The following is a 115,343-nucleotide window of genomic DNA, read 5'->3' as shown; positions in this document are numbered from 1 at the left end:
ACGTGTGTGGTGCGTGACGGCCGGGCGTTCGACTCCTGATGTGAGACAGCGGACAGCGATGTACGCGCACCGGCGTGGGTGTGCGCAGAATTACCTGCTGGTCGCTGAGTCGGTAGCGGGTGTGCTGCAGCGCACAGGTCTGGTATTGCCGGTGGTCAGTTGGGTATTCGGGGGGCTTGGTCGGTGTCAGGGTGTGGGACGGGGCGGGTTGGCTTGGCAACGAGATGGTTGCCACTTCGGCAGTCGGGTGCCGGATGGGCGTGCTGCGGCTACCGTCGTTACATGACTGGACCGACCGCATTGACCCTTGCCTCGATCCGACAGGCGCCAAAAGCGCTGCTGCACGACCACCTCGACGGTGGTCTACGGCCCGCGACGGTGCTGGAGTTGGCCGCTGAGTGCGGCTACGAGGACCTACCCGCCACCGACGAGGCGGCGCTGGCCGCCTGGTTCCGGGACGCGGCCGACAGTGGATCGCTGGAACTGTATCTGGAAACCTTCGCGCACACCGTCGCCGTCATGCAGACGCCGGAGGGCCTGCGCCGGGTGGCCCGCGAATGCGCGGAGGACCTGTCCGCCGACGGCGTGGTGTACGCCGAGGTGCGATTCGCCCCCGAACAGCACCTGGAACGCGGACTGACGCTCGACGAGGTCGTCGAGCACACCCTTGCGGGATTCCGCGAGGGAGAGGCCGCGGCCGCCGAGGCCGGACGTCCGATCGTGGTCACCTGCCTGCTCACCGCGATGCGGCACGCGGCCCGCTCGCGGGAGATCGCCGAGCTGACCGTCCGCTTCCGTGATCGTGGCGTCGGCGGCTTCGACATCGCGGGCGCCGAGGCCGGGTACCCGCCGAGTAGGCACCTGGACGCGTTCGAATACATGCGAGCCAACAGCGCGCACTTCACGATCCACGCGGGCGAGGCGTTCGGCCTGCCGTCGATCCACGAGGCACTCGCCTTCTGCGGCTGCGATCGGCTCGGCCACGGCGTGCGGATCACCGACGACATCAGCGTGCCTGGCGCGATCGAGGACGCGCGCCTCGGGCTCGTCGCGAATTACGTTCGCGACATGCGTATTCCGCTCGAACTCTGTCCGTCGTCGAATGTGCAGACCGGCGCGGTGCCCTCGCTGGACAAGCACCCGTTCGATCTGCTGGCCCGGCTGCGCTTCCGCGTCACGGTCAACACCGACAACCGGCTGATGAGTGACACCAGCATGAGCCAGGAAATGCTCAAGCTCGCCGACACGTTCGGCTACGGCTGGAGCGATCTGGAGCGCTTCACCATCAACGCGATGAAGTCGGCGTTCATCCCGTTCCCGGAGCGGCTGCGCATCATCGACAACATCATCAAGCCCGGCTACGCGGTGCTGCTCGGATAACTCACCCGGCGAGTTGTCGATGGGAACTGGTGGTGCCCATGTCGCCACCAGTTCCCCGTCGGCTGGGCGGGGCGAGAGCGCCCGGATACTGATTCGCTAGCGTGGCTGAGTATGGCGACATTGCGGATTTCCAGTCGGTTCAACGGGCCGCCCAATTCCGGTAACGGCGGCTATGTTGGCGGACTGCTCGCCGAGCAGCACGAGGACGCGGCGGTGACGGTGATTCTGCGCAGTCCGACGCCGCTGGACACACCGCTCGAGGTGCGGGCGGGCCGCCTGTACGACGGCGACACCTTGGTCGCGGAATCTCGTGTCGGCGAATTCGACCGGGACGCACCGCGATCCGTGCCGTTCGCGACCGCGGCCGCCGCGGCGAGCTCCTACCAGAGCAACGAGATGTTCGCGTCCTGCTTCGTCTGCGGCAGCGGCCGCACCGACGGGCTGCGCATCGAGGCGGGCACCGTCGGCGACGGACGTGTTGCCGCACCGTGGATCCCGGACGAGTCGGTCCCGCTCGGCCACGCCGTCCTGTGGGCCGCGATGGACTGCCCAGGCGGCTGGTCGCTGCCCAACATGTTCGACCGGCCCGCCCTCCTAGGCTCCATGACGGCCGCCGTGCACGCCCTCCCCGAGGTCGGCGAGCAGTGCGTGGTCGTCGGCGAGAACCACGGCGAACAAGGCCGGAAATCCTTCTCGTCCACCGCCGTCTACGGATCCGACGACCGCCTGCTAGGTCGTGCCGAGCAGATCTGGATCCGCTTGAAGTGAAGCTGCGCGGACCCAGTTCGTCAGCTGATCCCTACTGCTGGTTGAGGCGAGCCTCGAAGTTGCGTTCCAGGTCTCGCCAGGACTGGGCTTCCGCGGTGAACGGCGGGTTGGGGGCCATCCGGTTCGGGTCCGGGTTGAGCAGGTAGGAGACGTACCAGCCGAGCGGGTTGGATTGGGCCAGTGCCTGTTCCACGGTGTCGTCGCCCGCGTAGTCGGAGGCGTCGGTGAACAGTTCGACCGCCAGGTCGAGTTGTTCGATGTCGACGGCTTCCGGTCCTTCGGAGAGGTCGTCGGCGAGGCCGGGCAGCACGTAGACGTTCTCGTCGGTGACCTCGACCTCGAGCGAACCGTCCACCGCGGCCGTTTGCACGTCGGCGAAGGTGCTCACCCGGGAGAGGTCGTGTTCGTGATCGTCGGCCAGGTACCTGGCCAGGGCGCGCTCGGAGGTGAACACCGTGATGGTGTTGTCGGAGCCGAGGAAGATCGGCTCGTCGTCGAGGTAGCAGCGCAGCGTGAAGTAGGTGCCGTCGGAGGCGATGATCTTGACCGGGTCGATGCCGACCTCGTGCCAGAACGAGTCGTCCTCTTCGTCTTCCTCTTCGTCCTCGTCGTCCGCGTCGAGGTCGACGGGTTCGAATTCGTCTTCCTCGTTGTCCGCGGCGTCGTCGGCGTCGACCACGTTTTCCTCGGCGGCCAGCAGCTCGGCCTCGGCGACGGCGACGGCTTCCGCGTCGACGTCGGGCGTGCTCACGACGGAGTCGATGGCGTCGAGGACGCTGTCCCAGCCCTTGGCGATGGCGGCGCCGATCTGGTCCCAGAGTTCTTCGCCGTCGCGACCGATGAAGGCGTTCACGCCGCCGGGCAGCGCGCCGAGCACCGGATGCGACCCGAAGAACTTGGTCACCGTCTCCAGCTCGCACACCTCGCCGATGTTGCGCACCATGCTGAGGGTGTCCTCGAGCTCGGCGATGGTGTCCACCTCGGGTTCACCGGCGGCCAGCTCGGGCACGGCGACCAGATCGAAGGAGAAGTTCTCCTCCGGCTCCAGTTCGACCGCCGACAGCCCGGCGACGACCTTCCATGCCGGATGCTCGACGAGGTCGTTGTCGGAGTTGGTCCGGATGAACGCGGCCAGCTCCGCAACGGTCTCGAAACCGTAGAGGGAGTCCTCGTGTCCGAGGAACGCCTCCCACTCGTCGTCACCGTCTCGCCAGCGCGGTGCCCACAGGGTGACGAGATCGCCGTCGGTCAGGCCGAGCTCGATCGGGACGATGTCTCCAGAAGCCATGAGCGGAAGCCTATCGACCTTCCGCGTCAGGCACTATCCGGCCCGCCCCCAACGGTTCCTTTGGCGTCGTTCGCCGCAGGAACGAATGACTCGTTCAGTGTCGCAACGACCTTCGAGCGCTGGTTGCCCGCGTCCTCGGCGGCCTGCCTGCACGCCCACACGATCAGCTGTCCGACCTCGGCGGGTGGCAGCGAGGTGACCGTTTCCGCGAGGCTCAAACCGACGAGCGCGCCGTCGCTGTCGACCTCGACGGTGACCGTGCCGTCCTCGGTGGTGTGGCGCCCACGGACCTGCTTGAGGCCGTAGAGCGCGGCCTCGAGTGCTTCCAGCTTCTGCGTCGCGTTCGCGACGAGAGCGTCCATCTCCGCGCTCATACCGGCCTCATCCAGGTCGTCGGTCCCGTGTCCGCGTCGTCGATCCGGTCGAGCTCGTCCACCGCCGCCTGGCGGGTCGGCAGGCCGAGTCGGTCCAGGATGTCGGCGGGCATGCCCGCCTCGGCGAGCAGCTCGCGGCGGCGCGCCTTCGCGGCGACGGTGGAGCGCTTGGTGAGCCGCAGGATCTCGTTCGCGAGACTCTGTGCGCCGTAACGGTATTCGCTGCGCTCGAACTTGATTTCCACCGGCATGCCCTGATCGGTGGCGCGCACCGAGATGGTGCCCGATCGGTTCGTGCTGCCCGCGACCGTGACGTTGGGAACCGTCGGTTGCTGCGGGCCGGTCATGCGGTCGGCCTATAGAAGCCGTGGAAGCCCATCCCTGAGTTCTCCGTTCGAATTGAGCTGATCTGGACCGGGTCACCGGCCTCGACGAATTCTCCGTTGCCGATCACCATCGCGACATGGCCGTCCCACACTGCCAGGTCGCCGGGCATGAGGTCGCCGGGGGAGACCGAGGTGCCGATGGCCTGATCGGCGGCCAGTCGTGGCAGATCCATGCCCGCCTCGCCGTAGGCGTATTTGGTCAGGCCGCTGCAGTCCAGCCCGGCGCCGGGCGTGTTGCCGCCCCACACGTACGGGGTGCCGACCGCGCCGATCGCCGAGCGGACCGCGGTCGCCGCCTTCTCGTTCGGTGCCTCGACGACGCTGCCGTCGGGCAGTGTGATCTTCACGCCTTTGCCGTCGCTCGGCATGCCCGATGAGCCGGTGTTCGGCTTGGGGCTGCCCGGCGAGCTCGGGGTGCCCGAGGTGGATTTCGGCATCGACGTCGTCGCGGATGGGATCGCGGACATCGCGGTGCTCATCAGGCTGCTCGCCATCGAACCGGCACCGCTGAACGCACTGGTCGCGGTCGACGCCAACTGCTGCACACCGGCGGTGGTGACGGCGGGCGTCCCGGCCAGCGACGGAGTCGACGGCGGCGGGGTGAGGTCGGTCATCGAGGCGGTGTGCGTGGTGAGCTCGTTCTGCACCCGGCCGACCACGTTGAGCGCCTGGCCGAGGTGGTCGATCGCGGAGCCGACGATCATCGTCAGTCCCGCGGGCGTCGCCAGTGCCGGGCCCGCGCTCGCCGCGGTGTTCACGAACGACTGGGCGATGCCGGTGAGGTCCTTCTGACCCGATTCGACCTCGGCGGCGGCCTGGTTCACCACGGTTGCCATGTCGTTGCCACGGTCGGAGATGGTGGCGGCGGAGGTCTGCACCTTCAACGCCTTGGCGGTGGCGGCGTCGGCGGCCTGGCCGTCCCACGCGCTGTTCATGCCGTTGATGCTGTCGCGACCCATCTGGTGGATCTGGTCGACGACGCTCGACGTGTTGCGCAGCGCGTCGGATGGGCCGCCGGTCGGCAGCACGCCGGAGCCGAAGCTGGCGAGCAGGTCGAATATCGGTTTGGCCAGTGCGTTGATATCGATCACAGGCTCACCCGTCCAGTTCGGTGGCCACGCTCCGCAGCGATCCCGCGTGGTTCAGGTCGGTCTCGGTGAGCACCGTCGCCGCGCCGGTTGCCGCGCCACCCATGCTGGTGAGCACCGCCGACAGCTGGCCGATCGAGGCGACGTGTCCCGCGTGCGCGGCGGCATACGCGGCCATGAAATCCCCGCCGATCAACCCCATGATCGGACCGAGCAGCGCTGGCTCGGCCGCGACCGCGCTCGCCCCGGCCGTAGCCATTTCCCCGGCCATCACATGGGCGGTCGCGCCGTAGGCTGCGATGCCCTCGGTGTCCGCCGACATCTTCCGCATCAGAGCTTCCCCCATCTGTTGTTCCCAGGCAGAGTACGTCATTCACTTGCTTCGACGCGCCCTCTTCCCGTTCGGTTCCCACCGATGCGAAAAAACTTTCGGGTGGAGCTTCGGCGGTGGGTCCGCTGGTCACTTTATCGTTCCCTCATGCGTACTCACACCGTGGACCATCCGCTCGCCGCCGCCCTGTTGACCACGATGCGAGACGAGCGAACCGACAATTCCGCTTTCCGCGCGGCGCTGCGCGATCTCACCAGGATCCTCATCTACGAGGCGCTGCGTGCGGCACCGGTGCGGCGCTTCGAGATCACCACGCCGGTGGCCGTCACCGAGGGTGCGCGACTCGCGCAACCGCCGCTGCTCGTGCCGGTGCTGCGGGCTGGCCTCGGCATGGTCGACGTGGCCGCCGAGCTGATCCCCGACGCCAGGATCGGCTTCGTCGGCATCGCCCGCGACGAGGAAACTCACCAGCCGGTGCCGTACATGGAATCGCTGCCCGCCGACCTGGCCGGTCTCCCGGTCTACGTGCTGGATCCGATGCTGGCCACCGGCGGCTCGATGCGGCACACCCTCGAACTCCTCGTCGCCCGCGGCGCCACCGACATCACCGCGGTATGCGTCGTCGCTGCCCCGGAAGGCGTTGCGGCACTGGCTGATTCAGGTCATCCGGTGCGCCTGGTGACGGCCGCCGTCGACGCGGGCCTGAACGAGCACGCCTACATCGTTCCCGGCCTCGGCGACGCGGGCGACCGCCAGTTCGGCCCACGCTGACCCCGACTCGGGTGACCTGCTCAGAGCCCCTGGCAGTACTCGCGTAATGCGGAAAGGTGTTGTCTCGCGGTTGTCTTGGCGGCCGGTAGGTCGGCGTCGGCCGCGACCGGCGTCAGTACCTCGAGGTAGCACTTGAGTTTCGGCTCGGTGCCCGACGGGCGGACCACGACGCGCGACGTGGCGCCCTCGAAAACGAGGGCGTCGGTACGCATCCGGCCGCGCACCTGGAGCAGGTCGCTGTATTTCACCGGCTCGCCCGCGATCTCGTCCGGCGGGTTCGCGCGCAACCGGGCGACCACGGCCGCGGCGGCCGCCGCCGAATCCAGCCGCAGCGACACCTGATCGGTGCTGTGCAGGCCGAATTCGACCGCGTACCCGTCGAGTTGATCGGTCAGCGTGCGGCCCGCCGACTTCAGGCGGGCGACCAGATCACAGGCAAGTACCGCGGCCGAGATGCCGTCCTTGTCGCGGACCGTCGCCGGGTCGACGCAGTGGCCGATCGCCTCCTCGTAGGCGTAGGCCAGGCCCTCGCCGGCGCGGGCCAGCCATTTGAAACCGGTGAGGGTTTCGGCGTAGCGGGCCCCGCGCGCGGGCGCGAGTTTGGCAAGCAGCCGCGACGACACGATGGTGGTGGCCACCAGCGCGTCCCGCGGTGCGGTGCGCAGCACGCAGTCGCCGAGTAGCACGCCGGTCTCGTCGCCGCGCAGCATCCGCCAGGTGTTGTCCGGCAACGGAATTCCCACGGCACAGCGATCGGCGTCGGGGTCGAGGGCGATCGCAACGTCCGCGCCGACGCGCCCGGCAAGGGCGAGCAGTAGATCGGTCGCGCCGGGCTCCTCCGGGTTGGGGAACGCGACGGTGGGGAAATCGGGGTCGGGCTCGAACTGCTCCTCGACCACGTGCACATCGGTGAATCCCGCTGCGGCAAGCGCTTTTACGACCAGGTCGCCGCCGACGCCGTGCAGCGGCGTCAGCGCGATCCGGATCGCGGCACGGGCACCGGTGCCGCCGATCACCGAGGGCAGCGATGACACCCGGTTCAGATAGCGCTGCACCAGCTCGTCGCCGACCGGGGTGACCGGCGTGCGCGCGACGGGTTCGCTGACCGCGTCGATGCAGCGCTCGATCTCGGTGTCCGCGGGGGCGAGCAACTGCGAGCCGCCGTCGAGGTAGACCTTGTAGCCGTTGTCGGCGGCCGGATTGTGCGAGGCGGTGATCTGCACACCAGCGACCGCGCCGAGCTCACGGACCGCGAACGCGACCACCGGCGTCGGCAGCGGCCGTGGCAGCAGCGTCACCGGAAAGCCCGCCGCGGCAAAGATTTCCGCCGTCGCGGTGGCGAATTCGGCGGACCCGTGCCGCGCGTCGCGGCCGACGATCACCGCGCCGCCGCCGAGGCACCGCCCGCGCAGCCATTCGACGATGCCCGCGGTGGCCCTGGTCACGGTCGTCACGTTCATGCCGTCCGGACCGTCCCGCAGCGGTCCACGCAGACCGGCGGTGCCGAAGCGCAGCATCTACACCCGTTCCAGCACGCCGCGCAGCAGCTTGCCCAATCGCGGTGCGGCGGCGTGACCTTCGGCGAGCACCTCGGCGTGCGACAGATGCCCGCCGGTGACGCCCGCGGCCAGGTTGGTGACCAGCGAGATGCCGAGCACCCTTGCGCCGAGCGAGCGACAGGCGATGGCCTCGAGCACCGTCGACATGCCGACCAGGTCGGCGCCCATGGTGCGCAGCATCCGGATCTCGGCGGGGGTCTCGTACTGCGGTCCGGTCAGGCCCGCGTACACGCCTTCGGTCAGGCTCGGGTCGATTTCCTTTGCCAGGGCACGCAATTCGGGATCCCAGGCATCGACGAGGTCGACGAAGGTGGCACCGGTGAGCGGGGTGCGGCCGGTGAGATTGAGGTGATCGTTGATCAGCACCGGCTCGCCGACCCGAAGCCCCTCGCGGATACCGCCCGCGGCGTTGGTGAGCAGCACGATCTCCGCGCCCGCAGCGATGGCCGCGGCGACCGGATGCACCACATCGGCGGGCTGGTAGCCCTCGTACAGGTGCTGGCGGCCCATCAGCAGCAGCGCCGGGGTGGCACCGACGGTGACCGAGTGGACCATGCCGCCATGTCCCTGCGCGCTCGGCGTGCCGAACCCCGGCAATTCCGGCATCGGCACCGACGCGACCGGCGTACCGATCTCCGCGGCGGCCTCCTGCCAGCCCGAGCCGAGCACCACCGCAACCCGGTGACGCGGCACTCCAGTACGTTCGGCGATCGCCTCGGCGGCCTGTTCGGCAAGCATGGAGATCACTGTATTGGATTGCCGCGCCGACGGGCCGTGTGTTCGTGCTCTCGCGGGAGCGCTACCCACGAGTAGGGGTAGCGCCGCGGGCCGGATATTCTGCACACATGCCGTATCTGGAACGTGATGGGGATGTGTTCGTCGTCTACCTCGGGAGCGAGGGACAGACCGACAGCGAGAACCGCTTCCACCCGGATTGGATCGACGAGTTCCACGGTGTGCTCGACAAGGTCGAGAGCTCCGAGGGCCCGGCCGCGCTGGTCACCGTGGCGACCGGCAAGTTCTACAGCAACGGCCTCGACACCGACTGGCTGTTCGGCAACCTGGACAAGACGCACGCCTACCTCGACCGGGTGCACTCGCTCTACACCCGGTTGCTGCAGTTCCCGATGCCGACGGTCGCCGCGATCAACGGCCACGCCTTCGGCGCTGGCGCGATGCTGGCCACCTCGCACGACTTCCGGGTGATGCGCGCCGACCGCGGCTTCTACTGCCTGCCCGAGGTGCACCTCGGCATGCCGTTCACCATCGGCATGAACGCCCTGCTCACCGAGCGCCTGTCCAACCAGGTCTGCGTGCAGGCGATGACCACCGGTCACCGTTATCCGGCCGACGAGGCGATCGCCGCCGGCATCATCGACGGCAAGGCCGACGCGGAGTCGTTGCTGGCGACCGCGGTGGCCAGGGCGGCGGCATTGGCGAGCAACCGTAAGCCGAACCTGCCGGTGATCAAGCGCGCGCTGCACGCCAAGGCGCTGGCGGGTCTGGCCGTGCAGACCACACCGGAGAACCTCGCCTTCACCGCGGGTTGATTCCGCGGTCGTCCGATCGAGGCGACCGCCTTCTGCCGAATGCGGCGCGCTGAACTGCGGAAATGCCGTTGTGCCTGCACGCGCTGTGCTCGGCGGGACAGATATGGGATGCGCTCGGTTTGCGGCCAAGTGCAACACTGTGTTCCATGCCACCACCGCGCAGCGGGCACCAGGAATCGCGCAGCGACTACGACGTCGCGCGCACCGATGCCATGCAGCAGTCGGACGCGGCGATCAAGGCCGCGGTCGATGAGCTGATCGATCTTTCCCACTCGATCCACGCCGAGCCGGAGCTCGCATTCGAAGAGACGCGCAGTGTCGCCAAGACCATCGCGCCGCTTGCCGAGCGCGGCTTCGAGGTCACCACCGGAGTCGCCGAGCTGCCGACCGCGTTTCGCGCGAGCTTCGGCAGCGGCCCGCTCACCGTCGGCATCTGCGCGGAGTACGACGCGCTGCCAGGGATGGGACATGCCTGCGGGCACAACATCATTGCCGCCTCGGCCGTCGGCGCCGCGCTCGGCCTCGCCGAGGTAGCCGACGCGCTCGGGCTGACCGTGCTCGTGCTCGGCACGCCCGCCGAGGAGAGCGGCGGCGGCAAGGTGCTGATGCTCGAGCACGGCGTCTTCGATGACGTGGCTATGGCGATGATGGTGCATCCAGGCCCGTTCGACATCGTCGGCGCGCGCTCGCTGGCGATGGCCGATCTGGCCATCGTGTTCCACGGCCGCGAGGCACACGCCAGCGCCGCCCCGGAACTGGGCCGCAACGCGGGCGACGCGGTCACTATCACCCAGGTAGCTCTTGGATTGCTGAGGCAGCATCTCCAGCCTGGCCAGCAACTTCACGGTATAGTCGGCAATGGTGGCGTAGCTCCCAACATCGTGCCCGGACGTGCGGAACTGCTGTATTACCTACGCGCAGTCGACTCCGCATCTCTCGACAATCTGATGCGACGAGCGTCGGCGTGTTTCGAGGCGGGTGCCCTTGCGACCGGCTGCACCCATGAAATCCGGACTGTCGCGCCGACATATACCGAGCTGACACCCGATCCGGCGTTACTGTTTGCCTACCGCGAGCAGATAACCGGTTTGGGACGAGTGCCGATCGCACCCGAGCTCGAGGCACAGCGGCCGCTCGGAAGCACGGACATGGGCAACGTTACCAACGTCATTCCGGGCATCCACCCGGTCATCGGCATTGATGCCGGTGGCGCGGTGACGCACCAGCCCGGCTTCGCCGCGGCGAGCGTCAACGCTTCGGCGGATCGTGCGGTTGTCGATGGTGCGCTCGCACTCGCGCGTACCGCGATCACCGCTGCCGACGATGAAGAACAAAGGGACAGGTTGTTGCAACGGCTCGTTCAACGACAGGAGGAGATTCAGTGAGGGAGCGCAGCGAGCGAACCGGGGGCACAGTGCGCCCGGTGCGCACGGCGGAGCCGAGCGGCAGCGAGGCGCAGGCGTGAGCACTACCGGCCGTTCGGCCGAGCGGGCGACGGGCACGGACGCGGGCGCATGCGCCCTCGCGGAGAGCCCGGCGAACATCGTATTGCCGAACACCGTGGGAACCGGTTTGGGATCAGTAGAGGGCTGGCTGGCCGAGCACGCGTTAGACCTCGTGCAGTGGCGTCGGCACATCCACGCCAACCCGGAACTCTCCCGCACCGAGTTCGCCACCACCGAATTCGTCTCGTCCTGGCTGATCAAGGCGGGTCTGACGCCGCGGCCGCTGCCCGGTGGCACCGGCATGATCTGCGACATCGGGCCGGACGGCCCGCGTATCGGCCTGCGCGCCGATATGGACGCGCTGCCGCTGCAGGAGTTCACCGGCCTGAGTTTCGCCTCCACCGTGCCCGGCGTCTCGCACGCCTGCGGGCACGACGCGCACACCACGATCCTGCTCGGTACCGCGCTCGCCCTTGCCGAGGTGCCTGAGCTGCCGGTCGGCGTCCGACTGGTCTTCCAGCCCGCCGAAGAGGTGATGCCGGGCGGCGCGATCGACGTGGTCGCCACCGGCGCGATGGAGGGTGTGCAGCGGATCTTCGCGCTGCACTGCGACCCGCGACTCGAGGTCGGCCGGGTCGGCATCCGCGTCGGCGCGATCACCTCGGCCGCCGACACCGTCGAACTCGTGCTCGATTCGCCGGGCGGGCACACCTCGCGTCCGCATCTCACCAGCGATCTGGTCTACGCCATCGGCACCGTGATAACCGGGCTGCCCGGTCTGCTCAGCCGCCGCATCGATCCGCGTACCAGCACGGTCATGGTGTGGGGCGCGGTCAGTGCTGGCAAGGCGCCCAACGCGATTCCGCAGACCGGCATGCTCACCGGCACCGTCCGCACCGGCGATCACGCGACCTGGTCGCTGCTGGAACCGATGGTGCGCGAGATCGTCGACGGTCTGCTCGCCCCGACCGGCGTGCGCTACCAGCTGAACTACCGTCGCGGCGTGCCGCCGGTGGTCAACGACGAACAGTCGACGCGGATGTTCGAGGACGCGATCCGCAAGATCGGCCCGGACGCGCTGGCCGACACCATGCAATCCGGTGGCGGCGAAGACTTCTCGTGGTATCTGGAAGAGGTGCCAGGCGCGATGGCGCGCCTCGGCGTCTGGTCCGGACACGGCGAGCAGCTGGATCTGCATCAGCCGACCTTCGATCTGGATGAGCGCGCGCTCGCGGTCGGCGTTCGGGTGATGAGCAATATCGTCCTGAACGCTTAGCGCGCTTGCGAATGTGCAAGGCCGTACACTGATTTCGAGTTGAACAGCGACGTGGTCGACCCCCTCGGGTCGGCCACGTCGTTCGTTTGTCAGCCGAAATTCCCAGGGCCTACGTTGCGGCTGTTACGAGTTCGCAGCGAGTGCACGTAATCCTCAGGCGCTCCGGCCTTTTCGGCCGCATCGGCGATGACGCCGATGTATCGCGCGGAGGGCAGGCCGCCTTCGTAGGCGTCGAGCACATACAACCAGGACAATGTCGGATCGGCGCCGCTCTCGCTGCGGGTGACGCGCAGCCGGATCTTCTTGTGAATACCGAAGTCCGAGCCCTCCCAGCGATCGAGCCGCTGTTCGTCTTCCGGCGACACGTCGTAGAGCACGACGAAAACCCGCGAGCCCGGCTCCTCGACCACTGTCGCCAGCGGCCCTTCCCAGCCGATGTCGTCACCAGCGAAGGTGAGCCGCCAGCCCTCCAACCAGCCCGTTCCGGACATGGGCGAGTGCGGACAGCGCTCGAGCATCTGGGTTGAGTCCATGTTGGACCCATAGGCGGCGTAAATCGGCACCAGAGAAGGGTAGCCAATAACATCCGAGGATCGACTCTATCCCGGCCAGATGCGGCATTCCGGTGGCGCGTTCCGGGCGCGGCGACCGTGCAGACGCCGCATCGCGTAGCGATTCCGTGGGGGGGTGGTGGCCGGGCGGCAGGTGGGCCTGCCTCGCCCGATAACGTTGACAGGTACCGGAGATCCCGGTGCGCAACCAGAAGCGGAGGTATCAATGACCCGCATAGCGATCATCGGTGGCGGACCGGCCGGCTACGAGGCGGCGCTGGTGGCAGCCCAGCATGGTGCGTCGGTGACGCTGATCGATAGCGACGGCATCGGCGGGGCCTGTGTTCTCTGGGACTGTGTCCCTTCCAAGACGTTCATCGCCTCTACCGGCGTGCGCACGGACCTGCGCCGGGCCCGTGATCTCGGGATCACCCTCGATCCGAACCAGGCGACCGTGCAACTGTCCGAGGTGAATGGCCGCGTCAAGGCGTTGGCGCTGGCCCAGTCCTCCGACATCAGGTCGAAGCTGCAGACCGTCGGCGTGACGGTGCTCGCCGGTCGCGCGGAGCTGATCGACGCGTCCTTCGGGCTGGCCGCGCACCAGGTGCTCGCCAAGCTGGCCGACGGCACCGAGGCGACCATCGAGGCCGAGGTTGTGTTGATCGCCACTGGTGCGAGCCCGCGCGTGTTGCCGGGTGCCGAGCCCGACGGTGAGCGGATCCTCAACTGGCGCCAGCTCTATGACTTGGAAGAACTGCCGGAAACCCTGGTGGTGGTCGGTTCCGGCGTCACCGGTGCCGAATTCGTCTCCGCCTACACCGAAATGGGTGTGCGGGTGCGGTTGGTCTCCAGTCGGGACCGCGTGCTGCCGGGTGAGGACGCCGACGCGGCCCTGGTGCTGGAGGACGCGCTCGCCGAGCGCGGTGTCGAGCTGGTGAAGCACGCGCGCGCCGACGCGGTGGAGCGCACCGCCGAGGGTGTCGTCGTCAAGCTGTCCGACGGCAGGACCGTCGCCGGGTCGCACGCACTGATGACCGTCGGTTCCACCCCCAACACCGAAGGCCTCGGACTGGAACGGGTCGGCATCGAGCTCGACCGCGGCGGTTACCTGCGGGTGGACCGGGTTTCGCGTACCTCGGTGCCGGGCATCTACGCGGCGGGCGACTGCACCGGCCTGCTGCCGCTCGCCTCGGTGGCCGCGATGCAGGGCCGTATCGCGATGTACCACGCGCTCGGCGAGGGCGTCAGCCCGATCCGGCTGAAGACGGTCGCGTCCGCGGTGTTCACCCGACCGGAGATCGCCACCGTCGGCGTGAGCCAGACCTCGATCGACAACGGCGAGACGCCGGCCCGCACGGTGATGCTGCCGCTGAACACCAACCCGAGGGCCAAGATGCTCGGCCTGCGCAGGGGTTTCGTGAAGATCTTCTGTCGCCCCGCCACCGGCGTTGTCATCGGCGGCGTCGTGGTCGCTCCGATCGCGTCGGAACTCATTTTGCCGATCGCCCTCGCGGTGCAGAACAACCTGACCGTCAACGACCTGGCACAGACCTTCTCGGTGTATCCGTCGCTGACCGGATCGGTGACCGAAGCGGCACGCCAGTTGATGCGGCACGACGACCTCGATTGAATGGTCTTGCGGTTCAGCGGCGTTCGTGCCATGTGAAGTTTTCATACACATTGCTCATCAGGCCTACATATGGTTCACTTCCCGCAGAGATGCGATCGGCGGGCGGTCGCGTGGTTCGGTGTTCGGGGGGATGGATCTTTCCCAGTCGAAACGTCGAATGACCTTCGCGTCGTTCGACGACCGGGCGTCTCGTCAGAGACAACTGAGTGTGGCCGAACCAAGGTCACACCCGGGAAAGGGAAACGAAAAGTGAAACATCGTAAGCCGAGTCGGGCGCAGCGAGCGATGGCGAGCACCTCGTTGCCACTGGCCGCCGCGGCCGCCGTGGCCTCTCTTTTGGCAGCGCCGGCGGGGGCAGCGCCTAACGATCCGAGCATTCCTCCCACCACCGCGCCGCCGAGCCCATCGCCGGCACAGCCGGGGGTCAACGAGGCACCGCCGAGTCCGGATACCACCAAGCCGGATCCGAACACCAATCCGGCCAACCCGCCGACCACCAGTCCGACCAACCCGCCTACGCCGTCCCAGCCGGGCGTCACCACGCCTGACCCCAATCAGGTGATGCCGAACCCGAATCCGAACAAGGATCCGAAGCTGGCTCAGCCGACCCAGCCGGGTGTCACCACCCCGCGCGTCGCGCCGCTGCCGGTGCCGGGTCAGTCGGATCAGCCGCAGCCCGCGGTCGTGCCGGATACGCCGCCGGGAGATCAGAAGCCTGCCCAGCCGGGCGGCGCCGCCACCCCGCAACAGCCGAGTCAGCAGCAGCCGGGCCAGCCTGGCCAGCAGACGACGCCGAGCACGCCGGGCGGCGACAACAATCAGGCACAGCAGCCCGAGACGCTGGTCCAGCCGCAGCAACAGCCGCGCTGGCAGTCACCGCAGCTGCAGGCCGCCCCGCCCGCCCCGGTCGTCGAGATGACCGGCCCGCACCAGGAGATCGGTGCGAACGTCGACGGTGGCGCGCTGCTGCCTGGCTACGTGGCGAACACCCACCACTTCAACAACCAGTCGGGTTACGTCGGCACCATCGGGTACCGCACCCCGGCCGGTGCCGGTGAGGCCGGTGTCTCGGTCGAGTACGTCGACGCCAACACCGTCAAGGTCACCTCCTACACCGGTGGCGTCGGCCTGGCCGACAACAAGACGATCTCCGTCTTCGACACCACCCAGGCCAACCTGGCCAAGGCGGCCGTCGAGGACTGGATCAAGGAACAGCCGGGCGGAGCCGCGGCACTCGAAGCGGCCGCGCAGGTTAAACTTCCGTTGCAGCCGGGCGATCTCGCTCCGCAAACGGCCGACGTAGGTGGGGTCACCACCCAGTGGGGTGGCTCACTTCAGTACTGAGACTTACTGGGGCTGATTCAACGGGTGGGGCGGTCGTTCGCGACCGCCCCACACGCGTGTCTTGGGGAAAGGATTGGGTGTGACCTCCGAGGGTGATCCGAGGGAGAAGGAATCCGACGACCAGTCCGCGTCGGATTTCGGCCCCCCGGTGGGTGAATTCGGCCCGCCTGTCTCAGAATTCGGACCTCCCGTCTCGGAGTTCGGTCCGCCGGTCGCGGAGTTCGGCCCGCCGACGGGCGATACCGGTCCGCACTGGCAGGCGCCGGAGCAGACGGGTGAGCATCCCGAGCTGGTGTGGCGGCCCGCCGCCGACGCGGGAACCACACCGCCGCCGCCCCCGCAGTACCGCGCACCGGATTCGACGTCCTTTCCCGAGCCGAGGCCGACATCGCCGCCCGTGCCGCCCCGGGTGCCGCCCATCGATCGCATACAGGCCATGCGGTCGGCCGCCGACGCCGACAAGGACTCGTGGTGGACCCGCCCGACCGACACCGGCAGCGTGCCGAAGCCGCCGCCGCTGACCTCGCCGGGACTGTCCTGGGCGGATGATCCGATCGCGCAGCGGTTGGCCCCGGCCACGCCGACCGCCCCGCCGCCGCCACCTCGGCGTTCCGGCTCGCACACCGGCCGCAATGTGCTCGCGGGCGTGCTCGCGGTCGTCATTCTGATCGGGCTCACGGTGACCGTCATCCTGGCGTCCAGGAACAACGGGGAGGACCACGCGGCACCGCCCGCCGCGACCACCGGTGCCGGCCTGAGCTGCCAGTCCGTCAAGGACGGCAAGCTGACTGTCGGCAACGGCGCCGGCGACACCACCAGCGGGCCCGGCGCGATCCTCGGCTTCCAGCACGCCTTCTACGTCGAACGCAGCGGTGCACAGGCCAGGCGCTTCGTCGCGCCCGACGCGGAGAACGTGTCGACCGCCGACATCATCCAGAAGGGGATCGACGAGCAGGTGCCGGTCGGTACCACGCACTGCCTGCGGATCAACGAGGTCGCCACCGATACGTTCGACGTCGACCTGACCGAACTCCATCCCGACGGCAAGAAGACCATTTACCCGCAGACCATCACCACGGTGAACCGGGACGGCAAGATCTTGGTGTACGCCATCAAGGAGCGCGGCACACGGTAGTTCTCACTATATGAGAAACTGATTTCATATCTTGGTCGGCGATATGGGACAGTCGGCTTTCGCGTACCTTGGCGTTCGTTCGGAGGTTTCCATGTCGCCGACCATTCCACCGCTCGCGGCCAAACTCGGCGGTCTGCAGAGTTCGGCGATTCGTGACCTGCTCAAGCTCACCACGCGTGCGGAGATCATCGGTTTGGCCGGTGGGTTGCCCGACGCCGAGCTGATGCCGCGTGAGCGAATCGCCGCCGCGGCGGAGGCGGCGCTGAGCGGCCCCGCCTGCCTGCAGTACACCGAGTCGCCCGGCTGGGCGCCGTTGCGCGCGGTGCTCGCCGAGCGGGAGTCGGCTCGACTCGGCCGGACGGTGGCTCTCGATGAGGTCTTCGTGACACACGGTTCGCAGCAGGCGCTTTCGCTGCTTGCCGAGGTGTTGCTCGACCATGGGGGATGGCAGCCGGCGGAGCCGGCGGGGCGGGTGAACACAAGCGCGCTGGTCGTCGTCGAGGATCCGGCGTATGTCGGTGCGCTGCAGGTCTTTCGGGCCGCCGGTGCGCGGATCGTCGCGGTGCCGCTCGATGCCGATGGTATGCGCACCGACGTGCTCGCCGACCTGCTCGCCCGCGGCGAACGCCCGGCCGTGGTGCACACGGTGAGCAACTTCCACAATCCCGGCGGTGTGACGATGAGCCCGCAGCGCCGCGCTGAACTCGCCGAACTTGCTGACGCGCACGGATTCTGGGTGATCGAGGACGACCCGTACGGCGAGCTGTGGTTCGACAACCCCGCCCCCGCGCCGGTGGCGACGTACTCCCGCAACGTGATTCGACTGTCCAGCGCCTCGAAGATCCTGGCGCCCGCGCTGCGCGTCGGCTGGATGGTCGCGCCCGACTCGGTGTGCCGCGCGGTGGAACTGCTGAAACAGGGTGCGGACCTGTGTGGTTCGGCGTTGACCCACCAGATCGCCGCCGACCTGCTCGCCGACGAGGCATGGTTGACCGCGCACGTCGACCACGTGCGCACGGTCTACGGCGAGCGCGCCAAATCCCTCGTGCACGCGGTGCGCACGCGTTTCGGCGACCGCGTGCAGTGCACCGACGCGACGGGCGGCATGTTCGTCTGGGCCGACTTCACCGACGGGACCGACACGAAGGCGCTGCTCCCGCGTGCCCTCGACGCGGGCGTCGCCTATGTGCCAGGCTCCGCCTTCGCCGTCGACGGCGGCTACCGCAACTCGATGCGCATGTGCTTCACGACTTCCGACGCCGCGACCCTGACCGAGGCCGTTGATCGGCTGGCCAGCGCGGCCGGATAGTCAGTCCGCCCAGTCGTAGGTGCGTTCGACGGCCTTGTTCCAGGACTTCAGGTGCTCGTCCCGGTCCTCGGCCGACATCGTCGGCTCCCAGGTCTTGTCGGCGGCCCAGTTCTCCCGGATGTCGTCGGTGCCCGACCAGTAGTCGACCGCGAGCCCGGCCGCGTACGCGGCGCCGAGCGCGGTGGTCTCGTTGACGACCGGACGCACCACGGGCACGTCGAGGATGTCGGACTGGAATTGCATGAGCAGGTCGTTGCTGACCATGCCGCCGTCCACCTTCAGCGTGGTCAGCTCCAGGTCGAGATGCTCGGATTCGGCGTCGGCGCGCATCGCGTCGACCACCTCGCCGGTCTGAAAAGCGGTGGACTCCAGCACCGCTCGCGCCAGATGCGCCTTGTTCACGTACCGGGTGAGCCCGGCGATCACGCCGCGCGCGTCCGGGCGCCAGCGCGGCGCGAACAGGCCGGAGAACGCGGGCACGATGTAGGCGCCGCCGTTGTCCTCGACGCTGCGGGCCAGCGGCTCGATCTCGTCCGCCGACGAGATGATGCCAAGGTTGTCCCGAAACCATTGCACCAGTGAGCCGGTGACCGCGATCGAGCCCTCCAGCGCGTACACGGCGGGCTCGTCACCGAGCTGATAGCAGACGGTGGTGAGTAGTCCGTGCTTGCTGACCACCGGCGTGGTTCCGGTATTGAGCAGCATGAAATTGCCGGTGCCGTAGGTGTTCTTGGCCTCGCCGGGGGACAGGCAGGCCTGGCCGAAGGTGGCGGCCTGCTGGTCGCCGAGGATGCCGGCGACCGGAATCCCCTGCAGCGGCCCCGAGGTGATCTCCGCGTACACCTCCGAGGAGCTGCGGATCTCCGGCAGCATCGACTCGGGCACCTGGAATTCCGCGCAGATCTCCGAATCCCATTGCCGGGTATTCAGATCCATCAGCATGGTGCGCGAGGCGTTGGTCACGTCGGTGATGTGCTCGCCGGTCAGGTTCCACAGCACCCAGCTGTCCATGGTGCCGAAACACAGCTCACCCGCCTCGGCCCGCTCGCGCACCCCGTCGACGTTGTCCAGGATCCAGCGCAGCTTCGGCCCGGCGAAGTAGGTGGACAGCGGGAGCCCGGTGCGTTCCTGATAGCGGGTCGGCCCGATGTCGCCGCCGAGCTCGGTGGTCAGCCGATCGGTGCGGGTGTCCTGCCAGACGATGGCGTGGTGAATCGGCTTGCCGCTGGCGCGATCCCACACCACGGTGGTCTCGCGCTGGTTGGTGACACCGACCGCCGCGATGTCGTCGCTGCTGAGCTTGTTCTGCTTCAGCACCTCGCCGAGCACGAATTCGGTGTTTTTCCAGATGGTTTCGGCGTCGTGCTCGACCCAGCCCCGTCGTGGAAAGATCTGTTCGTGTTCCCGCTGGGCGACGCCGACGACGCGCCCCTGCCGATCGAAGATGATGCAGCGACTCGAAGTCGTGCCCTGGTCGATGGCGGCCACATAGCGACGCATTGCTGCAGGTTACTAAACACAGGGCCCGCTGTGTCCGATTGTGGCTTTCGCGGGTCCTGTCGCGGATCACCTCGCCGACCCCGCGCCGCTCGATTAGGGTCGAAGACAGTTACCGACGAGTAGTGCCGAGCGACACGAGCGATGCCGTGGTCGAAGAGATCCGAAGCCACTGGCATAGCCTGTACCAAGAGCAGCTCGAACGAATGCCCGAAAAAGACCACTACGTCGTCGACAACGCGGCTGGAGGAGTCGAGCATGACCAAGAAACCGGAATCCCAGTTCCTCGGTCCGGAGCAGCGCAGGACGGCCTGGGAGCGGTTCGGCAAAGACCACTTCGATGTGGTCGTTATCGGCGGTGGCGTTGTCGGCGCCGGTATCGCGCTCGACGCGGCCACCCGAGGGCTGAAGGTCGCGCTGGTCGAGGCGCGTGACCTCGCCTCCGGCACGTCGAGCCGCTCGTCGAAGATGTTCCACGGCGGCCTGCGCTACCTGGAGCAGCTGGAGTTCGGCCTGGTGCGCGAGGCGCTCAAGGAGCGCGAACTCTCGATGTCCGCGTTGGCGCCGCATCTGGTGAAGCCGCTGCGCTTCCTCTATCCGCTCACCCACCGCGCGTGGGAGCGTCCGTATGTCGCGGCCGGGTTGATGCTCTACGACACCATGGGTGGCGCCAAATCCGTTCCCGGCCAACGGCATCTGTCCCGGATGGGCGCACTGCGGCTGGCCCCCGGCCTGAAGCGCAGCTCGCTGGTCGGCGGCATCAGCTACTACGACACGGTCGTCGACGATGCCCGTCACACGATGACCGTCGCCCGCACCGCCGCGCACTACGGCGCGGTGATCCGCACCTCGACCCAGGTGGTCGGCTTCCTGCGCGAGTCGGACCGGGTGGTCGGCGTGCAGGTGCGCGACAGCGACGACGCCCGCACCGCCGACCTGCGCGCACACGTGGTGATCAACGCGACCGGCGTATGGACCGACGAGGTGCAGGCGCTGGCCCACCAGCGCGGCCGCTTCCACGTCCGGGCCTCCAAGGGCGTGCACATCGTGGTGCCGCGCGACCGCATCGTCAGCGACGCCGCGATCATCCTGCGCACGCCGACCTCGGTGCTGTTCGTCATCCCGTGGGGCACGCACTGGATCGTCGGCACCACCGACACCGACTGGAACCTCGACCTCGCGCACCCCGCCGCCACCAAGGCCGACATCGACTATCTGCTCGACCGAGTCAACGACGTGCTGGTCACCCCGCTCACCCACGACGACATCGACGGTGTCTACGCGGGCCTGCGGCCGCTGCTCGCGGGCGAGAGCGACGAGACCTCCAAGCTGTCCCGCGAACACGCCGTCGCGCGGGTCGCGCCCGGTCTGGTCAGCATCGCGGGCGGCAAGTACACCACCTATCGGGTGATGGCCTACGACGCCGTCGACGAAGCGGCGCAAGACATTCCGGCCCGCGTCTCGCCGTCGATCACCGAGAAGGTGCCGCTGCTCGGCGCCGACGGCTACTTCGCGCTTGTCAATCAGACCGTGCAGCTGGCCGAGGCGTACGGCGTGCACCCGTACCGGATCAAGCACCTGCTCGATCGATACGGCTCGCTGATCGACGAGGTGATGGCGATGGCGGACGGCAAACCCGAACTGCTGCAACCCATTACCGCTGCACCGTCGTATCTGCAGGTGGAGGCGGTGTATGCGGCCGCGGCAGAGGGCGCACTGCACCTGGACGACATCCTGGCCCGCCGTACCCGCATCTCCATCGAGTACCCGGATCGCGGTGCCGACAGCGCGCAGCAGGTCGCCGATCTCGTCGCGCCGATCCTCGGCTGGGACAACGCCGAAATCGAGCGCGAGGTAACGACTTACCGCGCGCGCGTCGAGGCGGAGATCCGTTCGCAGACCCAGCCCGACGACGACTCCGCCGACGCGTTGCGCATCGCGGCACCCGAACCGCGCCCCGAGATCCTGGAGCCGGTTCCCGCGGACGGTGCGGTGAACAAGGAAGTGCGCCAGGCGAACCGGTAGCCCCGGACTCAGGAAAGCCCGTGCGTCGGCGGCGGTAGCGCGATGGTCGCGATGGTGCCGCCGCCCGGCGCGGGCTCCATAGTCGCAGTGCCGCCGTGCAATTCGGCGATCCAGGCCACCAGCGCCAGCCCGATGCCGCTGCCGCGTCCACCGGTGATGCCGCGCTCGAACGGATTGCTCGACAACTGTGGATTCAATCCCGCGCCGTGATCGCGCACGCTGACCCGCCCCTGCGCGACGTGCACCTCCACCGGCGCGTCCGGGTTGATCGCGCCGTGCGTGATCGCGTTCTCGATCAGGTTGCGCACCGCGAGGCTCAGCAGGTTCGGGTCGCCGACGACGACCGTAGGGCTGCTCACCACAACAACATTGGCCTTGAATTCCTCGACAACCGACTCGGTGAGCTGATCGAGCAGCAGTTGCACCCGCTCCATCGTCGTCACCCCCGCCTGCATGCGCGCCCGCGCGAGCAGGCCAGCGACGATGCGTTCCATCCTGGTCCCCAGCTCGCCCGCGTCGGCAAGTGCGCGCTCGACCTCGTGCGGGTCGCGCCGCCGCGGCGCGGTGACCAGCCCCAAAGTGGTGAGCGGCGTGCGCAATTCGTGCGCGGCATCGCCGAGGAAGCGTTCCTGCTCTTCGACGAGCAGCAGCGCTTGGCGCATGCTTCGTCCCGAAAGCGCGTGTGCCGCAAGGGCGGACAGGGCGACCAGGGTGAGCCCGCCGACGACCAGCGCCCACAGCAGCAGCGCCCGATCGCGATCGACCAGCCCGGGATTCGTGCCTGCGAGTACGACCGCCTGGGTTTTCGTGTCCTCCCAGAAGACCGGCGTCGCCGCGAGCCGCACCGGACGGCCCGCGCTGTCGTATCCATCCTGGAAAACGGTTTCCCCCGCGCGCACGGCGTCGTCGGCCAACGCCTCTGCGCCATTGCCCGGCGGCAGCCAGGAGCGCAGGTGTCCGTAGATCTCGCGCCAGCGCCCGTTGTCATCGTTGGTGACGATCATGACCGCGGTCTCGCCGTTGGCCAGGTCGTCGCTCTCGACCAGATCGAGGTCGATGGCCTGGTCGTCGAGGTTGAAGTCGATGCTGCGCCACAGCCCGCTCACCACCCGGTCCAGGCTGTTGTCGACGGCGTTGTGGCGCGAGCGCGCGTCGATGGTCGCCGCGAGCAGGCCGAGGATGATCAGGCAGGTCGCGGTGATCACGGTGATGAGCGCGGTCAGCAGCCAGCGGGTGCGGCGCAGCCTGGCCACTGCGGGTTGCGCCGTCGCGGAACTCAGCGTGCGGATGGGGCACTTCCGATCATGAAGCCGGTGCCGCGAACGGTCTCGATCACCTGCGGCGGCCCGAGTTTGCGGCGCAGCTGGGCGATCACGGCGTCGACCACATTCGAGGCGGGCTCGGCCATCTCGTCCCAGCAGCACTCGATGAGCTCGCTGCGCGAGACCACGCTGCCCGCGCGGGTAGCGAGCAGTTCGAGCACGGCGAATTCCTTCGGGGTCAGCGAGCGCAGGATGCCAGCGCGCTGGACGCGGCGGCGCGGCAGGTCGATGTCGATATCGCCGAGCACGAGGCGGGCGGGCGCCGGATGTTCGCGGCGGCGGCTCAGCGCGCGCACCCTGGCCGCGAGTTCGGGCAGCGCGAACGGCTTGACGAGGTAGTCGTCTGCGCCGTGTTCGAAACCGGCGATGCGGTCGGCCAATCCGTCGCGGGCGGTGAGCATCAGCACCGGCACCCGCTGGCCTGCGGCGCGTTGCGCGGCGACCAGGTGCAGGCCATCGCCGTCGGGCAGGCCGCGGTCGACGACGAGGACGTCGTAGGTGTTGACGGCGATTTTCAGGTCGGCGTCGGCGAGGTGGTGTGCGAGGTCGACGGCAAATCCCGCCGAGCGCAGCCCGGCGGCCACTTCGATACCAAGACCTTCATCGTCCTCGACCACCAGCACACGCACGAGGTCAGAGAATAGGGCATTTCAGACTTGTGCCTTGCGGGAGTCTTGGTGGTCCGACCCCTTGCCGGACCACCAAGGCCGCGGAATCAGTTACTGGAGTAGTACAGGTCCCACTCGCCCGTGGGGGTCTGCTGGCACTCCCACCACTTCCAGTCCGGGTGCGCGGGGGCGTTCGAGCCGTCCGCCCGGCAGGCCGCCTCGGTGCCGTAGGTGCCGACGTAGATCGTCTCCGCGTTGGCCACCGCCGACCCTCCGGCGACGAGGCCAGCCGAGAGCGCGACGGCCGCGAGCAGGGTGCTGATCTTCATAATGTTTCCTCTCTCCCCGGCGCGGGAGCCGCGCCTGGAGAACAGAAAACCGAACTGTCCGTGAGATTTTCGTGATGGCGGACGATGCCGCAGGTCAACGGGGCGCTTCCAGTCGTATCGCCCAGCCGACGAGTGAGCGCAGGTAGCGCAGCACCATCTCGTCCGGGTATCGCTCCGGATCGGTGAGATGCAGCCTGGCCAGTTCCTCCATCGCGGCGAGCAGGATTCGTTCGGTCGGGCCATTCGGGTCGACAGTGACGCCCGCGTAGCGGGACAGGTGTCGCGCGCCGATCGCCCGCGCGTAGGCCCGGCCCATGTCGAGCCGGTCGCGCAGGTCGGGCGGGCCGCCGTCGGGCGGGCTGAGGATGATCCGCCAACTGGTCGGCGCCGCGTGCAGATAGGCGAGGATGCCGCGACCGACCTGGTCCACCTCGACGGTGTCGGACCAGTCGACGCTGCTGACCCCGGCCAGCGCGATCGCCGACTCGCGGTCGAGCAGCGCGGTCATCAGGCCGGACAGATCGGTGAACTGCTGATACACCAGGGCGCGGGCCACCTGGGACTCGCGCGCCACCCGGTCGATGCTGACCGCGCCGAAGCCGTCGGCGGCCACGATGTCGCGCGCGACGTCGAGCAGCTGGGCCCGCCGGTCCGCCGCCGACATCCGGCGCTTCGGCGTCGGCTGGTCGGCCGAGGACTCGGGGGTCAGCGGCTTGTCCGGCAAGGGTTGGGCAACGTACTCGGACGCGGCGCGCTCCGTGCTCACCGCACCGACGGTAGCGCAAGCAGCAGATCGACCGCCCTGGCCGCGCTCTGTACTGCGCTTTCCATGGTCGCCGACCAGTCGGTGGCGGTCCAGTCGCCCGCGAGCACCAGCGTCGGCACCGAGGTTCGCTGCTCGGGCCGCAGCGCGTGCGTGCCGACCACCTGCGAGAACGTCGCCTTCGGCATCCGGACAACGTGTCCCTGAATCACTTTCGCCGCCTTGGCGGCCGGGTAGTAGCGGCGAAGCAGGTCGAGCTGCTCGGCCACGATCTCCTCGTTGGTCTTGTGGATCTGTGCGTAGGCGCCGCTGGTGGTCAGGCAGTACAGCCAGGCCTGGTCGGTGCCGCGGCCGGTCATCCGCTGCCGATCGAAGACCTCGTCGATCACGCCGGTGCCGCCGATCAGCGCCTCGAATTCGGCCGTCGTGCCAAGCGGGCGGTCCAGGTAGAGGTTGGTGCTGACAATCGGGGTGTAACCCAATTTGTCTGCGGCGGCGTAGATTTCGGTATGCTCGGGCAGGTCGTCGAGCAGGCCGTTGATATTGGAGTTGGGCACGGCGCACACCACCGCGTCCGCGGGGACGGTGGTGCCGTCGGCCAGCGCCACCCCGGTGACCCGGCCGTTGCGGATGTTGATCCGGCGGGCCACCGCGCGATGGCGCACCGTGACCCCGTGTCGTGCAAAGACTTTCAGCGCTCCGGCGACGTAGAGCGTGTCCAGGTCGGTGGTGGGGTAGCCGATGGTCGCGGGCCGCCGGTGTTTGATGCCGAGGCGGATGCCGGTGGCCATGACGTCGGCGAGTACCTTCGCCGACTCCTGCTGCACCGGTTCGGCGGCGACGCCGAGGGCGAGCCAATCCCACAGTGCCTCACGGGCTTTCGCGGGCATGCCGACGCGGTTGAACCACTGCTCGGTGGTCAGATCGGGCAGGTCGGCCGGCTGGTGCAGGCATTGCCAGCCGAGCCGGAGGGTGGCGACGGTGGCGCGGATCCGTTCGAGCACGCTGGCGTCGGGGTGGGCGCCGGACAGGGTGCGCAGCGCGCCGAAACCCTTCGTGCTCATGGTGACGCTGCGACCGTCGGGCCAGCGCAGCGTCGCGTGGTTCGGGAACGCGACGTACTGCCGGGTGCCGACGCTGGTGAGATACCGGAACAGGTGGTCGTAGCCGCTGGCGATCACGTGCTGGCCGTTGTCGGGCAGGTCATCGACCACGTCGACCTTCATGGCGTGCGTGCGCCCGCCGAGTCGGCCGCGACGTTCGAGCAGGGTGACCGTCTTACCCGCTTGGGCCAGCCAGACCGCGGCCGCGAGGCCGGCCAGTCCGCCGCCGATGACCACGTACTGCCGCGGATCACTCATACTGCGCCTCCCACTTAACTTACATGTCGTAAGTTAAGTGGGAGGGATCACTTCGTCAAGGGCGCGGCGATACCGAGGAGATCGCCGGGTGCGGTGCCCGCGTCGTGTCGGCGTTCGAATTCGGATGGAGCAGAAGGTAACTGAAGAGCACGGTGGCCATGGTGGCCAGCGCGGCGAAGAAGAGGCGGCTGGCGATCGCGAGGAGCGGTCGTCTGCCCGAACTCGATACCGTCGTCATGGCCTGCTCCTGTGCTGTGTCGTGACTGCCACGGATGTAGTCGTGCCGCGCGCGCCGATCATTAGCAACTGAGTGGCAAATTACAGTGGTCGATGAGTAATAGCCGGTGGGCACGCCGAGCGGTTGGGCCGATTGCACAGTTGATTCGGTGCGGCGAACCAATGGGCTTGGTCCGGTGCCGGACTTTCTCGAGTGGACTTGTGCGGTCTGGAACCGGACTAGGCGGGGAGCGGCTGGCAGCGCGGGCAGAAATAGATACCGCGTTCGCGGTAGGCGATGCGGTCCGACGCGGGTGCGGGATCGCCGAGGAGCTGGGACGCGATGGGTGTGCCGCAGCGCTGGCAGGGGCGGCGGGTGCGGCCATAAATGAGTTCGCGTCGCGGTGGTTTCCGCACCGACTCCGTCAGGATGCGCTGTGCCTCGTTCACCAGCGCGAACAGGTCGGGTACCTCGGCGACCGGGGTGGCCGGGTGGACGCGGCGCAGGAAGCAGACCTCGCTCCGATAGATATTGCCGATACCGGCCAGGTTCCGCTGATCGAGCAGCGCCATCCCGATCGGCTGCTCCGGATATCGCTCCAGTCGCCGAACCGCCTCGGCCACATCCCACTCCGGCCCGAGCAGGTCCGGTCCGAGGTGATCGATGACCGTGTGTTCGTCGGCGAGCCGCAGCACTTCCACCTTGCCGAGGGAAAACCCCACGGCCTCGACCTCATCCGTGCGCAGCACCAGCCGGGCCGTTACCCGCGGCTTGGTCCAGCGCTGCCCGCAGTGGAAGATCCGCCACGTGCCCTCCATCTTGAGATGGGTGTGGATGCTGACCGTCGGTGTCCGAATGAACAGATGCTTGCCGTAGCTGCCGACGCTCTCCACCACCTGGTCCCGCAGATCGACCGTCGCATACCGCGGCACCCGGAAGTCACTGCCGGTCAACGTCTTCCCCACCAGCGCCGCACGCAACCGCGCCGCCGTCAGGAACACGGTGTCACCCTCGGGCATACCGCATCCCGAGGTTCGCCGAACGGGACATGATGGCGCGACCACTCGACGTTTGTCGCCGTGATGTCCCGTTCGCGGTGGTCATGGGCGGGTCCGGAGGCGCAGGCCGCGGGGGGTGGTGGCGAAGCCCGCCTCGGTGAGGAAGCCCGCGAAGGTGTTGCCGTGCACGGTTTCGCCGTCGACGCGGTCGATGACGAGGGAGTCGACGCGGCGGTTGTGCACCAGATCGGCCAGGGCCTGAGCGGCGGACTGGCGGGCGTTGGGGTCCTCGGTGAAGGTGAGCAGGGTCTTGCCGCCGCGTTCTAGGTAGAGCACCAGGTCGCCATCGACGAGAACGACGAGTGCACCGGCCTTGCGCCCGGGGCGATGTCCGCTGTCACCATCGCCTTTCGGCCAGCTGAGCGCGGCGCCGTAGGGATTGGCCGGATCGCAGGCCGCCAAGGCGAGTGCTTTCCCGCTTTGCGGTCTGGTGTCGCCGGGACGGCTGCGCTCGGTGTCGAACGACCGCAGTCGATCGACCACATCGGTGGTGGAGAACTGGGCGCCACCGAGCGAGTCGATGAAATACCCACGGCGACAACGCCCCCGGTCCTCGAACTCGGTGAGCACGCGATACATCAGCGCGAAACCGCCCGGCACGCCCTCGCTCTGCACCGACCCACGCGTCAGCACGCCATACCGTTCCAGCAGCAGGTCCGCCGTCGCGTGCGCCCGAACGGTGTTGTCCGACACCCGTTCCGGCAGCAGCGACCAGCGTCCGGCCACCGCTGGCGGGCCGGACCGGGTCGGCATGCTCGGGCGCGGCAGATAAGCCCGCCCGCGCGGTGCCCGGCGCGGCGTCCGATGGGCGGTCGTGGTCCGTGTGGTACCCGAAAGCATGGCCCGCACCGGCGCGAACGTATCGCCGGAAACCATTCCGGCCCACACCAATTCCCACAGCGCCGCCGCCACCTGCGGGTCATCGAGCAACCCGGTCGCATCGGAGAGCTGCCGGAAGAAGTACGCGCCTCCGCCGTGCGGCACCGGCGCGAGCCTCGGGTTCGGAGCAGACTTACGCCCGCCCGCTTTCGCGCTGCTATCGCCGGTGCCTTCTGGCGCGGGGGACCCTGATATCGGCGGGTCGAGCGATATCGGTTCCGGTGCCACGGCCGCAGGCGTCCACGGCGCGAGGGATGCGCCAAGAGCGGTGAGCAGACGCAGCTGCACCTCGGACAGTTCGATGTCGTCGGGCGGGGCCAGGGTGAAGGGGGCCTGGTCGGTGAGGTGTAGCGCGACCCAGCCGTCCTTTGCGGTAATCGATCCGTGGCCGGACCAGATGACCTCGCCGGTGGCCATCAGTTCGTCGAGCATGGCGGGGGAGTAGTCGCGGACCCGGGCGGGCAGGATGAGCGACTCCAGGGCCGAGGCCGGGATCGGCACGCCGGCAAGCTGTTCCACGACGGCCGCGACGCCGTCGACGCCGCGGAGTTCGCCGGTCCCGATGTGTTGCCAGGCGGGCAGGAAGCGGCCGAGGGTGGCCGTCGACACCGGCTCGACCTCGTGCCTTGCGGCGGCAAGCGAGCGGCGGCGCAGCCGGCGAAGCACCTGCGCGTCGCACCATTCCGAGCCAGCCGTTCCCGGCGTGAATTCGCCTTCCACGACCCGCTTTTCGGTGATGAGCCGGTGCAGTGCGGTGGCAACGACGGCCGTGCCGAGGCCGAAGCGCGCGGCCACCGCCTCGGTGCTGAACGGACCGTGCGTGCGGGCGAACCGGCCGACCAGATCGCCGAGTGGATCGGCGACCGGCTCGATGAATGCCGCGGGCGTGCCGATCGGCAGCGGCACGCCGAGCGCGTCGCGCAGCCGGGACGCGTCCTCCACCGGCACCCACCAGCTGCGACCCGCGAACGAAACCTCCAGGGCCCGGCGCGATTTCACCAGCTCGGCAAACCACTCGGTCGGATCGTCGACGCAGCGTTCGGCGGCCTCGGCGGCGGTGAGCGGCCCGAGCAGGCGCAGCAGATCGGCGAGCCCTTCGGTGTCGCGGGCGTGGCGTTCCGGGGTGAGCCGCTGCAGTTCCCGCTCGGTCTGCTCGAGCACCGAGGCGTCGAGCAGCTCGCGCAGTTCTACCCGCCCCAGTAGCTCGGCGAGCAGGCCCGAGTCGAGCGACAGTGCGGCCGCGCGGCGTTCGGCAAGCGGGCTGTCGCCGTCGTACATGAACTGCCCGATGTAGTCGAACAGCAGGGCGTTCGCGAACGGCGATGGTGTCGCGGTCTCCACCTCGACCAGGCGCAGCTGGCGGCGCGCCACCCGGCCGAGCAGCTCGCGCAGCGACGGCAGATCGTAGACGTCACGCAAACATTCGCGCACCGTCTCCAGCAGGATCGGGAAGTCGGGGAACTTGCGCGCCACATCGAGCAGCTGCGCCGACCGTTGCCGCTGCTGCCACAGCGGGGCGCGCTTGCCAGGATCACGCCGCGGCAGCAGCAGTGCCCGCGCGGCGCACTCGCGGAAGCGGGACGCGAAAAGCGAGGAACCGCCGACCTGTTCGGTGACGATGTCATCGATCTCGTCGGGTTCGAAGACGAACAGCTCCGCGCCTGGCGGATCGTCGGTGGTGTCGGGTAGCCGCACCACGATGCCGTCGTCGGAGGCATTCGGCGCGGCGTCCACGCCGAATCGTTCGCGCAGTCGCGCCCCGATCGCCAGCGCCCATGGCGCGTGCACCGGCAGCCCGTACGGCGAGTGCAGCACCAGCCGCCAGTCGCCGAGTTCATCCCGGAACCGCTCCACCACCAGCGTCTTATCGGTGGGCAGATGCCCGGTCGCGGTCCGCTGCTCGTCCAGCAGGGTGCCGAGGTTCGCGGTCGCGAAGGCGTCCAAACCGGCTGCCGCGGTGAGCTTTTCCAGGTTCTCCGGGTGCTGGCCGACCTTCCGCACGAATTCGCCAAGCGCCCCGCCGAGTTCGGCTGGACGCCCCAATCCGTCGCCGTGCCAGAAGGGTAACCGTCCCGGTTGCCCGAACGCGGGCGTCACCAGTACCCGATCGAAGGTGATCTCCTCGATCCGCCAGCTCGTCGCGCCGAGCGCGAACACGTCACCGACCCGCGATTCGTAGACCATCTCCTCATCGAGTTCGCCTACCCGCGAAGCCTTTTCGCCGACCATGTAGACCGCGAACAAGCCCCGATCCGGGATGGCGCCGCCCGAGGTCACCGCGAGCCGCTGCGCGCCGGGGCGGCCGGTGAGCGTGCCCGCGTCCCGATCCCACACCAGTCGCGGCCGCAACTCGGCGAACTCGTCCGACGGATACCGCCCGGCCAACAGGTCGAGCACCGACTCGTAGGCCGAGCGCGGCAGCGCCGCGTAACTTCCGGTGCCGCGCACGATGTCGAACCAGGCGTCGACGTCGATCGATTCGAGCGCGCACGCGGCAACGGTCTGCTGGGCCAGGATGTCGAGCGGATGCGCCGGAATCTGGATCGCCTCGATCTGTCCGGCGGTCATCCGCTGCGAGGCCACCGCGCAGTGGATGACATCGGTGCGGTGCTTCGGGAACAGCACCCCGCGCGAGATCTCGCCGACCTGATGCCCGGCCCGCCCGATCCGCTGCAGCCCGCTCGCCACCGAGGGCGGCGCCTCCACCTGCACCACCAGATCGACCGCGCCCATATCGATGCCGAGCTCGAGACTGCTGGTCGCGACGACACAGCGCAGCCGCCCGCTCTTCAGGTCGTCCTCGATGAGCGCGCGCTGCTCCTTGCTCACCGAGCCGTGGTGCGCCCTGGCGAGCAGCGGGCCCGCACCGTGGATCACTTCCGTCGACGCGCCTAACTGCGCGGGGGGTTTGTGCTCGGTCGCCACCGGTTCGCCGAGCCGTGCCGCATAGGTTTCGTTGAGCCGCGCGGTAAGCCGCTCGGCCAGCCGCCGCGAATTCGCGAACACGATCGAGGACCGGTGTTCAAGCACCAGGTCCACGATGGCCTCGTCCACGTGCGGCCAGATCGAGCCGGGCTGATCGGACTCACCGGGTTCGGTCATGTCCGCCACCGGCACCCGGACGGACAGGTCGAAGGTCTTCGGCGCGGGCGGCGAGACGATGGTGATCGGCGCGTTGCCGACCAGGAACCGCCCGACCTCGTCCGGCGGCCGCACCGTCGCCGACAATCCGATCCGCTGCGCGGGCCGCTCTGTGAGTAGATCGAGGCGGGCCAAAGACAGCGCCAGATGCGCACCACGCTTCGAACCGGCGATCGCGTGAACTTCGTCCACGATCACCGTGCGCACGTTCCGCAGCGTCTCTTTCGCGGCGGAGGTGAGCATGAGGAACAGCGACTCGGGTGTGGTGATCAGAATGTCCGGCGGCGTGCGCTGCATGGATCGGCGATCGGCCGCGCTGGTATCGCCGGAACGGACCCCGACCGTGATCGCGGGCGGATCCAGCCCGAGCCGCTTGGCGGTCTGTGTCACACCGACCAGCGGCGCCCGCAGATTGCGCTCCACGTCCACCGCGAGCGCCTTCAGCGGCGACACATACAGCACCGACGTCCCGGCCTTCTCCAGGGCTTTCTCGCGGGTGGCCAGCTGATCGATCGCCCACAGGAACGCCGACAAGGTCTTACCCGACCCGGTCGGCGCGATCACCAGCGTGTGCTCGCCCGCCGCGATCGCCTCCCATGCCCCCAGCTGAGCGGCGGTCGGCGCCGGGAACGCACCGTCGAACCACTCCTGAGTAGCGGGGGAGAACTGAGCCATGGGATCAGTGTGCACCGAGGCACCGACAACCGAGTCGGCGTCGCCGACAAGCTCGATCTGGCCCGAATTCCTGGAGTGGCGGACCAGCCATATGCGCATAGTCGTACGCTTCGGTCGTGCAAAAGGTGCTCAGACTCGACCTGGTCAGCCATGGCATGACTGAGGCGATGCGCAAAGCACGTTTTCCAGTCGACGAATCGCTGACCGAGGCAGGCCGCCGGGCCATCTCCGGCTGCACGCCGCTCGCCGCGCCGAGGGTGCTCACCGGACCCGAGCGACGGACGGTCGAGACGGCGGCGCTGTTGGGGCTGCCCGGCGATGAGGACACTCGACTACGTGATCTCGACGCGGGCGCGTGGCGTGGCGGTGCGCTGATGTCGGTGCCACAGGACGAGCTCTACGCGTGGCTCACCGACCCGATGTTCCGCGGCCACGGCGGCGAATCCGTGGTGGATGTGATCGAGCGGACCAGGTACTGGATGGCCGAGATCGCGTCGGAGGGCAAGTCGACCATCGCCGTCACCCACCCCGCCGTCATCCGCGCGGCCCTGCTGGTGACCCTGGACGCGCCGCCGAAATCGTTCTGGCGGATCGACATTCCACCGGGCAGCGTCACCCGACTGCACTACCGCGGCGAATGGACCCTGCACTTCACGGCGTGACGGTGCTTTTCGCGGCGAGTGGTCCCGTGCCGAGGGTGACAAGCAACCGGACGGCGTCGGTGATCAGCCGGGCCGGGATCGACGGGTCGATGGCGCGCTGCATGCCCAAGCCGATGCCCATGCTCAGGATTCCCGTCGCCGCGTCCTCGGCGGGCACCGGCAGCTCGATCCCCATCGTGTCGGCCAGCGTCTGCACCTGCGCGGCCACCGCGCCGCGCACCACACTCAAGCTGGACACCAGCGCCGCCCGCAATGCGGGATCGTCGCGGGAGACGGTGGCGAACTCGAATTCGAGCATGGTCCAGCCGACATCGCCGACGGTCCGCTCGGCCCACGCCTGAAACCGCTCTAGCTGCTCCTCGAAGCTGTCACCCGCCGCGAGCAGATCGGTGACCTCGTCGAACTTGGTCGCGTGGATGAGCTCGATCACCTCGAGGCCGAGCTCTTTCTTGGTGCGGAAATTCGAGTAGACGGCGCCCTTGGAGTAGCCGGCCTCCTCGGCGACCCGCTCCAAACTGGTGCTCGCGTAGCCGTCGGACAGGAAGAGGTCGCGTGCCGTGGCGATCAGGTCAGCGCGGGTGCGTGCCTGGCTCTCGGACCGGGTCAGACGTGCCATGCCGTGATTCTACGTACCGTAAGATTTCGGATACCACTGGTATTTGAATTCTGCTAGTGTTTGGAACCATGGGTAACAACAACGGGTCGCAGCGACGCGGCCTGGCCATCGGTTGTGGTGGCACGCTCGGTGCCGCGTGGATCGTCGCGGCGCTGGCCGCCGTTCGGGACGTGCTGGACTGGGATCCGCGCGAGGCCGATGTGCTGATCGGGACGTCGGCGGGCGCGGAGTACGTGACCATGCTCGGCAGCGGCCTCTCGGTGGACGACCTATCCGCCATGCAGGACGGCACGTCCACGAATCCGATTCTGTTGGCGCACATGCGCTCAGGTCCCGGGCGTCTTCCGCCCCTTCCGCGCCCCCGGTTGGGTTCGGTTCGACTTCCCCTGCGCCGCACCGATTCCGGGCAGGCGCTACTCACCGCGGGCAGTGGGCTGTTGCCGGTCGGCGGCGGCGACGCGAGCTGGTTGCAACAGCTGGCCGAGCGGCTCAATCCCGGCCGCCCCTGGGTGCCGCACCCGGCCACCTGGCTGGTCAGCATGGATTACGCGACGGGAGAACGGGTTCCGTTCGGCTCGCCCGACGCCCCGACCGCGCCGCTCGGTGCGGCCTTGCGCGCGTCGTGGGCGGTACCCGGCTGGCTGCCGCCGGTACCCATCGCGGGGCGCCGCTTCATCGACGGCGGCGCCGGTTCGACGGCCTCGGTGGATCTGCTGATTCCGGCGAAGCTCGACGAACTCGTCGTGCTCGCCCCGATGGCCTCGACCGGGAAGATCCCCGCGACCGGCGTCGGTCACTTTCTCGAACGGCAGCTGCGAAACCGCATGAGCGCCAAGCTCGATGCCGAGATCGCCAAGCTGCGCGCGACCGGAACCAAGGTCCTTCGCCTCGACGCCACCGCCGATGACCTCGCGGTGATGGGACCCAACTTCATGGACGGCCGCCGCCGCCTCGACACCTTCCAGCACAGCCTGCGCAGCACGCGCCGTGCGCTCGAACAAGGAGCCTTCGCATGAGAATCCTCGGTCACGGATACCCCGACTTCGACCTGGAGGGCGCGCGCGTCCTGATCACCGGTGCCGGCCGTGGTATCGGTCAGTCCACCGCGGAACTGTTCGCGGCCAAGGGATCCGAGGTGGTGATCGCCGATGTCGACACCGTCGCCGCCGAAACCGCCGCTGCCGCACTAGGTGCCAAGTCCTACGAGCTCGACGTGCGCTCACGCGGCCAGTGGGACAAGGTGATCGCCGACCTCGGCCGTGTCGACATCCTCGTCAACAATGCCGGTGTCATGCCGGCGGGCCCGTTCCTCGACGAGCCGGATGTGGTCGGCCAGGCCACGATGGACATCAACGTCTGGGGCCTCATCCACGGCATGCGCGCCGTCGCGCCGGGCATGATCGAGCGCGGCCACGGCCACATCATCAACGTGGCCTCGCTGGCAGGCAAGATTCCCATCGCCGGCCTCGCCGTCTACAACGCGAGCAAGTTCGCCGCCGTAGGCCTTTCCGCCGCAACGCGTTTGGAATTCGCGCCGCGGGGCGTCAGCGTCAGCTGTGTGCTGCCGTCGGCCGTGCGCACCCGCCTGTCCGCCGGCCTCACCCTCGGCCACGGCATGCCGACCGTCGACCCCGAAGACGTCGCCGCCGCCATCCTGCGCACCGTCGCCACCCGCAGGGGTGAGGTAGCCGTGCCCAACTACCTCGGCCCCATCGACGTAGCCCTGGCCGCCGCCCCCGAACGCGCGGTCCGCCTGTTCCGCCGCCTGATCGACGGCGACCGCGCCCTGCACCCCGCCGACGAAAAGACCCGCGCCGAATACGAAGACCAGGTCCGCTCCATCAGCTGACTCACCATCGGCTCGGCGAAGACGAAAAGTGGCCCCGGAGCAGAACTCCGGGGCCACTCGTCATTGGTGTGGGTCAGCAGGTGGTTGGCGCCGGGTCACCGCGGAAGCGGGCCTCCACGTAGTTCCACGCGTCGATGAAACCCGCCGCGGCCGTGGTCAGGTGTTCCGCTATTTCGTAGGGGTGGAATTCGACTCGGGCGCCCGCCTTGCAGTAGCGGTCGACCACCTCGGCTACCGGCGGGAAGAAGGTCATCTCGTCGAAGCGGCCCTGCCAGATGTAGGTGGGGACGGTGGGCACGCCGTCGAAGTAGCGCAAGCTGTTCTCGCGCAGCACCTGATGGGCGACCGGGCTGTCCATCAGGCTCTTCGAGGCGGCCATCTGCTCGGCGTTGCGGAACGCGCCGTGGAACAGCAGGAACCGGCGGCAGGCGTCATGGGTGAATTCGCGGAACCACAGGCCGTTTTCGTTGAGCTGGTCCGACACCGGAAGCCGCTCGGGGTATTCGCGTTCGAGTCCCATCGCGGCGGCGAACGCCAGCCCGAAACCGGGGTGCGGTGCGAAGCCGAGTGCCATCGCCATCTGTTCGAGATCGGCGGGGATGCCGCCCGCGACCGACGCGGTGATCTTCAGATCGGGCGCGTAGGTTGGCTGGAGTGCGGCGGCCCACGCGGTGGCCATGCCGCCACCGGAGTAACCGGCCAGCGCGACCGGTACGTCACTGAGACCGAGTTCGGAAACCTTGCGCACGGCCTTGACGCTGTCCAGCGTCATCATGCCGCTGAGCCTGGCCGCGCCGTAGGCGGAGGTCGGACCGAGGTAGTCGGGCAGCGAGACCGCCCAGCCGCGCCCGATCGGCAGCATGGCGCCGACGGCGTCCTGTAGTTCGCCGTTGAACAGCGAACGCGACGGGTTGCACTGGGTGCCAAGGGAATTGATCAGCGCCTGGTAGGAGACGAGCGGCGGGTTCTTGACGCCGTTCGGCATCAGGACGGTGGTGATCCCCATGACCGGGTTGTTCATCGAGTTGGTCGACCGGAACGCGATCTGCCAGCCGGTGGTGCCGATGTACGGACCGGTGTCGATCCTGCGGGTGCGCACCACGTCGCCAGGCTGAAACTCGGCCAGGTCGGCGGGTGCCGCGTAGAACACATCCGGATCCGGTGTGGGATAGAGCGGTTGGGCGTTCGCGGGCAGGCCGAGCAGGCCTGCCGAGACGACGCTCAACACCAGGATCGCGATCCTGAACGGAACTCTGTGCACGGTTTTCCTTCGAATCTCGGCCGTTACCGAATTACCGACCCGACAATGCCTCGGCAACTTGAACGGACCACCACTGCAGGGGAAATCGCAGCGAACGTCATCGATCGCTACGCGGACGGGCAGACAAGAACTCGCAGTCGAACCGAAGGTCGGACCGGCACACCACCTTTCGGCTCAACGACTGCGATCGGCCGCGACAGCGGCACCCTCCGTTGCGAAGGTAGCGTCGCGCCTGCGGCGTCGCGCCACCGGGTCCGGCATATTGGACAATTCACAACGCGTTTCCTATGCGTTTGACCAAGATCACTGCTCCGTCAATCTCGCCAGCGGCGTGTCATAGCCAACCGCTCTTGATGTCCGATTCGTTCGGTCCGCTTGGGGGTCCACTGAATGGGGCGGGTCTTCACTCGACGTTTGCCTCGGCCGGGTCCCGTTTGCTGGGTGGGTTCGGCGCAAGCCCGATTCGCGGGTCGGTGGTGGAGGTCACAGTAAACCTCACATCGTGCATGGTGTGTGCCCATTCACATGGAGTGAAATTGGGCAACATGCTCAATATGTAGAACAAAGGTTGTTCATTTCGCCCTTCGAGGGCAGGGTAAAGGGCATCAAGTGCTCAACTAAGGCGGCGCCCGATCGGCGCTGACCGGACGGGTGGATGTATGACCGAGCTCGCCGATCACGACCTGATTCCGGCGCCGTATGACCTTGCCGACCGCTACCGCGTCGGTGCTGGCACCGTTGTCCTTACCGGGGTCCAAGCGATAGCGCGTCAATTGGTGGAACAGCACGTGCGTGACCTGCGCGCCGGGCGGCGCGTCGGCACATTCGTGTCGGGCTATCAGGGCAGCCCGCTCGGCGGCGTCGACAAGATGCTGGGCGGGATGCCCAACGTGCTTGCCGAGCACGATATTTCGTTCGTCCCCGGGTTGAACGAGGAGTTGGCCGCGACCTCGGTGTGGGGCAGCCAGGCCGATCTGCCCAAGGGCACCGCCACACACGATGGTGTCGTGGGCATTTGGTACGGCAAGGGCCCCGGCCTCGACCGCGCGACCGACACGCTGCGGCACGCGAACATGTACGGCGCGAACGCCAACGGCGGTGTGCTGCTGCTGGTCGGCGACGATCCGGCCTCGAAGTCCTCGACGGTGCCAGCGGTGAGCGAACGCTCGCTGGCCGCGATGAACATCCCGGTTCTGTTCCCGCGCAACGCTCGCGAGATCATCACCATGGGCCTGCACGGTGTCGCGCTCTCGCGCGCCTCGGGTTGCCTTGTCGCGCTGAAGATCGTGGCCGATGTCGCCGACGGCGCGTGGTCGGTCGACGGCGACGCGGGTGATATCGACATCATCGTCCCTGAAATCCAGTGGGAGGGACGGCCCTTCAACTACCTGCAGCGGCCGATGGCGGCTCCGGCGGACAGCGTGATCGCCGAGGCGGACCTGTACGGCCCGCGCTGGGATGTGGTCAAGGCGTACAGCACGCTCAACGAGCTCGACGTCATCGAGGTCGACCCGCCGCACGCCACCATCGGAATCGCCGCCACCGGAACCACTTTCGACGCCGTCCGGCAGGCGCTGATCGACCTCGGTGTCGACGACGACGCACTCATGCGCGCCGGCGTCCGGCTGCTGCGCATCGGCATGCCGTTTCCCATTGCGCCCGAACGTATTCAGCAATTCGCGAAGGGCCTGAACCGCCTCGTCGTTGTCGAGGACAAGACCGCGTTCATCGAGACCCAGATCCGCGAGATCCTGTACGGCACGGCTGACGCGCCGGAGATCATCGGCAAGCGCGACAGCGCAGGTCGCCCGCTGTTCAGCCAGGACAGTGAACTGACCACCGGTCGCATCACCAAGCCGCTGAGCCGCGCCATGCACGGCTACATCGAGATGAAACGGCCGCTGCCGCAACCACTGTCGCTGGCCGTGCTGCCCGCCAAGCGCGCCGCCTACTTCTGCAGCGGGTGCCCGCACAACCGCTCCACCGCGGTGCCGGAGGGCTCGCTGGCCGGTGGCGGCATCGGCTGCCACACCATGGTGACCATGTCTGGTCGCGAGGACAGTCAGGTCACCGGCCTGACGCAGATGGGCGGCGAAGGCGCGCAGTGGATCGGCCAGGCGCCGTTCACCGATGTGCCGCACCTGTTCCAGAACATCGGCGACGGAACGTATTTCCACTCCGGCCAGCTCGCCGTGCAGGCGTGCATCGCCGCGGGGGTGAACATCACCTACAAGTTGCTCTACAACGACGTCGTCGCGATGACCGGAGCGCAGGACGCCGAGGGCGCGCTCGCGGTGCCGATGCTGACGCACAAGCTCAGCACCGAGGGCGTCGCGCAGATCATCATCTGCGCCGACGAGCCGAAGAAGTACCGCAAGCGCGATCTCGCCCCCGGCACCCGGCTGTGGCACCGCGATCGGCTCGACGAGGCGCAGCGCGCCCTGCGCGAGGTGCCCGGCGTCACCGTCCTCATCTACGACCAGCACTGCGCCGCCGACGCGCGCCGTCAGCGCAAGCGCGGCACCCTGCCGGTCCGCCGGACCAGGGTCGTCATCAACGAGGCGGTCTGCGAGGGCTGCGGTGACTGCGGCGTCAAGAGCAACTGCCTTTCGGTGCAGCCGGTGGACACCGAGTTCGGCCGCAAGACCAGGATCGACCAGACCTCCTGCAACACCGACTACACCTGCTTGGACGGCGACTGCCCGTCCTTCGTCACGGTGGAGCTGCCGGATCCGGCAAAAGCCAAGAAGCGCAAGGTAATGCAGCGTCCGGCGCCGCCGGTGCTGCCCGATCTCCCGCAGCCCGTGCTGACGGCGACGCAGAACGTCTTCCTCGCAGGCATCGGCGGCACCGGCATCGTCACCGTGAACCAGGTGCTGGCCACCGCCGCGCTGCGCGCGGGTTATGAGGTGGCGAGCCTGGACCAGATCGGCCTGAGCCAGAAGGCGGGACCGGTCGTCTCGCACCTGCGGTTCGCCAGCGGTGAACTGGAGCCGGCGAACCGGCTGACCCCGGGTTCGGCGGACTGCATCGTCGCCTTCGATCTGCTCACCGCCACCGACAACAAGAACCTGGCCTACGGCTCGCAGGCGAGCACCCTGTCGGTCGCGTCCACCAGCAAGACCGCGACCGGGGACATGGTGTACGACAAGGGCGTCGAGTACCCGGAGACGCCCGCGCTGCTTGCCAGGCTCGGGCAGGCGTCGCGCGAGGTGCGTTCCTTCGACGCACTCGCCGCCGCCGAGGTGCTGTTCGGCAATACCGCGGCCGCCAACTTCCTGATGGTCGGCGCCGCGTACCAGCTCGGTGGCCTTCGCCTGCCCGCGGCGTCGATCGAGGAGGCCATCGAGATCAACGGTGTCGCCGTGCACGCCAATATCGCGGCGTTCCGCTGGGGCCGGGTCGCGGTCGCCCGACCGGACGACTTCGCCGCCGCTGTCGGCCGTCCGCAGGCCGAGCGCACCGAAACCAAGGTTCCCGCAGATCTTTTCGACGGCCTGACCGCGACGGGTGAGACCAGGCGGCTGGTCGAACTGCGCGCCGCGGAGCTGATCGGCTTCCAGGGTGTCCGCATCGCTCGCGGCTATGTGCGGACGGTGCAACACATTTGGGAGGCGCAGCTGCGCACCACCGAGCGCACCGAGTTCAGTGAGCAGGTGGCCTGGGGCCTGTACAAGTTCACCGCCTACAAGGACGAGTACGAGGTGGCCCGCCGGCTGACCGACCCGGCCTTCCTCGGCGAGGTCGCGGGTCAGCTGCCCGAAGGGGTGAACCTCACCTACCGGCTGCACCCGCCGATCATGCGCGCCTTGGGTCGCAAGAAGAAGATCGGCATCGGACCGCGCGGGCACATCTCCCTGAAGATTCTGGCCAAGGGAAAGCGGTTGCGCGGCACCAAGTTCGATCTCTTCGGCTACGCCCATGTCCGCCGGGTCGAGCGCGCCCTGCTCGCCCACTACACCGAGATGGTGACGGCACTCGCGGACACGCTCGACGAGGCGGGCTACGACCGCGCGGTCGCGGCCGCCGCCCTCGCCGACACCGTGCGCGGCTACGAGGACATCAAGCTCGCCAACGTGGAGCTGTACCGAAACAGCCTGCGCGACCTCGGCATCGAGCCGCCGGTGGTTGATACCCATGAGTGAGCGCAGCGAATGAATCAAAGGCACAGCCGCCACGCGGTTATGCCGGAGCCGAGCGCCAGCGAGGTGCAGGCATGAGTGAGCGCAGCGAATGAATCAAAGGCACAGCCGCCACGCGGTTATGCCGGAGCCGAGCGCCAGCGAGGTGCAGGCATGAGTGAGCGCAGCGAATGAATCAAAGGCACAGCCGCCACGCGGTTATGCCGGAGCCGAGCGCCAGCGAGGTGCAGGCATGAGCGCGGCTGGGCAGTAGACCGCGCGCCTGGTCGAGCGTATAGGCCACGCTCCCGGGCACATGGGAAGCGGCCCGCAACTATGGTTGCGGGCCGCTTTCTTATTGGCGGGGAACAGGTTTCGACGGCTACGAACGCCGAGGCAGCACCGTGTAGCTGAACGAGACCACGAAATCGATCGCGAGGACCAGCGCCCAGGGAGCCATTACGCCCCACAGCGGCGCGGTGCGATCGGCGTCGCCGACCAGCAGCGTGAAGAAGCTGAGCACCACGGCGGCCGTCGTGTAGGCGAGTAGATGTTTGAACCATTGCCCGCGTTCCCTTGCGGCGCGTTCGGGCCCCGCCTTCGGCGGTCGTACCGGCGCCGGTCCACCGGCGAACCGGTGCGCGAACCGCTGATCGGCCCAGCCGATCAGCTGCGAGCCGAAGGCGAGCGACACGCCGATGTAGATGGCCGCGAGTCCATGGCTGAGCGACGCCTCGCCGCCGCGCCGCAGGTCGATCACCGACGCGGCGAGCAGCACCACATCCACCAGGGGAACGCAGGCGAGCAGCACGGTGCTCACCCGCCGCGCCGAGGTCAGGTAGCGGACCGTGAGGCCGAGCAGCAGTATCACCCAGAACCCGACCTCGCAGCCGATGATCAGCGCAATCACGAGCATCCCCTTTTCCGCACGATCGAGTTGGATAAAAGATAACACGACTGTGCGAAAATAGGCTCATGCCGAAGATCGTTGACCACCAGCTGCGCCGAGTAGAGCTCGCCGAGGCCGTCTGGCGCGTCATCGCGCGCGACGGCGTCGACGAGATCTCCATTCGCTCGGTGGCCACGGAGGCGGGCTGGTCCTCCGGCGCGCTACGCCACTACTTCGCCACCCGCGCCGAACTCCTGGCTTTCGCGTGCGAGGAGGTGATCGCCAGGGTCGCCGCCCGCATCACCGCATTGCCGCACACCGAATCCGTTCGCGACACGGTTCGGGCCATCCTGCACGAGACGATGCCCCTCGACGAACGTCGAATCACCGAGTGTTCCATCGCCTTCGCGTTCGTGGCCCTCGGCCTGAGCAATCCGCACCTTGCCGAGGTGCAACGCGACCACTTCGGTCAGATGTACGGCCTGTGCCGCGGACTCATCGACGACCTGGCTGCCGGAGACGCACTGGCGCAACAGGTTTCAGACCGCGAAGCCCTGTCCGCACAACTCCACGCCCTGGTCGACGGACTCAGCCTGCACGGTCTGGCAGGTCACCTCGCGCCACCGCAGATGATCGCCCAGCTGGATGGCTTCCTCGACGAGATAATCATCGGATAGCCGCCGACAACGAAAACGGCCCGAAACCAAAGGGTTTCGGGCCGTATCGTTTGTAGCGGGGACAGGATTTGAACCTGCGACCTCTGGGTTATGAGCCCAGCGAGCTACCGAGCTGCTCCACCCCGCGTCGGGTGTTCCCCAACCTTACACACAGAGTGCCTGGATACGAAAACGCCTGGTGGGGCGAGTCGTCGAGGGGGTTGGCGACTCGGTAACGGACCAGTCGCGATCAGGCGGCGGGTGTGGCCTGGATCACCTTGATACGGCTCTCGAGAGAGACATCACTCGACGTTTCCCGAATCGTGACCGAGGTTTATCGTTGCTGTTTCGTGTTGCTAGTTCGTGGGCGCAAGGTCGCCGCGGTCCGGGGATGGAAATGGCCGCAGTTCAACAACTGATGCGTGATTTTCTGATTTCAGGAGTTGCTGATGGCGCTGACTCAACGCGGACATCGGACCGAGCAGGTAGACGCACCCGCAGTGCAAGCGGGTAGTCCGGCGGGCTTCACTCATCGGCAGGTGCTTGTCATCCTGAGCGGCCTGGTCCTAGGCATGTTCATGGCGGCGCTCGATCAGACGATCACCGCGACCGCCGTCCGGACCATCGCCGACGATCTGTCCGGCTACTCCCTGCAGGCGTGGGTCACCACGGCGTATTTGATCACCGCGACATTGACGACGCCGCTGTACGGCAAATTGTCGGATATGTACGGCCGCAGGCCATTTCTGCTCGCCGCCATCGTGATATTCGTCGGCGGATCGCTGCTGTGCACGGTGGCGCAATCGATGTATCAGCTCGCGGTATTCCGTGCCATCCAGGGCGTCGGGGCGGGCGGGTTGATGTCGCTTGCCTCGGCCATCCTCGGTGACATCGTGAGCCCGCGCGAAAGGGCGAAGTATCAGGGGCATTTCCTGGCCACCTGGGCTACGGCCAGTGTGATCGGCCCGGTGCTCGGCGGTCTTTTCGCCAGTCAGCACAGCATTGCGGGGATCACCGGTTGGCGCTGGGTGTTCTTGATCAACGTTCCGGTCGGCCTGATCGCGCTGGCGGTGGTGTATCGCGTTGTCCGGATGCCGCAGCGCAATCCGGCCAGGGTCCCGGTCGACTGGCTCGGCACCGTGGCCTTCGCCATCGGCATCACGCCGTTGCTGATCGTCGCCGAGCAGGGCCGCGGTTGGGGGTGGACCAGCGTGAGCGCGATGGCCTGCTATCTGACCGGCGTTGTCGGGTTGGTCGCGTTCGTCGGTATCGAAGCCAGGATGGGCGACGCGGCCCTGATTCCGTTGCGGCTGTTCCGAAATCGGACGTTCGCGCTCGGCGTCGCGATCGCGATGGTGGTCGGTGCGTCGCTGTTCGGCGGCATCATTCTGGTTCCGCAATATCTGCAGGTGGTTCGCGGGGCCAGTCCGATAGCCGCGGGTCTGCAGCTGCTGCCGATGGTCGGTGGGCTGATGGTTGGCTCGATCGTGTCCAATCGGCTCATCGCGCGCAGCGGGCACTACCGGGCGTTCCCGATTATCGGTACGGCGACGGTCGCCGTCGGCCTGTTCCTGTTCCACTACCTGACGCCGGAAACGCCACTGTGGCGAACCATGATCTTCATGGCGATCACCGGGTTCGGGTTGGGAAATCTGTTGCAGCCCATCACTTTGGCCATTCAGAATGCCGCGGCGCCGAAGGATATGGGCGTATCGAGTGCGGCCGCCACCTTCTTCCGTCAGGTCGGGGGCACGCTCGGTGTCGCGGCATTGTTGTCGACGCTGTTCGGCCTGTTGCCGTCCAAGGTGACCGCCGCGATCGAGGCGGCCTCGACCCATCCGGCGTATCAGCAGGCCGTCGTCGCCGGTTTGCACAGCGGCAATCCGGCCGATGTCGCGTTCGCGCAGGGTTTGATACACCACGATTCCGCCGCGGTGCAGAAGGTGCTCGACGACAGCTCGGTGATCCAGCAGCTGAACCCCACGCTGGCCGGCCCGTTGCAGACGGGCTTCGCCGAATCCATGTCGACGGTGTACCTCGCGGCCGCCGCGCTCGCCCTGGTCGCCTTGGCCATGGTGCTGTTCTGGAAAGAGATACCGCTGCGTGAATCAGGCGGTATCGAGGCGTCCGGCGCGGAATAGGAAATCGGACAGTTTGAAATCTGTGTTGCACACTGTTAACTGTCGATTAATTGATGAAAATAATCGCGGGTTTATAAGGTGCCGATAAGAGGATGGTAAATCGCGCTGCGGTGACCGATTTGCGTAATTCGACGATCGTGAGAGTCGGCAGGGGGCTGTTGGGCGGGGTTGGCCGTAGGAATCTGATCAGCAACATCAGCCCAGTTCATGGGTCATTTCTGCGGGTATGGGCGATTCGCCTAATTGTCGAACGAAGGATTTCCGTAAAGACATCATAAGTATCCTGTGAAATGAACTACAGCAACTTGAAATGAGTTAACTAGCGGTTCACTCTGTGTGATACGAGGTGTCACACGATGACTCAAAGCCCTGGGCAACGGGGTGCATCGCCAGCACCGTTTGGGATCTCTAGAGAAGGTTTGTCCATGGTTGAACTACTCGACGCAATGGCGGTGGAGCAAATCGACACGAACTTCTTTCGTGGCAAGCTCCAGCACCGCACCGCACTGGTACGGACATTCGGTGGCGAAGTGGCGGCGAGGGCGCTGGCGGCGGGATCGGCCGGAATGCCCGCCGGATTCAAGGTCCATTCGATACACGGCTACTTCGTCCGGTCGACGGCATCGGAGATTCCGATCGACTATCTGGTCGACACCGTCAAACACGGCCGGTCGTTCGCTGTTCGCCGCATCAGGGCGATACAGCACGGCAAGGAAACCTTCTTGATGGTCGCCTCCTTCCATGTCGGCGATCGCGGCGTGCGCCATGCCGATGCGTGCCCCGATACTCCCGCCCCCGAGGGCTTGGTCAGCATCGGCTGCGGTGACTCGGGCAACGAATGGGAGGGATGGGATATCCGCAGGGTGCCCGACGACGGGATCGGCGCGGCGCGCCAACAGGTTTGGCTGCGCTACACCGGCGAATTGCCGGACTGCCCGGTCACGCACAGTTGCGCGCTGACCTACGCCAGCGATATGACGCTGCTCGGCGCCGCCCTCGCGTCGCATCCCGGCATCGCCATTCAGACCGCAGCGCTCGACTACTCGATCTGGTTCATGCGGCCGTACCGGGTCGACGAATGGCTGCTGTACGACGAGATATCCCCGTCGGCGGGCGGCGGCCGGGCATTCACCCAGGGCCGGATATTCAGTCGCCAGGGCGAATTGGTGGCCATGGTCGCGCAGGAGCGGATGCTGCGGCTTGCCGAGCCGGGATTCGGTCACGGCTTCGTCGAACGGCAGGCCTCCTGATGGCCCCGGTGTATGTCGGTCTCACCGACAAGGCATTCCTGCGCCTGCACCACGGCTACGGCGCACCGGTCATCAGCCAGACCGTGACGGTGCTCGCGAACCGACTCAGCGAGGACGAGCTGCGGGAGATGTACGCCCAGCTGCGGTCCGGCCCGTTCATGCGGCGGGTGCGTCGCCCGCGCGTGCCTTTCGCCCGGTGGCGCTGGGTGCTCGCGGACACCGCTCTGCCACTGACCCTCGAGCACGCCGCGATCGACGACGCCGCCGCGCTGGCCTGGGCGAACGATCAGGCGCAGTACCCGCTCGACCCCGAACGGGGTTACGGGTGGCGACTGTCGGCGGTACCGACTCGATCCGGTGGCATGGTCTGTTCCTGCGTCGCGTCGCACGCCATCGCGGACGGCCACGCGGGACTGATGGCCGCCATCGGGCTGGTTCAGCCGGAACTCGCCACGACGGAGGGTCTCGATGACGTCGTCCGGCTGCGCGACGACCTGAAGGACGGCATGCTCCGCGGTGTCGCCATTGCACGAGAAGTGGTTTCGGAAGCACGCCGCGCGACTCGAGACCCCGTCCACCGCAAGGCGATTCGTCAGGCTTTGTCCGGTCGTAGCTTGACGCAGGAGACAAAGCCGCTCGGCTGGCGCGAAGGCTCGATCATCGCCACCTTCGACGCGGCGCAGTGGAAGGACCTCGCGGCAGAGCGCGGCGGTTCCCCCAACACGCTGTATCTGGCGCTGGTCGCCGATCTGCTTCGGCACTGCGGGTCGGTCGGTGAGACGGCCCCGCTTGTGCTGATGACCGCCGTGCGGATCCTGCGGGAGCAGGATCAGATCGACTCGAATTCCTTTGCCCGCGTTCCGATCATGGTGCAGCGCGAATGGCTGGATCGCTACGACCTCGCGCCGCTGCGCGCGGCGAGCAAGGCTGGGTTCGGCGCGGTGCACGGGGTCGGTGCCGGCGGCATCTCGCGCCCGAGGAACATGCCGCCCGAGCTGATCGACGTGCTGCCGGAAGGAGTGGTCGAACGGCTCGTCGACATCCCGCCGATCACCGTCGGAATGTGTTCCAACATGGGCGTTCTCGATCCGTTCGTGCCGACGGTGATGCGCCATGGCGCGGAGCCGACGACGTTCGTGATGCGCGGTGTCTTCCAGGGCATCGACACCGGGCAGGCCGATCGGCAGCCGATCGCGCTGGCGACCTGGTTGTCGGAATTCGACGGGAAGGTCCAGTGGGTCCTGGAAAGCATCAAACCCGAGATGGCGCACACCGATGAGGAACTTGGCTTCCTGGCGCGACTTGTCGCCGAGGCCTGGGGATTGAAACCGCTGCACGTCAGCAGCGGCGGCGGCAGTACAAGCAAGACAGCCAGGGAGTTCTCATGACCAAGCCACTGATCAAACTCGGCACCGATTTCGTCTACAACCCACACCCGACCTATGACGAACTGCGCAAGCACGGCCCGATCCACCACGTCCTGCTGCCCAACGGGCTGACCTCCTGGCTGGTGGTCGACTATCAGCTTGCTCGGGAGGTGCTCGCCGATGACCGGATCAAGAAGGGCGCCGCGGCCCTGGCGCCGATCACGACGCGGCTGCGACCCGGCGATACGTACACGACGGTGAGCACGGATCTGTGGGAGCACATGCTCAGTTCCGATCCGCCGGACCACACCCGCCTGCGCAGGCTGGTGACCAAGGCGTTCACCGCGCGCACCGTGGAGCGGCTGCATCCGCGGATCGACGCGCTCGCGGACAAGCTGCTCGACGAGATGGCCGGCAAGTCCGAGGCCGACCTGATCGCCGACTACGCGCTGCCGATCCCGATGACGGTGATCTGTGAACTGTTCGGGGTGCCAGAGGCCGATCGGGCGCGGTTCCGGGAGCTGTCGACCATGATGACGGCGTCCTCGGCGGAGAACGCCGAGGATCAGGAGGCGGCCGCGAAGTCGCCGTTCTACGCCACGGCGGCCGAGCGCGGCGCCGCGAGCATCGAGCTGGCCACCTATCTGATCGGGCTGGTCGGCGAGCGAGCCAAGGACCTCGGCGAGGATCTGCTCTCCCAGCTGATCATGGCCAACCACGAGGGCGACAAGCTCAGCGACAAGGAGCTGATCGCGATGTTGTTCCTGATCCTGGTTGCCGGTCACGAGACGACGGTCAACCTGATCGGCAACGGCCTCTACGCGATGCTGCGCGACCGGGTGCTGTACGAGGAGCTGACTCGGTCACCGGAGCAGATTCCGGCGGCCATCGAGGAGTTCCTCCGGCACGAGGGCCCGGTCCATCTGGCCACCCTGCGCTACACCGCGGAGCCGGTGACGTTGGCCGGCATCGACATTCCGGCCGAGGAACTGGTGTCGGTATCGCTGGCCGCGGCCGATCACGACCCGAATCAGTTCGAGAACCCGCACGGCATTCAGATCGGACAGACCGGCAAGAGCAAGGGCGGGCACCTGGCCTTCGGGCACGGTATCCACTACTGCATCGGCGCGCCGCTTGCTCGGCTGGAGGCGCGGGTCGCGTTCGAGAAGATCTTGGCGCGCTACCCGAACATGAAGATGGCCGACGAGGTGCAGTGGCGGCCGAGTACCTTCCTGCGCGGTCTGCAAGCACTGCCGACCGTGATCGACTGACCGACCGAGGGCCCAGATCAGACGTGCTGATCTGGGCCCCCGGTGTCGGCTCAGCCGAACTTGATGCCTTGTGCCAGTGGTAGTTCGGCGGAGTAGTTGATCGTGTTGGTGGCCCGGCGCATGTACGCCTTCCAGGAATCTGAACCGGATTCGCGGCCGCCGCCGGTCTGCTTCTCGCCGCCGAACGCGCCGCCGATCTCGGCGCCGGAGGTGCCGATATTGACGTTGGCGATGCCGCAGTCGGAACCGTCGGCGGCAAGGAAGCGTTCGGCCTCGCGCTGGTCGGAGGTGAAGACCGCCGACGAAAGGCCCTGCGGCACTTCGTTGTGCATGGCGATCGCGCTGTCGAAGTCGTGATAGGTCAGCACGTACAGGATCGGCGCGAAGGTCTCCTCGCGCACCACCGCGGTCTGCGCAGGCATCCGCACGATGGCGGGACGCACGTAGTACGCGTCGTCGCCGAAACCGTCGACTCGTTCACCGCCGCAGATCAATTCGCCGCCGTCGGCGAGCGCCTTGTCCAGTGCGGCGCGCATACCCGCATAGGCCCTTCCGTCGATCAGCGGACCGACAAGAACCCCGTCTTCCAGCGGATTGCCAACGCGCAGTTGCTGATACGCCTTCTCGATCTGCTCGACCAGCGGCCCGACCACGTCGGCGTGCACGATCAGCCGCCGCAGCGTGGTACACCGCTGCCCGGCCGTACCCGCCGCCGCGAACACGATGCCGCGCGCCGCGAGCTCCAAATCCGCTGAGGGCGTGACGATCGCGCCGTTGTTGCCGCCCAGCTCGAGCAGGCAGCGACCGAACCGCTCGGCCACCCTCGGTGCGACGATCCGGCCCATCCGCACCGAACCGGTCGCGCTCACCAGCGCCACCCGCTCGTCGTCGACCAGCCGGGAACCGACCTCCGCCGCGCCCTGAATCAGTTGGTGCACTTCGGGATCCGCGCCGACATCGGTCGCGGCGCGGCGCAGCAGGGTGTGGCAGGCCAGCGCGGTGAGCGGGGTCGTCTCCGACGGCTTCCACACCACCGTGTCACCGCAGACCAGCGCGATCGCGGTATTCCACGCCCACACGGCCACCGGGAAGTTGAACGCCGAGATGACCCCGACCACGCCCAGCGGGTGCCACGTCTCCATCAACCGGTGGCCCGGCCGCTCCGACGGCATCGTCTGCCCGTAGAGCTGCCGCGACAGGCCGATCGCGAACTCGCAGACGTCGATCATCTCCTGCACCTCGCCCGCGGCCTCGGCGCCGATCTTGCCCGCCTCCAGCGTGACCAGCTCGGCGAGTTCGCTCTTGTGCGTGGTGAGCAGCTCGGCCAGCCTGCGCACCACGGCGGCGCGGATCGGCGCCGGTACCGTGCGCCAGGCGCCGAAAGCCGTGGCCGCACGGTCGATTGCGGCATCTACCTCGTCCAGCGAACTGGACCGCAGGGTCGTCAGCTGCCCGCCGGTGATCGGGCTGCGGGCGGGCAGATCGCCCGATTCGGGGGGTTCAACGCCGAGTCCGCGCAGCACCGCTGCCGCGCGCTCCGCGAGTTCCCGGGTGGTCTGGTCGCCGAGTACATCCGTCATCTGTTGCTCCGCCGTACCTTTCGGCCGCATTGCGGCGTTTCTGTCCCATGTCTTGGGAGGATCGGGGTGAGGTTTCTGCCACGAGGGGGTCCGCCTGGGTTAGTCTCCGCTGATGGCGGATACACCTGCACGACCTGCACTCGACGACATCGATCGCCTGCTGATTCGTGAACTGATGGCCGATGGGCGCGCCACGCTGTCGAATCTGGCCGAGAAGGCGAGCCTGTCGGTATCCGCCGTGCAATCGCGGGTACGCAGGCTCGAAGCGCGCGGGGTGATCCGCGGCTACACGGCGCACGTCGACCCGGAGGCACTAGGCCAGCTGTTGTCGGCATTCGTCGCGATCACTCCTCTCGACCCGTCGCAGCCCGATGACGCCCCGGCAGTGTTGCAGCACATCCCCGGGATCGAGGCGTGCCACTCGGTGGCCGGCGATGAGAGCTATGTCCTGCTGGTCCGGGTGGCCTCGCCACGGCACCTCGAGCAGCTGCTGCAGGAGATCAGAGCGACCGCCAACGTCAGGACCCGAAGCACCATCATCTTGCAGACATTCTATGACAGGTAGCCGTTACGTGTAATTAATCCGCTTTCCTGTACAGAAACCGTAAATTTTCGTATCCTCGATGGCGTGACCATCGAACTGGAACGCACCCGCCCGGCGGTCACCCCCGCCGCCCGGGTGCACGAAATCTTGTCGGCCAGCATCCTCGCCGATGGCTTCGACTTGGTGCTGGACTTACAACAGTCCCGCGGCTGCAAGCTCGTAGACGAACGCGACGGCAGCTCCTACCTAGACATGTTCGGCTTCTTCGCGTCCAACGCGCTGGGGATGAATCACCCCGCGCTGGCCGAGGACGCGGACTTCCGCGACGAGCTGCTCACCGCCGCGCTCAACAAGCCGAGCAACTCCGACATCTACACCGTGGAAATGGCGCGGTTCGTCGAGACGTTCGTTCGGGTGCTCGGCGATCCGCGGCTGCCGCACCTGTTCTTCATCGACGGCGGCGGTCTCGCCGTGGAGAACGCGCTGAAGATCGCGTTCGACTGGAAGAGCAGGCACAACGAAAGCAACGGCCGCGCACCGGAACTCGGCACCAAGGTGCTGCACCTGACCGGCGCCTTCCACGGCCGCACCGGCTACACGATGTCGCTGACCAACACCGACCCGGTGAAGACCGCCCGGTTCCCCAAGTTCGACTGGCCGCGCATCGACGCGCCGTTCCTGTCCGACGACCACGACATCGACGAGGTCGAGGCCAAGGCGCTGGATCAGGCGCGCCGCGCGTTCGCCGAAAACCCGCACGACATAGCGTGTTTCATCGCCGAGCCGATCCAGGGCGAGGGTGGCGACCGGCACCTGCGGCCGGAGTTCCTACAGGCGATGCAGCGGCTCTGCCACGAGAACGACGCGCTGTTCGTGCTCGACGAGGTGCAGACCGGTGTCGGCATGACCGGAACCACCTGGGCCTACCAGCAGCTCGGGGTGCAGCCGGACATCATCGCGTTCGGCAAGAAGACCCAGGTCTGCGGCGTGATGGCGGGCGGGCGCGTCGACGAGGTGCCCGACAACGTGTTCGTCGTCAACTCCAGGATCAACTCGACCTGGGGCGGCAACCTCACCGACATGGTGCGGGTGCGGCGCATTCTCGAGGTGCTCGAGCAGGATTCGCTGATCGAACGGTCTCGGGCGCTCGGCGCGCACCTGCTCGATCGGCTGGAGACCCTGGCCGCGCGGCATCCGAGCATCACCGAACCGCGTGGCCGTGGGCTGATGTGCGCGGTCACCGTGTCGTCGGTGCAGTTGCGGGACGAGGTGCTGACCGCGCTACGTGAGCGTGAGCATGTGCTCATCCTCGGCACGGGCGAGCGTGGCATTCGCTTCCGGCCGCCGCTGACGGTGAGTGCCGCGGAACTGGATGCGGCCGTCGACGCGTTGGATCGGGTGCTCACCGGCTTCGAGTAGCCCTGGTTCTGTCGGCGCGTCGCGTCGCTTGCACGCTGCGCGGTCTGCGGGACGATCTTCGTCAGGCAGACCGCGCTTTTGTGCTGGTAACAGGATGTTTCCGGCATTCCGGTGTGCCCGGCGCGGACTGCCGTGAAATGCCGGTGCCAGCCCTTAGGCTTCGCACCCATGTCATCTCACTCCCTGGCACGGTGCCGCGCGTGAACCGACGGCGCATGTACGCGAGCTGCGCACCGCATACCCTCGTCTTAGCGATCTCGGTGTTGACCGTCGTGACCGGTTGCGCCGCAAGTGAAGCGGGGACAATCGGCACATCCGCGGCCGCCGCGCCGACGAGCGTGCCGCCCGAACCGCCGCGCGACCTGCTACCGGGGATGCCCCCGCCGCTGTCGCCGACCGACGTCTACGCGGCGAACCGGGAACTGAGTCCGGCTGTGGCGGGCCAACGTTCGCTGGTTTACGTGCCGAACAGCGAGTCCAACTCGGTCTCGGTGATCGATCCGGACACGTTCGAGGTGATCGACAGCTTCCCGGCGGGCGGCGCGGAACCGCAGCACGTGGTGCCGTCCTACGACCTGCAGACGCTGTACGTCACCAACGATCTGCCGATCGGCGCGGGTAGTCTGCTGCCGATCGATCCGCGCACCGGTACAGCGGGACAACCGATTCCGGTGCGCGACCCGTACAACATGTATTTCACGCCGGACGGTCAGTTCGCGGTGGTGGTGGCGGAGGCCGACAAGTCGCTCGACTTCTACGATCCGCGGACCTGGGAGAAGCTGCACTCGATGGCGGTGCCCGACTGTGCGGGCGTCGACCACATGGACTTCACCGCCGACGGCCGCTTCGCCGTGGCCAGTTGCGAATTCAGCGGCAGGATGCTGGTTTTCGACGTCGCCGAGCGCAAGGTGGTCAGGATGATCGACCTGCCGGACGGGCGTTCCGGCATGCCGCAGGATGTGAAGTTGTCGCCCGACGGGCGCACCTTCTTCATCGCCGACATGGTCGCCAACGGTATCTACACCGTCGACGCGCGGACCTTCGAGAACAGCGGGTTCATCCCGACCGGCGAAGGCGCGCACGGGCTTTACGTGACCCGCGACTCCAGTCAGCTGCTCATCACCAATCGGCACGAAGGCAGCATCTCGGTCTGGGACTTCGCCGCGAACGCGCTGGTACGCAAGTGGTTCATCCCCGGCGGCGGCAGCCCGGACATGGGCAACATCTCCGCCGACGGCCGCGTCTTCTGGGTCTCCGGTCGCAACCACGGCGAGGTCTACGCCGTAGATATCGTCAACTGGAATCTGTTGGCCCGCATACCGGTCGGCAAGGGTGCCCACGGCCTCACCGTCTGGCCCCAACCCGGCCGCTACTCCACCGGGCACACCGGCGTCATGCGGTAGGCGTTGCTGCCGCGTGGATTTCGTTGGGCCGCGTACGAAGTCGCTGGCGATTACGTGCGTGACGATCTGCGCGGCAGCTCTCAGCGGTGGGTAGGGCGTAGGCCCAAGGCTCCGTCGACGAATCGGCGGACGGTGGTCAGGCCTGCTTCGAGGGCGGCCTCGAAGCCTACGCGGGCCCAGCCGGTGAGTTCGGCGGTGCCGTCGCCGGTGGGGGTCGCGCCTACTTCGGTGACCATCTCGGCGGTGGTCGGTTCGCATACCGCCCAGGAGAAGTGGGATTCCTCCGCCCACCCTGTGGTGCGCAGCGTGACGTAGTCGGGGTCGGTGATGCCGCCTTCGGCCAGGGCGGGGCGGTCATCGATGCGGTCGTCGGCGCGCAGCGCACGCAGATACCAAGTGCCCGCGTTGATCTCGATCGGTTCCATCAGTGGTCGCGCTCGTCGCGGTGTTGCCGCGGCGTCGCCGACTCCGGTCGCTGCTCCATACCGTGAGGTTAGCGGCTGTTGTCGAGCACGATGCGGCCGTACCGTGGTACCGGCCGTCTCGCCTCGATCGATAGCGTCGCGGCCGTGTCGCGGCACCGCTCAGTCGATGGCGTCCCGGCCGCGGTCCCCACGGTCCCCGCGGCGGTCGCGGTCCCTGCGCCGGTCGCGACCGTGGTCGTGGTCGTGGTGCCTGCTGCCGAACAGCAGGGCGCCCATCAGCGGGATGGCAAGGAACCACAGCCAGCTGCCGGTGGCGAAGAACAGGATGACCGCGATGATCGGGATCACCGCCATCACCCGCTCCGGCCACTCCGAGAGGAAACCGGACGCCGGCTTCGCGGGCACCGCGGCCGCTTTGACGAGCGGATTCGGCAGATCGGCGAAGACCGGCGTGACATCACCGCGCGTGACGGCGGCCGCGATCACCGCGCTGCGTTCGTCGAACTCTGCGACGCTGAGCCGGCCCGCGGCGAAATGATCGGACAGACGCTGCATCGCTTCCTCGCGTTCCGCGGTGCCGATACGGACTTCGGGTAGCTCCTCCATGAGGAAAAGGCTAGCGCCAGGAGCGACGCCGTGGGCGGGCCGTGGCCGCTTGGTGCGCCACGCACAAGGAGCGCGGGTGTTGTTGACGACACACTGGCCGGTGGGGTGGCGTGGGATTAGGCTCCGAGAGAGGTTGGGTTATCTGGAGTTTGCGATGTGAGCTGGCGTTTTTCGATGATGCGGTGATGGATCGGAGACCGAGGGACCGGACCTGGACAAGTCGACGGTGACTGGAGGTTCGGGATGGGGGAGGTGCGATTCGGGGGGTATCGGCTGGAGCGGTTGCTCGGTCGGGGCGGCATGGGCGAGGTCTGGCTGGCATATGACGATGCGGGCGGGCGGTGGGTGGCGTTGAAGCTGCTGCCGGCCGAGCTCGCGGCGGATGCCGGGTATCGCAGGCGATTCGAGCGCGAGGCCGAGGTGGTGGCCAGGCTGCGCGATCCGCGTATTCCGCGGATCCATCGGTTCGGGGAGATCGACGGCCGGCTGTTCATCGACATGGAATTCGTCGAGGGGCACGATCTGGCGAGCCGGATCGCCGCCGGGGAGTTGGTGCCGGAGGCGGCCGTCGACATCGTCGGACAGGTGGCGGTCGCGCTCGATGTGGCGCATCGGGCCGGGCTGGTGCACCGAGATGTCAAGCCGTCCAACATCGTTGTCCATTCCAGCGGCTTCGCGTACCTGATCGACTTCGGCATCGCGCACGGGATCGGCCAAACCGCTGTCACCACAACTGGACTGGCGATCGGGACGCTGGCCTACATGGCGCCGGAGCGGTTCACCGGCAAGGCGGACGCTCGGTCCGACGTCTACTCACTCGCCTGCGTCCTCTACGAATGCCTCACCGGATGTCGTCCATACGGCGACACCGACCCCGCCCAGCAGATGCACGCGCATTTGATGATCGACCCACCACGCGCCGCATCCCGCAACGCCGCCGTCCCCGCCGCCCTGGACGCCGTCATCACTCGCGCGATGGCCAAGAATCCGGCCGATCGTTATTCCACCGCAGGCGATTTCGCCGTCGCCGCGCATGCCGCCATCGGCACTCGCCCGCCCGCGCTCCCACCCAAACCACTTGCGCTGACGAAGGTATTGCCCACACCTGGCCCCACGCCCACGCGTGTCGAGACCCGGCGAGGGGAACCCGCGCAGCCGATTGGGCCCATGCCGGGTGCGCTGCGATTCGGTCCCGTGCCGACTTGGATCGAGGCGCGCCGAGGGGAGTCCGCACGGCCGATTGGGCCCATCCAGGGCTCGCCGCGATCCGCGCCGACACAGGGCGCGGGATCGGTGCCGCCGGTCGCGGCCGCATTTGGGGCGAAACCGCTTGCGCCGACGAAGTTTCTGCCGGAGCCAGGGCCGACGCCGACTCGGGTAGCGACTCGACTCGATGTGCCGGTCGTGCCGCCTGTGAGTTATCTTCCGCCGCAGTCGTATCCGGCTGTATCGGGCCGTGCTGTCGAGCGGTATCGAGGGTCGGTGGCGGCGCGCGGGTATTCCGCTGTGTCCCAACGGGGTGCCGCAGTGCCGGTTGACCGTCCGTCGGATTACCGTGTGCCACAGTCTGATTCGGTTGCGAAACAGGTGGGGGCGGCTGCACGGGGGTTGCGGGCGCTTGTGCTGGAGCGTTCGGCGAAGTCGGGAACTCGTCCGGCCGCGCCGCCTCGGGTACTGCAGTCGCGTCCGGGGGTTCTGCAGCAGCGCTACCCCGTCGGATACGGGCGGCGAGTTTTCCCGGCTTCGTCGAAACGCCCCAAGTATCAACGGTATTCAGGTAAACGTCGGCCGCTTGCTCCGGTGCGGCGGCGCAAACGCGGCGGTGTGCTGTCGAAGGTGATCGGGGCGCTGGTTGTCATTTTCCTGACGCCGTTCATGTTGGCGGCGGGATGTGTCGCGCTGTTGGCGGGCAGTCGGTCCGGAGATTCGGGTGGGGCCGCCGCGCCGCGGCCGACGGCGATGGCCGAGGAGAATCCGGCGCCGCCGCCGCGACAGCCCGATGCGCCGGTACTCGCGGCCGTGGGTACGCCGGTGCGGGACGGCAAGTTGGAGTTCGTGGTGCGCGACGTCGACAGCGGCGTCCACGAGGTCGGGCTACAGGCGGCGACGGGTTCGTTCGTGGTCGTCACCCTCGAAATCCGCAACATCTCCGACGAATCGAAGTGGTTCCTCCCGATCGGCCAGCGCCTGTTCGACGCCAACGGTACCCCGTTCGGTCACAACGTCACCGCCACCATGTGGGAGACCGTCGATCACGGCTACAACTACTCCTTCGAATTGTCCCCCGGCCAATCCGCAACCACCCAACTGGTTTTCGACGTTCCCGCCACCGCCACCCCCAACCACCTCGAACTCCACGACTTCGTCCTCTCCAACGGCGTAGCCGTACGCCTGGGCTGACACACGCTTAGGCGACGCGGACGGTGTCGGAGAGTGCCGTCATGACCGCGCGGCGGCCGATTTCCAGGGCCTCGGTGAGCAGGGTGGTGTCGCGGGCGGCGTTGTCGATATCGGGGGAGCCGAGGGGCGGGTGGATCTGCAGTGCGGCGCCGCCGAGTTCGGCGAGGGCGCGGTCCTCGATCGCCTGCTGCAGCGGGCGTTGGCTCCAGGCGCGGTAGGCGCCGGGGGCGGTGGCGCGCAGATAGCCGCCGCCGACGATGCGGTGCAGTAGCGAGGCGGGCGGTCGCTGTTCGTCGATGCGGCGGGTGCGCAGGACGAGGGCGTGGGTCGCGCCGGCGCTGACGGCCGTGCGGATGGGGACGGTTTCGGAGAGGCCACCGTCGAAGTAGTGCGCGTCGCCGAGGGGAACCGGCGGACCGGCCAGGATGGGCAGGCCCGCAGAGGCGCGCAGCGCGCGCATGAGGGTGCGTTTGTCGATGATCTGCGGGTGCAGGTCCACCGCGCGGCCGGTGCGGATGTCGGTGGCGATGGGGTGAAAGGTGGTGGGGTTGGCCAGGATCGCGGGGAAGTTCATCCCCTCGATGCCGTCGTAGACCTGATGCACCAGGTAACGCAGATCGAAGGCGGGGCGCCCGCGCAGCATCCGGGACGGGTCTATGGCGCGGCGCATGATCACCGGATCGGTCCAGGAGCGCATGCCGGATACCGCGCGCCCACCGAGCAGCCAGGCGCCGTTGATCGCCCCCGCCGAGGTGCCGTAGACGGCGTCGAAGACCGAGCTGAGGCCCAGTTCCTCGAGCGCAGACACCATGCCGCTGGAGTACACGCCTCGACTGCCGCCGCCCTCGACGACGAGCACCAGTCGATTCCCGTCGGTACGGCTTCCCGCGGCGCGGCGGGCGCGGATCATCTCCGCGACGGCGGAGATGCTCGGCGTACTGGTCACCGGACCACGATACGACAGAGCGGGCGCGGACGTCATTGTCCAGCGCCCGCTCGAAGCGGTGTTCGCCCTACGTTTACGCGAGCACTACTTGACCGACCTCACTTGATCTCAGCGAGGACCGTTCCCTGGGTGATCGCGGCACCGGCCTCGACGGAAAGCCCGGTGACCACACCGGCCTTGTGCGCGTTGACCGGGTTTTCCATCTTCATGGCCTCGAGCACCACGATCAGGTCGCCCGCCTCGACGGACTGGCCCTCTTCGACGGCGACCTTGACCACGGTGCCCTGCATGGGCGCGGTGACCGCGTCACCGGAGGCCGCACCGGCACCGGCGCCGCCACGCTTGCGCGGCTTGGGCTTCTTGCGGATCACCCCGGCCCCGTTGCCCGCGGCGACGGGGCCACCGGCGCCGAGGCTGAACTGGCCGGGCAGCGACACCTCGACACGACGCCCGCCGACCTCGACGACCACCTTCTGCCGTGGCAGGTCCTCGTCCTCGTCGGCCTGTGCACCGCCGGTGAACGGCTCGACGGTGTTGTTCCACTCGTTCTCGATCCACTTGGTGTAGACGTCGAACTTGGTGCCGTCACCGATGAACGCGGGGTCCTCGACGATCGCGCGGTGGAACGGGATGACCGTGGCGAGCCCGTCGACCTCGAACTCGGCCAGCGCGCGCCGGGCCCGCTCGAGGGCCTGGGTGCGGTTCTCGCCGGTGACGATCAGCTTGGCAAGCATCGAGTCGAACTGCCCGCCGATGACGCTGCCCTGCACCACACCGGAATCAACGCGCACGCCGGGCCCCGTGGGCTCTTTGTAGACGGTGACCGGGCCGGGCGCGGGCAGGAAGCCGCGACCGGCGTCCTCACCGTTGATCCGGAACTCGAACGAGTGACCGCGCGGGGTCGGGTCTTCGGTGATGGAGAGTTCTTCGCCGTTGGCGATGCGGAACTGCTGGCGCACCAGGTCGATGCCCGCGGTCTCCTCGGTGACCGGGTGCTCGACCTGCAAGCGGGTGTTCACCTCGAGGAACGACACCGTCTCGCCCTGCACCAGGTATTCGACCGTGCCTGCGCCGTAGTAGCCGGCTTCCTTGCAGATCGCCTTGGCCGAGGCGTGGATCTTGGCGCGCACATCGTCGGACAGGAACGGCGCTGGCGCCTCCTCGACGAGCTTCTGGAAACGACGCTGCAGCGAGCAGTCGCGGGTACCCGCGACCACCACGTTGCCGTGCTTGTCGGCGATGACCTGAGCCTCGACGTGGCGGGCCTTGTCGAGGTACTGCTCGACGAAGCACTCACCGCGACCGAACGCCGCGACCGCCTCGCGGGTGGCCGACTCGAACAGCTCGGGGATCTCCTCGATGGTCTGCGCGACCTTCATGCCGCGGCCACCACCACCGAAGGCGGCCTTGATCGCGACCGGAACGCCGTACTCCTTGGCGAAGGCGACGACCTCCTCGGCGTTCTTGACCGGGTCCTTGGTGCCAGCGGCCATCGGGGCCTTGGCGCGCTCGGCGATGTGGCGGGCGGTGACCTTGTCGCCGAGGTCGCGGATCGACTGCGGTGACGGGCCGATCCAGATCAGTCCGGCGTCGATGACGGCCTGGGCGAATTCGGCGTTCTCGGAAAGGAATCCGTACCCGGGGTGGATGGCGTCGGCACCGGAGCGCGACGCGGCATCGAGGATCTTGTCGAAGACGAGGTATGACTCGGCCGAGGTCTGGCCGCCGAGGGCGAACGCCTCGTCGGCGAGCTTCACGAAGGGAGCCTCGGCATCGGGCTCCGCGTAGACCGCGACGCTGCCGAGCCCGGCGTCCTTGGCCGCCCGAATCACGCGCACGGCGATCTCGCCTCGGTTAGCAACGAGTACCTTCGTGATTCGTGCGCTGGCGTGGCTGGGCACTGAGCCTCCTGTGTGAAATCTTTTTTGGTCGCCCGTGGTCGACGAAACTACGTCTGCGCGAGTGTAGGCAGTCTGCCAACAGACGCCGAACTCGGCCACTCCTACTGGACAGTAGGTCGTGCGTCACAGTGTGGCCGTTACCGAGGAAAGGCGTGCGTGCGCTACTTACTGCGGGACCGGCGTGCGGTACCGGCCGGTGCCGCACCGGGTTCAGGCCCCTTGGCGATCGGCATGCGCACCGAGTTGCCCCACTCGGTCCACGAGCCGTCGTAATTGCGCACGGTGCCGAACCCGAGCAGATAGGTCAGCACGAACCAGGTGTGGCTGGAGCGCTCGCCGACCCTGCTGTAGGCGATCAGATCGTCCTCGGCGGCCAGCGCGCCGTAGATCGAGTCCAGCTCGGCGCGCGAGCGGAATCGACCGTCGTTGTTGAACGCCTCGGTCCACGGAATGTTCGCGGCGGTGGGGATGTGCCCGCCGCGCAATGCCGCGTCCTCGGGGTTGATCGGCGGCTGGATCGGGTCGCCGGAATACTCGTCGGGGGAGCGCACATCGATCAGCGGCTTGCCGAGGTGGGCGAGCACGTCCTCGCGGAACGCGCGTGCGGTGCTGTCGTCGCGTTTGACGGCGGGATAGTCGCTCGGGCTGAAGCGCGGCGTGTCGAAAGTCGTGTCGCGTTCCTCGGAAATCCACGCGCCACGACCACCGTCCAGCAATCGCACATCTTCATGTCCGAACAAAGTGAAAACCCACAATGTGTGCGCCGCCTGCGCGTTGCCCCGGTCACCGTAGATCACCACGGTATCGTCTCGCTCGATTCCCTTGGCGCGCATCAACTCGGTGAATCGGGCTCCGTCGATGTAGTCACGAGTGACCGGATCGTTCAGATCGCCCCGCCAATCGATCTTGGTCGCGCCTGGAACATGCCCGATGTCATAGAGCAATATGTCTTCGTTGGACTCGACGATCTTGAGTCCTGACGTGCCGATGTTTGCCGACAGCCACTCTGTGGTTACTAGTCGGTGAGGATGTGCGTAAGAACCAAATGCGGGATGAGGGTCCGGAGCAGCGGGCACGATGTGGGTCCTTCACGCGAGGTAGACGGCGGTTTCGGCGGTTCGGGTCTCACAGCGATGGTATGTGTGAGGCGTTAGTGACTCTCGTTTCAGATCACAAATCGGCTGAATGAGCGAATAAATCGCACCTGCATCCGATAAAGTCTCCCGGGAGGAGGGGTGAGCTATGTCCGATTCTTGGCCGCGGCGGCGACTGCTCGCGATCCTACGTGGCGCCAGCGAGCCTCTCGACGCCCAGGAACTGGCCAGAATCACCGGACAACACGTCACCACGGTTCGGTTTCATCTGGACGTGCTCACCAGGGAATCCCTGGTGCGGCAATTTCAGCAACCGCCTCGTGGCCGCGGTCGTCCGCGCATCGGATACAGCGCGGTGCAGCGATCGGTCGGTTATCAGGAACTCGCGCAGGTGCTCGCCGATCAACTCGGCCCGGATCCGCGCAGGCGCTCGGAGGCGGCCATCGCGGCCGGGCGTTCCTGGGGCGCGAAACTCGACGCCGGTGATCATCGGGTCGAATCGCTGGAGGACGCCAAAGACGTCGCCATGACGGTGCTTTCGGAGCTCGGCTTCGCGCCGGAACGCGACCCGAACGAGACCACCGAGCAGGCACTGATCCGGCTCACCGCCTGCCCGCTGCGTGAACTCGCGCGCACGCATTCCGAGGTGGTGTGCGGCGTGCATCTCGGCCTGATCAAAGAGGTCCTCGAGCGCAGTGGCGCGCGCGGCGAGGTGAATGTGCGCCTGCATCCGTTCGTCGAGCCGGAACTGTGTGTGGTCCGGCTGGAGATGATGGCGCGGCGCGAGCAGGAAATGCGTCGCGAGCCGGATGGCCGGGAGGTCGTCACGGTGCCGGTGGCCGGTGACGCGGCGGCCGCTGAGCCGTTGATCGCGCCGCCGTCAGGGGGCCGAGTGGCCCCACAGCTGCGTAACGGCGACCCCAACGTCGCCAAGCAGTCGGCGCAGCAGTGGTAGACCGATCCCGATCACGCTCGACGGATCGCCATCGATGCGGTCGACGAACCAGCCGCCGAGTCCGTCGAGGGTGAACGCGCCCGCCACCTGCAGTGGCTCGCCGGTGGCGATGTAGGCGTCCAGCTCGTCGGGCTCCGGCTTGGCGAAATGCACTGTGGTGGAACTGCACTCGATCGCTTCGGCGGTAATGCGGCCGTCCCGCACGCGTAGCACACAGTGCCCGGTCACCAGATCGGCGCTGCGCCCGGCCATTTCGCCCCAGCGGGCCCGTGCGACGTCTGCGGTATGCGGCTTGCCCTGCAGCACGCCGTCTACCAGCAGCATCGAATCACAGCCGACGACAACACAATCGGCGCCGAGTTCGGGAATCGTCGCGGCGACCGCCGCGGCTTTGGCCTTGGCCAACTCGACGACGACGACCTCGGGCGAGGTGCCGTCGGGCAGCGCGGCCTGCAGCGCGTCCTCGTCGACGTCGGACACCCGGACGATCGGATCGATGCCCGCCGAGCGGAGCACTTCCCGGCGCGCGGGGGACGCGGAGGCGAGAACGAACGTGGTCACCCGCGCAGGTGCGAGAGCTGCGGGTAGGCGTACGGGGAGAACGGGGAGGTGCCGCGGTGCATGAAGGAGGGGCGGCCCCACATGTCCGCCGGACCCGACGAACCGGCCGCCGCGCTTTCCGCGGCCGCGGTGAGCACACAGACCAGCGCCGCGACCTCCTCGTCGCTCGGGTTGCCCTTCACCACGGTGAAGAATGGCGCCGCGGCCTTGGCCGCGGACTCGGCGACAGGCGCGTCGACGTGCGCCGCCTCGACCTCGTCGGTGATCGAGCCGACGGTCAGGTCCAGTTCGGCGGCGGTCAGTACATCTTCTTCTGCCACGGTCGTCACAGTGCCAGATCCTCTCTTTGCCTGATCAGGCGTGTTCCCTATTCGAATTCAGCGGGGCCGATGATGCGATCATCCTCGGATCCACTCATTGCGTCTCTGCAACCAGTGTGCGCGGCCCACCGAGGGTATCGCTGGATCACAGCCGAGTGTTGCGGCCGGAATCACAGCGGGATGTTGCCGTGCTTCTTCGGCGGCAGCGTTACCATCTTGCGCTCGAGCAGCCGCAGCGCCGAGACGATCTGGCCGCGAGTGTGCGAGGGCGGGATGACCGCGTCCACATAGCCGCGTTCGGCGGCGATGTAGGGGTTCACCAAAGTGTCCTCGTACTCGTTCTGCAGCTGAAGCCGCAGCGCATCGACATCCTCGCCGCTCTTCGCCGCGTCGGCGAGCTGCTTGCGGTAGACGAACCCGACGGCGCCGGAGGCACCCATCACGGCGATCTGCGCGGTCGGCCAGGCCAGGTTCACATCGGCACCCATGTGCTTGGAACCCATCACGTCGTAGGCGCCACCGTAGGCCTTGCGGGTGATGACCGTGATCTTTCCCACAGTCGCCTCGCCGTAGGCGTAGAGCAGCTTCGCGCCACGCCGGATGATGCCGTTGTACTCCTGGCCGGTGCCTGGCAGGAAGCCGGGAACGTCGACCAGGGTCAGGATCGGAATGTTGAACGCGTCGCAGGTACGCACGAACCGCGCGGCCTTCTCCGAGGCGTCGATGTCGAGGCAGCCCGCGAACTGGGTCGGCTGGTTGGCCACGATGCCGACGCTGCGCCCGTCGATCCGGCCGAAACCGACGATGATGTTCATCGCGCGCTCGGCCTGCACCTCGAGGAACTCGTCGTCATCGAGCAGGCGACGGATCACCTCGTGCATGTCGTAGGGCTGGTTCGGCGAGTCCGGGATGATCGAGTCCAGCTCGCGGTCCTCGTCGGTGAGCGAGTCCTCGATGGCGCCGTCGATCGGGTCGGTGGCCGGGAAGCGCGGCGCCTCGGCGCGGTTGTTGCTCGGCAGGTAGGACAGCAGGTCCTTGACGTAGTCGAGCGCGTCCTGCTCGCCGGAGGCGACGTAGTGCGCGACACCGGATTTCACCATGTGCGTCTGCGCGCCGCCAAGGTCTTCCATGGTGACGTCCTCGCCGGTGACCGTCTTGATGACGTCGGGTCCGGTGACGAACATCTGGCTGGTCCCGTCGACCATCACCACGAAGTCGGTCAGCGCCGGGGAGTAGACGTGCCCGCCCGCGGCCGCGCCCATGATCAGCGAGATCTGCGGGATGACACCGGAGGCCTGAATGTTGCGGTGGAAGATCTCGCCGTAGAGGCCGAGCGAGACGACACCCTCCTGGATGCGCGCGCCAGCGCCCTCGTTGATGCCGACCAGCGGACGGCCGGTCTTCAGCGCCAGATCCATCACCTTGACGATCTTCTCGCCGTAGACCTCACCGAGGCTGCCACCGAACACCGTGACGTCCTGGCTGAAGATGCACACGTCGCGCCCGTCGATGGTGCCGTAACCGGTCACCACACCGTCGCCGAGCGGCCGGTTCTTGTCCAGGCCGAAGTTCACGCTTCGGTGCCGCGCCAACGCGTCGAGCTCGACGAAGGAACCCTCGTCCAGCAGGGCGAGGATCCGCTCACGCGCGGTCATCTTGCCCTTGGCGTGCACCTTGTCGACCGCGGCCTCACCCATCGGGTGCTTGGCCTCATCCAGCCGATTCCGCAGGTCAGCCAGCTTCCCGGCAGTGGTGTGGATGTCGGGGGCGCCCGCTGGATCTTGCGCGGACTGCTGCTGGACACTCGTCATGGCTCCGGAGTGTAACGAGTGACAGTGAGTCCCACTAACCCAGTGGGGGCTACCGGCGGGTAAAAACTGCAGCTAGATCATGTTGTCATGGCGAGAATTCGAGGCCTTTCGGCGCATTTGCGCCGATAGGAAATCGGTATCGCCACACGTAGGGCCCAGTTAGCCTGGAGGAGTCCGGATTTCGAGCTCAGGGGGAGGGCCCAGTTATGTGGGAATGGAGCAAGACCGTCGCGGAATACGCGGCCGCGGCATCATGGACCAGCTATCGCAAGTACGAGACCGAGCCGACGATCGTCGACCCGGATTGCCGCACCGAGGCGGCGCATGGGGATTCCGAGGGACCCGACGGTGCGGCCCGCGCACCGAGTAGCGGATACATGCTCGTCGGATAAGCCGAATACGACCTCGACGGTCAGGCCGCCGCGCACCAAGTAGCCTGCCCGTGTGACCAGGTCTCCTTTGGATGCAGAGCAGTTGCGACGCAGTCTCGTCGAACAGCCCGAGCTGTCGTTCTTCCGCCACATCGAGGTGGTGGAGTCGACCGGGTCCACCAACGCGGACCTGATCGCGCGTGCGGGCGAACCAGACGCCGACCGCGCGGTACTCCTCGCAGAGGCGCAGGAGCAGGGGCGCGGCCGACACGCACGCACCTGGGTCAGCCCGCCGCGGGCACAGATCTCGATGTCGCTGCTGGTGCGGCTGGACGGGATCGAGCCCGCGGTGCTCGGCTGGCTGCCCTTGCTCACCGGCATCGCCGTGGTCGACGCACTGCGCGCGACGGCCGGTGTCGACGCGAACCTCAAGTGGCCCAACGATGTGTTGATCGATGGCCGCAAAGTGGCGGGCATCCTCGCGGAGGTCGCGTCGAGTGACGGCGCGCCGGCGGTGGTCATCGGCATGGGGCTCAATGTCAGCCTCACCGAGGCGGAACTGCCGGTGCCGCATGCCATTTCGCTCACCATCGCCGGTGCCGAGAACACCGACCGGACGCTGATCGTGCAGTCGATGCTCACCGAATTCGCCCGCCGTTTCACCGCGTGGCGCGACGCGGGCTGGCGGACCGCCGACCTCGCCGCCGCCTACCGCGAGCGGTGCGCGACGCTCGGCGCGCAGGTGCGCGCCGAACTGCCCGGCGGCCGGACGCTGACCGGCATCGCCACCGACATCGACGACGCGGGCCGCCTGCTGATCGGCGACCAGCCGGTCTCCGCGGGCGACGTCACCCACCTGCGCGCCGAATACTGAAAACGAAACAGCCGCACAGGTTCTGAATGCAGAACCTGTGCGGCTGTTCGAGCGGTCAGGCCGGCTGGAGGGCGGCCTTCGCCGCTTCCCTGGCGAACATGCGATCGCGTTGTTCTTCGAACTTGAGAACGTCCTGTTCGAGCTTCTCGATGAAGACGCCGAGTTCCTCGCGCGCCTGCTCGCCGCGCGGGCCGAAGTCGGTGCGGCCGAAGATGTTCCACTGCTTGAGCACCGGTGCGACCACGTCCTCCAGGTGCTGGCGCAGATCGTAGATGCCGTGCTTGGCCATCAGCACGCCGTTGCGGCGGAAGTTGGGCATGCCAGCGCCGGGCATGATGAAGTGGGTCAGGATCTTGGTGATCGCCATCATCGCCTGATCGGGCGCCAGATCGAGGCCCGCGGCGCACATGTTGCGGTAGAAGATCATGTGCAGGTTCTCGTCGGTGGCGATGCGCTGCAGCATGCGATCGGCGATCGGGTCGTCGCAGACCCGGCCGGTGTTGCGGTGCGAGACGCGGGTGGCCAGCTCCTGGAACGTCACGTAGGTAACGCTTTCCATGAATCCGCCCCAGTTGTCGGGCGAGGCGACCCCGTTGGTCATGTGGATCATCCTGGCCTGTTCGAGGGCGACCGGATCGACGCCGCGGGTGACGACCAGGTAGTCGCGAATGGCGATGCCGTGCCGGTTCTCCTCGGCGGTCCAGCGGCCGACCCAGGTGCCCCACGCGCCGTCCTGGGAGAAGTTCTCGGCGATCTCGCGGTGGTAGGAGGGCAGGTTGTCCTCGGTGAGCAGGTTGGTGATCATGGCGACCTTGGCCACCTCGCTCAGCTTCGACTGCTCGGGCGCCCAGTCGACACCGCCCATCGCGGCGAAATTGCGGCCCTCGTCCCACGGGATGTAGTCGTGCGGGTGCCACTCCTTCGCGATCGCGAGATGCCGGTTGACATTCTGTTCGGCCACCGGCTGAAGTTCGGTCAGGATTTCCAGCTGAGTCAGGTCTTTGGTCACACATTCCTCCACGGTCGTATGCGGCTTTGATCGAGCAGAGCTGTTTGCGGACAGAGCGTTCGAGCCAGATCGATCGGAGAACGCATGCGCGGGGTTTCGACACACGCAGGCAGACGATTGTGCAGCACGACGCGGTCCAGTGTCCGGCATTTCGGCAACTTCAGGCGGTAGTGTTTCGGCCATGGGTTATCCGGAGGACGTGCTTGCGCCGGAAGAGCAGCTGATCCTGCATCGTCATCCGCACTGGAAGATGTTGTTCTGGCCGATCGTGACGTTGATCGTCATCACCGCACTCGCCGGTTTCGCCGGGGGACTCGCTTCGCGCAAAGCCGAGGGCACCACGCAGACGGCGCTGCTCGTCGCGGTGCTCGCGGTGTGGCTGATCGTCGTCGTATGGCGTTGTGTCGCACCGGTTCTCAGCTGGAAGTCGACGCACTTCATCATCACCGACCGGCGGGTGCTCGTCCGGCAGGGCGTGCTCACGCACACCGGCATCGACATTCCGATGAGCCGCATCTCGAGCGTGCAGTTCCGCACCGGACTGTTCGACCGGATGCTCGGCACCGGCACGCTGATCATCGAATCGTCGTCCTCGGAACCGCTCGAGTTCGACGACATCCCGTCCGTGCAGAAGGTGCACGCGCTGATGTACCACCAAGTCTTCGACGTCGAAAACGGCGATAACGGTCGAAGCGAGCACAGGGGCGAGCGCGGCGAGTACCGATGAACGAAGCACCGCGCGGCGATTCGACGAGGGGTGGGCGGCGGATGCCGGGTGGGCCCGTTAACCTGGGCATATGACGGCCGTACTGCTAGCAGAAGACGACGAGGCGATTGCCGCGCCGTTGTCGCGCGCACTGGGGCGCGAGGGGTACTCGGTCACCGTCGAGCGCTTCGGTCCCGCCGTGCTGGAGCGGGCCCTCGAGGGCCATCACGATCTACTCATTCTCGACCTCGGCCTGCCGGGCATGGACGGGCTCGAGGTGTGCCGCCAGGTTCGTGCGCGCGGCGCTGACCTGGCCGTACTGATGCTCACCGCCCGCACCGACGAGGTCGACTTCGTGGTCGGGTTGGACGCGGGCGCCGACGATTACGTCGGCAAGCCGTTCCGCCTGGCCGAGCTGCTCGCCCGGGTGCGAGCGTTGTTGCGGCGCAGCGGGATCGGCGACGACACGGTGGAGGTCGGCGGCATCCGGCTTGAACCCGCCGCGCGCCGGGTACTGGTGAACGGCGTCGAGATCGGCTTGGCGAACAAGGAATACGAGTTGCTGAAGGTGCTGATCGACCGCGCGGGCCAGGTGGTGCCGCGCGAGACGATCCTGCGCGAGGTCTGGGGCGACGCCGAGCTGCGCGGCTCGAAGACCCTCGACATGCACATGTCCTGGCTGCGCCGCAAAATCGGCGACGAGGGCCCGATGGCCGAGCGGCGCATCGTCACCGTGCGCGGTGTCGGTTTCCGGCTGAACACCGACTGACGTGCGACGCAGAATCCTGCGGTCCATGCTCACCGTGCTGACCATCACCACGGTGGTACTCGGCCTGCCGCTGATCTACACGGCCTGGCTGTGGGTCGAGGACATCACCCGCGACGACCTGCAGAGCAAACTCGAGCGGGTCGCCACCGCGATCATCGTGCAGGAGCGCGGGGACGGCATGGTGCTCGGCGAGCTGGACACCAGATCGGTGGAGCCGCTGCTGCCGCAGGACGGCAAGCTGACCATCATCTATCCGGCCCCGCAGGACAACGCGTCACGGATGGACATCGGCGCGGACCAGGTTTCCGACCCCCTGGTCGAGTCGCTGTCGATGGGAACGAAGGGATCGCTACGCCTGGAGGTCCCCTCGGGGCCGATGCACGCCAGGCAGCGTCAGGCCGTCGCAGTGGTGGCCCTTGCGGTGCTCGCCTCGCTCGGCGCGGCGGTATCGGTCGCGGTGATCACCGCGCGCCGGGTCGCCGATCCGTTGCGTGACGTGGCGGCGCGGGCGGCGCGGCTCGCCATGGGTGATTTCCGGCCGGACCCGCGCAGGCACGGCATTTCCGAACTCGATCGGGTCTCCGATGTGCTCGACTCGGCCACCGTCGAGATCGCCGGGCGGCTGCAGCGCGAGCATGCCCTGGTCGCGGACGTCTCGCATCAGCTGCGCAGCCGTCTGACCGCGGTGCGGCTGCGACTCGACGAGTTGTCCACGCACGCCGATCCCGAGGTGGTGCACGAGGCCGAGGAGGCGATGGCGCAGGTCGATCGGCTCACCGACGCGATCGACGACCTGGTCCGTGCCTCCCGCGACGAGGACGCCGCCGACCTCGATCCGGTACCGGTGATGGCGGAGTTGCGCGGCGTCGTCGACGAGTGGACGCATCCGTTCACCGAGAAGGGCCGCACGTTGCGGCTCATCGGCGACGAGTCGTTGCTGGCGCCGATCACCGGATCGCGCCTGCGCGAGGCGGTTTCGGTGCTGGTGGACAACGCGCTCATGCACGGCGGCGGTACCTGCACGGTGTCGGTGCGCACCGTACGGCCCGGGGTCGATCGGGATCCGCTGGTGTGTGTCGAGGTCGCCGACGAGGGTGACGGGGTGCGCGACGAGCTGGCGCCGCACATCTTCGACCGTGGTTTCTCCGCGGGCGGCTCGACCGGTGTCGGGCTCGCGCTGGCCAGGGCGTTGGTGGAGGCCGACGGCGGGCGGCTCGAATTGCAGCGGCGCAGGCCGGCGTTGTTCGCGGTGTTCCTTGGCTCTTCCGCGTATCGGACGGTGAACGCGGTGGTCACGGAGCCGAGGTGACTCAGTTGCGGCGGAATTCCTCGTCGACCAGGTCTTCGAATTCGGCGGTGATCTCGTTCATTTCGTCCGGGAACACCCAGCGGCGCATCGCCCAGAACCGGAACGCCATCTGCAGCAGGTTGCCGATGACGAAGGCGCTGATGAAGTCGGCGACATTCTCGACGGTGAAGCTCACGTCGGGCTGGCGCAGGTCGAAGACGTAACTCGAGATCCACAGCGGGATGAAGGCCAGGACAACGCCGACGCCACTGACCCCGAAGAACAGCAACGCCTCGTGATGCCGCTCCCGGCCGCCCCGGTTCCGGAACGACCATTCGCGATTCAGGATGTAGGACGCGATCACCGCGATAACACCCGAAATGATTTTCGCGGTGACCGGCTTCTCGGAAAGCACAGTCCATTTCAGGGCGTAGAAGATGCCGCTGTCGATCACGAAAGTGGTCGCACCGACGATGGCGAACTTGATCAGCTCCCGATGCCGGTATGCGACCTCCGCGAGCGGCTTGGGGAGAACGCTCACCACGTTGTCGACGAATGACACGGGGCCGAGTGTACCGCTCCCCGGTGACGTCGCCTCGGTTCGTCCATCGCGGACGGCTATTGGCGACTAATGGACAGTCGCGCCCGCTTGGGGGCATTTTCGCCGGTTATGACAATATTGCTGAACGTGAGCACCGGCCGGTCCTTCGATCCCTCTGTTATGCCTACCGTCACCATGATCGGCGGTGGCCAGTTGGCGCGCATGACGCACCAGGCCGCCATCGCGCTCGGCCAGCGGCTACGTGTGCTCGCCGAGAACCCGGACGACCCGGCCGCGCAGGTCAGCCCCGAGGTCGTGCTCGGCAGCCACAACGATCTGACCGCGCTGCGCAAGGCCGCCGTCGGCTCGCACGCGCTGACCTTCGACCATGAGGGCGTGCCGACCGAGCATCTCGAGGCGCTGGTCGCCGAGGGGGTGAACGTGCAGCCGCCGCCGCGTGCGCTGGTCTTCGCGCAGGACAAGTTGGCCATGCGCGTCAAGCTGTCCGAGCTCGGCCTGCCGGTGCCCGCGTTCGCGCCGGTGGCCTCGGTGGCCGACGCGCTGCGGTTCGGCGACGAGCACGGCTGGCGGATTGTGCTCAAGGCGGTGCGCGGCGGTTACGACGGCCGCGGTGTGTGGATGCCAGGGTCGGCGGATGAGGCCGAGGCGATCGTTGCCGATCAGCTCGCGCGCGGTGTGCAGTTGCTCGCCGAGGCGAAGGTTGATTTGAAGCGCGAGCTGTCGGCGATGGTCGCGCGCTCGCCGTTCGGGCAGGCCGCGACCTGGCCGGTGGTGGAGACCGTGCAGCGCAATGGTCAATGCGCCGTGGTGATCGCGCCCGCGCCGGACCTCGATGACGACCTGGCCGCCGAGGCGGAGACGCTGGCGCTCAACCTGGCCAAGGAGCTCGGGGTCGTCGGCGCGATGGCGGTGGAGCTGTTCGAAACCCACGACGGCACCCTGCTGGTGAACGAGCTGGCGATGCGCCCGCACAACTCCGGGCACTGGGGCATGGACGGCGCCCGCACCGGGCAGTTCGAACAGCATCTGCGCGCGGTGCTCGACTACCCGCTCGGTGACACGAGCCCGTTGGCGCCGGTCACCGTGATGGCCAACATTCTCGGCGCGGCCGAGGCACCCGCGATGTCGATGGACGAGCGCCTGCATCATCTGTTCGCGCGGATGCCCGACGCCAAGGTGCACATGTATGGCAAGGGTGAACGCCCCGACCGCAAGATCGGGCACATCAACATCCTCGGCGACGAGGTCGCGGTGGTGCGGGAACGAGCTGAGCGCGCGGCACAGTGGATGTCGCGCGCGGTATGGACCGATGGATGGGATCCCCATCAGTGAGCGAGGCGCAGTCATGAGTTCCCCCCAGGTAGGCCTGATCATGGGCAGCGACTCCGACTGGCCGACCATGGAAGCCGCCGCGGCAGCATTGGCGGAGTTCGGCATTCGCTTCGAGGTCGGCGTCGTCTCCGCGCACCGCACCCCCCAGCGCATGCTCGACTACGCCCGCGAAGCCGCCGACCGAGGCCTCCAGGTCATCATCGCGGGCGCGGGCGGCGCCGCCCACCTCCCAGGCATGGTCGCCTCCGCCACCCCCCTCCCCGTCATCGGCGTCCCCGTCCCCCTCAAATACCTGGACGGCATGGACTCCCTCCTCTCCATCGTCCAAATGCCAGCAGGCGTCCCCGTAGCCACCGTCTCCATCGGCGGCGCCCGCAACGCAGGCCTCCTAGCAGTCCGCATCCTCGCCACCCACAACCCCGACCTCCGCACCCGCATGCAACAGTTCCAAGCAAACCTGGAACAAATGGTCCTGCAGAAGGACCAAGCCCTCCGCACCAAACTCCTCGGCTGACCCATGTCCGAGTGTTGAGGCGAGTCATGGGACTATCTCGCTAACGGTGTTTCCGGCGGTTTCTCTCAGTAGGTTTGGGCGTTGGGCCAGCGGTCGGCGAAGGTGATCGCGAAGGCGTTGACCGCGGGTTTCCAGCGTTGTGTCCATCGTGCCTGACCGCGCCCGGTTGGGTCCAGGGACCTGGTGACCAGGTAGAGGCATTTCAACGCGGCTTGCTCGTTCGGGAAATGACCTCGGGCCTTGATCGCTCGCCGGTAGCGCGCGTTCAAGGACTCGATCGCGTTGGTAGAGCAGATCACCCGCCGGATCTCGACGTCGTAGTCGAGGAACGGAATGAACTCCTCCCACGCGTTGTCCCAAAGACGAACTATCGCAGCATATTTCGTGCCCCACTTCTCGGTGAGGTCATCGAGCGCGGTGCGGGCCGCAGCGGCATTGACTGCGGTATAGATCGGTTTCACGTCGTGGCGCAACCCATCCCAGTCCTTGCGGGAAGCCAGGCGGAAAGTGTTGCGGATCAGGTGGATGATGCAGGTCTGCACGATCGCCAACGGCCAGATATTGCCGACGACCTCGGGGAGCCCTTTGAGCCCGTCACAGACGACGAAGAAGGTGTCTTTGACACCGCGATTGCGCAGGTCGGTGAGCACGCTCATCCAGAACTTCGCGCCTTCGCCACCGGTGCCGGCCCATAACCCGAGCACGTCTTTGCCGCCCTCGACCGTGACCCCGATCGCGGCATAGATCGGCCGGTTGGCGACTTGACCGTCGCGGACCTTCACCACGATGGCATCGATGAAGACCGCGGCGTAGACCGCATCAAGGGGCCGATGGGCCCAATCCTGCATTTCCTCGATCACCTTGTCAGTGATCCTCGAGACCGTTTCCTTCGACACCGAGGCGCCATAGATTTCAGCGAAGTGCGCCGAAATCTCGCCTGTGGTAAGGCCTTTGGCATACAACGACAACACGATCTCATCGACCCCGGTCAACCGACGCTGGCGTTTCTTGACGATCTGCGGCTCGAAGGAGCCCTCCCGGTCACGGGGAACCTCGATCGGCACATGACCGGTCGCTTCGGTCAGCACCGTCTTGGACCGAGTCCCGTTACGGATGTTGGCTGATTCCCGATCGACCGGTGCTGAGTTCTTGTCATAGCCGAGGTGTTCGGTCATCTCCTCGTTCAACGCCGTTTCCAGCACGGCCTTGGTGAACTGCTTGAGCAGCCCATCCGGGCCGGTCAGCGACAAACCCTGTTCCTTGGCCATCCGGACCAGCTCCGCCGCTGCCACGGCCTCCGGCGAGGACTCACGAGCCTTCTTCTTCGATGCCACGCCATCCAGTGTCGTCATCACAGCACCCTTCCCGCTGAACTTCACTCAGCGCGTTAGGCCGGAAACCACCGTTAAATCCACAGTCCCCGAGTCATATGGTTGTTCTCGGAGATCAACTGGCGACCATTTGACTCGCCTCGTTGCGGGGCGTGCTGGTCCGGCGTGGGGGTTTGTCTCGCTACGGTGAGGTCGTGACTACTGGTGATGTCCGGCCGCGGAGCGGGGATGACAACACGCGGTTTCGGCTGACTGTTGTTGATCAGGCGTTGCGGTTGTTTGCCGAGAAGGGGTATGAGGCGACGACTGTCGACGAGATCGCGGAGGCGGCGGGGATTTCGCGGCGGACGTTCTTTCGGCAGTTTCGGTCGAAAGAGGATGTGATCTTCGCCGATCACGAGTCGCAGTTGGCGCAGGCGGCGGACTTTCTGGCGGCGTCGCGGGGGGATCCGTGGGAGACGGTGTGCGAGGCCGTTGTTCAGGTGTTCGAGCGGTTCACCCAGTGGCGGGAGATCGCGGCGCGGCGGTATCAGGTGGTGCGGCGGGTGCCTGCGCTGCGCGAGCGCGAGATCGTGACCGTGTTCCGGTATGAGCGACTGTTCACCGACTATCTGCGCGATCGGCTGCCCGAGGTGCCGGATCTGGCGCGGGTGCAGTACACCGCCGCGGTGACCGCGACGCACAACTATCTGCTGCGGCGCATGGTGCGCGGCGAGTCGGACGCGGGCGCGGCGGACCTGCGCGTCGAGCTGGCCGCGATACCGCGCGGCGGCGGACGGCACCCAGGTGCCGACGAGCTGGTGGTCGCGGTGTTCCCGCGCGATACCCCACCCCGGCAGGTCGCCGATCTGGTCGCACGCAAACTCGGTAGTCTTTGATCTAGGTCAAGTGCGACCAATCTGACACTGAGTGCCAGGACGTCTCCGCACGTTGCGGCCCTGCCTGGGCGTACACTCAAGAATGGTGTGGCACTGAGTGCCGACATGTACCGACGACCAGGAGTGAGCCCCATGGCGGGAAATCCCGATTTCGACCTGTTCAAGCTCGAGGACTTCCACGACGAACTGCGTGCGGCCATCCGCGGTCTCGCCGAGAAGGAGATCGCGCCGCACGCCAAGGACGTCGACGGCAACGCCCGCTTCCCGGAGGAGGCGCTGACCGCGCTCAACGCCGCCGGCTTCAACGCGGTGCACGTGCCGGAGGCCTACGGCGGCCAGGGCGCCGACTCGGTGGCCACCTGCATCGTGATCGAAGAGGTCGCCCGCGTCTGCGGTTCCTCCTCGCTCATCCCCGCGGTCAACAAGCTCGGCACCATGGGCATGATCCTCAACGGCTCCGAGGACCTCAAGCAGAAGGTGCTCGGCGACATCGTCAACGGCGAGATGGCCTCCTACGCGCTGTCCGAGCGCGAGGCCGGTTCCGACGCCGCCAGCATGCGCACCCGCGCGAAGCAGGAGGGCGACGACTGGATCCTCAACGGCTCCAAGTGCTGGATCACCAACGGCGGCAAGTCTTCCTGGTACACCGTCATGGCGGTGACCGATGCGGACAAGGGCGCCAACGGTATTTCGGCGTTCCTGGTGCACAAGGACGACGAGGGTTTCGTGGTCGGCCCGCTCGAGCACAAGCTCGGCATCAAGGGATCGCCCACGGCGGAACTGTATTTCGAGAACTGCCGGGTGCCGGGTGACCGCATCGTCGGCGAGCCTGGCACCGGCTTCAAGACCGCGCTGCAGACCCTCGACCACACCCGTCCGACCATCGGCGCGCAGGCCGTCGGCCTCGCGCAGGGCGCGCTCGACGCGGCCATCGCCTACACCAAGGACCGCAAGCAGTTCGGCAAGGCGATCGCCGACTTCCAGAACACCCAGTTCATGCTCGCCGACATGGCGATGAAGATCGAGGCCGCCCGCCTCATGGTCTACACCTCGGCGGCCCGCGCCGAGCGCGGCGAGAAGAACCTCGGCTTCATCTCCGCCGCCGCCAAGTGTTTCGCCTCCGATGTCGCGATGGAGGTGACCACCAACGCCGTCCAGCTGTTCGGTGGCGCGGGCTACACCACCGATTTCCCGGTGGAGCGGATGATGCGCGACGCGAAGATCACCCAGATCTACGAGGGCACCAACCAGATCCAGCGTCTCGTCATGTCGCGCGCGCTGCTGCGCTGACCCGAGGAAGTCTCGCGAACGGGTGGTCCGAGGTTTCGCCTCGGGTCACCCGTTTTCGATTCAGCTGACCAGGTCGGCGTATTCGCGGTGTTCGGCGATGTACTTGTCGACGTACCAGCAGGTCGGGATGACCGCGTAGCCGTTGTCGCGCGAGTCCTTCAGCGCGTATTCGACCACCTCGGCCGCGACGCCGCGCCCGCGGAATTCGGGGAACGTCATCGTGTGGTGGAAGTCGCGAACCTTCGGGTCGTCGCGCTGGGCGTAGTCGGCGTAGCCGGCGAGGGTGTCGTCGAGATAGATCTCGAAACGAGTGTCGTCGGCGTTGTGCTCGAGCCTGGTGGTCATGATCTGGTGAAACTCCTTCGCGGCCGGGAATGTTCCGTGGTCTAGAGAATCGCGCCTGGATTGAGAATGCCGTGCGGGTCGAGCGCGTCCTTGATCCGGTGGGTCAATGCCATCACGTCCGCGCCGAGCTGATCGGGCAGCCACGCCTTCTTCAGCCGCCCGACGCCGTGCTCGCCGGTAATCGTGCCACCGAGCGCGATCGCCAGGTCCATGATCTCGCCGAACGCGTGGTGCGCGCGTTCGGTCATGGCGGCGTCGTCCGGGTCGTGCACGATCAGCGGGTGAGTGTTGCCGTCCCCGGCGTGCGCGATGACCGAAACCATCACGTCGTTGCGCTGCGCGATCTCGGCGACGCCGCGCACCAGGTCGCCGAGTCGCGGCAGCGGCACGCCGACATCCTCGAGCAGCAGCGTGCCGAGTTTCTCCACCGCCGGAATCGCGAAACGCCGTGCCGCCGTGAATGCTTCGCCCTCCTCGGGATCCTCGGTGTGGAAAACCTCTGCCGCACCGGCCTTTTCGCAGGCCGCCACCATGATCTCGGCTTCCCGCCGCGCGAATTCGCCCGGCGCGTCCGAGCGGGCGACCAGCAGTGCCGCGGCGTTGCGGTCCAGGCCCATCCGCAGCTCGTCCTCGACCGCGTTGATCGACACCGAATCCATGAATTCCAGCATGGAGGGCCGTAATTCGCCGGTGATCGCGAGGATCGCGTCGACGGCGGCGGCCAGCGTCGCGAAGGTCGCGACGACCGTGCTCTGCGGTGGTTGCGCGGGCAGCAGGCGCAGCGTCAGTTCGGTGATGATGCCGAGGGTGCCCTCGCTGCCGACGAACAGCTTGGTCAGCGAAAGCCCGGCCGAATCCTTGAGCCGAGGCCCGCCGAGCCGAAGCACCGTCCCCTCGGCGAGCACCACCTCCATGCCGAGCACGTAATCGGTTGTCACGCCGTACTTCACGCAGCACAGCCCGCCCGCGTTGGTGGCGGCGTTCCCGCCGATCGAGCAGATCTCGAACGACGAGGGATCGGGCGGATACCAGAGCCCGTGCTCGGCGACCGCGCGCTTCACCTCGGCATTCAGCAGCCCGGGCTGCACCACCGCGGTCCTGGTGACCGGGTCGACCGCGATCGACCGCATCCGCTCGGTGCTCAGCACGAGCCCGCCGTCCACCGCCGTCGCGCCGCCGGAGAGCCCGGAACCCGCGCCGCGCGGCACGACCGCGATCCGGCGCTCGTGCGCCCAGCGCAGGGTCGCGGCGACATCGTCGGTGCTGGTGGCGCGCACCACGGCGAGCGGAGTGCCCGCGTCGGGATCGCGCGCCCAGTCCTGCCGGTAACTCGCGAGGAGGTCGGGGTCGGTGACGACCGCGCCATCGGACAGTCCGTCGATCAGGTCATGCATGTCCACAATCCCACGCTAGCGCCAGGCCCTGTGTCGACGTCCCATTCGGCGCTTCCTGGGGCTGGATCCGTCCTGACTTCGACACAGGGCCTGGCCGAGGACAACCAGTTCGCTGGTTGATCACTTGGTGGACACCTCCCGCTGGCAGGCTGGCTGCGTGCATGAGCTGGCGGAGACCACCGAGACGATCGCGGACCGGTTCACCCGATGGTGTGTGGCCGTGGTCGCGCGGCTGCCGTGGGGGTTGCGTCGGCTTGTCGCGCCGACCTTCCTCGGTTTCGCGCTGATCAACAGCTTCACCTTCGCTGTCGACCTGCTGTTGCTGACTGTTTTCCACGGCTGGTGGGGCCTGCCGGTCTGGCTGTCCATCACCATCGCCTACGTGTGCGCGTTCGGGCTCAGTTTCGTGCTCAACCGCACCTTCAACTTCCATTCGCACGCGCCGGTCGGCAAGCAGGCCGCCGTGTACGGCGTGGTCGTCGTGATCAACTACGTCGCGTTCATCCTCGGCGTCGGCAGCGGCCTCACCGCCCTCGGTCTCGAATACCACCTGGCCCGGCTGCTTGCTGGCGCGTGCGAGGCCGTCTACATGTACAGCGCGATGCGCTGGGTCGTCTTCCGCCGCGACCCGAAGTCCGAACTCGCACCGCACGTGACGTGAGGTTGTGGTCGTTCATGACTCCGCTCGACTGATCAGCACCTCGGTTCGGTCACCGTCGACGACGATCGCGTCGTCGTCGGTGAGTGCCCAGTGCGCGATGCCCGCCGCGCGGTAGGACTCGGCGAGTGCGTCGCATTGGCCGTCCGGGTCGGTGGGGGAGTCGAGGTGCGGCACGATCGGTCGGTCGACCAAACCCAGTCCGTCCCATAGCGGTTCGATCCCGCACACCGGCGCGACCTCGGCGGGATCATCCGAGGTCTCCAAACCGTGCAGATCGGGCGTCATTACGCAGGCGCCCGCGCTGTAGCCCGCGTACACCAGCGCATCGGCGGCGAGCAGCTTCGGGAGCACGAGATCAGCACCGCTGCGGGCGAATTGGGCACGCAGCACGAAGGTGTTGCCGCCGCGCACCCACACCAGCGGGAAGTCGGCCAGTGTCCGCTCCAATTCCGCTGCGTTGCCGACGAAGTCGCGCAGGTCGACCGTCTCGGGCTGATAGCCGAGCTTGCGCAGCGGCACCATATCGCTGGTGACCGCGTTCGCCCACATGGTTGGCCAGGCGTCACAAGCGTTGGGAATCAACGCGACCCGCCCCGGCTCGCCGACCAGCGCCGCGAGTCGATCGCGGTGCGCCCCGAACCGATAGCTGGACAGGAAGAGTCGCACCGGGTCTCAGAGGGTGAAGGCCAGTTTGCTGACCAACCGCAGCCCGAGCTCCTGGTCGCCGGTGATGGCGATCTCGTCCAGATGCTCGTCCGCGGTCGTGCGTCCGCCGCCGAGCCGGACGAAAAGCCCTGAGGACAGCTGGATTTCGACGGTGGCGGGCTCGTCGAACGAGTCGACATAGCCCGCCCGGCCAGCCACCTGGATGCGCAAGGTCCTGGCCAGCGGTCCGGTCAGAGCGAACGTGATCCGCGAACCCTCCGGCGCCCCACCCTTTTTCACCACAACGCGCGGAATACCGCCGAGGAACTCGGTGAACGCCAGCTCGCCACGGCGCCCGCCCTCGTCGACCGTGACACCGAGCGCGTCGGCGAGGTCGAGCTCGTGCATCCAGCAGTCGAACAGCCGCACCCGCATGAACCGGCCGTAACTGACCTGCCCGATCGGGGACTGGGTGTGCGCCGTCCACTCTTCCTCGCTGAGGGCGGCAAGGGCTTTGCGCCTGCGTTCGACGATCTCGCGGTACACCGCGAGCAGCCGAACGCCCGACATCGGCCGCAACCGGTCCACCCAGATCTCGTTGAACACCGCGGTCTCGTTGCGGACGTGCGGCAGCGTACTCACGTCGGTTTTCACGGTGAGCGGGTCGTGCGGCGGCGGACGCTCGCCGAGCAGCCACGATTCGGTGCCGATGACATGGGCGACCACATCGAACACGGTCCAGCCGGGCAGCGATGTCGGTGTGCGCCACTGGTTTTCGTCGATATCGGCGACCAGTGCGGCGATCGCGTCCCACTGTTCGGACAGTTGTGCGGGCAGCTCGGTCCGGTCCAGTGTCGGGTCGGTCATTCCTGCGCTCCTTCTTCCGGGCTGTCCATGCCCAGTTTTCCATTGCGGCCCGGCTTTTCGTCGCGCTCCAGCGCCGCGATTCCGCCCTGGATGGCGGCCGCGGTGGACTGTGCGTCGTGCGGGCGGCGCAGCACGACCCCGGCCGCGAACCGGAACTTGTCGCCGTGCTTGCGCGGGATCACGTGCAGGTGCACGTGCGGGACCGTTTGAAAGGCGGCGGTACCGTCGTTGAGCAGCAGGTTCGCGCCGTCGGCTGCGAGGGTGCTTCGCCGGACGGCCAGCGCGAGCCGGTGTCCGGCGCGGAACACGTACGCGCCGAGTTCGGCGTCGAGATCCTCGAGCTCGGCGGCGTGCTGTTTCGGCACCACCAGCATGTGGCCTCGGGCGATGGGCCGGATATCGAGGAAGGCGCAGAGGATGTCGTCCTCGTACACCTTCGTCGCCGGGGCCTCGCCTGCCACGATGCGGCAGAAGACGCAGTCGTTCACAACGCTGGACCTTACGGCGTACGAGCGGTACGGAACACCCCCGCGCGCGAATCGCCCATGACCCACGTCACTTTCCGCGTCCGCGACCGCGCCCTGACCTGGTGCCGAACCTCCAGGTAAGTAATAGACCTGCGGGTTTGCTCTTGTCGCGGCCGTCGTGAGCGACAAACATCAGTACCGGCGTCCGTTCGAACACCCGACAGCGCAGGAGGTGGCCACGATGTCCGTGCCGAGCTGGGAAATCCGGCAAACCGGCGGAATCAGTCATGATCTTGTGACGGGCGTCTCAGCGGTCTGCACAAAGCGACGGGTACAGTTGCGAGGATTTGGGCGACCTTACTCCGAAGTAACATCGCCTGGTCGTCCATCTGATGCCTGAAGCTCAGCACGAGAAGGAACTGACATAGTGGAGACAACGCAGAGCGTAGGCGACGAGTCGCCACGCGGCGCGCGTGTCGGAGTCGTTCGCGAGTCCAACGCGGGCGAACGACGTGTCGCATTGGTGCCGAAGATCATTCCGACCCTGCTGAAGCAGGGCGTGCAGGTGGTGATCGAGCCCGGTGCCGGGCTCGGCGCGCTCATTCCCGACAGCGCCTACGAAGCAGCGGGCGCGACGATCGGCGATCCGTGGTCGGCCGAGGTGGTCGTCAAGGTCGCCCCGCCAAGCGATGCCGAGGTGGCCAAGCTGTCCGACGGGCAGACCCTGATCGGCTTCCTGGCCCCGCGCAACGCGGACAATCAGATCGGCAAGCTGAAAGCCGCCGGGGTGCAAGCCTTCGCGGTCGAGGCGATCCCGCGGATCTCGCGCGCCCAGGTGATGGACGCGCTGTCCTCGCAGGCCAACGTCGCCGGTTATAAGGCCGTGCTGCTCGCCGCGTCCGAATCGACGCGCTTCTTCCCGATGCTCACCACCGCGGCGGGCACCGTGAAGCCAGCGACCGTGCTTGTGCTCGGTGTCGGCGTCGCCGGACTGCAGGCGCTGGCCACCGCCAAGCGCCTCGGCGGGCGAACCACCGGCTACGACGTGCGGCCCGAGGTCGCCGATCAGGTGCGTTCGGTCGGTGCGCAGTGGCTCGATCTCGGCATCGACGCCGCCGGCGAGGGCGGCTACGCCCGCGAGCTCACCGACGAGGAAAAGGCAAAGCAGCAACAGGCTTTGGAGGACGCGATCAAGGGCTTCGACGTGGTGATCACCACCGCGCTGGTGCCTGGACGTCCCGCGCCGCGACTGGTGACCGCCGCCGCGGTCGAAGGTATGAAGCCGGGCAGCGTGATCGTCGACCTGGCCGGGGAGACCGGCGGCAACTGCGAGCTCACCGAGCCGGGCGAGGTTGTGGTCAAGCACGAGGTCACCATCGCCTCGCCGTTGAACCTGCCCGCGACCATGCCCGAGCATGCCAGCGAGCTGTACTCGAAGAACATTTCCGCACTGTTGGAACTGATGCTGGTCGACGGGAAACTCGCGCCCGACTTCAGCGATCAGGTGCTCGCCGATTCCTGCGTGACACGTGAGGTGGAAGCCTGATGTACACCGAACTTCTCGCGAATATCGCGATCCTGGTGCTCTCCGGGTTCGTCGGGTTCGCCGTTATCTCCAAGGTCCCCAACACCCTGCACACCCCACTGATGTCGGGTACCAACGCTATTCACGGCATCGTCGTGCTCGGCGCGCTGGTCACCCTCGGCAATGTGCAGGATCCGTCGATCCTGACCCAGATCATCCTGTTCGTCGCCGTCGTCTTCGGAACCCTGAATGTCATCGGTGGTTTCGTGGTAACCGACCGGATGCTCGGCATGTTCAAGGGCAAAAAAGCAGCGCCGGTGAAGGCGGAGAAGTGATGCATACCTTCGATAACGTGAGCTACCTGGTCAACGGGCTCTACATCATCGCCTTCGGCATGTTCATCTACGGCCTGATGGGCCTGACCGGTCCGAAGACCGCGGTGCGCGGCAACCTGATCGCCGCGGTCGGCATGTTCATCGCCGTCGTCGCGACACTGATCTCGGTGCGCCACACCAGCAATTGGATTCTGATCGTCGCCGGTCTTGTCGTCGGTATCGCCCTCGGTGTGCCGCCGGCCAAGTTCACCAAGATGACCGCGATGCCGCAGCTGGTCGCCGCGTTCAACGGCGTCGGCGGTGGCACGGTCGCGCTCATCGCGTGGTCGGAATTCATCAACAGCCAAGGCTTTTCGCACTTCGACGAGGAACCGACGGTGCACATCGTCGTCGGCTCGCTGTTCGCCGCGATCATCGGCTCGATCTCGTTCTGGGGCTCGCTGATCGCGTTCGGCAAGCTGCAGGAGATCCTGCCCGGCCGCCCGCTCGGTCTCGGCAAGCTGCAGCAGCCGCTGAACCTGCTGCTGCTCATCGGCGCGGTCGCCGCGGCGGTCGTGATCGGCATCGGCGCCACCAATGATGGTGTGTCCCAACTGTGGATGATCGCGGTGCTCGTGCTTGCCGGTGTACTCGGCCTCGCGGTGGTGCTGCCGATCGGCGGCGCTGACATGCCCGTTGTCATCTCGCTGCTCAACGCGTTGACCGGATTGTCGGCCGCCGCAGCGGGTTTGGCGCTGAACAACACCGCGATGATCGTGGCGGGCATGATCGTCGGCGCGTCAGGCACCATCCTGACCAACCTGATGGCCAAGGCGATGAACCGGTCCATCCCGGCCATCGTCGCCGGCGGATTCGGCGGCGGCGGAACGGCTCCCGGCGCCAGCGGTGACGGCGAGGCCAAGCAGGCCAAGGCCACCTCCGCCGCGGACGCCGCGATCCAGATGGCCTACGCCAACCAGGTCATCGTTGTCCCCGGCTACGGCATGGCCGTCGCCCAGGCCCAGCACGCGGTCAAGGAGATGGCGGCGCTGCTCGAAGCCAAGGGCGTCGAGGTCAAATACGCCATCCACCCGGTCGCCGGTCGCATGCCAGGTCACATGAACGTGCTGCTGGCCGAGGCCGAGGTCTCCTACGACGCGCTCAAGGAGATGGACGACATCAACGGCGAATTCTCGCGCACCGATGTCGCCCTGGTCATCGGCGCCAACGACGTCACGAACCCGGCCGCCCGCGAGGACAAGAGCAGCCCGATCTACGGCATGCCGGTGCTCAACGTCGACCAGGCCAAGAGCGTCATCGTGCTGAAGCGTTCGATGAACTCCGGCTTCGCCGGCATCGATAATCCGCTGTTCTACGCCGATCACACCTCGATGCTGTTCGGCGACGCGAAGAAGTCCGTCGGCGCGGTGACCGAGGAACTGAAGGCGCTGTAGGACAACCAGTTTCGCCGTGAACGGCCCTCCACCGACTTCGGTGGGGGGTCGTTTGTCGGTGATGCGATAGATTCTGCGGAGTGCGCGTCAAGGGGATAACCACGGACAAGAAACCTCGGCGCGTCGGCCGGATCCTGAAGATCGTCACCGTCATTGTCGGAGTCGTGGTGTGTCTGGTCGTCGGCCTCCGGGTCGAGACGAAATCCGCGCCCATCGAGAACCAGATCACGGCGGGCAGCTGCGCGAAGGTATCGGGCACAAGCACGGATGCCCAAGTGGAACAAGCGGATTGCGGTGATCCGCAGGCCAACTATCGGGTGGCGCTGCGGGTGAACAACGACACCGATTCCTGTCCTGGCGGCGATTTCGCCTCCTACAAGCGGGCCGGGCCGGACGGCTACCGGCTGTGCCTGACGGTCAATGCCGCCGAAGGGGAGTGCTTCGAGGACCTGCCCGGTTCGGTCAGCCGGAAAACGGCCTGCGACGTTCGCGGGTACCGGGTAGTCAAAATCGTCCAGGGAACCACGGATCGGTTGCTGTGCGGACGGGACACCAGAGCGCAGTGGGCCCTTATCTATTCGATGCCGGAGCCGACCACGATCTGCATGCGGGAGCTGGGAAGATGATCGTCCGCGATTTAATTTGCTGGACACGGTGGGGCCGTAGCCCTGATCATGCTCTGAGTGTCCACACGTAATGAGCCTCTTCGGTTGATCGACCCGAGTGCGCCCTCGGCCGATCTCGCCGAGCGGCTGCCGTGGGCTGTCACCGTGGATTCCGCCTACTCGAGCCGCGACGCGATCGATGCGCTCGCGGTGAGTCCGTTCCTGCGCGGTGATCAACCCCATGCGCACATCGCGCGGTTCGAACGGGTCAACCCGGACGCGCCGCTGCGCCCCGGACATGGCCGGGTGGTGCGTTCGGTGCGCGAAGACGACAGCACCGCGACGCTGGTGGTCGGCGAGGGCTGGTCGTTGCGTGCCGTCCGGTGGTCGGGCGGGTCGGCGATGATCGAGGTCACCGCCGAGACCGACGAACTGGCCGCCGCGGTGCTCGCCGAGTCGATCAAGGGCGCGGCCGCGCAGCCCGAGGTCGGCGAGACCATCGAGATGGGCTTCTGGCACATGAGTGGTCACGGGCCGCAGCGCAGGGGGCACGCCATCTCGGCGCCGGAATGGCCGACGATCCGCGGCAACTACCCCGGCGAGGTCGCGGGTGCCATGGATCGTTTGATGGCGTTGACGGCGGCGGAGGTGCGCGGCCGACTCGTGCTGCTGCACGGACCGCCTGGGACCGGAAAGACCACCGCGCTAAGGGCTCTCGCACGCGCGTGGGCACCGTGGTGCCAATTCGACTGTGTGCTCGACCCCGAGGTGATGTTCGGCAAGCCGGGCTACCTGATGGACGTGGCGGCGGGCATCGACGGCGATGACGACGACGCCAAGCGCTGGCGCATGCTGGTGCTGGAGGACTGCGACGAGCTGATCCGCGGCGAGGCGAAAGAGACGGCGGGCCAGGGTCTTTCGCGACTGCTCAATCTGACCGACGGCATGCTCGGCCAGGGCAGGGATGTCCTTGTCGCGATCACCACCAACGAGGACCTGTCCCGGCTGCACCCCGCCGTCACCCGGCCGGGCCGCTGCCTGGCCCAGCTCGAGGTCGGCCGGTTGTCGCCCGCCGAATCGGCGGACTGGCTGGCCAGGGAGCGGCGTGCCGATACTCCGGCCGATGCCGCCTGTCCCGACGGCGCGACCTTGGCGGAACTGGTCGCACTGCGCGACGGCGACACCAAGATCCAATCGGTTCGGGCCGATCCCATCAATCCAGGGCTCTACCTGTGACGCGGTCCGCAATCGGCGAACACCCGGAATCCGGATCGATCGGCTAGATTCTGTGGGTTCGGCTGCCGCCGTGCGCGGCGGAATTGCGTAAACCCTGGGGAGGGGAATCCATGACGACACCACCGTCGAACTATCCGTATCCGGGACAACCTGGCGGACCGGGCTACGGCGGACCGACGGCGTATCCGCCGCCGGGACCGCAGGGGTTTCCGCCACCGCCGGGCTACGGCTATCCGCCGCCGAACAACGGATTTTCGCCGGGCGGTTTCCCGCCGCCCAATGGCTTTCCGCCGCCGGGCGGTCCACCCGGATTTCCCGGCAACTTCGCACCGCCCCCGCCGCGGCGGTCCGGCGGTCCAGGCAAAGCCATCTTCATCACGATCGCCGTCGTCGTCGCGATCGGCCTGGTCTTCGGCCTGGTCCTGCTGCTGCGCCCGGATGGTGACAAGGTCGCCGTCGGCGAGTGCGCGAAGCTTTCCGGCACCACCGTCAAGGCCGAATTCGCGACCAAGGAATGTTCCGATCCCGAGGCGAATTATGTGGTCGCGGAACGGATCAGCGGCGCGAACAAAGACTGTGCCAACAAGGACTACACCAGTTACTACCAGACCGGCGGCAAGGAATACACGCTCTGCCTTCGTCTCAATGTGAAGGAGGGCGACTGCGTGCGCGGCAGTGCGCTCGGTGCCGATACGAAGGTTCCGTGCACCGCGGCCGCCGACTATAAGATCGGCCGAATCGTTCAGGGCACGGCGGACAAGTCCGCGTGCGGTGCGAAATACACCGCGGACAGCACCATCGTCTATCCGAAACCGGAGCCGATGACATTGTGCTTGGTCCCACCGAATTAGCGACTACGCCGATTCGGCGCGGGCCGGAGCGACGACGCCGGCATAGCGGCAGCACACCAGCACCGCGATCAGCGGAACGGCCAGCGCGGTGGTGAGTGGGATCAGCGCGGTGAGCCAGCCGATCACCGCGGGTCCGGCGAGCAGGCCGAGGTAGCCGAAGCTGAAGACGCGCGACATGTCGGTCGCGGCCTTTCCGGTGCCGAGATTGCCTGCGGCGGTGAAGATCTGGGGGACGCTGCCGGACAGGCCGAGGCCGGTCAGCGCCCAGCCGAGCAAGGTCAGTGGGATCCAGGCCGACACGATGATCAGGGCAACGCCGAGCGCCGAGATCAGCATGCCGTAGCGGACGACGGCGACCCGGCCGAACGCGCCGCTCACCCGGTCGGTGGCGAGGCGACCCGCGGTCATGGCGACCGAGAAGGCGCCGAAGGCCAGTGCCGCGGTGGCCGCGTCGGCGCCGAGGTGCTCGCGCATCTGCAGGGTGCTCCAGTCACCGGCGACTCCCTCGGTGAGCAGCACCGCGAACGCGATCACGGCCAGCGCCAATACCTTTCGGCTGTGCTCGCGTTTGTCGGTCGGCGCCGGGTCGGATGCCGCGTGGTCGGGGATCTCGGCTGGCGCCGACTCGGTGTCGCGGAGCAGCCGCGGCAGGGCCGCGATGGTCAATGCCACGCAGCCGGTTGCCGCCAGCCCCAACGTTATTCGAATGTCCAACCCGGCCCGCAGTGTCGCCGCGCCGAGCAGTGACCCGAGCAGTCCACCGCCGGAGAACAGCGCGTGGAAGGCCGCCATGATCGGTCGCCTATACGCGCGTTCCACGTGCACCGCTTGGGTATTCATCGATACGTCCAGCGCGCCGTTGCCGAAACCGAAGCAGGCCAACGCGATCGCCAGGGTGACCGGGCCGGTGGCGAGGCCGGGCCCGATCACCGCCACCGACGCGATGACCGCGGCGGTGCCGACCAGTGCCCGGCTGCCGAACCGGTCCGCGAGCGGCCCGGCGATGCGCATGCCGACAATGCCCGCACCGGCCATCAGCAGGATGAACATCCCGAGCGTCGGCTTCGCGACACCGGTCCGATCGGTGATCGGCGGAATGTGCACGACCCACATGGCAAGCAGAAACCCATTCAGGCCGAACACCGTGAAAACGGCGGCCCTGGCAACGCGGGTTGATCGATCAGCCGTCGGAGTCAACATCATCTCGACGGTACCGATGACAATTCGGCTGGTGCCCCACCCCCTCGATGTCGGCAAGAGACCAGCGTGACCTCGCGGTATCCGGGGCGAGACATCCTCGGCCCGCTGGTCCGGAAGCCGGATCGCGCCGATGCGGTCCGGCTCCACGGGTCCTCTGCACAGCCTCTACTTGTTCCAACCGCGTACTAGCCCTGAATGTTCCAGACTCCGGTCGCGGCGGTCTCGCGAGCGTATTCGGTGAAATCCTTTGGCTCCCGGCCCAAAGCGCGTTGCACGCCATCGGCGGTCTTGGAATTCCTGCCGTCCAAGATCGTGCCGAACAGGTAGTCGAGCAGGCTCACCACGTCGGCGGGCACCTGGTAGTCGGTCAGTGCCGCAACGAATTCCGTGCGCGAGACCGGGATGAAGGCGATGTCACGCCCGGTCGCCTCGGCGATCTCCGCGACCGCCTCGGCGAAGGTCAGCGCGCGCGGCCCGGTCAGTTCGTATACCTCGCCGCGATGCCGGTCCTCGGTGAGTGCGAGCGCCGCCACGTCGGCGATGTCGTCGGCGTGCACGAACGGTTCCGGCACATCACCATTGGGCAGCGCGACCTCCCCGGCCAGGATGTAGTCGGTGAACGCACCCTCGCTGAAGTTCTGCGCGAAGAAGCCGCAGCGCACGATGGTCCAGTCGAGGCCGGATTTCCGCACGATCTCCTCGCACTCGGCCGCCTCCGGCTCGCCGCGGCCGGACAGCAGCACGAGCTTGCGCACGCCGCTCTGCTTCGCCGCGGTCGTGAACGCGCGCAGGGTCTCGGGGGCGCCCGGCACCGCGAGGTCGGGTTGGAAGGCGACGTACACGGCGTGCACATCGGCCAGCGCCGACGGCCAGGTGTCGCGGTCTGCCCAGCTGAACGGGATCTGCGCCGAGCGCGAGCCGATCCGGATCGGCTGACCCGCCTGCTCGAGCCTGGCGGCGACACGGCTGCCGGTCTTGCCGGTGCCGCCGGTCACGAGGGTGCAGTGCTTGGTTGCGGTGCTGTTTGTCATGGTCCAAGTACATCGGCGGGAGCCGAGACGAGACATAGTTCAGCGGCTCATAACCATGCGCCATCGTCTACTGTTGAGGGCGTGGATGTGCTCGCCAGTCTGCTCGAAGGTCCACGTGCCCGCGGCGCGTTCCTGATGTGTTCGTTGCTGAAACCGCCGTGGTCGCTGCGGATTCAGGACGAGGCGCCGCTCACCGTGGTGTCGATGGTGCGCGGCGACGCGTGGATCATGATGGGCGACAACGCGCCGCGACAGCTGGCCGAGGGCGATGTCGCGATCTTCCGCGGGCCCGACCACTACACACTCGCCGACGACCCGGCCACCGCGCCGCAGATCGTCATCGACCCCGGCAATGTGACCAAGACCCTCGAGGGCGAAACTCTTTGTGAGGCACTGAGTCTCGGCGTTCGTCAGTGGGGCACCGATGCCGATGGCGCGACCTTGATGGTGAACGGAACCTACGAGTCGGCGGGCGCGGCCAGCCAGCGCCTGCTGCGCGCCCTGCCGCCGGTCATCGTGCTGCAGCGCGGCGACTTGGATACCAGGCTGCTCGACATCCTGGTCGACGAGGCCGTCAAGGACGAGCCAGCGCAGGGTGTCGTGCTCGACCGGCTGCTCGACATGGTGCTGATCGCCGCGCTGCGCGCCTGGTTCGCGCGCAACGACGCGCCCGCCTGGTACCACGCCTACAGCGATCCGCTGGTCGGCAAGGCGCTGCGGCTGCTGCAGCACAATCCGGCGCACGGCTGGACGGTGGCCAGCCTGGCCGAGGCGGTCGGGGTGTCGCGGGCCGCGCTCGCCCGCCGCTTCACCGACCTGGTCGGCGAGCCGCCGATGGCGTTCCTCACCGAATGGCGCCTCGCGCTGGCCGCCGACCTGCTCGCCGAATCCGACGCCACCATCGAAGCCATCGCCCGTCAGGTCGGTTACGGCAGCGCCTTCGCCCTGAGTACCGCGTTCAAACGCCACTTCGGGGTCAGCCCGCGCGACCACCGCCAGGGCGCGACACCGGCTGAGCTATCGTCGGCCGGGTGACGCAGCAGTATCCGGTGCTCTGGCCGATGCCGACCCGCTGGGCGGACAACGACCACTACGGGCACGTGAACAACGTGACGTACTACTCGTACTTCGACACCGCGGTCAACGCGTGGCTGATGCACGCCACCGGCACCGACATCCGCGACCTGCCCGCACTCGGCGTGGTCGCCCAGACCGCATGCCAGTACGTCGGCTCACTCAGCTTCCCCGACCAGCTCCAGGTCGGCCTGCGCATCTCCCGCCTCGGCCGCTCCAGCATCACCTACGACCTGGCCATCTTCCGCGACGCCGACGGCGAACTGGAACTGGCCGCCACCGGCACCTTCGTGCACGTCTACGTAGACGCCGAAACCCGCAAACCCGTCGAGATCCCGGCGATCATCCGCACCGCCGCCACCACCCTCGTCACCGACTGACCCAGTGCCGTAACAGGTTTGCTGCTAACGTCGGCCTGACGGCCTGGGAGTGGCCGCGGGTCGGGCTTCACCTCGTGGGGGAAATGTTGATCGGTCGGTTGTTCGCTGTGTTCTTGTCTGCCGCCGCGTTAGTGGCGGGAAGTGTTGGTATCTCCGGCGCTTCGCCGGTGGGGGTGACGGTACTTCCGCGGCCTGGCGGCCAATCCCCGGTCGGCACAACGACTCTGCACCTGGTCGATGCCGCGCGGCCGGATCCGTTCAAGCCGGAGCGGGCCCGTGAGCTGATGGTCTCGGTGTTCTATCCGGCGGCTCAGATCGACAAGTACCCGCGGGCACACTACGCGTCGACCGTGTTGATCCCTGAACTCGAGAAGCGCTTCGGTATCGGGCTGCCCGGCCTGCTCACCAACTCGTATAGCGGTGCACCGGCGCTCGAGGGGGCGGCATATCCGGTGCTTCTCTTCAGCCCGGGAGCCGGGGTCTCTCGAGTGTTGAGCACCGGCCTGGCCGAGGATCTCGCCAGCAGAGGCTATGTGGTCGTGACCATCGACCACACTTACGAGGCGCCGATGGTGGAGTTTCCCGATGGCAGGTTCGCCCAGTTCGCGCCGATGCCGGCCTTCGACAAGGAAACCCGGCACCGGTACGCGGACGCCAGGATGCTCGACACCAAGCTCGTTCTGGATTCGCTGACCGGACTGGCGCGCGGCGGGAATCCGGATGCCGAACATCGTGACCTGCCCTCGGGTCTCGACCGCGCACTCGACATGGACCACATCGGTATGGTCGGTCACTCGCTCGGCGGATTCACCGCGGTCGAGTCCATGCACGACGACCGCCGCATCGACGCCGCGATCGATCTCGACGGCCAGATCGGCATCGACGAGGACTTCGGCCGCGCCGCCACCGAAGGCGTCGACCGTCCGGTGCTGGTGCTGACCAGCCAGCAAGCCACCGAGGTCGGCGACGCCAAGCCGTCATTGGACGCGTTCTGGCAACACTCCACCGGCTGGAAACGCCAACTGATGATGCGCGATTCGGCCCACTACGACTTCACCGACATGCCAGCCCTCGTCCCCGAATTGGCCCGCCCCGCAACCAAGCTATACATCGGTCCCATCCCCGCCGATCGTGCAACCACCCTGGTCCGCACCTACGTCGCCGCCATGTTCGACAAGTTCCTCCGCGGCTACCCTGACACCATCCTCGACCACCCGCCCACCGCCCCGGAGATCATCGAGGATCGCTAGATGCGGCTGAGGAGGGTTAGGGGGTCTTCTAGGAGGCTGGCGGTGGTGGCCAGGAAGCGGGAGGCCAGTTCGCCGTCGATCATGCGGTGGTCGAAGCTGATGCCGAGGGTGGTGACCCAGCGGATGGCGAGTTCGTCGCGGAAGACCCAGGGGCGCTTGCGGATCGAGCCGAGGCAGAGGATTGCGGCCTCGCCGGGGTTGACCAGGGGCACGCCGGTGTCTACGCCGAAGACGCCGACGTTGGTGATGGTGAAGGTGCCGCCGCGCAGGTCGGTGGGGCTGGCGCCGCCGGATCGCGCGGTTTCGGCCAGCCAGCCGATTTCGCGGGTGAGGTCGCGCAGGCTCAACGACTGTGCCTCTTTGACATTGGGCACCAGGAGTCCGCGATCGGTGGCCACGGCGATGCCGAGGTTCACGTAGTGCTTGGTGACGATCTCCTGATTCGCCTCGTCCCAGTACGTGTTGATTTCCGGAAACTCCGACAGTGCCGCCAGCGCCGACTTCGCCACCAGTGCCAGTGGTGTGAGTGTCAGTCCGGCAAAGGATTTGGTGCTGCGCAGATGGTCGAGCAGCTCCATCGACGCGGTGACGTCGAGGGTGACGAAGGTGCTCGCCTGCGGGATGGTGCGGGCGCTGGCCAGCATGGCCGCCGCGGTGCGCTTGCGGATACCGCTGACCGGTGTGCGGACCTCGCGCGCCGCTGGGCGGATCAGTCCGGCGTCGGGGTCGGTGACCGCCGGTGCGGTCGTGGCGGGTGCGGCCTGCGGCTGACTCGCCAGTGTGCGCGGTTGCGAGACCGGGACGGCGCCGCGTACGTCCTCGACGGTGACCGCACCGTCCGGACCGGAGCCCGCGACGAACCACAGATCGATGCCGAGCTCACGGGCGAGCCTACGGGCGGCGGGGGTGGCGGCAGCTCTGGTTGTGGTCAGTGGGGACCTGGTGTTGCGCGAGAAGTCCTCTTTAGCTTCATCTTCGGGGGTACGCGCAGTATCTTTTGAAACCGATTGCACGGCAGGTGATTCAGTGTTGTCTGGGGCAGCGCGGTCCGCCGACTCCGACGCCACGACCGGTCGCTGTGTCGAATCCGATTCCGTGACAACAGATGCGGCAGCAGGCCGACGCCGCCGCGACACCGTCTCACCCTCCGGCCCATAACCCACCAACACCGCGGTACGCCCGGCACCGGGCGCATCACCCGGCACCTCGGCACCATTCGCCGCGCTCTCCTGACCGGCCTGCGCGTCCTCGTTCCGCACCCGAATCAACGGCGCCCCGACCAGCACGGTCTCCCCGGGCCGCGCGAGCAACTCCACCACCTGCCCGGCGAACGGCGACGGCAGCGCAACCACCGCCTTCGCCGTCTCGACCTCGGCGATCGTCTGATTCAGTTCCACCGCGTCGCCGACCTCGACCGACCAGGACACTAACTCGGCATCGGCCAGCCCTTCCCCGAGGTCGGGCAGCCGGAATTCCAGGACATTCCCCGGCAGGGCGCGATCTTCCACGGTGGCACCTCTCACTACGGCGGACCGGCGTCAGGCGGCGAGCGTTCGATCGACCGCGGCGAGGATGCGGTCGGGGTCGGGCAGGTGGAACTTTTCGAGCTTAGCCGGGGGATAGGGGATGTCGAATCCGCCGACGCGCAGCACCGGCGCCTCCAACTGGTAGAAGCATCGCTCAGTGATCCGCGCGGCGATCTCCGCGCCGAGACCAGCGAAAACGGGTGCCTCATGGGTCACGATCAGCCTGCCGGTCTTGACGACCGACGCCTCGATGGTGTCGAAATCGATCGGCGAAAGACTGCGCAGATCGATCACCTCGAGCGAATGTCCTTCCTCCGCCGCGATTTTCGCGGCAGAGAGGGCGGTAGCGACGGTGCCGCCATAGGCGACGACGGTCGCGTCGGTGCCGGTGGCGCACACCCTGGCGCGGTCGAGCGGCAGCCCACCGTCGCGATCGAGCGCTAGGAAGTCGACGTCGGCCTTGTCCCAGTAGCGCCGCTTGGGTTCGAAGAAGATCACCGGGTCGTCCAGCGCGATCGCCTGGCGGATCATCAGATACGCGTCGGCGGGATTGCTCGGCGTCATCACGCGCAGTCCGGCGGTGTGCGCGAAGTAGGCTTCCGGCGATTCCGAATGGTGTTCCACCGAACCGATTCCGCCGCCGAACGGAATGCGAATCGTGAGGGGCGCGTTCACCTTTCCCTGTGTCCGGTAGTGGATCTTGGCCACATGCGAGACGATCTGATCGAAGGCGGGATAGACGAATCCGTCGAACTGGATCTCGCACACCGGCCGGTATCCGCGTAGCGCCATGCCGAAAGCTGTGCCGATGATGCCGGATTCGGCGAGCGGGGTGTCGACGACCCGGTTGTTGCCGAAGTCCTTCTGCAGGGTGTCGGTCACCCGGAAGACGCCGCCGAGGCGACCGATGTCCTCGCCCATGAGAATGACCTTGGGGTCGTCCTCCAGCGCGCGGCGCAGTCCGGTGTTCAGCGCGCCCGCGAAAGTGGTGATCATGAAGGGACTCCTTCCGGTCGCGCGGCAGCCTCGCTGGGATCGCCAGCCAGGTACTCCGCGTACTCCCTGCGCTCCTCGGTGATGAGCGCGTGCGGGGTGGTGTAGACGTGCTCGAACAGGTCCATCGGCACGGGGTTCGGCATCTCGATGGTCGAGGTGCGCACCTGGCGGGCCACCTCGTCGGCGCGCTCGCCGACCTGACGCTGGAACGGATAGTCGAACAGCGACTCGCGCTCGAGCAGCCTGCGTAGCCGGTCGATCGGGTCGCGCCGGGCCCACTCCTCGGTCTCGGCGGACGAGCGGTAGCGGGTGGGATCGTCGGCGGTGGTGTGCGGACCCATGCGATAGGTGAGCGCCTCGATGAACGACGGGCCGCCGCCGGAGCGGGCGCGCGCCACCGCCTGCCTGGTCACGGCGAGCACCGCGAGCGCGTCGTTGCCGTCGACCTGCACGCCGGGGATGCCGTAGCCGTAGGCGCGGCGCACGATCGGGGTTTGACTCTGCACCCGTACCGGTTCGCTGATCGCCCAATGATTGTTCTGGCACAGGAACACCACCGGCGCGCTCCAACTCGCCGCGAAGCCAAGTGCCTCGGCGATATCGCCCTGGCTGCTCGCGCCGTCACCGAAGTAGGCGATGGTCGCGATCTCGGCGCCGTCCAGATGCGCGGCGTAGGCGTAGCCGGTCGCGTGCAAGCCCTGCGAGCCGACGATGATGTTCGGGTTGGTCATATTGACCGCGTTCGGGTCCCAGCAGGAGTGCGCGACACCGCGCCACAGCCGGGTGAGCTCGGTGGGATGCACGCCGCGGCAGTAGGCGACGGCGGCCTCGCGATAGCTGCAGAACACGTAGTCGTCGGGATGTAGGGCGCGTGCGGAACCGACCTGGGTCGCCTCCTGGCCGAGCAGTGGGGCCCACAGGCCTAGCTGGCCCTGCCGCTGCAACGCGGTCGCCTCGGTGTCGATCCGCCGGGTGACGACCATGTCCTCGTATAGCCCGCGTAGCTGCTCCGGTCCGACGTCGGCGACCAGCGCGGCGTGCTCTCGATCGAGGACGCGGCGCCCGTCGGGCTGGACCAGCTGAATCGGATACTCGACCTTGTCTGGCATCGGTGTCCGCCTCCTCACCATGCAGGTGTGCTCTACCTCACAGCATCCACGATAATGCGAAGTGCGCAAGTGATCGACACGCGAATGCGCAGAATGCTCAATTCTTACCTGTTCGTGAATGTCATACTGCCTCCCATGACCAGAGAAAACGTCGACGTGACCTTGGACGCCACCGACGCCAGGCTTTTGCTGGAACTGGTCGCCAACCCGAGAGCCACCGGCGTGGAGCTGGCCGCCAGGCTCGGGCTGTCCCGCAACACCGTGCAGGCTCGGCTGTCGCGCTGGGAGGCGGGCGGGGTGCTCGGTAGCTTCGAACGCAGGGTGCAGCCGCGGGCGCTTGGGTATCCGCTGTCGGCGTTCGTCGCGGTGGTCGTCGATCAGCACCAATTGGATTCGGTGGTAGACGAACTCGCCGAGGTGCCGGAGGTGACCGAGGTGTGCGGCATGACCGGACTCACCGATCTGACGGTCCGGGTGGTCGCCAGGGACGCCGACGATCTGTATCGAATCGCCGGGCAGATATTGAAGATTCCCGGCGTGGAGCGCACCAACATGGCGCTTGTGATGCGCGAGCTGGTCGGGCCGCGCACCGCGCCGCTGCTCGAGCGACTATCGCGCGGCAACTGAGAGTTGCGGTTGCCGAATTCTCGGCGACGGGCCGGTGTGGCCGCATTAGGGTGCGGGAATGGAGATTTCGGGCAAGGTTGCGATCGTCACGGGGGCCGGCGCGGGAATCGGTGCGGCACTGGCCCGCAGGCTGGTCGCCGACGGGGCGCGCGTGCTGCTCGCCGACCTCGATGTCGACGGAGCGACCCGGGTCGCCGAATCCCTCGGTGCCGCAGCGGTTGCGGTCGGCGGCGACGTCGCGGACGAGCAGGTGATCCGCGGGCTGATCGATCGCGCGCAGTCCGAATTCGGTCCGGTAGACCTCTATTTCGCGAACGCGGGCATCGGCGGTGGCGCCGGGCTCGACAGTACCGATGCGCAGTGGGCGGCGGCGCTGGATGTCAATGTGCTGGCCCATGTTCGGGCCGCGCGGCTGTTGGTGCCCGACTGGCTGACGCGCGGGACCGGCTATTTCGTGTCCACCGCGTCGGCGGCCGGCCTGCTCACTCAGCTCGGGTCCGCGCCGTACGCGGTTTCCAAACACGCCGCCGTCGGGTTCGCCGAGTGGCTGTCGGTTACCTACGGGGACAAGGGCATTCGAGTGAGCTGCGTGTGCCCGATGGGGGTGGACACACAACTGCTCAACGGCGGCTTGGTCCCGCCGGAGCATTCCGCCGAGGCCGAACTCGCGGTGAAGGCCGTGAAGACGGCGGGCGTGGTGCTCTCGCCGGACCAGGTGGCCGAGATCGTCGTTGCCGGTATCGAAGCCGAGCACTTCCTGATCCTGCCGCACCCCGAGGTACTGAAGATGTACCGCTACAAGGGCACCGACTACGACCGCTGGCTCGACGGCATGCGCCGCTTCCAAGCCGCCCTGCTGAGCTGAGCGATATAGGTGTGATGTCACGCGGGGGAAACATCCGGAACGCTCGATGTAAAGAAGACCGACTAGTTCTGTAGGTATGGCAGAGGCAGCGCATACCGTCGATACCAGGTTGCCGTTCGGGCGGCAGCTCACCTTCGGCATCCAGCACGTTCTGATCATGTACACCGGGTGCGTCACGGTGCCGCTGGTGTTCGGGGCGGCCGCTGGCCTGGACCGGGGCACCGTCGGCCTGCTGATCAGCGCGGACCTGCTGATCGCGGGGGTGATCACGCTGGTGCAGAGCCTCGGGTTGGCCAGGCTCGCCGGTGCGCGGCTGCCGATCATCTGCGGGGCCACCTTTATCGGACTCGACCCGATGATCCTGATCGCCAAGGAGTACGGGCTCCCCGCGGTCTACGGGTCGATGATGATCGGCGGTGTGGTCGGTGTCGCGCTGGCATTGCCGTTCGCTCGAATGGTGCGTTTCTTCTCGCCGCTGGTCACCGGGACCGTGCTGACCGTGGTCGGGGTCTCGCTGATCGGGGTGGCGGGCGGGCTGATCATCGGCAGCGACCCGAAGGCGGCCGACTTCGCCGCGCCGTCCCATATCGGCCTCGCCGCCGTTGTCTTCCTGATCGCGGTCGGGTTCATGTGTCTCGGGCGCGGCATGGTCGCTCAGCTCGGCGTGTTGATCGGGCTGGTGGTCGGCATTGTCATCGCCATCCCGATGGGCCTGATCGACACTGACGGCATCGCCGGGACCGCCTGGGTCGGCCTGCCGAAGCCGTTCCATTTCGGCGCGCCGGAGTTTCCGATCACCGGCGTTGTCGCGATGAGTGTGGTGATGGCGGTCGTGTTCGCCGAGTCGACGGCGAGCATGCTCGCGATCAGCGAGATCACCGGAAAGCCCATCAGCAAGGGCGATTTGGCGCGCGGACTGGTCGGCGACGGGCTCTCCGGCGTGCTCGGCGGGGTGTTCACCGCGTTCATCGACACGATCTTCAATCAGAATGTCGGCGCCGTCGCCGCGACCCGCGTCTACAGCCGCTATGTCACGGCCACCAGCGGGGCCATCCTGGTGGTGCTCGGGGTGCTGCCGCGCTTCGGTGCCGTCGTCGCGGCGGTACCCCAGCCGGTGGTCGGCGGCGTCGGGCTGGTGCTGTTCGCCACGATCGCCGTCGTCGGCGTCGACACCCTGCGCAAAGCGGACCTCGCGGACCGGGTCAACGCCACCATCGTCGCCACCGCCCTCGGCGTCGGCCTGCTGCCGGTCATGGCGAAGGATATGTTCGTCCACTTCCCGTCCTCGGCGCAGATCTTGCTCACCAGCGGCATAACGCTAGGTGCGACAACAGCTTTCACCCTCAACCTGGTTTTCAATCACACCAAGCTTGGCGTGCTCGCCCGAGGCGGTTCTGCGCTGCAGGCAACCGAGCAGCCGACCGCGGCCCCACACCCCGCCCCGGCTCCCGCCTGAGGTCAGTCGCGCAGTGTCAGTACCTTGCGGACCACCAGCCCTGCGATGAGGGCCCAGAAGGCGGCGCCGACGCCGAGGAAACCCACGCCGGACGCGGCGATCAGGAAGGTGACGATGCCTGCTTCGCGGTGCTTCTCGGAGCCGAGCGCTCCGGTCAGGGCGGCGGCGAGGGTGGCGAGAAGGGCAAGGCCCGCAACGGTTTCCAGGACTCCCCTCGGTGCGGTGGCGATGAGCGTGACGACGGCCGCCGAGCCGAGGGTGAGCACCAGGTAGCCGACGCCGGAGGTGAAGGTGGCGACCCAGCGTTTCTTCGGGTCGGGGTGGGCCGAGGGGGCCGCCGAGAGCGCGGCGCTGATCGCGGCCAGGTTGATCGCGTGGCCGCCCGCCGCGGCGCCGACGATGGTGCCGATACCGGTGACGGTCATCGCGGCCCGCCACGGGACTTGGTAGCCAAAGGATTTCATGACCGCGGTGCCCGGAATGTTCTGCGACGCCATGGTGACGATGTAGAGCGGTATCGCCACGCCGATCATCGCCTGCCAATTCCAGTGCGGCAGTGTCAGTTCCACCGACGGCACCATCGCGGCGACGTCGAGATGCTTATGCTGCACGGCAATACTGATGCCCGACCCGATGGCCGCCGTGCCGAACGCCGCGATCACCGCCCAGCGCTTGGCCACCCGCTGCAATACCAGCCACACCAGGATCACCGGAATCACCACCGCCGGACTGGACTGCACCGCCTTCACCGGCGCCAGGCACAGTGGCAGCAGCACCCCGGCCAGCATGGCCTGCGCGATCTCCACCGGAATCGCGGCGACCAGCTTGCCGAGCCGCTGCCACAGGCCGGTGATGACGATCAACACCCCGGCGATCGCGAACGCGCCGACCGCGGCGGGCCAGCCGCCGACCACCGCGCCGGTGCTCGCGAGCAGCGCGGCGCCGGGTGTCGACCAGGCCAGCGTGATCGGCATCCGATATCGGTAACTGAGCAGCAGCATGCCGATCGCCTGCGTCACGCACAGCGCGAGCAGTCCCGAGGCCGCCTGTGCCGAGTTCGCGCCGACCGCCGCGAGCCCGCTGAGCACCACGGCGAACGAACTGGTGAAACCCACCAGCGCGGTGACAACACCGGCACCGATCGGCTGCCCGAGGCCGACCTCGGGGACAACGGTGGATTCCGGCCCGTTGTCCTGCTCGGCGGGGGCCTCGATGGCCGGGGAAACGTTCGACATTGTGGCGATCCTGCCCGCGACTGGACTGCTCGTCACGGGCCAGTCGGCCGAAACTGGACCGAATTGACGAACGGCTGTGACCACGTCGGGGCGCCCCGGTGGTCCGATCGCCCTTACCGGCGAGTAGCGCTGGGGTGCAGTCACATTGCCCTGTTCAGGTGCGTACTGTGGTGTGTATTCGGTGCGCGAAGGTGCGATTACTGGACTAGGAGCTGGGTTGAGCGCGGTACTGATCTCACCGGTGGAGCTTCGGGAAGCGTTGTCGGACAAGCAGGTTCGCCTGCTGGACGTCCGATGGTCGCTGGGTGACCCGGACGGGCCGCAACACTATCTCGATGGCCACATCCCTGGCGCGGTGTTCGTCGATATGGAAACCGAGCTGTCCGCGCCGCCGTCGCCCACGCGCGGCAGGCACCCGCTGCCCGACATCGCGCAGCTGGCCAAGTGCGCGCGCAGCTGGGGCATTCGCAACGGCGATCCGGTGGTCGTCTACGACGCGACCGGCGGCATGGCGGCCGCCCGCGCCTGGTGGCTGCTGCGCTGGGCTGGCATCGCCGACGTGCGGATCCTCGACGGCGGACTCCCCGGCTGGACGAACGCGGGCGGCGAACTCGCCACCGGCACCGAGCCCGACCCCGAACCCGGCGATGTCGACCTGAGCCCGGGCCACCTGCAGGTCATCGACGCCGACGCGGCCGCCCGCTGGCGCGGCGTGCTGCTCGACGCCCGCGCGGGCGAGCGCTACCGCGGCGAGATCGAGCCGATCGACCCGAGGGCCGGTCACATCCCCGGCGCCATCAGCGCCCCCACCGCCGAAAACCTGGACGCCAACGGCCGCTTCCGCGCCCCCGCAGAACTGCGCGACCGCTTCGCCGGATTCACCGCCGAACCCGTCGCGGTCTACTGCGGCTCCGGCGTCACCGCGGCCCACCAGGTGGCGGCGCTGGCCGTCGTCGGCATCGACGCGGCGCTGTACCCGGGTTCCTGGTCGCAGTGGTCGAACGACCCGAAACGCCCTGTCGCGACCGGAAGCTGATCACCGCGCGTCGCGGACCGGCCGGACGCGACCGACTTGCGAGCATCGTTCCAACGGTGCGGCCGCCGGGTCGTGCGCCCAGTGCTCAGGGGCAGCCGCGTGCCACGCTGTGCAATGCCGTGCTGTCGGCCTCGGTCAACGCTAGCTCGTAGTGCGCGGCCACGGTCAGATACTTGCCCGCGTAGAAGCAGTGGTTCGCGCGGTCGGGCGGTAGCCATTCGGCGGGGGTCTTGTCGCCCTTGGCCGCATTGGTGAGTCCGTCGGTGGCCAGCAGGTTGTCTTCGAGGTCGTTGGCGAAACGGATGCGGCGTTCGAGCGGCCAGCCGACGGCACCGAGGTCCCACGCGGCGGCCAGTGGAAACACGTGGTCGATCTGCACGTCGTAGGCGTCGGCCTTCTTGAAGCTGATCCGCTTGCCCGTGTACGGGTCGTTCAACGTGCCCCCGACGACAACACAGTCGCGCGTCCCCGGCCGGAAGCTCACCCCGCCGAGCTGCCTGGCCAGCACGTTGTCGCGGGTATCGCAGCCGTCGTGCCCGCCGGGCCCGCTGTTGTCATCGGTCCAGGCAGGCCCGAACACACAGCCCTGCCCCGCCTTGCACCCACGGTCGTAGCCGCCGGGATGCGGCCGGACCGCAACCACCCGCATACCCGCCAGCAGCTGCGTCAACTCGACCCTGCTCGGACTCCCCGGCGCGGGCGCCACCGACGCGCCGCCGAGCTGGCCGCACCCCGCGACCGACAGCGCGACGAGTGCGCCGACAAGCCAACGCCGAATGTCCATGGCGCCAGAGGTACACGGATGGACCGACATTCGTGGCACCCGAAGCGCGTGCAGTTGTCAGCAGTCGAGCGACACAACCCTCACGACCAGGCACGCGCGAGGAGATCGTCGTCGACGACCTCGCTTGCCCTCGGTGGGAACCGAGTGGCCGAAATCGACTCGGCGTCCGCGCCGTCGTGCCCGATCAGCCACGAACCGCCGCGTTCCTCGCACTCGGCGAGCTTGGCGAAGGTGGCGAGCAGGAAGGCGATGGCGTCGTGTGCGTCGAGGGTTCGGGCCAGGCGCTGCGATTCACCGGGGCGGGACAGGTCGAGCCACACACCGGACTGACCGTCGAGCCGCATGCCGACGATTTTCTCGGCGTTGATGAAGGTGAACTTGCGCCGTTCCCACGGCGTCGTCGGCGTGAAGCTCTGCTCGAGAACTTGGAGCAGAATCGTCATGATTGCCTCCGTTGACCAGCGGATATTCAAGTATGTTCCGCCCGGGCCCAGAAATCCAGAGCAGCGGGATCGCGGCGGCGCGAATCGGTGTCGGACCTACCTGCTTGGATAGGTTGATGCTGCACGGTCTGTGGTCGCCGGGATCCGGGTTGCTGCTCTGGCACGACGCACCCCTCACCGCGCTGAATCCACCCACCCCGCCGGCGCCGCCGGCTGCCGTCCCTCTGCCCGACCCGTTGGGCAGCGTATTGAGCGCGTCGAAATTCCGGCACCGGGCAGACGTATTGGCCATCGACTCGAGCGGCACGGCGACCGAACAGGTCCGCGCGCACGCGATGGCCCCGGCGGCCGCCGCCGCGGCGCTGCGGCAACGACTTCCGGCCGAGGCGGTGGCGGGTGACCTGCGCTTTCTCGCCCATGTCGCACACGGGATCGAGCGCTGGGTGCGGGCCGGTCGGATCGTGCCGGAACTGCGCAGGGCCGACGGTCAGTGGTGGGTGCGCTGGCGACTGGTCGGCGGCGAACGGCAGCGTGCCTGGCTGGCCGAGTTGGCCGTGGCCATGCCCGCCGCGCTACAGGTAGCGGGCAGGCCTAACGCGCTGCTCGATGACCTCGTCACCGAACTCACCGACCCGATCGCGCGGGCACTGATCGATCCGCCTGACTCGGCGCATCCGCTGGTGGACGCGCTCGTCCGCGATATAGCCCTTGACGCGGGGAGCTACCGGGTGGCCGAGACGCTGGAGCACTGGCGAGCCACCCTGACCGGCGACGAGCCGGAACTGGTGCTGCGTCTGCTCGAGCCGGACGGCGAGCTCGGCACCGCCGACGAGTCGGTGGCGCTGTGGCGGCTGGAGGTCTGCCTGCGCGTCGACGGCGAGGCGCCGAATCCCGTTCTGCTGCACAGCGATCCGAATCTGCTCCGGACGGCGGTGGAGAAGCTTGGCGAGGCGCAGCGGGCGTACCCTCGGCTGCGCGACCTGCCGAGCGATCCGCGCTCGCTCGACCTGCTGCTGCCCACCGAGGTCGTCGTCGACCTGGTCGAACACGGCGCGCACGCCCTGCAGGCCGCCGGTGTGCGACTGCTGCTGCCGCGTGCCTGGAACGTCAGCGCTCCGACCATGCGGCTGCGCGTGGAAAGCGCGGTGCCCGCCGCCGAAAGCACCGTCGGCATGCCGGGACTCGTCTCCTACCGCTGGGAACTCGCGCTCGGTGACACCCTGCTGACAAAGGCCGAGATGCAACGGCTGGTCAACAGCAAATCCGATCTGGTCCAGCTGCGCGGCGAGTGGGTGCAGGCCGACCACAAGGTGCTCGCCGCGGCCGCCCGCTACGTGGCCGCGCACACCGACACCTCCGAGATCACCTTCGCCGACCTGATCGGCGAACTCGGCGCCGGTCGCGTCGAACAGGTGCCGGTCACCGAGGTCACCGCCACCGGCTGGGCCGCCGACATCCTGGATCGGACCCGCGAACTCGAGCCGATCACCCCGCCGGTTGGTCTGAAGGCACAGCTGCGCCCCTACCAGGAACGCGGCCTCGCCTGGCTGGCGACCATGAGCCGCATGGGTTTCGGCGCGATCCTGGCCGACGACATGGGCCTCGGCAAGACCATCCAGGTGCTCGCGCTGCTGGTGCACGAGCGCGAGGCGGCGGGCGACAGCAGGCCGGGGCCCACATTGCTGGTGTGTCCAATGTCGGTGGTCGGCAACTGGCAGCGGGAGACCGAGCGTTTCGCGCCGGACCTGCGCGTGTGGGTACATCACGGGGTGGGCAGGCGATCCGGGGCGGAGCTGGACGCCGCGGTGGCCGAGGCGGATCTGGTGATCACCACGTACTCGTTGCTCGCGCGGGACCTGGACGAGCTGAAGCGGCAATCGTGGGACCGAATCGTGCTCGACGAGGCGCAGCACATCAAGAACGCGGCGACCAGGCAGTCGCGCGCGGCTCGCGGCCTGCCCGCGCGACATCGCCTGGCGCTCACCGGAACTCCGGTGGAGAATCGCCTGGAGGAGCTGCGCTCGATCATGGATTTCGCGGTGCCGAAGGTGCTCGGCAGCCCGCAGACCTTCCGCGCCCGCTTCGCCGTTCCCATCGAACGCGAGCGCGACGAGAACGCGATCAGCAGGCTGCGGATGATCACCCAGCCGTTCGTGCTGCGCCGGGTGAAGACCGACCCCGCCGTGATCACCGACCTGCCGGACAAGCTGGAGATGACGGTGCGCGCCAACCTGACCGTCGAGCAGGCCGCGCTCTACCAGGCGGTCGTCGACGACATGCTGGCCAAGATCAAGGACGCGAAAGGCATGGCGCGCAAGGGCGCCGTACTCAGCGCGCTGACCAGGCTCAAGCAGGTGTGCAACCATCCGGCGCACTTCCTCGGCGACGGCTCCGGTGTACTGCACCGCGGCAGCCACCGCTCCGGCAAGCTCGCCCTGGTCGAGGACGTGCTCGACGCGGTGCTCGCGGACGGCGAGAAAGCGTTGCTGTTCACCCAGTTCCGCGAGTTCGGCGAGCTCATCGCGCCCTATCTGGTCGAGCGCTTCGGCACGGAGATCCCGTTCCTGCACGGCGGGGTGACCAAGCAGCGGCGCGACACCATGGTCACCCGGTTCCAGGAGTCGGACGGCCCGCCGCTGATGTTGTTGTCGCTCAAGGCCGGTGGCACCGGGCTTAACCTCACCGCCGCCAATCATGTTGTGCACCTGGATCGTTGGTGGAATCCGGCGGTGGAGAACCAGGCCACCGACCGTGCTTATCGGATCGGCCAGCAGCGCAATGTGCAGGTGCGCAAGCTGGTCTGCGTCGACACCATCGAAGAGCGAATCGACGAAATGATCAACGGCAAAAGGCAACTCGCCGATCTGGCCGTCGGCGCGGGGGAGAACTGGATCACCGAGCTGAGCACCGACGACCTGCGTGAGTTGTTCACGCTTGGGAAGGAGGCGGTCGGCGAATGAGCCCTTACGTCGATTACAACGAGTATGGCAAGCGCCGCCCGGTGCGCGGCGGGGTCGAGGCACGCAGTCGCCGTGGCGGTTTCGGCCGCACCTGGTGGGGCAAGGCGCTGCTCGAAGCGATCGAGCAGATGGCCGACGCCGGGCGCATGTCGCGCGGTCGCACCTACGCCAGGGCCGGACAGGTGGTCAGCTACCGGATCGAGCCCGGCGCGGTGACCGCGGAAGTGCAAGGCAGCCAACCTCGCCCGTTCACCGCGGTGTTCACCGTCCGGCCGCTGCGGGAGGAGGAACTCGAGCTGCTCATCGAGACGATCCGCGACGCGCCGGGCATGCTCGCCGAGATCGCCTCCGGCGCACTGCCGACCGCACTCGGCCCGCTGCTGCTGCCGACCACCGCCGCCGACCTGGATTTCACCTGTACCTGCCCCGACCCCGGCTGGCCGTGCAAACATGTGGCCGCCGTCTGCTACCTGCTCGCTGAACGGCTCGACGAGCGTCCCCGCGAGATCCTCGCGCTGCGCGGCCTCGACCTGGACACCCTGATCGGCGGCATCGAACGCGACCTGCGGACCACCGATTCCGGCGATCCGTACGGGAACGACGCCGAGCTGCCGGACCTACCGAAGATCGAATTCCGGCCAGCACCGGACGACCTGGATCCGCTGCTGTTGCGCAAGGCTTTACGGATGACCTCGGCCGAAGAATCGATCGCCGCGGCGGGGCTGCGCGAACTCACCGCGCTGTATCGCATGTTCGAGGCGTGATCGAGCTTGGTAAGCATCCGGCGTCGGGGCTTGCGGTTGTCTCCGGACTTTTCGGGGCGGGATCAGGTCCGGTGACACAGGGACCGGGACTTCCCGACACCGGATGCCTTACTCAGTCTGCGCGCACCGAACCGGCCCCGGTACTGCCCGAGGGTTGCCAAGCCGCTGCCCTTGCGCCGAGCTTCGGGCAGTGCCCCTCGGCCCCTAGGCTGGGGAACGTGCAGGCAACAGTTCACGGCAGGGGTCCGGGCCGGTGACCGTCAGCGACGATCTCGGCGCCGCCGTCGCGCTCGCGGAACCGCCGCGACGGGTGGTGTCGCTGGTGCCCTCGTTGACCGAGGCCGTCGCCGTGACCTGTCCGGAGCTCCTGGTCGCCGCGACCGAATGGTGCACGCATCCGGCCGATCTCGCGGTCGAACGCGTGCGTGGCACCAAGAACCCCGACGTGCGCCGCATCATCGAACTCGCCCCCGATCTGGTGTTGTGCAACATGGAGGAGAACCGGCGCATCGATGTCGACCGGCTCCGCGAAGCCGGAATTCCGGTGTGGGTCACCAGAATAGAGACGGTCGACGAGGCGCTCGCCTCGCTGACGCGGCTGTTCACTGTCGCCATCGGCACCGCGAGCCCACCCTGGCTCGCCGAGGCCGAATCCGTCTTGGCGTCACCGCCGCCGACGCCGCCACGCAACGCGGTGATCCCCATCTGGCGCAATCCGTGGATGGTGGTCGGCCGCAACACCTTCACCGGCGACCTGGCCCGCCGCCTCGGCCTGAACCTCGTGCACGCCGACCGCCCGCACCGCTACCCCCGCCTCACCGAGGCGGAATTGACCACCGGCATCGACCTCGCGGTCCTACCGGACGAGCCGTACGTATTCACCAAAGCCGATGGCCCCGAAGCCTTTCCGGGAATTCCGGTGGCGCTGGTAGAGGGCCGCAGCCTGACCTGGTACGGCCCATCCTTGGCCACCGCACGGCAAACCCTCACCCGGCAGCTAGCCGCGACCTTTCTCGCCTGAAATCAGCCGAACCAGAGGTGCCGGATCGTGACGACGGGCACCGACAACTACGCCGATGTCGCGAATCGATAGTCGGTCAGGTCGAAGTGCCCACTGCGCCAGGCGGATTCGACGGTGGTGGATGGCCGCAGTGGCACGTCGCCGTGCTTGTCGAAGTAGTAGCTGTTGGATACCGCGCAGCTGTCCTGCCAGAACACCTGTCCGCCGCGGCGATCGAGCATCTCCTTGAAGAAGCGATCGTTGGCCTCGCGGGTGACCTCGACGACGGTCGCGTTGCCCGCGCGGGCGTGCCGCAGACAGCGCAGGATGTGCCTGGTCTGGTTCTCGATCAGCGCGAAGTAGGACGAGCCGTTGTAGCCGTACGGCCCGATGATGGAGAAGAAGTTCGGGAAGCCGGGCACGCTCACGCCCTCATAGGCTTGTAGCCGGTTCTCGTCCCACCACTTCTCCAGATCAAGGCCGCCGATGCCGCGCAGGTCGTAGGTCGGCATGTTGCCCGATTCCATCACCTTGAAGCCGGTCGCCAAAATCAGTATGTCGATCGGATATTCGGTGCCGCTCGCGGTGCGCACGCCGGTGCTGGTGATCTGTTCGATCGGGTCGGTCTCCAGCACCACATTGTCGCGGTTGAACGTGGCGAGGTAGTCGTTCGAGAAGCTCGGCCGCTTACAGCCCAAAGCGTAACGAGGCGTGAGCTTTTCGCGGACCACCGGATCGTGCACCTGGCTGCGCAGGTGCGCGAGGCCAGCGCGTTCGCCGAGCGCGGCCGTCGGCAGGCTCGTGTGATAGTGCGCGGCGATGGGGAAGGTGATCTCCACGTACGTCTGGCTGATCAGCCGGGTCAGCGATCGTGCGCCGGGTATCCGCAGTGCCCACTGCACCGGCTTGGGCAGCGGCAGATCCAGTCGGGGCAGGCACCAGATCGGCGTGCGCTGGAAGACGACGAGCTGCTCGACCTCGGGCGCGGTCTCCGGAATCACCTGCACCGCAGAGGCTCCCGTGCCGATGATGGCGACCCGCTTGCCGCGCAGGTCCTGCCGGTGATCCCAGCGCGAGGTGTGCATGGTGACCCCGGCGAAGTCCTCGACGCCCGGAATCTCGGGCAGCTTCGGCCGGGTGAGCACGCCGGTCGCGCTGATGACGAAGCGGGCGGTCAGCTCGCCGCCGTCGGCGGTGTGCAGCCGCCAGCGGCAGCCGCCTTCGTCGAACTCGGCCTCGGTGATGTTGGTATTGAACCGGATTCGCGGCCGCAGCTCGTATTTGTCCACGCACGATTCGGCATACGCCTTCAACTCCCGCCCCGGCGCGTAGGTCCGGGACCAGCTGGCGCGCTGCTCGAAGGAGAACTGGTAGCTGAACGACGGAATGTCAACGGCGATACCGGGATAGGTGTTCCAATGCCAGGTGCCACCGACGCCGTCGGCCTCGTCGATGATGAGGAAATCGTCGAAACCGGCCTCCCGCAACTTGATCGCGGCCCCGATCCCAGCGAACCCCGCCCCGACGATGATCACCTCGTGATCGATCCCGTTGCTACTCATGCCACCTCCCGAATCCGGTGCGCCTCGCGGCACCGCCCGTGCGTCATGGGCCGGGTCCGCGGCGTAGACGGCGGAGTCGACCCGGTGCTGAGCGCCGCCAATCGCTAATTGGCCGCACATGCCACCAATTAGGCGCGTGGTGCGGTACTTTGTCAACCATGAGCCTGCGCGTACCGGCCAGGACCTGGGGCGGCCGCACCACCGAGGAGCGGCGCGCCGAACGCCGCGCGCGCCTGATCGACGCGGCCCTCGACATCTGGATCGAGAACGGGTGGGCGGCGGTCACCATGCGCGGCGTCTGCCAGCGCACCGCACTCAACGACCGCTACTTCTATGAGCACTTCGCCGACCGCGACGAACTGCTCGGCGTCGCCTGGGACGCGGTGTGCACCGAGGTCTTCGCCGACCTGGCCGCGATCGTCACCGAGCACGTCGAGCGGCCCCCGCTGGAGATTCTCCGCGCGGCGGTGACCCGCGCGGTGCGGCTGCAATCCGACGACCACGGCCGCGCCCGCATCCTGCTCGCCGACCACGCGGGCAGCGCCGTGCTCGAGCAGCGCCGCCAAACGATGCTCACCGACGCCACCGACCTGCTCGTCGCCACCTCCCGGCCGTACCTGCGCCCGGACGCCGACGAGCTCGAGTTCCGGATGAGCACCCTCGTCGCCATCGGCGGCTTCATCGAACTGCTCACCGCATGGCGCACCGGCGCGATGGACATCGACGGCGCCCGCATCATCGAACACATCTGCGGGCTCGGCGCACTGCTCGGCACCCAATACCTGCCGCCGGAGATCATTGCCCCTGCGGGATAACGGGTTTCGCCGCACCCCTACCCGAGGGAGTTGCCGATCCGATACACGCGCCTGGCGGTATCCCGGAAGATGTGCTCGAGCTCCGGCTGCCCGCCACCGTGTCCGGTGACCGCGGTGGCGACCGCATCGACACTGTTGGCGATACTCGTAATCGGTTTGTCCACCGGGAAATTCGAGCCCCAGATCAGGCGGTCGGCGCCGAACACGTCGAGTGCGTGTTCGATGAGCGGGTGAATGCGGTCCACCAGCACCGCAACCGGGGTCGATGTGCCGCGCGGCGGCACCGGATGGCCGAGAATCGGCATCATCAGTCCGCTCACCTTCGCGACCACATTCGGCTGTTCGGCGAGCGCGGACAGATCGTCGCGCCAGCGCAGCAACAGCGCGCGGCGCAAGCTGGGGTTGGTGCCGGTGTGCTTGCCGACCGGACCGAAAATGCCTGCGGGAGTGGCGAGATGGTTGAGCACGATCGGCACCTCCGGATAGCGCTCGGCCAGCGCCGTCACATCCGGTAGGGCATGCGAGTACACCCAGGCCTCGAAGGAGAGGTCGCGCTCGGCCAGCCGCGCGAAGCCGTTCAGGAACTCCTTGGTGGTGAGCGCGCCCGGGTGCCTGGTGTACGGCCGGACATCCGGATCGGGATGGTGCGCCGCGTGCGAGCGGATGCCGCGCAGCAAGGGCGCGGCGGCGATGTGCGCGTCGAGCAGGGCGGCGAAGTCGGGTGCCGCGGGATTCGCGCTGCCGAGAATCGCGCCGAGTTCGGGATTGTCGCCGCCGAAGGGCAATCGGGCCACCCACGCCGTCTCGTCGGCTTCGGCAAGCGGCTCCGTTCCGGCCCAGCTGACCTCGATATGCACGATCGTGTCGATCGGTTCGTCGCCCGCGTCCGCGCGATAGTCGGCGGGCAGGTACGGGTGGGCGAAAGCCGTGGGATCCCCGGTGAATTCGCGATCCCGGCGCGGCGCGATGCGTTTGGCCAGATCGATCGGGAGCGGCAGTGTTCGCAGCAGCCTTGCCGTCTTGCTGAATTCGCGGGGTGTGGTGAACGGATCCCACTGATGAATGTGTGCGTCGATGATCCGCATACCCGAGAAATCCATGTCCGCCGTCCCAACCGCGCCGATGGCCTTGACCCGGCGATTGTCACACGCCGACAGCGCGGTTCGTTCGGAATCGGGCCAGACGGCGAGCTATCACACGTTGCGGCGGTATTGGCCGCCGACGGTGAAGAAGGCGTCGGTGATCTGCTGCAGGGTGCACACGCGGGCGGCGTCCATCAGCACCTCGAAGATGTTGTTGTCGGTGCGGGCGACCGCCTCGAGGCGGGCAAGCGCCGCGTGCGCGGAATCGCGGTGCCGGTGCTGGAATTCGCGGACCCGGCCGAGTTGGGACTGCTTTTCCGACTCGGTGCCGCGCGCCAATTCGATGTGCTGCTTCGGTTCGCCGTGCGGGTTGCGGAAGGTGTTGACGCCGACGATGGGCAGCGAGCCGTCGTGCTTGCGGTGTTCGTAGCGCATGGACTCGTCCTGGATCTTGCCGCGCTGATACCCGGTCTCCATCGCGCCGAGGACGCCGCCGCGCTCGCTGATCCGATCGAACTCGGCCAGCACCGCCGCCTCAACCAGATCGGTCAGCTCATCGATGAGAAAGCTGCCCTGCAACGGGTTTTCGTTCATCGCGACGCCCCACTCGCGATTGATGATGAGCTGGATGGCCAGCGCGCGGCGCACCGACTCCTCGGTGGGCGTGGTCACCGCCTCGTCGTAGGCGTTGGTGTGCAGGCTGTTGCAGTTGTCGTAGATGGCGATCAGCGCCTGCAGGGTGGTCCGAATGTCGTTGAAGTTCATCTCCTGTGCGTGCAGCGAACGGCCGGAGGTCTGGACGTGGTACTTCAGCTTCTGCGAACGGTCGTTGGCGCCGTAGCGATCTCGCATCGCGACAGCCCAGATGCGCCGGGCGACCCGCCCGATCACCGAGTACTCGGGATCCATGCCGTTCGAGAAGAAGAACGACAGATTCGGGGCGAAGTCATCTATCTTCATGCCGCGCGCGAGATAGGCCTCCACGTAGGTGAATCCATTGCTGAGGGTGAAGGCGAGCTGGCTGATCGGGTTCGCGCCCGCCTCGGCGATGTGATAGCCGGAAATCGAGACCGAGTAGAAATTGCGAACACCGTTGCGCACGAACCATTCCTGGATATCGGCCATCATGCGCAGGCTGAATTCGGTGGAGAAGATACAGGTGTTCTGGCCCTGATCCTCCTTGAGGATGTCGGCCTGCACCGTGCCACGCACCGTGGCCAAGGTCTTCGCGCGGATATCGGCGGTCTCGTCCCCGGTCGGCGCGCGGCCCTCGCTGGCCGAGAATCGTGCCAGCGCTTGGTCTATCGCGGTATTGAGGAAATAGGCCAGGATGGTGGGGGCAGGGCCGTTGATGGTCATCGACACCGAGGTGGTCGGCGCGGTCAGGTCGAAACCGTCGTAGAGCGCCCGCATATCGTCGAGCGAGGCGATCGAAACGCCCGAGGTGCCGACCTTGCCGTAGATATCGGGGCGTTCGGCCGGATCGTGGCCGTAGAGGGTCACCGAGTCGAACGCGGTGGAAAGCCTTTTCGCGTCGGCGTGTTCGCTGAGCACCTTGAAGCGCCGGTTGGTGCGGAACGGGTCGCCCTCGCCGGCGAACATCCTGGCCGGGTCCTCGTTGTCCCGCTTGAACGGGAAGACGCCCGCGGTGAACGGGAAGCGGCCGGGCAGGTTCTCCGCGCGCAGGAAGCGAAGCAGTTCACCGTGATCGGTGAACCTCGGCAGCGCGACCCGAGGAATCGAGTTGCCGGACAGCGTTTCCCGGCGCAGCGGCGTGCGGATATCACGGTCGCGGATCCGCACCACCTGCTCGTCGCCGCGGTAGGACTCGGCGAGCGCTGGCCATTCGGCGAGCAGTGCGGCATTGTCGGCGGTCAGCTCCGCGCGGGCTTTCGTGGCCAGTACGGCGAGGGCCTGGTCCTCCGGCAGTTCCTCGGCAACCTGCTCGACTCGCTGAACCCGCTGTGCGGCAACGATTTGCGTCGCCGTCGTCGCGTGATAGTCGCGCACAGTCTCGGCGATCTCGGCCAGGTAGCGCACCCGGGCGGGCGGGATGATCTGCGCGAATCGGGTTGACGCGCGGGTGTTCACCCGGGGCAGCGTCCCCTGCTCCAACAGCAGGCCGTGCTCCGCAAGCAACCCGGCCAGATGCTGATACAGCGCGGTCACCCCGTCGTCGTTGAAAGTCGCCGCGCTCGTACCGAATACGGGCATGTCCTCCGGCGAGGCGGTGAAATCCTCCCGATTGCGGATCAGCTGGCGCGACACATCGCGCAGCGCGTCGGCGGCACCGCGGCGCTCGAACTTGTTGATCGCCACCACCTCCGCGTAATCCAGCATGTCGATCTTCTCCAGCTGGGAGGCGGCGCCGAATTCCGGTGTCATCACATACATGGACACGTCGACGTGATCGGTGACCGCGGCGTCGCCCTGGCCGATGCCCGGCGTCTCCAGGATCACCAGGTCGTAACCCGCTGCCTTGCAGGCGGTCACGATCAGTTCGATATTGTTCGGCAGCTCGCGACCGCCCCTGGTGGCCAGCGAACGGAAGAAGATGTGGTCGCCGTCGAGCGCGTTCATCCGGATACGATCGCCGAGCAGTGCGCCGCCGCCACGGCGCCGGGTCGGATCGACCGCGAGGATCGCCACGCGCAGCTTGTCCTGCTGGTCCGAGCGCAGCCTGCGCACCAATTCGTCGGTGAGCGAGGACTTTCCGGAGCCACCAGTGCCAGTGATGCCGAGCACCGGGACCGTGCGCGCGGCGGCCGCCTGCGTCAATGTCTGCCGGTCGCTGTCGGCGAGTGCGTTCTGCTGAATACAGGTGATGGCGCGGGCCAGCGCGGCGCGTTCACCGGCGAGCACCGCCTCCAGCACCGGCGGTTCGGTGGCGAGGTCGACGTCGCACGCCCGAATCAGCTGATTGATCATGCCGGGCAACCCGAGTCGCTGTCCGTCCTCGGGGGAGAAGATGGTCACGCCGGATTCGGCGAGCCGGGCGATTTCCTCGGCGACGATGACGCCGCCGCCACCGCCGAATATCCGAACATGGCCTGCCCCCGCCTTTTTCAGCGCGTCGGCGAGATATTCGAAGTACTCGACATGGCCGCCCTGATACGAACTGACCGCGACGCCCTGCGCGTCCTCGGTGAGCACCGCGTCGACCACCTCGCTGACGGCGCGATTATGGCCGAGGTGGATCACCTCGGCACCCTGCGCCTGCAAGATGCGCCGCATGATGTTGATCGCCGCGTCGTGCCCGTCGAATAGGGCCGCGGCGGTCACGAAACGAACGGGGTTGGTCGGCGTGTGCAGCGCGCTGTTGTCGGCCACGGCATTCCTCCGGCGATTCCAATTGCCGCCCGATACTAGGACGTCAAACTAATCCTACGGTGATGCCGATCACAGCGCCAGGCGGACATGCCCGGTCAATTCGGGAAAGTTAGCTGGCTGGATTCCGCTCACCGTGAATGCAAAGGGCGACAGCGGGTGATGGCTCGAGTTCCGATGGGACGCGATGCCCTAAATCCGAAATCCATCTGCATAAATCCACCAAAAGGACGATCCATGGGACGGAACTCTTATCGGCTCACCGCCGCGGTAGCCGCCCTCGGCCTGTCGATGCTCGCGACCCCTTTCGCACACGCCGAACCCGCGCCGCTGAACGGTCTGTTCGCACTCTCGCCCGGTGTCTGCTCCGGCGGCGCGGTGACCGGCAGCTTCTTCCGGATGATCCTGCCGACCGGTGACGCGGGCGGCCCCTACCTTGCCAACAGCGACTCGGCCTGCAGCGACCAGACGGTGACCACGCTGGCCGCGGGCAGCGACGGCGGCCTGGTCAGCGGCGGTTATCAGCCGCAGCCCGCCGCCGCCTTCGATGGCGCGGGCAATGCGCAGTCGGGCCGGGTCACCACGCCGGTCCGTTTCTATGGCGTCGATTTCGCCACCGCGACCAACCCCACCGATCCGCAGACCGGCGGCGGAACCGGCGTGCCCGAGGTGTATTCCGACGGCGGGCAGCTCTCCGGTGATCTGAGCAGCCTCGGGGTTACCTGGAACAACCAGGTGTTCAATCAGGGCGCGCCGAAACCTGGTGGTGGGTTGCCCGGCAAGACCAGTCCGGTGCGCGGCACCATCGATGGCTCGGGCAATTTCGTGATCGAGTGGACGAGTCAGATTGTCGGCGGTCCGTTCAACAACTTCACCGGGTTGTGGCATCTTGCCGGTCAGTATCGCGGCGGTAGCGCTACCCAGGCCGCGCCGGCGGCCGCGCCGATCGCACCGGCGCCCGCGGCTCCCGCGGCCGCTCCTGCCGCCCCCGCACCTGGTGCTCCCGGTGCTCCGGCGGCTCCTGCCGCGCCAGCCCCCGCTGCGCCCGTGGCCGTCGCGCCCGCCGTTCCGGTGGCGCAGAGCCAGCCCGTGCGCACCGATCCGGTGCTCGCGTCGAAGACGGTCGAGGTCCCGCGTGGGCGGCACACTCCGGCGTGGGTGGTGCCGACGCTGCTCGTCGTCGCCGTCGCGGCGGCCGGTGTGTTCTTCAACGCGGACCGGATCGTCCACCGGCAACGGCAGTGACAGCCGTGTCGGGGTTGCCCACCTATTCGGAGTTCGTCTCGAATCCGGAGCCTGCACCGCCGCGGCCGTTGAAGCGGTGGCCGTTCGTGTTGATCATCGCGCTCGGCGCGATCCTGGTTCTCGCGCCCATCGTCACCGGCATGTTTCCGCGAGCGGTCAAGGGCGAGGCGATGATCGACGCGTTCGAGCCGTATATGACGCGGTCGAGCATCGACGGCTATCGCCACGATCTCCAGGTGCTCGACGACGCGCGGACGAACGTGCTGACGTTGCAGAAGAACGGGCAGCAGCCGGGCAGTTATGAACGCGTCGACCAGTTCGTCCGCGACTACCCGGAGATCAACTACCACATGTCCGGGATGATCGGCGCGATCGATGACAATCGGCAGAACTACGAAAAGCTGGCCGCGGTACCGCCTTTCGGCACGTTGCCGTGGTTGTTCGCGCTGCCAGGCGTGATTCTGGTCGGTGCCGGGGTGCTCGGGTATCGGCGCGCGCAGGAAGGCAAGCAGGCGCTGGTCTGGCGCACGGTCGCCGGGCTCGCGGCGCTCGGCTTGATCGCCGTGCCGCTGCTCGGCGGGTTGTTCCCTGCCTCGCCCGCGGCGCAGCCGCTGATCGATGACCTGCGTCCGATCCTCACCCACGACGAGGTTCGAAAGCTGCAGGGCTACTTCGTCACCCTGGTCGCGGCCGACGGTGAACTGAACAGTCGATACACCGCGGACGTACGCACCGCCCATCCGGACGCCGATCTCACCGGTATCACCACCCTCGAAACCCGCTGGCAGCCGATGACTTCCCGCTTCGCGGCCCTGATCGGTGCGATGAACGACAACGTCCGCAACTTCGATGCCGTTGTCGCGCTGAATGAGTCGACGCGACCGATCGGTTTTGGCGCGTTTCGCGGACTCGGCTTCTTCTATCTGGTTCCCGGCATCTTCGTGCTTGCCGCCACGGTGGAGGGCATGCGATTGCCGAGCTGGGTGCAGGCGATTCGCGGCGCGTCGCGCGAGTCGAATTCGCTTGGCGGTAAACGGAAATGACACTGCGGCGAAGGGGATCGGGTATGAGCCGGCGGAAGATGATCGCGGCGACCGTGCTTGCCACGCTGGCGCTGGTGGTGTCCGGATGTTCCGGCGGCGATGACGCCCCCGCGTCGAGCGGACCCGAGCCGCTGGTCGGATTGCTGCGCTTCACACCGGGTTCGGTGTCGGGCGACAGCGTCGCCGGTACCTGGTTTCGGATGGTGCAGCCGGGTGGCACGCCGGACAAGGGCCCCTACATGCCCAACGGCGATTCCCCCGCGCAGGGCGGCTCGACCACCCTGCTCGAGCCGGGCACGGCGGGCGGCCTGCGTATCGGCGGATACCAGAGCGAACCGAAGCCCGGTTTCGCGCAAGGCAATTCGCTGTCCGCGTCGATCACCAAGCCGACCAAGTTCTTCGCCGTCGAGTTCGGCATCTCCACCAACCCGGTTGACCCGCAGACTCAGCGCCGGGTGCCGCCGCCGACGGTGACCAACGACGGCGGCATGTTGACCGCGGACGTGTCGTCCTGGGCCGCCTCGTGGAACGACCAGGAGTTCAACCAGGGCGCGCCGAAACCACCGGAGAAGCAGGACGCGCAGGTGGCCGGTGCCGAACAGGTGCAGAAGGTCTGGGACTGGGTCGCCAAGCAATGGTTCGACAAGCCGACCGCCGATGCCGCCCAGGGTCCCTCGGCCACCGGCACGTACGACTCGAAGACCCGCAAGTTCACCCTGCAGTGGACCAGCCTCATCGTCGGCGGGCCGTTCAACGGCTTCACCGGCGTCTGGCACCTGGAGGGCTCGTTCGAACCAGAGGCGGCCGCGCCCAATTCGCCTGCGGCCCCGGTCAAATAGACAGCAGAAGGAGTACGGTCCGATGAGTTCTCGCACGACGACCCGGCCTGCGCTCGCCAGTGCCATCCGCGCGGTGGCCGCGCTGACGGTCATCGGCAGCGCCGTCGCGGTCACCGCGCTGACGGTGCGTCAGGACGACGACGTCACCAGCGTGGTGATCACCCAGGAGCAACCGGCCGCCGCCGCACGGCCCGCCGCGCCCGCGGCTCCGGCCGAGGTTCCGGCGGCTCCGCAGGCACCCGCCCCGGCCGCGCCAGCGCCCGGCGGTCCGGCACCCGCCGCCTCCGTGCCGCTCGGC

The 115,343-nt window shown here is 67.5% G+C and carries 103 protein-coding genes, 1 tRNA gene and 1 pseudogene (1 of these 105 only partly in view); 56 read left to right on the top strand and 49 right to left on the bottom strand.

The window, feature by feature from the left end; genetic code table 11:
* The first annotated feature begins 282 nt into the window (after positions 1–282).
* Together OG203_RS19625 and OG203_RS19620 are read left to right on the top strand one after the other, a co-directional pair.
* Positions 283–1,380 (top strand): adenosine deaminase, encoded by a 1,098-nt coding sequence (locus OG203_RS19625; RefSeq protein WP_405167092.1) that lies wholly within the window; start codon positions 283–285, stop codon positions 1,378–1,380.
* A gap of 111 nt (positions 1,381–1,491) precedes the next feature.
* Positions 1,492–2,148 carry a hypothetical protein gene (locus OG203_RS19620; RefSeq protein ID WP_405167091.1) on the top strand — a complete coding sequence of 219 codons (657 nt, stop codon included), beginning with the start codon at positions 1,492–1,494 and terminating at the stop codon, positions 2,146–2,148.
* A 31-nt stretch (positions 2,149–2,179) separates the two neighbouring features.
* On the opposite strand, the gene OG203_RS19615 is transcribed toward OG203_RS19620, so the two are convergent.
* The 5 genes from OG203_RS19615 to OG203_RS19595 are packed head-to-tail and all read right to left on the bottom strand — an operon-like array spanning position 2,180 to position 5,615.
* The gene (locus OG203_RS19615; protein WP_405167090.1) at positions 2,180–3,436 is read right to left on the bottom strand and encodes a primosomal protein; all 1,257 of its coding nucleotides are present in this window, start codon (positions 3,434–3,436) and stop codon (positions 2,180–2,182) included.
* 26 nt (positions 3,437–3,462) lie between these two features.
* Positions 3,463–3,810 (bottom strand): YbaB/EbfC family nucleoid-associated protein, encoded by a 348-nt coding sequence (locus OG203_RS19610; RefSeq protein ID WP_405167089.1) that lies wholly within the window; start codon positions 3,808–3,810, stop codon positions 3,463–3,465.
* A complete protein-coding gene (locus OG203_RS19605) occupies positions 3,807–4,157 on the bottom strand; it encodes a hypothetical protein (protein ID WP_405167088.1) in 351 nt (116 codons plus the stop codon). The genes OG203_RS19610 and OG203_RS19605 overlap by 4 nt, the downstream gene beginning before the upstream one ends.
* Entirely contained in the window at positions 4,154–5,287 is a 1,134-nt protein-coding gene (locus OG203_RS19600) for a C40 family peptidase (protein WP_405167087.1), read from the bottom strand. Before OG203_RS19600 ends, OG203_RS19605 begins: the two co-directional genes overlap by 4 nt.
* Positions 5,288–5,291: 4 nt before the next feature.
* Entirely contained in the window at positions 5,292–5,615 is a 324-nt protein-coding gene (locus OG203_RS19595) for a DUF2563 family protein (protein WP_405167086.1), read from the bottom strand.
* Positions 5,616–5,762: 147 nt separating this feature from the next.
* On the opposite strand from OG203_RS19595, the gene upp reads away from it, so the two are divergent.
* Positions 5,763–6,386, top strand: coding sequence for a uracil phosphoribosyltransferase (gene upp, locus OG203_RS19590; RefSeq protein ID WP_405167085.1), 624 nt, complete (start codon positions 5,763–5,765; stop codon positions 6,384–6,386).
* 20 nt (positions 6,387–6,406) lie between these two features.
* Here the strand turns inward: upp and OG203_RS19585 are convergent, their stop codons facing one another.
* Both OG203_RS19585 and OG203_RS19580 read right to left on the bottom strand, forming a co-directional pair.
* Positions 6,407–7,903 carry a phospho-sugar mutase gene (locus OG203_RS19585; RefSeq protein WP_405167084.1) on the bottom strand — a complete coding sequence of 499 codons (1,497 nt, stop codon included), beginning with the start codon at positions 7,901–7,903 and terminating at the stop codon, positions 6,407–6,409.
* Positions 7,904–8,683: a purine-nucleoside phosphorylase gene (locus tag OG203_RS19580; RefSeq protein ID WP_405167083.1), complete on the bottom strand. Its 780-nt coding sequence runs from the start codon at positions 8,681–8,683 to the stop codon at positions 7,904–7,906.
* A 107-nt stretch (positions 8,684–8,790) separates the two neighbouring features.
* On the opposite strand from OG203_RS19580, the gene OG203_RS19575 reads away from it, so the two are divergent.
* From OG203_RS19575 to OG203_RS19565, 3 genes are all read left to right on the top strand, one after another.
* Positions 8,791–9,495, top strand: a complete 705-nt coding sequence (locus tag OG203_RS19575) for an enoyl-CoA hydratase-related protein (protein WP_405167082.1) — start codon at positions 8,791–8,793, stop codon at positions 9,493–9,495.
* 212 nt (positions 9,496–9,707) lie between these two features.
* A complete protein-coding gene (locus OG203_RS19570) occupies positions 9,708–10,880 on the top strand; it encodes a M20 family metallopeptidase (RefSeq protein ID WP_405167923.1) in 1,173 nt (390 codons plus the stop codon).
* A gap of 187 nt (positions 10,881–11,067) precedes the next feature.
* Positions 11,068–12,216 (top strand): M20 family metallopeptidase, encoded by a 1,149-nt coding sequence (locus OG203_RS19565; RefSeq protein WP_405167922.1) that lies wholly within the window; start codon positions 11,068–11,070, stop codon positions 12,214–12,216.
* An 89-nt stretch (positions 12,217–12,305) separates the two neighbouring features.
* Here OG203_RS19565 and OG203_RS19560 read toward each other — a convergent pair whose 3' ends face one another.
* The gene (locus tag OG203_RS19560) at positions 12,306–12,779 is read right to left on the bottom strand and encodes a gamma-glutamylcyclotransferase (RefSeq protein ID WP_150404309.1); all 474 of its coding nucleotides are present in this window, start codon (positions 12,777–12,779) and stop codon (positions 12,306–12,308) included.
* A gap of 214 nt (positions 12,780–12,993) precedes the next feature.
* On the opposite strand from OG203_RS19560, the gene OG203_RS19555 reads away from it, so the two are divergent.
* From OG203_RS19555 to OG203_RS19540, 4 genes are all read left to right on the top strand, one after another.
* On the top strand, positions 12,994–14,397 hold the full coding sequence (locus OG203_RS19555) for an NAD(P)H-quinone dehydrogenase (RefSeq protein ID WP_405167081.1): 1,404 nt from the start codon (positions 12,994–12,996) through the stop codon (positions 14,395–14,397).
* Positions 14,398–14,646: 249 nt separating this feature from the next.
* The gene (locus OG203_RS19550) at positions 14,647–15,741 is read left to right on the top strand and encodes a hypothetical protein (protein ID WP_405167080.1); all 1,095 of its coding nucleotides are present in this window, start codon (positions 14,647–14,649) and stop codon (positions 15,739–15,741) included.
* 79 nt (positions 15,742–15,820) lie between these two features.
* A complete protein-coding gene (locus OG203_RS19545) occupies positions 15,821–16,876 on the top strand; it encodes a hypothetical protein (RefSeq protein ID WP_405167079.1) in 1,056 nt (351 codons plus the stop codon).
* Between the two features lie 91 nt (positions 16,877–16,967).
* Positions 16,968–18,185 carry a PLP-dependent aminotransferase family protein gene (locus tag OG203_RS19540; protein ID WP_405167078.1) on the top strand — a complete coding sequence of 406 codons (1,218 nt, stop codon included), beginning with the start codon at positions 16,968–16,970 and terminating at the stop codon, positions 18,183–18,185.
* Here OG203_RS19540 and glpK read toward each other — a convergent pair whose 3' ends face one another.
* Entirely contained in the window at positions 18,186–19,685 is a 1,500-nt protein-coding gene (glpK, locus tag OG203_RS19535) for a glycerol kinase GlpK (RefSeq protein WP_405167077.1), read from the bottom strand.
* Between the two features lie 255 nt (positions 19,686–19,940).
* Between glpK and glpD the strand changes: the two genes are divergently transcribed.
* Positions 19,941–21,707, top strand: a complete 1,767-nt coding sequence (glpD, locus tag OG203_RS19530; protein WP_405167076.1) for a glycerol-3-phosphate dehydrogenase — start codon at positions 19,941–19,943, stop codon at positions 21,705–21,707.
* 8 nt (positions 21,708–21,715) lie between these two features.
* Here the strand turns inward: glpD and OG203_RS19525 are convergent, their stop codons facing one another.
* The 8 genes from OG203_RS19525 to OG203_RS19490 all read right to left on the bottom strand — a co-directional run bounded on the left by OG203_RS19525 (position 21,716) and on the right by OG203_RS19490 (position 32,060).
* Positions 21,716–22,960 (bottom strand): sensor histidine kinase, encoded by a 1,245-nt coding sequence (locus OG203_RS19525; RefSeq protein ID WP_405167075.1) that lies wholly within the window; start codon positions 22,958–22,960, stop codon positions 21,716–21,718.
* Between the two features lie 23 nt (positions 22,961–22,983).
* Positions 22,984–23,658 (bottom strand): winged helix-turn-helix domain-containing protein, encoded by a 675-nt coding sequence (locus OG203_RS19520; RefSeq protein WP_405167074.1) that lies wholly within the window; start codon positions 23,656–23,658, stop codon positions 22,984–22,986.
* An 86-nt stretch (positions 23,659–23,744) separates the two neighbouring features.
* Entirely contained in the window at positions 23,745–23,966 is a 222-nt protein-coding gene (locus OG203_RS19515; protein WP_405167073.1) for a hypothetical protein, read from the bottom strand.
* Between the two features lie 94 nt (positions 23,967–24,060).
* On the bottom strand, positions 24,061–24,630 hold the full coding sequence (locus tag OG203_RS19510) for a TetR/AcrR family transcriptional regulator (RefSeq protein ID WP_405167921.1): 570 nt from the start codon (positions 24,628–24,630) through the stop codon (positions 24,061–24,063).
* A 98-nt stretch (positions 24,631–24,728) separates the two neighbouring features.
* Positions 24,729–26,090, bottom strand: coding sequence for a hydroxysqualene dehydroxylase HpnE (hpnE, locus tag OG203_RS19505; RefSeq protein ID WP_405167072.1), 1,362 nt, complete (start codon positions 26,088–26,090; stop codon positions 24,729–24,731).
* 55 nt (positions 26,091–26,145) lie between these two features.
* Positions 26,146–26,328 (bottom strand): hypothetical protein, encoded by a 183-nt coding sequence (locus tag OG203_RS19500; RefSeq protein WP_405167071.1) that lies wholly within the window; start codon positions 26,326–26,328, stop codon positions 26,146–26,148.
* 218 nt (positions 26,329–26,546) lie between these two features.
* On the bottom strand, positions 26,547–27,326 hold the full coding sequence (locus OG203_RS19495; RefSeq protein WP_405167070.1) for a DNA-formamidopyrimidine glycosylase family protein: 780 nt from the start codon (positions 27,324–27,326) through the stop codon (positions 26,547–26,549).
* An 81-nt stretch (positions 27,327–27,407) separates the two neighbouring features.
* Positions 27,408–32,060, bottom strand: coding sequence for an ATP-dependent helicase (locus tag OG203_RS19490; protein ID WP_405167920.1), 4,653 nt, complete (start codon positions 32,058–32,060; stop codon positions 27,408–27,410).
* A gap of 116 nt (positions 32,061–32,176) precedes the next feature.
* Between OG203_RS19490 and OG203_RS19485 the strand changes: the two genes are divergently transcribed.
* Positions 32,177–32,722: a histidine phosphatase family protein gene (locus OG203_RS19485; RefSeq protein ID WP_150404323.1), complete on the top strand. Its 546-nt coding sequence runs from the start codon at positions 32,177–32,179 to the stop codon at positions 32,720–32,722.
* Here the strand turns inward: OG203_RS19485 and OG203_RS19480 are convergent.
* The gene (locus OG203_RS19480; RefSeq protein WP_405167069.1) at positions 32,712–33,338 is read right to left on the bottom strand and encodes a TetR/AcrR family transcriptional regulator; all 627 of its coding nucleotides are present in this window, start codon (positions 33,336–33,338) and stop codon (positions 32,712–32,714) included. The genes OG203_RS19485 and OG203_RS19480 overlap by 11 nt on opposite strands.
* 68 nt (positions 33,339–33,406) lie before the next feature.
* Between OG203_RS19480 and OG203_RS19475 the strand changes: the two genes are divergently transcribed.
* The gene (locus OG203_RS19475) at positions 33,407–34,354 is read left to right on the top strand and encodes a patatin-like phospholipase family protein (protein ID WP_405167068.1); all 948 of its coding nucleotides are present in this window, start codon (positions 33,407–33,409) and stop codon (positions 34,352–34,354) included.
* Entirely contained in the window at positions 34,351–35,187 is an 837-nt protein-coding gene (locus OG203_RS19470) for an SDR family oxidoreductase (protein WP_405167067.1), read from the top strand. The genes OG203_RS19475 and OG203_RS19470 overlap by 4 nt, the downstream gene beginning before the upstream one ends.
* A gap of 73 nt (positions 35,188–35,260) precedes the next feature.
* On the opposite strand, the gene OG203_RS19465 is transcribed toward OG203_RS19470, so the two are convergent.
* On the bottom strand, positions 35,261–36,415 hold the full coding sequence (locus OG203_RS19465) for a lipase family protein (protein WP_405167919.1): 1,155 nt from the start codon (positions 36,413–36,415) through the stop codon (positions 35,261–35,263).
* A 692-nt stretch (positions 36,416–37,107) separates the two neighbouring features.
* Between OG203_RS19465 and OG203_RS19460 the strand changes: the two genes are divergently transcribed.
* Entirely contained in the window at positions 37,108–40,593 is a 3,486-nt protein-coding gene (locus OG203_RS19460) for an indolepyruvate ferredoxin oxidoreductase family protein (protein ID WP_405167066.1), read from the top strand.
* A gap of 358 nt (positions 40,594–40,951) precedes the next feature.
* Here OG203_RS19460 and OG203_RS19455 read toward each other — a convergent pair whose 3' ends face one another.
* Positions 40,952–41,485, bottom strand: a complete 534-nt coding sequence (locus OG203_RS19455; RefSeq protein WP_405167065.1) for a hypothetical protein — start codon at positions 41,483–41,485, stop codon at positions 40,952–40,954.
* 59 nt (positions 41,486–41,544) lie between these two features.
* Here OG203_RS19455 and OG203_RS19450 point away from each other — a divergent pair, with 59 nt between their 5' ends.
* A complete protein-coding gene (locus tag OG203_RS19450; protein ID WP_405167064.1) occupies positions 41,545–42,135 on the top strand; it encodes a TetR/AcrR family transcriptional regulator in 591 nt (196 codons plus the stop codon).
* A gap of 53 nt (positions 42,136–42,188) precedes the next feature.
* Here OG203_RS19450 and OG203_RS19445 read toward each other — a convergent pair.
* Positions 42,189–42,262: transfer RNA gene (locus tag OG203_RS19445), tRNA-Met, on the bottom strand.
* A gap of 301 nt (positions 42,263–42,563) precedes the next feature.
* Between OG203_RS19445 and OG203_RS19440 the strand changes: the two genes are divergently transcribed.
* The 4 genes from OG203_RS19440 to OG203_RS19425 all read left to right on the top strand — a co-directional run bounded on the left by OG203_RS19440 (position 42,564) and on the right by OG203_RS19425 (position 48,143).
* Positions 42,564–44,255: an MDR family MFS transporter gene (locus OG203_RS19440; RefSeq protein ID WP_405167063.1), complete on the top strand. Its 1,692-nt coding sequence runs from the start codon at positions 42,564–42,566 to the stop codon at positions 44,253–44,255.
* 425 nt (positions 44,256–44,680) lie between these two features.
* Complete coding sequence (locus OG203_RS19435) at positions 44,681–45,505, top strand: acyl-CoA thioesterase (RefSeq protein WP_405167062.1); 825 nt, start codon at positions 44,681–44,683, stop codon at positions 45,503–45,505.
* Complete coding sequence (locus OG203_RS19430; protein WP_405167061.1) at positions 45,505–46,893, top strand: hypothetical protein; 1,389 nt, start codon at positions 45,505–45,507, stop codon at positions 46,891–46,893. The genes OG203_RS19435 and OG203_RS19430 overlap by 1 nt, the downstream gene beginning before the upstream one ends.
* Positions 46,890–48,143, top strand: coding sequence for a cytochrome P450 (locus tag OG203_RS19425; RefSeq protein ID WP_405167060.1), 1,254 nt, complete (start codon positions 46,890–46,892; stop codon positions 48,141–48,143). The genes OG203_RS19430 and OG203_RS19425 overlap by 4 nt, the downstream gene beginning before the upstream one ends.
* A 50-nt stretch (positions 48,144–48,193) precedes the next feature.
* Here the strand turns inward: OG203_RS19425 and OG203_RS19420 are convergent, their stop codons facing one another.
* The gene (locus OG203_RS19420) at positions 48,194–49,723 is read right to left on the bottom strand and encodes an aldehyde dehydrogenase family protein (protein WP_405167059.1); all 1,530 of its coding nucleotides are present in this window, start codon (positions 49,721–49,723) and stop codon (positions 48,194–48,196) included.
* A gap of 112 nt (positions 49,724–49,835) precedes the next feature.
* Here OG203_RS19420 and OG203_RS19415 point away from each other — a divergent pair, with 112 nt between their 5' ends.
* The 3 genes from OG203_RS19415 to OG203_RS19405 all read left to right on the top strand — a co-directional run bounded on the left by OG203_RS19415 (position 49,836) and on the right by OG203_RS19405 (position 53,089).
* Positions 49,836–50,288 carry an Lrp/AsnC family transcriptional regulator gene (locus OG203_RS19415; protein ID WP_040732134.1) on the top strand — a complete coding sequence of 151 codons (453 nt, stop codon included), beginning with the start codon at positions 49,836–49,838 and terminating at the stop codon, positions 50,286–50,288.
* 63 nt (positions 50,289–50,351) lie between these two features.
* Positions 50,352–51,686: an L-lysine 6-transaminase gene (lat, locus tag OG203_RS19410; protein ID WP_405167058.1), complete on the top strand. Its 1,335-nt coding sequence runs from the start codon at positions 50,352–50,354 to the stop codon at positions 51,684–51,686.
* 200 nt (positions 51,687–51,886) lie between these two features.
* A complete protein-coding gene (locus OG203_RS19405) occupies positions 51,887–53,089 on the top strand; it encodes a beta-propeller fold lactonase family protein (RefSeq protein ID WP_405167057.1) in 1,203 nt (400 codons plus the stop codon).
* A gap of 80 nt (positions 53,090–53,169) precedes the next feature.
* Here OG203_RS19405 and OG203_RS19400 read toward each other — a convergent pair whose 3' ends face one another.
* Both OG203_RS19400 and OG203_RS19395 read right to left on the bottom strand, forming a co-directional pair.
* On the bottom strand, positions 53,170–53,514 hold the full coding sequence (locus OG203_RS19400) for a hypothetical protein (protein WP_405167056.1): 345 nt from the start codon (positions 53,512–53,514) through the stop codon (positions 53,170–53,172).
* Positions 53,515–53,673: 159 nt separating this feature from the next.
* A complete protein-coding gene (locus OG203_RS19395) occupies positions 53,674–54,120 on the bottom strand; it encodes a DUF1707 domain-containing protein (protein ID WP_405167055.1) in 447 nt (148 codons plus the stop codon).
* A 243-nt stretch (positions 54,121–54,363) separates the two neighbouring features.
* On the opposite strand from OG203_RS19395, the gene OG203_RS19390 reads away from it, so the two are divergent.
* Positions 54,364–56,520: a protein kinase domain-containing protein gene (locus OG203_RS19390; protein ID WP_405167054.1), complete on the top strand. Its 2,157-nt coding sequence runs from the start codon at positions 54,364–54,366 to the stop codon at positions 56,518–56,520.
* A 7-nt stretch (positions 56,521–56,527) separates the two neighbouring features.
* Here OG203_RS19390 and OG203_RS19385 read toward each other — a convergent pair whose 3' ends face one another.
* The 3 genes from OG203_RS19385 to OG203_RS19375 all read right to left on the bottom strand — a co-directional run bounded on the left by OG203_RS19385 (position 56,528) and on the right by OG203_RS19375 (position 60,443).
* The gene (locus OG203_RS19385) at positions 56,528–57,466 is read right to left on the bottom strand and encodes a patatin family protein (protein ID WP_405167053.1); all 939 of its coding nucleotides are present in this window, start codon (positions 57,464–57,466) and stop codon (positions 56,528–56,530) included.
* A gap of 98 nt (positions 57,467–57,564) precedes the next feature.
* On the bottom strand, positions 57,565–59,367 hold the full coding sequence (locus OG203_RS19380) for an acetyl/propionyl/methylcrotonyl-CoA carboxylase subunit alpha (RefSeq protein ID WP_405167052.1): 1,803 nt from the start codon (positions 59,365–59,367) through the stop codon (positions 57,565–57,567).
* 161 nt (positions 59,368–59,528) lie between these two features.
* Positions 59,529–60,443 (bottom strand): sulfurtransferase, encoded by a 915-nt coding sequence (locus tag OG203_RS19375; protein ID WP_405167051.1) that lies wholly within the window; start codon positions 60,441–60,443, stop codon positions 59,529–59,531.
* Between the two features lie 166 nt (positions 60,444–60,609).
* On the opposite strand from OG203_RS19375, the gene OG203_RS19370 reads away from it, so the two are divergent.
* Positions 60,610–61,416, top strand: coding sequence for a helix-turn-helix transcriptional regulator (locus OG203_RS19370; protein ID WP_405167050.1), 807 nt, complete (start codon positions 60,610–60,612; stop codon positions 61,414–61,416).
* Here OG203_RS19370 and OG203_RS19365 read toward each other — a convergent pair.
* From OG203_RS19365 to OG203_RS19355, 3 genes are all read right to left on the bottom strand, one after another.
* On the bottom strand, positions 61,342–61,977 hold the full coding sequence (locus tag OG203_RS19365) for a Maf family protein (RefSeq protein ID WP_405167049.1): 636 nt from the start codon (positions 61,975–61,977) through the stop codon (positions 61,342–61,344). The two genes, OG203_RS19370 and OG203_RS19365, sit on opposite strands and share 75 nt — an antisense overlap.
* The gene (locus OG203_RS19360; protein ID WP_405167048.1) at positions 61,974–62,297 is read right to left on the bottom strand and encodes an acyl-CoA carboxylase subunit epsilon; all 324 of its coding nucleotides are present in this window, start codon (positions 62,295–62,297) and stop codon (positions 61,974–61,976) included. The genes OG203_RS19365 and OG203_RS19360 overlap by 4 nt, the downstream gene beginning before the upstream one ends.
* Before the next feature lie 170 nt (positions 62,298–62,467).
* Positions 62,468–64,108 carry an acyl-CoA carboxylase subunit beta gene (locus tag OG203_RS19355; RefSeq protein WP_405167047.1) on the bottom strand — a complete coding sequence of 547 codons (1,641 nt, stop codon included), beginning with the start codon at positions 64,106–64,108 and terminating at the stop codon, positions 62,468–62,470.
* A gap of 206 nt (positions 64,109–64,314) precedes the next feature.
* Between OG203_RS19355 and OG203_RS19350 the strand changes: the two genes are divergently transcribed.
* Together OG203_RS19350 and OG203_RS19345 are read left to right on the top strand one after the other, a co-directional pair.
* A complete protein-coding gene (locus OG203_RS19350; protein ID WP_405167046.1) occupies positions 64,315–64,500 on the top strand; it encodes a hypothetical protein in 186 nt (61 codons plus the stop codon).
* A 52-nt stretch (positions 64,501–64,552) separates the two neighbouring features.
* Positions 64,553–65,353 carry a biotin--[acetyl-CoA-carboxylase] ligase gene (locus OG203_RS19345; RefSeq protein WP_405167045.1) on the top strand — a complete coding sequence of 267 codons (801 nt, stop codon included), beginning with the start codon at positions 64,553–64,555 and terminating at the stop codon, positions 65,351–65,353.
* A gap of 55 nt (positions 65,354–65,408) precedes the next feature.
* Here OG203_RS19345 and OG203_RS19340 read toward each other — a convergent pair whose 3' ends face one another.
* The gene (locus OG203_RS19340) at positions 65,409–66,362 is read right to left on the bottom strand and encodes an acyl-ACP desaturase (protein ID WP_405167044.1); all 954 of its coding nucleotides are present in this window, start codon (positions 66,360–66,362) and stop codon (positions 65,409–65,411) included.
* Positions 66,363–66,543: 181 nt separating this feature from the next.
* On the opposite strand from OG203_RS19340, the gene OG203_RS19335 reads away from it, so the two are divergent.
* From OG203_RS19335 to OG203_RS19325, 3 genes are all read left to right on the top strand, one after another.
* Positions 66,544–67,089: a PH domain-containing protein gene (locus tag OG203_RS19335; RefSeq protein WP_405167043.1), complete on the top strand. Its 546-nt coding sequence runs from the start codon at positions 66,544–66,546 to the stop codon at positions 67,087–67,089.
* Positions 67,090–67,159: 70 nt separating this feature from the next.
* The gene (locus OG203_RS19330; protein ID WP_150408010.1) at positions 67,160–67,837 is read left to right on the top strand and encodes a response regulator transcription factor; all 678 of its coding nucleotides are present in this window, start codon (positions 67,160–67,162) and stop codon (positions 67,835–67,837) included.
* A 1-nt stretch (position 67,838) separates the two neighbouring features.
* Positions 67,839–69,146 carry a sensor histidine kinase gene (locus tag OG203_RS19325; protein WP_405167042.1) on the top strand — a complete coding sequence of 436 codons (1,308 nt, stop codon included), beginning with the start codon at positions 67,839–67,841 and terminating at the stop codon, positions 69,144–69,146.
* Between the two features lie 16 nt (positions 69,147–69,162).
* On the opposite strand, the pseudogene OG203_RS19320 reads toward OG203_RS19325, so the two are convergent.
* Positions 69,163–69,687: pseudogene (locus OG203_RS19320) on the bottom strand (GtrA family protein); the annotation flags it as partial.
* A 159-nt stretch (positions 69,688–69,846) separates the two neighbouring features.
* Here OG203_RS19320 and OG203_RS19315 point away from each other — a divergent pair.
* Together OG203_RS19315 and purE are read left to right on the top strand one after the other, a co-directional pair.
* Positions 69,847–71,019: a 5-(carboxyamino)imidazole ribonucleotide synthase gene (locus tag OG203_RS19315; RefSeq protein ID WP_405167041.1), complete on the top strand. Its 1,173-nt coding sequence runs from the start codon at positions 69,847–69,849 to the stop codon at positions 71,017–71,019.
* Positions 71,020–71,032: 13 nt separating this feature from the next.
* Positions 71,033–71,533, top strand: a complete 501-nt coding sequence (purE, locus tag OG203_RS19310; protein WP_405167040.1) for a 5-(carboxyamino)imidazole ribonucleotide mutase — start codon at positions 71,033–71,035, stop codon at positions 71,531–71,533.
* Between the two features lie 65 nt (positions 71,534–71,598).
* Here the strand turns inward: purE and OG203_RS19305 are convergent, their stop codons facing one another.
* Positions 71,599–72,885 (bottom strand): IS256 family transposase, encoded by a 1,287-nt coding sequence (locus tag OG203_RS19305; protein WP_405167039.1) that lies wholly within the window; start codon positions 72,883–72,885, stop codon positions 71,599–71,601.
* 173 nt (positions 72,886–73,058) lie between these two features.
* On the opposite strand from OG203_RS19305, the gene OG203_RS19300 reads away from it, so the two are divergent.
* Together OG203_RS19300 and OG203_RS19295 are read left to right on the top strand one after the other, a co-directional pair.
* Complete coding sequence (locus OG203_RS19300) at positions 73,059–73,742, top strand: TetR family transcriptional regulator (RefSeq protein WP_405167038.1); 684 nt, start codon at positions 73,059–73,061, stop codon at positions 73,740–73,742.
* A gap of 132 nt (positions 73,743–73,874) precedes the next feature.
* Entirely contained in the window at positions 73,875–75,032 is a 1,158-nt protein-coding gene (locus OG203_RS19295) for an acyl-CoA dehydrogenase (RefSeq protein ID WP_405167037.1), read from the top strand.
* Positions 75,033–75,092: 60 nt separating this feature from the next.
* Here OG203_RS19295 and OG203_RS19290 read toward each other — a convergent pair whose 3' ends face one another.
* Entirely contained in the window at positions 75,093–75,377 is a 285-nt protein-coding gene (locus OG203_RS19290) for a GNAT family N-acetyltransferase (RefSeq protein WP_405167036.1), read from the bottom strand.
* Positions 75,378–75,418: 41 nt separating this feature from the next.
* Complete coding sequence (locus OG203_RS19285; protein ID WP_405167918.1) at positions 75,419–76,771, bottom strand: FAD-binding oxidoreductase; 1,353 nt, start codon at positions 76,769–76,771, stop codon at positions 75,419–75,421.
* A 157-nt stretch (positions 76,772–76,928) separates the two neighbouring features.
* Here OG203_RS19285 and OG203_RS19280 point away from each other — a divergent pair, with 157 nt between their 5' ends.
* Positions 76,929–77,432: a GtrA family protein gene (locus tag OG203_RS19280; RefSeq protein WP_405167035.1), complete on the top strand. Its 504-nt coding sequence runs from the start codon at positions 76,929–76,931 to the stop codon at positions 77,430–77,432.
* A 12-nt stretch (positions 77,433–77,444) separates the two neighbouring features.
* Here OG203_RS19280 and OG203_RS19275 read toward each other — a convergent pair whose 3' ends face one another.
* Genes OG203_RS19275 through OG203_RS19265 form a run of 3 tightly spaced genes read right to left on the bottom strand, consistent with a single transcriptional unit; the run spans position 77,445 to position 79,432 of the window.
* Positions 77,445–78,098 carry a Type 1 glutamine amidotransferase-like domain-containing protein gene (locus OG203_RS19275; RefSeq protein ID WP_405167034.1) on the bottom strand — a complete coding sequence of 218 codons (654 nt, stop codon included), beginning with the start codon at positions 78,096–78,098 and terminating at the stop codon, positions 77,445–77,447.
* 6 nt (positions 78,099–78,104) lie between these two features.
* Positions 78,105–78,944 (bottom strand): maleylpyruvate isomerase family mycothiol-dependent enzyme, encoded by an 840-nt coding sequence (locus OG203_RS19270; protein WP_405167033.1) that lies wholly within the window; start codon positions 78,942–78,944, stop codon positions 78,105–78,107.
* A complete protein-coding gene (locus OG203_RS19265; RefSeq protein WP_405167032.1) occupies positions 78,941–79,432 on the bottom strand; it encodes an HIT family protein in 492 nt (163 codons plus the stop codon). Before OG203_RS19265 ends, OG203_RS19270 begins: the two co-directional genes overlap by 4 nt.
* A 406-nt stretch (positions 79,433–79,838) precedes the next feature.
* Between OG203_RS19265 and OG203_RS19260 the strand changes: the two genes are divergently transcribed.
* The 6 genes from OG203_RS19260 (at position 79,839) to OG203_RS19235 (ending at position 85,396) form a co-directional block, all read left to right on the top strand.
* On the top strand, positions 79,839–80,957 hold the full coding sequence (locus tag OG203_RS19260) for a Re/Si-specific NAD(P)(+) transhydrogenase subunit alpha (RefSeq protein WP_405167031.1): 1,119 nt from the start codon (positions 79,839–79,841) through the stop codon (positions 80,955–80,957).
* On the top strand, positions 80,957–81,271 hold the full coding sequence (locus tag OG203_RS19255) for an NAD(P) transhydrogenase subunit alpha (protein ID WP_107654393.1): 315 nt from the start codon (positions 80,957–80,959) through the stop codon (positions 81,269–81,271). The genes OG203_RS19260 and OG203_RS19255 overlap by 1 nt, the downstream gene beginning before the upstream one ends.
* A gap of 17 nt (positions 81,272–81,288) precedes the next feature.
* Complete coding sequence (locus OG203_RS19250) at positions 81,289–82,704, top strand: NAD(P)(+) transhydrogenase (Re/Si-specific) subunit beta (RefSeq protein WP_405167917.1); 1,416 nt, start codon at positions 81,289–81,291, stop codon at positions 82,702–82,704.
* 80 nt (positions 82,705–82,784) lie between these two features.
* Positions 82,785–83,330 (top strand): hypothetical protein, encoded by a 546-nt coding sequence (locus OG203_RS19245; RefSeq protein WP_405167030.1) that lies wholly within the window; start codon positions 82,785–82,787, stop codon positions 83,328–83,330.
* Between the two features lie 57 nt (positions 83,331–83,387).
* Positions 83,388–84,545 (top strand): DUF5925 domain-containing protein, encoded by a 1,158-nt coding sequence (locus OG203_RS19240; protein WP_405167029.1) that lies wholly within the window; start codon positions 83,388–83,390, stop codon positions 84,543–84,545.
* Between the two features lie 110 nt (positions 84,546–84,655).
* Complete coding sequence (locus tag OG203_RS19235; protein WP_405167028.1) at positions 84,656–85,396, top strand: hypothetical protein; 741 nt, start codon at positions 84,656–84,658, stop codon at positions 85,394–85,396.
* Between the two features lie 3 nt (positions 85,397–85,399).
* Here OG203_RS19235 and OG203_RS19230 read toward each other — a convergent pair whose 3' ends face one another.
* Together OG203_RS19230 and OG203_RS19225 are read right to left on the bottom strand one after the other, a co-directional pair.
* The gene (locus OG203_RS19230) at positions 85,400–86,596 is read right to left on the bottom strand and encodes an MFS transporter (protein WP_405167027.1); all 1,197 of its coding nucleotides are present in this window, start codon (positions 86,594–86,596) and stop codon (positions 85,400–85,402) included.
* A 185-nt stretch (positions 86,597–86,781) separates the two neighbouring features.
* Positions 86,782–87,627 (bottom strand): SDR family oxidoreductase, encoded by an 846-nt coding sequence (locus OG203_RS19225; RefSeq protein ID WP_405167026.1) that lies wholly within the window; start codon positions 87,625–87,627, stop codon positions 86,782–86,784.
* Between the two features lie 81 nt (positions 87,628–87,708).
* On the opposite strand from OG203_RS19225, the gene OG203_RS19220 reads away from it, so the two are divergent.
* From OG203_RS19220 to OG203_RS19210, 3 genes are all read left to right on the top strand, one after another.
* On the top strand, positions 87,709–88,662 hold the full coding sequence (locus OG203_RS19220; RefSeq protein WP_405167025.1) for an AraC family transcriptional regulator: 954 nt from the start codon (positions 87,709–87,711) through the stop codon (positions 88,660–88,662).
* A 26-nt stretch (positions 88,663–88,688) separates the two neighbouring features.
* Entirely contained in the window at positions 88,689–89,081 is a 393-nt protein-coding gene (locus tag OG203_RS19215; RefSeq protein WP_405167916.1) for an acyl-CoA thioesterase, read from the top strand.
* A 173-nt stretch (positions 89,082–89,254) separates the two neighbouring features.
* Positions 89,255–90,331, top strand: a complete 1,077-nt coding sequence (locus tag OG203_RS19210) for an alpha/beta hydrolase family protein (RefSeq protein ID WP_405167024.1) — start codon at positions 89,255–89,257, stop codon at positions 90,329–90,331.
* On the opposite strand, the gene OG203_RS19205 is transcribed toward OG203_RS19210, so the two are convergent.
* Genes OG203_RS19205 through pdhA form a run of 3 tightly spaced genes read right to left on the bottom strand, consistent with a single transcriptional unit; the run spans position 90,328 to position 93,962 of the window.
* Positions 90,328–91,839 (bottom strand): dihydrolipoamide acetyltransferase family protein, encoded by a 1,512-nt coding sequence (locus OG203_RS19205; RefSeq protein WP_405167023.1) that lies wholly within the window; start codon positions 91,837–91,839, stop codon positions 90,328–90,330. The genes OG203_RS19210 and OG203_RS19205 overlap by 4 nt on opposite strands.
* A gap of 30 nt (positions 91,840–91,869) precedes the next feature.
* Positions 91,870–92,853 carry an alpha-ketoacid dehydrogenase subunit beta gene (locus OG203_RS19200; protein WP_405167022.1) on the bottom strand — a complete coding sequence of 328 codons (984 nt, stop codon included), beginning with the start codon at positions 92,851–92,853 and terminating at the stop codon, positions 91,870–91,872.
* The gene (gene pdhA / locus OG203_RS19195; protein WP_405167021.1) at positions 92,850–93,962 is read right to left on the bottom strand and encodes a pyruvate dehydrogenase (acetyl-transferring) E1 component subunit alpha; all 1,113 of its coding nucleotides are present in this window, start codon (positions 93,960–93,962) and stop codon (positions 92,850–92,852) included. The genes OG203_RS19200 and pdhA overlap by 4 nt, the downstream gene beginning before the upstream one ends.
* A gap of 135 nt (positions 93,963–94,097) precedes the next feature.
* On the opposite strand from pdhA, the gene OG203_RS19190 reads away from it, so the two are divergent.
* The 3 genes from OG203_RS19190 (at position 94,098) to OG203_RS19180 (ending at position 96,910) form a co-directional block, all read left to right on the top strand.
* On the top strand, positions 94,098–94,589 hold the full coding sequence (locus OG203_RS19190; protein WP_405167020.1) for an Lrp/AsnC family transcriptional regulator: 492 nt from the start codon (positions 94,098–94,100) through the stop codon (positions 94,587–94,589).
* A gap of 58 nt (positions 94,590–94,647) precedes the next feature.
* Positions 94,648–95,454: an SDR family oxidoreductase gene (locus OG203_RS19185; protein WP_405167019.1), complete on the top strand. Its 807-nt coding sequence runs from the start codon at positions 94,648–94,650 to the stop codon at positions 95,452–95,454.
* Positions 95,455–95,530: 76 nt separating this feature from the next.
* Positions 95,531–96,910, top strand: a complete 1,380-nt coding sequence (locus tag OG203_RS19180; protein ID WP_405167018.1) for a uracil-xanthine permease family protein — start codon at positions 95,531–95,533, stop codon at positions 96,908–96,910.
* A gap of 2 nt (positions 96,911–96,912) precedes the next feature.
* Here OG203_RS19180 and OG203_RS19175 read toward each other — a convergent pair whose 3' ends face one another.
* Positions 96,913–98,145, bottom strand: coding sequence for a benzoate/H(+) symporter BenE family transporter (locus tag OG203_RS19175; RefSeq protein WP_405167017.1), 1,233 nt, complete (start codon positions 98,143–98,145; stop codon positions 96,913–96,915).
* Positions 98,146–98,374: 229 nt separating this feature from the next.
* On the opposite strand from OG203_RS19175, the gene OG203_RS19170 reads away from it, so the two are divergent.
* Complete coding sequence (locus OG203_RS19170; RefSeq protein WP_405167915.1) at positions 98,375–99,181, top strand: sulfurtransferase; 807 nt, start codon at positions 98,375–98,377, stop codon at positions 99,179–99,181.
* 85 nt (positions 99,182–99,266) lie between these two features.
* On the opposite strand, the gene OG203_RS19165 is transcribed toward OG203_RS19170, so the two are convergent.
* Together OG203_RS19165 and OG203_RS19160 are read right to left on the bottom strand one after the other, a co-directional pair.
* Entirely contained in the window at positions 99,267–99,965 is a 699-nt protein-coding gene (locus tag OG203_RS19165; protein WP_405167016.1) for an HNH endonuclease family protein, read from the bottom strand.
* 80 nt (positions 99,966–100,045) lie between these two features.
* On the bottom strand, positions 100,046–100,408 hold the full coding sequence (locus OG203_RS19160; protein ID WP_405167015.1) for a hypothetical protein: 363 nt from the start codon (positions 100,406–100,408) through the stop codon (positions 100,046–100,048).
* Positions 100,409–100,524: 116 nt separating this feature from the next.
* Between OG203_RS19160 and OG203_RS19155 the strand changes: the two genes are divergently transcribed.
* The 3 genes from OG203_RS19155 (at position 100,525) to OG203_RS19145 (ending at position 105,153) form a co-directional block, all read left to right on the top strand.
* Positions 100,525–103,368, top strand: a complete 2,844-nt coding sequence (locus OG203_RS19155; protein ID WP_405167014.1) for a DEAD/DEAH box helicase — start codon at positions 100,525–100,527, stop codon at positions 103,366–103,368.
* Positions 103,365–104,132, top strand: coding sequence for an SWIM zinc finger family protein (locus OG203_RS19150; protein ID WP_405167013.1), 768 nt, complete (start codon positions 103,365–103,367; stop codon positions 104,130–104,132). Before OG203_RS19155 ends, OG203_RS19150 begins: the two co-directional genes overlap by 4 nt.
* Before the next feature lie 253 nt (positions 104,133–104,385).
* The gene (locus OG203_RS19145; protein WP_405167012.1) at positions 104,386–105,153 is read left to right on the top strand and encodes a helical backbone metal receptor; all 768 of its coding nucleotides are present in this window, start codon (positions 104,386–104,388) and stop codon (positions 105,151–105,153) included.
* A 47-nt stretch (positions 105,154–105,200) separates the two neighbouring features.
* Here the strand turns inward: OG203_RS19145 and OG203_RS19140 are convergent, their stop codons facing one another.
* Positions 105,201–106,694, bottom strand: a complete 1,494-nt coding sequence (locus OG203_RS19140) for a flavin-containing monooxygenase (protein WP_405167011.1) — start codon at positions 106,692–106,694, stop codon at positions 105,201–105,203.
* Positions 106,695–106,852: 158 nt separating this feature from the next.
* Between OG203_RS19140 and OG203_RS19135 the strand changes: the two genes are divergently transcribed.
* Positions 106,853–107,509: a TetR/AcrR family transcriptional regulator gene (locus OG203_RS19135; RefSeq protein WP_405167010.1), complete on the top strand. Its 657-nt coding sequence runs from the start codon at positions 106,853–106,855 to the stop codon at positions 107,507–107,509.
* A gap of 17 nt (positions 107,510–107,526) precedes the next feature.
* Here OG203_RS19135 and OG203_RS19130 read toward each other — a convergent pair whose 3' ends face one another.
* Both OG203_RS19130 and icmF read right to left on the bottom strand, forming a co-directional pair.
* Positions 107,527–108,609, bottom strand: coding sequence for an amidohydrolase family protein (locus OG203_RS19130; RefSeq protein WP_405167009.1), 1,083 nt, complete (start codon positions 108,607–108,609; stop codon positions 107,527–107,529).
* A 93-nt stretch (positions 108,610–108,702) separates the two neighbouring features.
* The gene (gene icmF, locus OG203_RS19125; RefSeq protein ID WP_405167008.1) at positions 108,703–111,921 is read right to left on the bottom strand and encodes a fused isobutyryl-CoA mutase/GTPase IcmF; all 3,219 of its coding nucleotides are present in this window, start codon (positions 111,919–111,921) and stop codon (positions 108,703–108,705) included.
* A gap of 234 nt (positions 111,922–112,155) precedes the next feature.
* Here icmF and OG203_RS19120 point away from each other — a divergent pair, with 234 nt between their 5' ends.
* The 4 genes in view from OG203_RS19120 to OG203_RS19105 are tightly spaced (at most 23 nt apart) and all read left to right on the top strand, a layout consistent with a single transcriptional unit that may run on beyond the window.
* On the top strand, positions 112,156–113,163 hold the full coding sequence (locus tag OG203_RS19120) for a hypothetical protein (protein WP_405167007.1): 1,008 nt from the start codon (positions 112,156–112,158) through the stop codon (positions 113,161–113,163).
* Positions 113,160–114,206 carry a hypothetical protein gene (locus OG203_RS19115; RefSeq protein ID WP_405167006.1) on the top strand — a complete coding sequence of 349 codons (1,047 nt, stop codon included), beginning with the start codon at positions 113,160–113,162 and terminating at the stop codon, positions 114,204–114,206. Before OG203_RS19120 ends, OG203_RS19115 begins: the two co-directional genes overlap by 4 nt.
* Positions 114,207–114,229: 23 nt before the next feature.
* On the top strand, positions 114,230–115,045 hold the full coding sequence (locus OG203_RS19110; RefSeq protein ID WP_405167005.1) for a hypothetical protein: 816 nt from the start codon (positions 114,230–114,232) through the stop codon (positions 115,043–115,045).
* 22 nt (positions 115,046–115,067) lie between these two features.
* Positions 115,068–115,343, top strand: the beginning of a protein-coding gene (locus OG203_RS19105; protein ID WP_405167004.1) for a hypothetical protein. 690 nt of this gene lie beyond the right edge of the window; only the first 276 of its 966 coding nucleotides appear in the window; its start codon is at positions 115,068–115,070; the stop codon falls past the right edge of the window.

This window comes from Nocardia sp. NBC_01499, assembly GCF_045040275.1.
Taxonomy (GTDB): Bacteria; Actinomycetota; Actinomycetes; order Mycobacteriales; family Mycobacteriaceae; genus Nocardia.
The sequence above is the reverse complement of the archived record's forward strand: the minus strand, read 5'-3'. Positions and strand labels throughout refer to the sequence as shown.

Coding starts and splice junctions, on each gene's coding strand:
- OG203_RS19625 (WP_405167092.1), top strand. CDS start 283: ATGACTGGACCGACCGCATTGACCCTTGCCTCGATCCGACAGGCGCCA.
- OG203_RS19620 (WP_405167091.1), top strand. CDS start 1,492: ATGGCGACATTGCGGATTTCCAGTCGGTTCAACGGGCCGCCCAATTCC.
- OG203_RS19615 (WP_405167090.1), bottom strand. CDS start 3,436: ATGGCTTCTGGAGACATCGTCCCGATCGAGCTCGGCCTGACCGACGGC.
- OG203_RS19610 (WP_405167089.1), bottom strand. CDS start 3,810: ATGAGCGCGGAGATGGACGCTCTCGTCGCGAACGCGACGCAGAAGCTG.
- OG203_RS19605 (WP_405167088.1), bottom strand. CDS start 4,157: ATGACCGGCCCGCAGCAACCGACGGTTCCCAACGTCACGGTCGCGGGC.
- OG203_RS19595 (WP_405167086.1), bottom strand. CDS start 5,615: ATGCGGAAGATGTCGGCGGACACCGAGGGCATCGCAGCCTACGGCGCG.
- upp (WP_405167085.1), top strand. CDS start 5,763: ATGCGTACTCACACCGTGGACCATCCGCTCGCCGCCGCCCTGTTGACC.
- OG203_RS19585 (WP_405167084.1), bottom strand. CDS start 7,903: ATGCTGCGCTTCGGCACCGCCGGTCTGCGTGGACCGCTGCGGGACGGT.
- OG203_RS19580 (WP_405167083.1), bottom strand. CDS start 8,683: ATGCTTGCCGAACAGGCCGCCGAGGCGATCGCCGAACGTACTGGAGTG.
- OG203_RS19575 (WP_405167082.1), top strand. CDS start 8,791: ATGCCGTATCTGGAACGTGATGGGGATGTGTTCGTCGTCTACCTCGGG.
- OG203_RS19570 (WP_405167923.1), top strand. CDS start 9,708: ATGCAGCAGTCGGACGCGGCGATCAAGGCCGCGGTCGATGAGCTGATC.
- OG203_RS19555 (WP_405167081.1), top strand. CDS start 12,994: ATGACCCGCATAGCGATCATCGGTGGCGGACCGGCCGGCTACGAGGCG.
- OG203_RS19540 (WP_405167078.1), top strand. CDS start 16,968: ATGTCGCCGACCATTCCACCGCTCGCGGCCAAACTCGGCGGTCTGCAG.
- glpK (WP_405167077.1), bottom strand. CDS start 19,685: ATGCGTCGCTATGTGGCCGCCATCGACCAGGGCACGACTTCGAGTCGC.
- glpD (WP_405167076.1), top strand. CDS start 19,941: ATGACCAAGAAACCGGAATCCCAGTTCCTCGGTCCGGAGCAGCGCAGG.
- OG203_RS19515 (WP_405167073.1), bottom strand. CDS start 23,966: ATGAAGATCAGCACCCTGCTCGCGGCCGTCGCGCTCTCGGCTGGCCTC.
- OG203_RS19510 (WP_405167921.1), bottom strand. CDS start 24,630: ATGTCGGCGGCGGACCGGCGGGCCCAGCTGCTCGACGTCGCGCGCGAC.
- hpnE (WP_405167072.1), bottom strand. CDS start 26,090: ATGAGTGATCCGCGGCAGTACGTGGTCATCGGCGGCGGACTGGCCGGC.
- OG203_RS19500 (WP_405167071.1), bottom strand. CDS start 26,328: ATGACGACGGTATCGAGTTCGGGCAGACGACCGCTCCTCGCGATCGCC.
- OG203_RS19495 (WP_405167070.1), bottom strand. CDS start 27,326: ATGCCCGAGGGTGACACCGTGTTCCTGACGGCGGCGCGGTTGCGTGCG.
- OG203_RS19490 (WP_405167920.1), bottom strand. CDS start 32,060: ATGGCTCAGTTCTCCCCCGCTACTCAGGAGTGGTTCGACGGTGCGTTC.
- OG203_RS19480 (WP_405167069.1), bottom strand. CDS start 33,338: ATGGCACGTCTGACCCGGTCCGAGAGCCAGGCACGCACCCGCGCTGAC.
- OG203_RS19475 (WP_405167068.1), top strand. CDS start 33,407: ATGGGTAACAACAACGGGTCGCAGCGACGCGGCCTGGCCATCGGTTGT.
- OG203_RS19470 (WP_405167067.1), top strand. CDS start 34,351: ATGAGAATCCTCGGTCACGGATACCCCGACTTCGACCTGGAGGGCGCG.
- OG203_RS19460 (WP_405167066.1), top strand. CDS start 37,108: ATGACCGAGCTCGCCGATCACGACCTGATTCCGGCGCCGTATGACCTT.
- OG203_RS19455 (WP_405167065.1), bottom strand. CDS start 41,485: ATGCTCGTGATTGCGCTGATCATCGGCTGCGAGGTCGGGTTCTGGGTG.
- OG203_RS19450 (WP_405167064.1), top strand. CDS start 41,545: ATGCCGAAGATCGTTGACCACCAGCTGCGCCGAGTAGAGCTCGCCGAG.
- OG203_RS19440 (WP_405167063.1), top strand. CDS start 42,564: ATGGCGCTGACTCAACGCGGACATCGGACCGAGCAGGTAGACGCACCC.
- OG203_RS19435 (WP_405167062.1), top strand. CDS start 44,681: ATGGTTGAACTACTCGACGCAATGGCGGTGGAGCAAATCGACACGAAC.
- OG203_RS19430 (WP_405167061.1), top strand. CDS start 45,505: ATGGCCCCGGTGTATGTCGGTCTCACCGACAAGGCATTCCTGCGCCTG.
- OG203_RS19425 (WP_405167060.1), top strand. CDS start 46,890: ATGACCAAGCCACTGATCAAACTCGGCACCGATTTCGTCTACAACCCA.
- OG203_RS19420 (WP_405167059.1), bottom strand. CDS start 49,723: ATGACGGATGTACTCGGCGACCAGACCACCCGGGAACTCGCGGAGCGC.
- OG203_RS19415 (WP_040732134.1), top strand. CDS start 49,836: ATGGCGGATACACCTGCACGACCTGCACTCGACGACATCGATCGCCTG.
- OG203_RS19400 (WP_405167056.1), bottom strand. CDS start 53,514: ATGGAACCGATCGAGATCAACGCGGGCACTTGGTATCTGCGTGCGCTG.
- OG203_RS19395 (WP_405167055.1), bottom strand. CDS start 54,120: ATGGAGGAGCTACCCGAAGTCCGTATCGGCACCGCGGAACGCGAGGAA.
- OG203_RS19390 (WP_405167054.1), top strand. CDS start 54,364: ATGGGGGAGGTGCGATTCGGGGGGTATCGGCTGGAGCGGTTGCTCGGT.
- OG203_RS19370 (WP_405167050.1), top strand. CDS start 60,610: ATGTCCGATTCTTGGCCGCGGCGGCGACTGCTCGCGATCCTACGTGGC.
- OG203_RS19355 (WP_405167047.1), bottom strand. CDS start 64,108: ATGACGAGTGTCCAGCAGCAGTCCGCGCAAGATCCAGCGGGCGCCCCC.
- OG203_RS19350 (WP_405167046.1), top strand. CDS start 64,315: ATGTGGGAATGGAGCAAGACCGTCGCGGAATACGCGGCCGCGGCATCA.
- OG203_RS19335 (WP_405167043.1), top strand. CDS start 66,544: ATGGGTTATCCGGAGGACGTGCTTGCGCCGGAAGAGCAGCTGATCCTG.
- OG203_RS19330 (WP_150408010.1), top strand. CDS start 67,160: ATGACGGCCGTACTGCTAGCAGAAGACGACGAGGCGATTGCCGCGCCG.
- OG203_RS19315 (WP_405167041.1), top strand. CDS start 69,847: ATGCCTACCGTCACCATGATCGGCGGTGGCCAGTTGGCGCGCATGACG.
- purE (WP_405167040.1), top strand. CDS start 71,033: ATGAGTTCCCCCCAGGTAGGCCTGATCATGGGCAGCGACTCCGACTGG.
- OG203_RS19305 (WP_405167039.1), bottom strand. CDS start 72,885: ATGACGACACTGGATGGCGTGGCATCGAAGAAGAAGGCTCGTGAGTCC.
- OG203_RS19295 (WP_405167037.1), top strand. CDS start 73,875: ATGGCGGGAAATCCCGATTTCGACCTGTTCAAGCTCGAGGACTTCCAC.
- OG203_RS19290 (WP_405167036.1), bottom strand. CDS start 75,377: ATGACCACCAGGCTCGAGCACAACGCCGACGACACTCGTTTCGAGATC.
- OG203_RS19285 (WP_405167918.1), bottom strand. CDS start 76,771: ATGCATGACCTGATCGACGGACTGTCCGATGGCGCGGTCGTCACCGAC.
- OG203_RS19270 (WP_405167033.1), bottom strand. CDS start 78,944: ATGACCGACCCGACACTGGACCGGACCGAGCTGCCCGCACAACTGTCC.
- OG203_RS19255 (WP_107654393.1), top strand. CDS start 80,957: ATGTACACCGAACTTCTCGCGAATATCGCGATCCTGGTGCTCTCCGGG.
- OG203_RS19235 (WP_405167028.1), top strand. CDS start 84,656: ATGACGACACCACCGTCGAACTATCCGTATCCGGGACAACCTGGCGGA.
- OG203_RS19230 (WP_405167027.1), bottom strand. CDS start 86,596: ATGTTGACTCCGACGGCTGATCGATCAACCCGCGTTGCCAGGGCCGCC.
- OG203_RS19225 (WP_405167026.1), bottom strand. CDS start 87,627: ATGACAAACAGCACCGCAACCAAGCACTGCACCCTCGTGACCGGCGGC.
- OG203_RS19215 (WP_405167916.1), top strand. CDS start 88,689: ATGCCGACCCGCTGGGCGGACAACGACCACTACGGGCACGTGAACAAC.
- OG203_RS19200 (WP_405167022.1), bottom strand. CDS start 92,853: ATGATCACCACTTTCGCGGGCGCGCTGAACACCGGACTGCGCCGCGCG.
- pdhA (WP_405167021.1), bottom strand. CDS start 93,962: ATGCCAGACAAGGTCGAGTATCCGATTCAGCTGGTCCAGCCCGACGGG.
- OG203_RS19190 (WP_405167020.1), top strand. CDS start 94,098: ATGACCAGAGAAAACGTCGACGTGACCTTGGACGCCACCGACGCCAGG.
- OG203_RS19185 (WP_405167019.1), top strand. CDS start 94,648: ATGGAGATTTCGGGCAAGGTTGCGATCGTCACGGGGGCCGGCGCGGGA.
- OG203_RS19180 (WP_405167018.1), top strand. CDS start 95,531: ATGGCAGAGGCAGCGCATACCGTCGATACCAGGTTGCCGTTCGGGCGG.
- OG203_RS19175 (WP_405167017.1), bottom strand. CDS start 98,145: ATGTCGAACGTTTCCCCGGCCATCGAGGCCCCCGCCGAGCAGGACAAC.
- OG203_RS19165 (WP_405167016.1), bottom strand. CDS start 99,965: ATGGACATTCGGCGTTGGCTTGTCGGCGCACTCGTCGCGCTGTCGGTC.
- OG203_RS19160 (WP_405167015.1), bottom strand. CDS start 100,408: ATGACGATTCTGCTCCAAGTTCTCGAGCAGAGCTTCACGCCGACGACG.
- OG203_RS19155 (WP_405167014.1), top strand. CDS start 100,525: ATGCTGCACGGTCTGTGGTCGCCGGGATCCGGGTTGCTGCTCTGGCAC.
- OG203_RS19150 (WP_405167013.1), top strand. CDS start 103,365: ATGAGCCCTTACGTCGATTACAACGAGTATGGCAAGCGCCGCCCGGTG.
- OG203_RS19140 (WP_405167011.1), bottom strand. CDS start 106,694: ATGAGTAGCAACGGGATCGATCACGAGGTGATCATCGTCGGGGCGGGG.
- OG203_RS19135 (WP_405167010.1), top strand. CDS start 106,853: ATGAGCCTGCGCGTACCGGCCAGGACCTGGGGCGGCCGCACCACCGAG.
- OG203_RS19130 (WP_405167009.1), bottom strand. CDS start 108,609: ATGGATTTCTCGGGTATGCGGATCATCGACGCACACATTCATCAGTGG.
- OG203_RS19120 (WP_405167007.1), top strand. CDS start 112,156: ATGGGACGGAACTCTTATCGGCTCACCGCCGCGGTAGCCGCCCTCGGC.
- OG203_RS19110 (WP_405167005.1), top strand. CDS start 114,230: ATGAGCCGGCGGAAGATGATCGCGGCGACCGTGCTTGCCACGCTGGCG.